Below are 112,818 nucleotides of genomic sequence, written 5' to 3'. Positions count from 1 at the left end.
CGTGGATCATCATCGCCGCCGTTTTCGTCTACAAAATTTCGGTGAAAACCGGGCAGTTCGACATCATCCGATCATCAATACTGTCGATTACGCCCGACCAGCGTTTGCAGATGCTGATCGTCGGATTCTCCTTCGGCGCCTTCCTGGAAGGGGCTGCCGGTTTTGGCGCGCCGGTAGCGATTACCGCCGCGCTGCTGGTGGGGTTGGGCTTTAACCCGCTATATGCCGCAGGCCTGTGCCTGATCGTCAACACTGCGCCGGTGGCCTTTGGCGCGATGGGGATTCCGATTCTGGTCGCCGGGCAGGTCACCGGTCTGGATAGCTTTGAGATTGGCCAGATGGTTGGCCGTCAGTTGCCGTTCCTGACCATTATCGTGCTGTTCTGGATCATGGCAATTATGGACGGCTGGCGCGGGATTAAAGAAACCTGGCCTGCGGTAATGGTCGCGGGTGGTTCGTTTGCCATTGCCCAGTACCTGAGCTCTAATTTTATTGGCCCGGAGCTGCCGGACATTATCTCTTCGCTGGTCTCCCTGGTGTGCCTGACGCTGTTCCTGAAACGCTGGCAGCCGGTACGCATCTTCCGCTTTGGCGATATGGGCGCATCGCAGGTCGATCAGACGCTGGCGCGCACCAACTACACCGCCGGGCAGATTGTTCGCGCCTGGTCGCCGTTCCTGTTCCTGACCGCCACCGTTACGCTGTGGAGTATTCCGCCGTTTAAAGCGCTGTTCGCACCGGGTGGGGCGATGTACGAGTTTGTGATTAATATTCCGGTTCCGTTCCTCGACAAACTGGTGGCCCGTATGCCGCCTGTAGTGAGCGAAGCCACGGCCTACGCGGCGGTCTATAAGTTCGACTGGCTGTCGGCAACCGGTACGGCGATTCTGTTTGCCGCACTGCTCTCTATCGTCTGGCTGCGCATGAAGCCGAAAGACGCCATCAGCACTTTCGGTACCACGCTGAAAGAACTGGCGCTGCCGATTTACTCCATCGGGATGGTGCTGGCGTTCGCGTTTATCTCGAACTACTCCGGCCTCTCTTCAACGCTGGCGCTGGCGTTAGCGCATACCGGTCATGCGTTTACCTTCTTCTCACCGTTCCTTGGCTGGCTGGGCGTATTCCTGACCGGTTCAGATACTTCATCAAACGCGCTGTTTGCCGCATTGCAGGCTACCGCCGCGCAGCAGATTGGCGTCTCTGACGTGCTGCTGGTTGCCGCCAATACCACCGGCGGCGTCACCGGCAAGATGATTTCGCCGCAGTCCATCGCCATCGCCTGTGCGGCGGTGGGCCTGGTCGGCAAAGAATCTGATCTGTTCCGCTTTACCGTGAAACACAGCCTGATATTCACCTGCATGGTGGGCGTAATCACCACGCTTCAGGCCTATGTCTTAACCTGGATGATCCCATGATAGTGATGCCCAGACGCCTGTCCGACGAGATTGCTTCTCGCGTGCGGGCGCTGATTGAAGAACAACAGCTGGAAGCGGGCATGAAATTGCCCGCCGAGCGCCAGCTGGCAGCCCAGCTCGGCGTGTCGCGCAATTCTCTGCGCGAAGCGCTGGCAACGCTGGTCAGTGAAGGCGTGCTGCTCAGCCGTCGCGGCGGCGGCACGTTTGTGCGCTGGCCACATGAAGCGTGGTCAGAGCAAAACATCGTTCAGCCGCTGAAAACGCTGCTGGCCGATGACCCGGATTACAGCTTCGATATTCTGGAAGCGCGCCACGCCATTGAGGGCAGCACCGCCTGGCATGCCGCCATGCGCGCAACGGATGCCGACAAAGAGAAAATCGCCCTCTGCTTTGAAGCAACGCTCAGTGAAGACCCGGACCTCGCCTCGCAGGCCGACGTCCGTTTTCATCTGGCGATTGCTGAAGCCTCGCACAACGTCGTGCTGCTGCAAACCATGCGTGGTTTCTTCGATTTGCTGCAATCCTCAGTCAAACAGAGCCGCCAGCGCATGTATCTGGTACCGCCGGTCTTTGCCCGCCTGACCGAACAACATCAGGCCATCCTTGATGCCATTGTGGCTGGTGACGCCGAAGGCGCACGCCAGGCGATGATGGCCCATTTAGGTTTCGTTCACACCACCATCAAACGTTTTGATGAAGATCTGGCTCGTCAGGCACGCATCACCCGCCTGCCCGACGACCACGCTGAAAATTCCAGGGAGAAAAAAGCATGATTATTTCAGCCGCGAGTGACTACCGTGCCGCCGCCGAGCGCATTCTGCCACCGTTCCTGTTCCACTACATCGATGGCGGCGCGTATGCGGAATACACCCTGCGCCGCAACGTGGAAGATTTATCTCAGGTCGCTTTGCGCCAGCGCGTGCTGAAGAACATGGCCGACCTCAGCCTGGAAACCACGCTGTTTAAAGAAAAACTCTCAATGCCGGTTGCGCTTGGCCCGGTCGGCCTGTGCGGCATGTACGCGCGTCGTGGCGAGAAGCAGGCAGCGGCAGCGGCGGATGCTCACGGTATTCCGTTCACGCTTTCTACCGTCTCCGTTTGCCCCATTGAAGAGGTCGCGCCAACCATCAAGCGCCCGATGTGGTTCCAGCTGTACGTGCTACGCGACCGTGGCTTTATGCGTAACGCGCTGGAACGCGCAAAGGCGGCGGGTTGCTCCACGCTGGTGTTTACGGTTGATATGCCGACGCCGGGCGCGCGTTATCGTGATGCCCACTCGGGCATGAGCGGCCCGAATGCCGCGATGCGTCGCTACTGGCAGGCGGTAACCCATCCGCAGTGGGCATGGGATGTCGGCCTCAACGGGCGTCCGCACGATCTGGGTAATATCTCCACCTACCTCGGTAAACCGACCGGGCTGGAGGATTACATCGGCTGGCTGGCGAACAACTTCGATCCGTCGATTTCGTGGAAAGACCTGGAGTGGATCCGTGAATTCTGGGATGGCCCGATGGTGATCAAAGGGATCCTCGACCCGGAAGATGCGCGCGATGCGGTACGCTTTGGCGCGGATGGGATTGTGGTCTCCAACCACGGTGGCCGCCAGTTGGATGGCGTGCTTTCTTCTGCCCGCGCACTGCCTGCGATTGCCGATGCGGTGAAAGGCGATATCGCGATTCTGGCGGATAGCGGCATTCGCAACGGGCTGGACGTGGTGCGTATGATTGCCCTGGGTGCAGATACCGTACTGCTGGGCCGCGCCTATCTTTATGCGCTGGCAACGGCGGGTCAGGCGGGCGTGGCGAATCTGCTGAGCCTGATTGAGAAAGAGATGAAGGTGGCGATGACGCTGACCGGTGCGAAAACGATTAGTGAAATCAGCCGCGACTCATTGGTGCAGGAACTGGGTAAAACTTTGCCTGCGGCGCTGGCACCACTGGCGCGTGGCGATGCCGCGTGAGGGTGAAGTAAATATCTGCTATTCTGCCCCCCGCACTTAAGGGGGCAGCATGCTTAACATCGTTTTATTCGAACCAGAAATCCCGCCAAATACCGGCAATATCATCCGCCTTTGCGCCAATACCGGCTTTCGTCTGCACATCATCGAACCGATGGGTTTTACCTGGGACGATAAGCGTCTGCGCCGTGCGGGGCTGGATTATCACGAATTTACTGCTGTCACGCGTTATCAAAACTACGACGCGTTTTTTGAGGCTGAGAAACCCCAGCGTCTGTTTGCCCTGACGACCAAAGGCACGCCTGCGCACAGCGCCGTGAGCTACCAGGATGGCGACTATCTGATGTTTGGCCCGGAAACGCGCGGCCTGCCAGCGTCTATTCTGGATGCCCTGCCGCCGGAACAAAAAATTCGTATTCCCATGATGCCGGACAGCCGCAGCATGAATTTGTCTAACGCGGTGTCGGTGGTGGTGTATGAAGCGTGGCGCCAACTGGGATATCCGGGCGCCATTTTACGAGGTTAAATTAAATCCCGTCGCCATACTCAAACGTATGGTGAATGCCGTTGAAGTGCTGGTCCATATCCATCGACGGCTTATCGCTGTCTGGCTTACCGACAATACGCGCCGGTACGCCTGCGGCGGTCGTGTGCGGCGGCACGGGTTGCAGAACCACAGAGCCTGCACCAATTTTCGCGCCGCGCCCGACTTCAATATTGCCGAGGATTTTCGCGCCCGCGCCAATCATTACGCCTTCGCGGATTTTCGGGTGACGATCGCCGCTGGTTTTTCCGGTACCGCCAAGGGTGACCGATTGCAGAATCGAGACGTCGTTTTCAATCACCGCCGTTTCACCCACGACAATGCCGGTCGCGTGGTCGAGCATGATGCCACGGCCAATCTTCGCAGCCGGATGGATATCGACCTGGAACGTCACAGAGACCTGATTTTGCAGGAAAATCGCTAATGCGCGACGCCCCTGCAACCACAGCCAGTGGCCGATGCGATAAGCCTGCAACGCGTGAAAACCTTTCAGATAAAGCAGCGGCGTGGAGTATTTATCTACCGCCGGGTCACGCGTGCGCACCGCCTGAATATCGCAGGCCGCAGAGGCGATCATTTCCGGGTCAGCCGCGTAGGCTTCTTCCACCACTTCGCGAATGGCGATGGCAGGCATAATCGGCGACGCCAGTTTGTTGGCTAACATGTAGCTGAGGGCGCTGCCGAGATTTTCATGCTTGAGTAGCGTCGCGTGATAAAAGCTGGCCAGCATCGGCTCACAATCGGCCAGTGCCCGGGCTTCAGCTTTAATGTTGTTCCAGACAATCTCCAGTTCTTCACACGACATTGCATACTCCAGACGATGATGAATGACCGGCCAGTTCTGTGCCAGCCGGGTCATTTGAGGTGACAAAGGTTTCCTGTATTTACTTGCCGCTGCGTTCGTCCTTGCGAGCACGACCTAATAACGTCAATGCTGCCTCGCGCGCGCTTTTTCCGCAATATAATACCTGATAAATTTCCTCGGTTATTGGCATTTCGACACCCACACGGTGCGCCAATTCGCGAACTTCTTTGGTATTACGGTAACCTTCGACCACCTGGCCGATTTTATCCTGCGCATCCTGAACGTCTGCGCCCTGGCCGAGTGCCATGCCAAAACGACGGTTACGCGACTGGTTGTCGGTACAGGTCAGTACCAGATCGCCCAGCCCCGCCATCCCCATAAAGGTGACCGGATCGGCGCCCAGCGCCGCACCCAGACGTGACATTTCAGTCAGGCCACGGGTGATCAGCGCCGTACGGGCATTCGCGCCAAAACCGATGCCGTCGGAGATACCCGCGCCAATGGCAATGACGTTTTTCACCGCGCCGCCCAGCTGCACGCCGATAAAATCAGGGTTGCTGTAAACGCGGAAGCTTTTGCCGCAGTGCAGCAGTTGCTGCAAGTCGTCGGCAAAGACCGGGTCGGTTGACGCCAGGGAGATTGCGGTCGGCAAGCCTGCCGCCAGCTCTTTGGCAAACGTCGGCCCGGAGATAACCGCCAGCGGGATATCATCGCCAAGGGCTTCTCGCGCCACGTCCTGCAACAGACGCCCCGTTTCTGCTTCCAGCCCTTTCGTCGCCCACACCACGCGCGCATCGCTGCGCATCAGCGGTTTCATCTGGCGCAGCACCAGACCGAAGACGTGGCTCGGCACAACCACCAGCACATTACGGCTGGCGGCCAGCGCCGTCGCGAGATCGCTTTCGAGGTGCAGAGAGTCCGGGAAGGGAACATCGGGAAGAAACGCCACGTTGCAGCGATCACGCTGTAAGGTCGCGATATGTTCAGGATCGTGGCCCCAGAGTACGACCTGGTGGCCGTTTCTTGCCAGGGTGATGGCAAGAGCGGTGCCGTACGAGCCGGCACCGATCACAGTCATTGAAGCATTAAGTGCGTTCATCAGGCATCCTGATGTTGTTCTGCACCTTCGCCGGACTGCTGCTGCAAGTAGTTCATGAACAGCGCATCAAAGTTAACCGGCGCAAGGTTCAGCTGCGGGAAAGTCCCACGGGAAACCAGGCTGGTGATGCATTCACGCGCATACGGGAACAGAATGTTCGGGCAGTATGCACCCAGGCAGTGCGCCATCTGAGTACCTTCGATACCTTCGATGGAGAAAATACCGCCCTGCTGAACTTCACACAGGAAGCCGGTTTCTTCGCCCAGCGTTGCCGTTACGGTGACACGCAGCACCACTTCAAACACGCCTTCCGCCAGTTGGTTGGAAGCCGTATCAAGATCAAGTTTAACCTCTGGTTGCCAATCTTTCTGGAAAACGTGCGGCGCATTTGGCGCTTCGAAAGATACGTCCTTGGTGTAGATACGCTGGATCTGGAAATTCATTTCAGTGTTGTTTTGCTCAGACATGTGTAAAAACCCTTTCGTGTTGTCCTTAAAATACGCGTTATTCTTCAGGCCGATACGTGTCGGCGTGACGCTCACGCACATGCGCTCTTACAGCAGGGGATCAAGTCCACCACGTGCATCAAGCGCATACAAGTCATCACAGCCGCCAATGTGCTGTGCATCAATAAAAATCTGCGGAACCGTCGTGCGGCCACTGCGCTTAATCATCTCTTCGCGTTTTTCCGCGTCGCCATCGATCGGCAGCTCCTGGAAGGTAACGCCTTTGCTGCTCAGCAATGCTTTTGCGCGATGGCAAAACGGGCAGGTCGCTTTGGTGTAGATTTCGATAGTAGCCATGACAATTATCCTTACTTACCGCGAACTAAAGGAAGATTTTCGCCGCTCCAGCCTGCAATACCTTCTTTCAGCACATAAACCTGTTCAAAGCCCGCTTTGAGCAGCGCGTTTGCTGATTCCTGAGCCTGCATGCCAGACGCGTCGGTGACGATCACCGGCTTATTCTTGTGCTTGTCTAACTCACCCACGTTGTTGGCTTTCACTTCCGCCGGCAGCAGGTTGATAGAGCCTGCGATGTGGCCTTTACGGAAATCATCGCGCTGACGCAGGTCGACAACCACCGCGTCTTCTTTGTTGATAAGACGCGTAGCTTCACCACGGGTAATCACTTTAACTTTAGACGCCAGACCTTTAAAGGTGGTGAACAGAACGGCCACCAGTAAGGCTATCCATGCGATGCTCAGCACAGGGTGACGGCTAACAAATTGCATAATTTCTTGCATGGGGGGTAACGACTCCCGACTTAATGATTAAAAAACCAGGGAAGGAGTATACCTGTGCAGTGGAGCAAATACAGCCAGGCCGCGCGATGTAATGCATTTTCTGCGGCGTACTCCGGAAAAAATGCCACAAAAGCGCCGTTTCAGGGCTTAATCCTTCCTCTTTTTTTGATCTTCAGTGGCTGTTTGATCGATTCAGCTGTAGTAAAATTACGCAAAATTTTCTATCTCCTTCGAGCATGAGGTTGTCGCAATGTCGGTTTCTAAAAAACCTATGGTACTGGTAATCCTTGATGGCTACGGCTATCGCGAAGAACACCAGGATAACGCTATCTTCAGCGCAAAAACCCCTGTCATGGACGCCCTGTGGGCCAAACGTCCTCATACCCTGATCGACGCATCCGGTCTGGAAGTGGGCCTGCCGGATCGCCAGATGGGCAACTCCGAAGTCGGTCACGTTAACCTGGGCGCAGGCCGTATCGTGTATCAGGACCTGACCCGTCTCGACGTGGAAATTAAAGAACGCACCTTCTTTGCTAACCCGGTTCTGTGCGGCGCAGTCGATAAAGCCGCGAAAGCAGGCAAAGCCGTGCACATTATGGGTCTGCTCTCTGCGGGCGGCGTTCACAGCCACGAAGATCACATCCTGGCGATGGTTGAACTGGCCGCTGAACGCGGTGCGGAAAAAATCTACCTGCACGCTTTCCTTGATGGCCGCGACACCCCGCCGCGTAGCGCTGAAGGCTCACTGAAAAAATTCGAAGACAAATTTGCTGCGCTGGGCAAAGGCCGCGTAGCGTCCATCATTGGCCGTTACTACGCCATGGACCGCGACAACCGTTGGGATCGCGTTGAGCAAGCCTACAACCTGATGACTCAGGCCAAAGGCGAGTTCCAGTTCGACACCGCAGTAGAAGGCCTGCAGGCTGCCTACGCGCGTGATGAAAACGATGAATTCGTGAAAGCGACCGTTATTCGCGCCGCAGGCCAGGCCGACGCCGCAATGGAAGATGGCGATGCGCTGATTTTCATGAACTTCCGTGCCGACCGTGCGCGTGAAATCACCCGTGCGTTCGTAAACGCTGATTTCGACGGTTTCAAACGTCAGAAAGAAGTGAAACTGGGCGACTTCATCCAGCTGACCGAATACGCTGCCGACATCAAAGCACCGTGCGCTTACCCGCCGGCGTCTCTGGCAAATACCTTCGGCGAGTGGATGGCGAAAAACGATAAAACCCAGCTGCGCATCTCCGAAACCGAGAAATACGCGCACGTCACCTTCTTCTTTAACGGCGGCGTAGAAGAACCGTTCAAAGGTGAAGACCGCATCCTGATCAACTCACCGAAAGTTGCCACCTACGATCTGCAGCCGGAAATGAGCTCCGAAGAGCTGACCGAAAAACTGGTCGCAGCAATCAAGAGCGGTAAATACGACACCATCATCTGTAACTACCCGAACGGCGACATGGTCGGCCACACCGGCGTGATGGATGCGGCAATCAAAGCCGTTGAAGCACTGGATAATTGTGTTGATCAGGTTGCGAAAGCGGTTGAATCCGTTGGCGGCCAGTTGCTGATCACCGCAGACCACGGTAACGCTGAACAGATGCGTGATCCGGCTACCGGCCAGGCGCATACAGCGCATACCAACCTGCCGGTTCCGCTGATCTACGTTGGCGAGAAAAATCTGAAAGCTGTCGATGGCGGCAAGCTTTCCGATATCGCGCCTACCATGTTGACGCTGATGGGCATGGAAATCCCGCAAGAGATGACTGGTAAGCCGCTGTTCATCGTGGAATAATCCCTCCCCATGAGGGGAAAGGCGATTTTTGTACTTAAAGGGGCCGCGGTTACGCTGCGGTCCACGTTATACGCCAGCGCACTCAGCGCTGGCGTATTGCTGTGCGCGTCATCTGCCCACGCCGACGATCGCACACAGCTGCAATCTATTCAGGCCGATATTGCCGCTAAAGAGCGCGCAGTACGCCAGCAACAACAGCAGCGTTCCTCTCTGCTCGCCCAGTTGAAAGCGCAGGATCAGGCCATCGCCGCCGCCGCGCGTCAGCTTCGCGAAACGCAAGCCACACTGACGCAGCTCAATAAGCAAATCGACGAAATGAACGCCTCGATTGCGAAGCTGGAAGCGCAGCGCGCCACCCAGGAGCGCAATCTTGCCGCTCAGCTCGACGCCGCGTTCCGCCAGGGTGAACACACCGGTATTCAGCTCATTCTCAGCGGTGAAGAGAGCCAGCGCGGCCAGCGCTTACAGGCTTACTTCGGCTACCTCAACCAGGCGCGCCAGGAGACTATCGCCGAGCTGAAACAGACGCGCGAGCAGGTCACCGCGCAGAAAGCCGAGCTGGAAGAGAAACAAAGCCAGCAGCAAACCCTGCTGTATGAACAAAAAGCGCAGCAGGCGAAGCTTGAGCAGGCGCGCAGCGAACGACAAAAAACCATCGCCGGGCTGGAGTCTTCCATCCAGCAGGGCCAGCAGCAGTTAAGCGAACTGCGCGCGAACGAATCCCGCCTGCGTAACAGCATCGCCCGCGCGGCGGCGGCGGCCAAAGCACGCGCCGAACGTGAAGCCCGTGAAGCCGATGCGGTTCGCGACCGTCAGAAAGAAGCCACCAGCAAAGGCAAAACCTACAAACCGACCGAAAGCGAACGCTCGCTGATGTCGCGTACCGGTGGCCTCGGCGCACCGCGCGGTCAGGCCTACTGGCCGGTTCGCGGTACCACGCTGCACCGTTACGGCGAACAGTTGCAGGGTGAACTGCGCTGGAAAGGGATGGTGATCAGCGCCTCGGAAGGCACTGAAGTAAAAGCTATCGCCGATGGCCGCGTCATTCTGGCCGACTGGTTGCAGGGCTACGGTTTGGTCGTGGTGGTGGAACACGGGAAAGGCGATATGAGTCTTTACGGCTATAATCAGAGTGCGCTGGTCAGCGTAGGTACGCAGGTTCGCGCCGGACAGCCGATTGCGCTGGTTGGTAACAGCGGAGGTCAGGGCCGACCGTCGCTCTATTTCGAAATTCGCCGCCAGGGTCAGGCGGTCAATCCACTACCGTGGTTGGGAAGATAAGTTTGCTTCAATTTCGCAGGATCCTTCTTCTTGGCGCCCTCACCTTAGCGGCGCCAGTCTTTGCGGGGAAGCTGGCGATTGTCATTGATGATTTTGGCTATCGCCCGCACAACGAAAATCAGGTGCTGGCAATGCCGTCAGCCGTCTCCGTCGCCGTTCTCCCCAATGCGCCGCATGCCCATGAAATGGCCACCAAAGCGCATAACAGCGGGCATGAAGTGCTCATCCATCTGCCGATGGCGCCGCTCAGTAAACAGCCGTTGGAAAAAGACACGCTGCGCCCGGAAATGAGCAGCGACGAAATCGAACGTATTATTCGCGAATCAGTGAACAAGGTTCCGTATGCCGTGGGGTTAAACAACCACATGGGCAGCGCGATGACCTCCAGCCTGTTCGGCATGCAGAAAGTGATGCAGGCGCTGAGCCGCTATAATCTCTATTTCCTCGACAGCATGACCATTGGCAACAGCCAGGCGATGCGCGCCGCCAGCGGCACGGGCGTGAAGGTAATTAAGCGCAAAGTGTTCCTCGACGATACGCAGAACGAGGCTGATATCCGCCGTCAGTTTAACCGGGCGGTTGAGCTGGCGCGGCGTAACGGTTCGGCGATTGCGATTGGCCACCCGCATCCGTCGACCGTGCGCGTACTGCAGCAGATGCTGCCCACGTTACCGTCGGATATCACCCTGGTGCGCCCGAGCGATCTGCTTAACGAACCACAGGTGGACACCTCCACGCCCAATCTGACGCCACCGAAAGGCACAACGCCAGACGCACCGCGCAATCCGTTCCGCGGCGTGAAGCTGTGTAAAACGAAGAAAGCACCGGAACCGGTTTACGCGACCCAGTTCTTTACCGTGATGGCGGACAGCATCAGCAACAGCACCGTGATGCAGTACCTGCGCTTACAGTGGCAGGGTTGGGATAAGCCGTAACCTATGGAAATGCCCGGTGGCGCTGCGCTTACCGGGCCTACAGACCTTGCCAAACATTAACGCAGGCTAAGCGCTTTACGTGCCAGCCTGCGGCTCGCCAGACCACGATCCTGCCAGCTATACAAACGCACCGACCAAAGCAGCACCTGATACGCCATCTTCGGGCTACGTACGTTAGCCACCATCCGTTTATACATTCCGGACGCAAATATCTCGGCAATCATCATTTTACGTGTAATCACATCATGCTCTTTACGCACCGCATGACAAACCCGTAATGCTTCATAGGTTATTTGCTGATAAAACTCAGGATGCATCTTAATTTTATCTGCATAATCTCGGTTTAATTTATCCAGCAAGCGGGTAATTTTAATGTAATGCCGTTGATAGGAAAGGTTTTTACGCCCGGTACGTTTTTTACGGCTCACCGAAACATCATGCAGAAAATATTTATATAGCGATTCTTCGGTATATCGCGCGCGCGTGGCGTTATACATAAATTCCGTCGACCAGAGAATATCCTGGTGATGTAATCCCGGTACAAATTTCAGATTACATTGTTTAATTAATTCATGACGATAAACGCCCATCCAGACCACGTGCGTCCAGCGACGGCTGGCTAATGCCAAGCGCAACCACTCCGGGCCGCTCATCACGCCGGTTGAGCGAATGCGCTCCTGCGGGATGGATTGCCAGGTTTTGCCCGTCTCGCGTTCACACCAGTCGGCATTGCACTGGGCGACATCGAGATTATCCTGCAACGCCATGGTCATCAGCGTTTCATACATTTGCGGATAGGTAATATCATCGGCATCCACAAACGCGATGTACTCACCATGTGCCAGCTCCAGCCCCCGATTTCGGGCAACAGACGCCCCGGCGTTGGCCTGATGTACCAAACGAACCTGTGGGTAATTCTCGGCATAATACGTTGCGATATCGACAGAATTATCCGTAGAGCCGTCATTCACAATGATAATTTCCAGCGCCGTCCAGGTTTGCGCCAGCAGCGATTCCATACAGGCTTTAAATGCATCGCCTGCGTTATAGAGTGGGATGATGACACTGAGTGTCCCTGGGCTATTCATCTTTTTCATTACCTGATCACCTTAACGTGTAGGTTACGTTTTACCCTTCCCACCTTAAGAATGAATTAAGGGCGAAAGATATTTCGGCGTCATTCCTTCGATCCGGCGAAGTTTATTTTTATAAACAGGAATTAGCGTGCAACAGAGGGATTTGTAATGAAATAAGACTAACGCCCGAATACGAAACATTTATGACAATGACAAAGATTTACATATATCAGGCGTTTTTAAGATTAACTTCAGGAAATACGCCTCATGCCTGAAGAGACATGAGGCGATGAGCCTTAATCCCAGCTCAGAATGACTTTACCAGACTGGCCGGAACGCATCGCGTCGAAGCCTTTCTGGAAATCATCAATGCCGAAATGGTGGGTGATAATCGGCGTGAGATCCAGGCCAGACTGAATGAGTGCCGCCATCTTGTACCAGGTTTCGAACATTTCACGGCCATAAATCCCTTTGATAAACAGCCCCTTGAAGATGACTTTGGTCCAGTCAATCGACATATCAGACGGCGGAATACCCAGCATGGCGATACGCCCGCCGTGGTTCATGGTATCGAGCATGGTGCGGAAGGCCGCTGGCGCGCCAGACATTTCCAGGCCGACATCAAAACCTTCAGTCATACCGAGTTCAGCCATCACGTCGGTCAGGCTCTCTTTGGAGACGTTTACCGCGCGGGTGACGCCCATTTTACGCGCCAGATCGAGACGGTATTCATTCACATCGGTGATAACAACATTGCGCGCGCCGACGTGTTTCGCGACCGCCGCCGCCATCACGCCAATCGGGCCTGCGCCGGACACCAGCACATCTTCACCGACCAGGTCGAAAGAGAGCGCCGTGTGTACCGCGTTGCCAAACGGGTCAAAAATAGAGGCGAGATCATCGGAAATGTTATCCGGAATTTTGAAGGCGTTGAACGCCGGGATCACCAGATATTCCGCGAAGCAGCCCGGACGATTCACGCCCACGCCAATGGTGTTGCGGCACAGGTGCGTGCGGCCGCCACGGCAGTTACGACAGTGACCGCAGGTGATATGGCCTTCACCGGAGACGCGATCGCCGATTTTAAAGCCTTTTACTTCCTGACCGATGCCGACCACTTCGCCGACATATTCATGACCGACCACCATCGGAACCGGGATGGTTTTCTGCGACCATTCATCCCAGTTATAAATGTGCACATCCGTACCGCAAATCGCCGTTTTACGGATTTTAATCAGCAGATCGTTATGGCCCACGTCCGGTTTCGGCACGTCGGTCATCCAGATCCCCTCTTCCGCTTTCAGTTTCGACAACGCTTTCATCTGGCTTCCTCAGGCAATCACGCCCAGTTGTTTACCAATGCGGATAAAGGCTTCCACCGCACGTTCGATTTGTTCAGGGGAGTGTGCCGCCGACATCTGGGTGCGAATGCGCGCCTGGCCTTTCGGCACCACCGGATAGAAGAAACCGGTCACGTAGATCCCCTCTTTTTGCAGCAAGCGGGCAAACTCCTGCGCCACAACCGCATCGCCCAGCATCACCGGGATAATGGCGTGATCGGCACCCGCCAGAGTAAACCCTGCGGCGCTCATTTTTTCACGGAACAGGCGGGCGTTAGACCACAGGCGATCGCGCAGTTCAGCGCCGGAAGCAACCATTTCCAGCACTTTGATAGACGCCGAGACAATCGCCGGGGCCAGCGAGTTGGAGAACAGATACGGGCGGGAGCGCTGACGCAGCCACTCAACCACTTCTTTACGCGCCGCGGTGTAACCACCGGATGCACCGCCAAGTGCTTTGCCCAGCGTGCCGGTGATGATGTCCACGCGGCCCATCACGTCGCAATATTCATGGGAGCCACGGCCATTTTCACCGACAAAACCGACGGCGTGGGAATCATCGACCATCACCAGTGCATCGTACTTGTCGGCAAGATCGCAGACGCCTTTCAGGTTGGCAATCACGCCGTCCATCGAGAAGACGCCGTCGGTGGCGATCAGCACATGGCGCGCCCCGGCGTCACGCGCCTCTTTCAGGCGTGCTTCCAGTTCCTGCATGTCGTTGTTGGCATAGCGGAAGCGCTTTGCTTTACACAGGCGCACGCCGTCAATAATGGAGGCGTGGTTCAGGGCGTCGGAGATAATCGCATCTTCCGGCCCCAGCAGCGTTTCAAACAGGCCGCCGTTGGCGTCAAAGCAGGAGGAGTAGAGAATCGCGTCTTCCATACCGAGGAATTCCGCCAGTTTCTGCTCCAGCACTTTATGGTAGTCCTGAGTGCCACAAATAAAGCGCACGGACGCCATACCAAAACCGTGGCTATCGAGACCCGCTTTCGCGGCGGCAATCAGCGCCGGATGGTTCGCCAGGCCAAGATAGTTATTGGCGCAGAAGTTGATCACGTGGCTGCCATCACCCACGGTGATATCCGCCTGCTGGGCTGACGTGATAATACGTTCTTCTTTAAACAACCCTTCCGCGCGGGCGGTATCCAGGTCACCGGCTAACTGTTTGTAAAAATCACCACGCATTGCAACTCTCCAGATTCGGCAAATGTCGGCACATATTACCTAAAGCTATACGTATGTACGAGATGACGCAGCACCCGTTGCATTTTTTGTAGCATAAATCACGCGTCGCCCGGGGCTTTGATGGTGAAAGGCTGAAGGCGGGTCGATGTGATGTTATGATAAGAGTCATTAGCGCCCTGGATTGTCCAGGGTACTCACATTTCAAAGGTTACAGTTATGATCATCGTTACCGGCGGCGCTGGCTTTATCGGCAGCAACATCGTTAAAGCGCTCAATGACAAAGGCATCACCGACATTCTGGTGGTAGATAACCTGAAAGACGGCACCAAGTTTGTAAACCTGGTCGACCTGAACATCGCCGACTACATGGATAAAGAAGACTTTCTGATCCAGATTATGGCGGGTGAAGAGTTCGGTGAAATCGAAGCGATCTTCCACGAAGGCGCCTGCTCCTCCACCACCGAGTGGGACGGCAAGTACATGATGGATAACAACTATCAGTACTCCAAAGAGCTGCTGCACTACTGCCTGGAGCGCGAAATTCCGTTCCTGTACGCCTCTTCTGCAGCCACCTACGGCGGTCGCACCAGCGACTTCATCGAATCCCGCGAATATGAGAAACCGCTGAACGTTTACGGCTACTCGAAGTTCCTGTTCGACGAATATGTCCGCCAGATCCTGCCAGAAGCGAACTCGCCGATTGTCGGCTTCCGCTACTTCAACGTGTATGGCCCGCGCGAAGGCCATAAAGGCAGCATGGCGAGCGTGGCCTTCCACCTCAACACCCAGTTAAACAACGGCGAAAGCCCGAAACTGTTCGAAGGCAGCGACGGCTTCAAACGTGATTTCGTCTATGTGGGCGACGTGGCAGACGTGAATCTGTGGTTCTGGGAAAACGGCGTATCCGGTATCTACAACCTGGGTACCGGCCGCGCGGAATCCTTCCAGGCCGTGGCGGATGCTGCACTGGCGTATCACAAAAAAGGCACGCTGGAATACATTCCGTTCCCGGAAAAACTGAAAGGCCGCTACCAGGCATTCACGCAGGCTGACCTGACTAACCTGCGCGCGGCGGGCTACGACAAGCCGTTCAAAACCGTCGCTGAAGGCGTGGCGGAATATATGGCCTGGTTGAATCGCGACGCTTAACAATGAATATTTTGGTGATTGGCCCGTCATGGGTGGGCGACATGATGATGTCGCAAAGTCTCTATCGCACGCTCAAGGCGCGCTATCCCCAGGCTATCATTGACGTGATGGCACCCGCGTGGTGCCGTCCGCTTTTAGCACGTATGCCGGAAGTCAACGACGCGATCCCGATGCCGCTTGGGCACGGGGCGCTGGAGTTGGGCGAACGTCGCAGGCTGGGTCACAGCCTGCGTGACCGCCGCTATGACCGCGCGTATGTGCTGCCTAATTCGTTTAAATCGGCACTGGTTCCCTTCTTTGCCGGTATTCCGCTGCGTACCGGCTGGCGTGGCGAGATGCGCTACGGCCTGCTCAACGACGCCCGCGTGCTGAATAAAGACGCCTGGCCGCTGATGGTTGAACGCTACGTGGCGCTGGCCTTTGATAAAGGCGTAATGCGCTGCGCGAAAGATTTGCCGCAGCCGCTGCTGTGGCCACAGTTGCACGTTGCCGAAGGCGAGAAATCGCAGATGTGCAACACCTTCAATATCTCCTCTGAACGCCCGATGATTGGCTTCTGCCCTGGCGCAGAGTTCGGCCCGGCAAAGCGCTGGCCGCACTATCATTACGCCGAACTGGCGAAGCAGCTGATCGACGAAGGCTATCAAATCGCGCTGTTTGGCTCCGCAAAAGATCACGAAGCCGGCAATGAAATCCTGGCCGCACTGAGCACCGAGCAGCAGGCCTGGTGTCGCAACCTGGCTGGTGAAACCCAGCTGGAACAGGCTGTGGTTCTGATTGCCGCCTGCAAAGCGGTCGTCACTAATGACTCCGGTTTAATGCACGTCGCCGCAGCCCTGAACCGCCCGCTGGTTGCCCTTTACGGCCCCAGCAGCCCGGATTTCACCCCGCCGCTGTCGAACAAAGCACGCGTCATTCGTCTGATCACCGGCTACCACAAAGTGCGCAAAGGCGATGCTGCGGAAGGCTACCATCAAAGCCTGATCGACATCACGCCAGCCCGTGTGCTGGAAGAGCTGAATGCCCTACTGCTGGACGAGGAAGCCTGACGGATGCGGGTATTGATCGTAAAAACCTCCTCGATGGGCGATGTATTGCATACATTGCCCGCGTTAACTGACGCCATGCAGGCATTTCCCGGCATTCGCTTCGACTGGGTGGTTGAAGAAGGTTTCGCGCAGATCCCTTCGTGGCACGAAGCCGTCGAGCGCGTTATCCCGGTGGCGATTCGTCGCTGGCGCAAAGCATGGTTCTCCGCGCCGATTAAAGCCGAGCGGAAAGCGTTTCGCGAGACGCTTCAGGCCGTGAAATACGATGCGGTGATTGATGCGCAGGGGCTGGTGAAAAGCGCCGCGCTTGTCACACGACTGGCGCACGGTATCAAGCACGGTATGGACTGGCAAACCGCGCGCGAGCCGCTGGCAAGCCTGTTCTATAATCGTCGCCACCATATCGCTAAACAGCAGCACGCCGTGGAGCGCACGCGCGAACTGTTTGCCAAAAGTCTGGGTTATGCAAAACCTCAGACACAGGGTGATTATGCGATTGCGCGTCACTTCCTGACGCAAACCGCTGCGGAGCCTTACGTCGTATTCCTGCATGCCACCACGCGTGATGACAAACACTGGCCGGAAACGCACTGGCGAGAGTTAATTGGCTTGCTGAAAGAGAGTGGGCTAAAGGTGAAATTGCCGTGGGGCGCGCCGCACGAAGAAGCACGCGCGAAGCGTTTAGCGGAAGGGTTTGATTACGTCGAGGTACTGCCGCGCCTGAGCCTCGAAGCCATCGCACATGTACTGGCTGGCGCAAACTATGTTGTCTCGGTGGACACGGGGCTTAGCCATCTTACGGCGGCGCTGGATCGACCGAATATTACGTTGTATGGCCCAACGGACCCTGGGTTAATTGGTGGTTATGGAAAGAACCAGGTAGCATGCTGCTCTACCGATCGTGATTTAGCGCATCTGACTGCAAATGCCGTTTGGCATGAGATCTCAGCCCTTAAATAAAGGACCTGTATGTTAGCCTCTACAACCGTGCCAGGCTGGAAGGGTTATACCCAAAAAACCGCTTCTGTACTGGAAATTCTCACATTTACGCTTTGTGCTGCAACGTTACTTATCGCTCTAATTAATAATAACTTAAGTATGAAGTTATTTAATATTACCGGGGTTCTGGCCATACTGACGTTAATCGTCAGGGGAAAAACGGCCACGCTAACGGGTAAAGCCTGCATCCTTCCGGCCGCAATCTTACTGATCGGCATTGTAGATGTTATCTGGTATTCCATGTTCAAGGTGGATAACTCACCCTTTCGGGCCACGTATCACAGCTATCTGAACACCGCGAAAATCTTTCTGTTCGGGACATTTATTGTCCTGCTGGCATCGACATCAAAATTTAAAGTAAAGAAAAATGCGCTGCTTTATCTCTTTTACTCGGTGTCATTTATTATTTTTGGCTACGCCACCTGGCTTAAATTTAATGCTGGTATGGCACGAATCGATTTCGGTATCGGCACAGCTACGGGCGCGGCCTACTCCATTATGCTGATTGGCATTATCAGCGCGATATCTATTCTCTGTGTAGAGAAAAGCCATCCTCTGCTGTTCCTGCTTAATACAGCCGCCATCTTCACTGCGCTGATCTTCACGCAGACTCGCTCTGCAGTGCTGCTGTTCCCGGTTATCTGCGCCATCACGCTGGTGCTCTACTTTAGTAAGGCCCCCAAAAAGCTCTTTTTATCCGTTATTACTTTCCTCACTTTCCTCGTTGTCCTGAGCTTCATTTTCAGTAAGCCGATTTCTCAACGCTATGAAAGTGCAATGCACGATATTGAGAAATACCAAACCAAAAACAACAGCCAGTCCTCATTAGGCGCACGCCTGGCGATGTATCAGGTCGGGTTTGATATTTTTGAAGAGGCGCCACTGGCATGGCGAGGCGCTGAAGAACGTGCGCAGAGCGCGAAGGGGTTAGTTGCCAAAGATAAATCGCTGTTGGGAGTAATGCCTTACCTGAATGTACATCTGCATAATGAATTTATCGAGGCGGGGTCGCTAAAAGGGCTGGCGGGAGTGCTATCTACACTACTGTTCTATGCCGGGTTATTCTACGCCGTGTATTACTATCGTTCGCTCGGTCTGTTTGCTTTTACTCTGGCCATTATTGGCCTGGGATTGAGCGATGTACTGATCTGGTCACGTAGCGTGCCGATAATCATTATCTGCGGCACTACGGTACTGCTCTTCTTCCAGAGCCAGCGTGAATTACCCGCCAGACCAGAAGAATAAAATCGCCAAAAAAAAGTGAGCCATAATGGCTCACTTTTTTATTGGAACAACCGTTTCAAAGCATCCAACAAGACTCTCTCTTCGATATCGTATGCGCTACAGGTTGGCGATATCACCTGCTGCGCCCGTAGATTATTCGGTGCCCAAATAATCGGTGACGGATAATCTTCATGCCTTGCTTTCGGGTAGAAGGCCAGCGTTGGCCGGTCATAAGCAGAAGCAATATGGACCAGGGCGGTATCAACGGAGATAACGTACTGACAATATTTAGTCAATGCGACGGCATGGATGAAATCTTTAAACGGCAGCGTCTCGAAATCCTTAATCGGGATCAGCGGGAGATCTTTTGGATGCCCCGTATAAATAATTCGCAGCTCCGGATGATTCTCTTTTAACCAGCTATCGATGAGCTGAATTTGCTGAGTCGACATTCGGCAAATTTTCTTTGCCCCGATGGGATTAACAATCACCACCTTTGAATCGCCGACGAAGTCTTGTAACTGCTGTTCCACATCAGCAGGAAGCGGCAAATCATAACGCTCATCGTATTGAACGCCTTCGCCAAAAAGATGCTCACAGATAACGCGCGTCCGCGTGGCCATGTGCTCTGTTAACTGCTCATCATGCGGATGATAACTGGAGTAGTAGCGTTTGTACCACTTATCGAAACCAAGGATATAATGATTTCTTAGCCCTGACAGAAGCAGCGCATGACCGAAACTGGGCAGCGTTTCAAAAGGGTCCAGCACAACATCGAATTGATGCCGTGCAAGCTCTCTGCGCAGCTTCAGAACGTCTGGGATACTATTTGAATCTTTGATAAAGAATTGGGTAATGCCTGGGTTGGCTTTCAAAAATGCATGCCCGACACCACAAGAGATAATAGACAGCTTAATGCCTCGCTCAGCCAGCGCCCGATATAAGGCACTTAATACAATCAGATCACCAAGCTTACTATTATCATGAATCAGCAAACAGCTTTTGATAGAATTTGCAGGTAAAAGACTCGCACTTTTGTGGCTTAAAAGAAAAGAGAGAAAGTTGATTTTAATTTTATTAATTAATAATCTTTTTTTCTTGTGAAATGTTCCAAGGCGCATCTTTTTTACCAGCACATGGTCTAATTAATCAAACTATTCGATATGGCTTTTACGCATGAACACGCGCATCATCAGACGTGAATTTTTTTTTAGTATCCACGATCTTTTTTGGCGTAGTATCGGCCAGTTCTGAAACTTCGATAAATGGGATAATGTCGTAACTGATTGCTGTATCATCAGACAGATTATAGATTCGCATATCAGGCACATTACGGCTCATAAACTTAAAGAACGGCAATATCTTATGCAGATCCTTACTCAGTTCAGAAGGCATCGGATTATTGCTTTCATCGTAAAAACGCTGACAGGTACCGGTAAGATCCAGTCCGGAACACACAATCCGCGAATAGCACAATGAGTAAGCAATCTGAATCGCCGTATAAGCTACGGTATGGCACGAGCAGTAGCCAATCGCAATATCCTTACAAAAGCCGACGAGACGCCCTCTCTTCGAAAAGGGTACCTTAATCAGCAAATTGCGGTACAAACGCCTCAGCACCGCGAGCTTTACTTTTTTGGCAAATCCGCCTTTCTCCCGCTTATAAAATGCTTTGAGGATATGGCAATTTTCACGAAGATATTTTTTATCCTCTTCTGAGGCCTCTTCATAAACATCCGTATTTACGATCGTAAAGCGGCTACCGCGACTGAAACGATAGAAATCGTCACGGCGTTGATGCAAAAACCGCGCATCCGTCAAAATGTAGATGAATGGCGCAATATTGTGACTGAGTAAATAGTCTGCAGACCCATTTACCGTGATGACATCTTTACTTTCCAGTACAGAAAGTGGCGTCTTCTTTGATGTTGGGCCTGACAGAAAAATGATCGCATCGTCCGATGTTTTCTGCTCAATCAGCCTCTGAACATCAGCATGTGTAATATATTTAATGTGTTTCATAAAAAACCTGTAGAGATAGGCTACTTTTCGCCGGCAAATGCAGCAAGCTTTAAACTACGATGAACTCCACAAAAACGTATATAGCATATACAATTAAAACCAGGATTTGTCCACAGTTGAATATATATATCCGTATCATTAATAATTTATCAGTATGTATATTTCTAAAATCATTGATGACACATATAATAATTAAAGGCTTTACCGGACTTCTTTCCCTTTAAGTCTTCTAATAAAATTACGAAATTTCTTTTTAAATATCAGACGATAGTAACCTGCATCTTTAACCTCATTAACAATACCATAATGACGTTCAAGATCGATTCGGTCCTTGGCCATGCGCATAGACGAAGGCGATTTACCCGATAAGTCGATAATTCTGACAACGCCATCTTCAATGATAAAGTTGCCTTTATGCGGATCGCCAGAAACCATACCGTGCTGATGTAACCCGGAAATTGACGCTTTGATTTTTTGTTTAAGTTCATCGTCTATTTCAGGAATATCAACCAGTTCAACACCTTCGATATACTCAATCAGCATGATGTAGTAATGCGCAAAGCGTAACGTTTTCTTCTCCGCCAGGAGATAGAAATCGTTAACTGAGTCGAGGCCTTCTTTCCTGACACGCTCGGTTTGTTCGAACAGTTTCTCGTAGTAATCGCCCTTCACCATCGCTTTGAGGAAACGTTCATTCTGCTTAACTTTTGGTGCAAAGATTTTTAAGATCATTTTCCCGTACTGGGTATCGATCAACAAAACCTTAGTATCCTCAATATTACGGAAGACTTTTATAATTTTAATATTGTAGGATAAAAAATCGTTAAACACATTGATGTATTTTTCACCATCAGATTTTGTGAAAACGACATAATCTTTAATGTGATGTTTAATACTCATAATAAACCAAAAGTTAATAAAATATTCAGCGGATGGAATGTTTTCTCAGCAAATAAGAAACACCAGCAACAAACCCGGAATAATATTTGTGTTGAACGAGCAGATGCTTGTAGCGTTTTTTCAATTCAACAATAGTCTGTGCATCGCGAGGGGGCTGGTCTTTCCACGGTGACACTGCCAGCGCCTGCAAGTAATAACGAACAGATGGATAAACAGCCCATTTATGCCAGGGTTTGGTAACACCGGTATAGTGAATCAGTACCGTTTCATCAAAAATGGTGTCTTTGTATTTTTGATGTGTTCTGTCTTTTAACTCACTTTTTATTGTATAAATAGTATTAAACTTCCTCGGCAGGAATTTTATTTTCCCTTTGAGCAAAATATTTAATACATCCTGATCAGGGTATTTATAGATAATATTGTCATGATTTTCATGCGTCAGCATTGCCAAAATTCGGTGAGTTAGATCGTTTTTCACCCACTCCTGCAAGTTGGCATAAACCACACCGGAGTTAAAATAGTTTCCCTGAAGCTCAGGGTCTCTCAACCGATCGACCACTTTTTTCTGCATCGAGTCGACATCTTTCACGACTGCTGCAATCGTTCCATTAAGGTCGCACGCGGCCAGCTCATCCAGACGCCCTTTGCAAAAGACATCGGCGTCCAGATAGAGCAGTTTATCCAGTTTGTTGCTAAAGAGTTGGAATGCAAATAGCCGGAAGTACATGGCGCGAGACCAGACTTTTGTTCTTGGTAAACAGTCCAGCCGATCGGCATTAATTAAATATAAACTAATTTTTAGTTTGTATTTCTTTGCTAAGGCTTCAATATTCTCCAGGAAAGAGGCGTTGTATTCATCAGCCACAATATGATAATTAATATCAATACTGTTATTAATGACTACTGACGTGATGGATATTCCCACCCAGTCGAGGTAATTCCTGTCTACACCATAAGCAATATTTAATGCATCAATATCAGCACTAGTATGTGGTCTATCATCAAAGACTTTATATTCTGATATTTCAATTACGGGAAGTGAGTTCACAGCATCACCTATATATATTTTATTTTGTGATTTTCTTTTTAAAATAAAGAACGTAACTCAAAATACCTTTAACGAATTGCTTCTGATGCAGCTGATGTTTGGCACAGTATCGGTATTGGGCCGCCGTTTTCGGTGCCAGCAACGCATCATCCTTCCACGGTGAATGATCTTTTGCATTCAGGAAGCAGGCTGAAACCGGATAGTCTCCCCAGAGATGCCACGGTTTCGTGGGGCCGATATAATGGATAAACACCGTTTTATCATTCACCGGCCTGACAACGGATTTCTTCAGTTCATAGTTGAGGCTGTACTGCGTATTAAACTTCGGATCGATAAAGCGCGCTTTACCCACCAGCAGCATGTTCAGGACATCCTGATCAAGGTGCGTTATCTTGCTGGTAACTTCCGGGTCCCGCAGCATTTCAATGGCTTTCTTCGAGATCTCTTCGGCATTCCAGGCTGCGATATTAATGAGCAGGAAACCGGCATTGAAGTAACCTTCCGCCAGGCCTGGTGTATGCAGAGTTTCCGCTCTCTTACCCCACCAGGCGGTGTTCCCTTCCATGACTACAGCCGCGATCTCATTTTCAGTAAACTGCAAATCGATAAGCTCTTTAATACTTCCTTTGCAGCCGATATCCGCATCCAGATATAAGACTTTTTTAGCTTTCCCTGCAAAATAGTCAGCAATAATGAAGCGAAAATAAGTCGCATAGGTCCAATTCCTGGTACTCGGAAGTGATTTCAGAGCATCACAGTTGACCAGATAAATAATTATGCGCGCACCGTATTTCTGTGCAAGTTTCGAGAATTTATTACGAACATCTTCTGTCAAAAAATCAGTGAACACATGAAAAGTTAAACTAGTTCCCTGATTCGCTACAAGGATAGATGCGATTGAAATACCACAACCATAGAGAAAATTCTTATCAATCCCGTAGGATATATTGAAAGTTTCGCTAATATTATCAGATAAATAATTATAATCATTTACTGATAATATAACGTCTTTCTCATTGAAGTAAGTTGTTCTCATTAATTACTCATTCAATTCTGTGGAAATATCATCTATTGGCATAAAAATTATCATCGGAGCAATTCTATAATTTACGTTTCGATAACTTAGAGACAATATATAAAATATAATACTTCAGACCTTCGAAATAGTTCCCTTGAGATACTTCATGCTTTGCTTTCAATCTAATCATACTGTATGAAGGTGATTGATGTCGTTTACATAAAGACCATGGAGAGTTGTTAAAATAGAAATCAAAGCGTTTAGCCTGAAATATCTTATACCATGGTTTACTTGGGGTAACATAATGCATAATCAGAGTGCCATCTATATATTTCTGCTCAACATCTTCGTTAACACTCAACGTTACTTTATTATTATATTTTGCATCGAGGTAAAGCAGTTTGCCATTTAATAGAATATTTAATACATCCTGATCTGCATATCGAAAAACCTTTCCGCTATTAATCATTGTTAGCGCTTGCCCGGTGATATCATTACCCCTCCAGGCTTCAGTATTGATGAGCATAACGCCGGCATTGAAGTAACAGTGAAAGTTAACATTATAACCGAGCTGTTCGACTCTATCTTTCATTTCCTGTGAGTCGGAAATCACCGCGGCGATGACATTACCAAAATCAACATGCATAAGTCCCGATATATCACCATGACAAATCACATCACAATCAAGATAAAGAATCGATTCTATTTCTTTATCGATTACCTCGGGAATTAAAAATCGTAAACATGTTGATAATGGAATACCTAAGACTAATGTATCAGAATTGATATTGAAATTATCATCAATATAATAAACAGTTATTGATACATTACTTGCTTTTAACTTTTTAAAAGAATCTACATCGGAATCAGTAATGCCTGTAGTAATAAGATGAAAATGTAAGTTCGTGTTCTTATTGTTTTCTATAATTGAAAATATAGCTACACCGGCAGGCATTGCAAAGTTATGGTCAAAACATAGAGCGATATGCAATGTCTTGTCCATTTCACTGTCATTGCTAAATAGTGGTTCCTGATGAGAGACAAAGTTATTTCGATAGGCTGCAGTATTAATTTCTTGGTTCATCATTAATTTCTTGAATGGCTATCTTTAAAGTGATTTTCTTATTGTCCGCTCACGAATATATTCAGCTTTTTTCTCAGCGTGACTGATCAGATCTTTTTCCTGGATAAGAATCTCCCGCAGCGGCTTAGCAAAATAAACCTTCATAAAGCGGAAGATATCGCGCTGCGTCAAACCGATATTCATCGAAGAAAAATAGAGTCCAATCAGGTCTTTATCACGCCAGCGCAGCGGCACATGGCTGCGCATTTGTGCGCGATGCAGGTCGATAACCGAAATCTTCAGGTTCTCTTCGTGGCCATCAAACGGCAGGTGCAGCAGGAAGTGGCAGATGTAGCAATCGCGGTGATTAATCCCCGCCAGGTGCATCTTTCTCACCATTGTCGCGACACGGTTGATGATCATCCGTTTTACGCGCGGCTGCGGCGGGTTGTTAACCCAGTCCGCACAGTAATCTTCCAGACTGATGGTCGGGGTCAGATCTTCGGTGATGATAAACGACACTTTGCGCACCGGGTTCAGGCCTTTTTCGCCATAACCCACGCCGCACATGGTGTCCACGCCAACATCGCGCAATTTATGAATCGCGTTCCACTCTCGGTCTGCGCCGAGCACCGGCATACGCAGCGAAAGCAGGTTTTTCACCACTTCTTTCATCGCGGTACCACGGTGCCACTTCAGGAAGTAGCTTTTCCCGGCCAGTTCAAAACGCAGCGTACGGCGCGTTTCCAGCTCTCTGAAAACTTCCCCCTGCAGTTTTTTTACCTCTTCAAACGGATCTTTTCCGCGCCAGAGGGTCGCAAGCGGTTCTTTCAACTCAACCATGAACATCACCAATTATGATATCAGCCGCCTTCTCAGGCAGGCTGTAGAGATCCTGCGTATCCGCGTAATGGCGAGCATTTTCAGCCCACGCCTGACGGAGTTGCGGATTCGTCAATGCATTGCGTAGCGCATCATTAAGCGCCGACTGTTTCCAGGGCTCGCCCAGCACTTCGCCGCAGTTTGCCGCCGCGATGTAGTGCGCGTAGCCGCAAACTTCGCTCACCAGCACCGGCAGGCCGCCGGTAATCGCTTCGAGCAGCACAATCCCGGCCGCTTCCTGATAGGCCGGATGCAGTAAAACATCGGCGGCGGCCATCAGTTCAGAGACGTCGTTACGCCCCGAGAAAAAGTGGACGTTCTCACGTACGCCGCGCTTCGTGGCCAGCGCTTCAAATCGCCCCGGCTTATCCTGACCCACAACATACAGCGTGGTTTTGCAGCGAAGGGCGTCCGGTAACGCCGCCAGCGCTTCAATCGAGCGATCTACACCTTTTCGGCTGAAATCGGAACCGACCTGAAGCAACAGGAACTCGTGTTCACCAATACCGTTTTTCGCGCGATAAACCGCGCGGGCGTCGGGAATTTGTTGACTATATTTACGATCCGGATAAATCCCCGGCGGCAGAATATGGAAGCGCTCAGGTTCGGTTTGATAATGCTTCTGGAAATCGGCGATTTGCTTATTCGTCAGCATCAATAATTGCGTTGCTTTGCCTTTCTCAAACGTGGCGCGTTCGAACGCCGCATAGTGACGATAGCGGGCGGTCAGGCGATAGAAAAAGCCTTTCTCCTGCGCCACTTTCTCGGCATAACAAACGTCGGCGGCGTAATACACATCCAGACCCGGCATTTTATTGAAACCGATGATACGCTCCGCCGGATGCGCTTTCAGATGCGCCTGCACCCACGCGTAATACTCAGCGTTGCGCCCGTGGTTGGTCCGCGATTTCACCGGCACGGTGATCAGTTCAAACTCAGCCGGACAGTCGCCCTGCCAGGATTGCGTATAAACGCGCACGTGATGACCGCGCGCCGCCACGGTTTGGGCAATGCGTAAAAAATCGCGCTGCAGGCCACCGAACGGAAAATATTTATAGAGACAGAAGGCGACAATCATAGCGCCTCTCCCGACGGCAACATTTTCTCCGTTGCCGCAATCACATCAGCGGCAGGTATAACGGACATATACTTTTTATTGCGATCGAGCTGCGAGCGCGGTGGCATCGCCTGATAATTCCCAGCCCAGAACTGAATAATGTCTTCGGTCCACGGACGCCAGAAAACATGGTCGGTCGCGCCAAACAGACAAATCACCGGCGTTTTTACCGCGGCTGCAATGTGACCGGGTGCCGAATCGACGCCAATAAACAGTACGGCATGGTCGATTAACGCGCCCAGTTCGGGAAAGCGCGTTTTACCCGCAAGGCCCGTCACCGGGCGAGATTTACACTGCATAGCGATATCTTCGACACAGGCGAGGTCTTCCACGCCGGGCCCGGAGGTCAGCACAACCTGATAACCACGCTGCTGGAGCGAATCGATGACCTGTGCGAATTTGTCGTTATCCCAGCATTTGAACGGCTGGCGCGCGGTCGGCTGAATCACAACGTAGTTGTCACCCACTCCGAAAGCATCCAGCTGTTGTCGCATACGCTCCCAATGTTCCGGCGCGTAGGGCATGGATGTTTCCAGACAGGTTTGGGTTAACCCCAGCGGCGCCAGCGCAGAAAGGTTGCGCAGCACGCAGTGTTCGCCCTGAAACGGCGCTAGATGGGTAAAGCTTTTTTTCCAGAATGCCGACTGGCGATGGGCGAAATCCTGGGAGATTTTGACTTTAGCATTCAGCAAACGCACCAGCACCGCAATCATCCATTGATCGGTCAGATTGACAATCAGGTCATACTGATTCGCCCGCAGGGTTTTCACCAATCCGTAAAAATTCGCTATTTTCGCGGTTGCCGCTGTGCCTTTATTGCTGATGCCATATAACGCATTGATTTCCGGATTTTCCGAAATAATGGGGATCGTATCCTGATACAGCAGCATATCGATTTTCGCATCAGGGTAATTACGTTTCAGCGTGCTGATAACTGGCGTAGTCAGCAACATATCCCCATGGAAACGCATTTTAATAACCAGAATTCGGGTGAACTTTTTTTCCACAAGCGGCTCTTTATGATGATATACACGTCATCCTTCAAGCTGCCTCTGCGTTGGCTGCACTCGTTCACCCCAGTCACGTACTTATGTACGCTCCTGGGATTAATGAGAGACATCCCTGTCTCTCACCAAAGGCCAGCCTTTGGCTGGTCAAATTCGTTCCTGACGAATTTGTCACTCCTTTGCCGCCTTGATGCAACTTGAATGATTTTGCGTATAATAACCAGTCGGAATTGAAAAAAAGGCACGCTACCGCCCCAGGCTCACAGTTACCTGAATACTGACGTCGTGCTCTAATTGCGGCTTAGTGTATCACTTATTCCTAAGCAAACCGAATTGAATATTTTTTAACCTCAATTAAGTTTATTCTCTGTTAAAACAATGAGTAATAGAATTACGTAAGGCATTGTGTTTAGGCGTAAGGCCTTAGGCGCACGCTTAGACAACATCAATTAATCATATAAAAAAGCAAATATAGTTTAACGTTTAATGGCGCAAAGCCATTTTTCCCGCTAAATCAGCTCAAATCGGCAAAAATGATGGTAAAGGTTGGGCTAAATACTTAGAATCCTCAGCACATTCCTAAGCCAGCTGCGTATTATGCTTCAATTGCTCTACACATCACTCCTCTACCTTATTCAGCCTTTGATCTGGATACGGCTTTGGGTGCGTGGACGTAAAGCGCCGGCATACCGCAAACGTTGGGGCGAGCGCTACGGTTTTTATCGTAAGCCGCTGACGCCGGGCGGCATTATGCTGCACTCGGTTTCCGTCGGCGAAACGCTGGCCGCCATTCCGCTGGTGCGCGCACTGCGCCATCGCTATCCCGACCTGCCGATTACCGTGACCACCATGACGCCAACCGGCTCTGAGCGCGTCCTTTCCGCCTTCGGCAGCGACGTACAGCACGTTTATCTTCCTTACGATCTCCCGGATGCCATCAGCCGTTTTCTCGATAAAGTCGACCCCAAGCTGGTGCTGATTATGGAGACCGAGCTGTGGCCGAACCTGATTGCCGCGCTACATAAACGTAAAATCCCGCTGGTGATTGCCAACGCACGCCTGTCTGCGCGCTCTGCGGCGGGTTATGCCAAACTCGGCAAGTTTGTGCAGACGCTGCTGCGCCGTATAACGCTCATTGCCGCGCAAAACGAAGAAGACGGCGAACGGTTTATCGCGCTGGGTGCGAAACGCAATCAGCTCTCGGTTACCGGTAGCCTGAAGTTTGATATCTCCGTGACGCCACAGCTGGCGACGAAAGCCATTACCCTGCGCCGCCAGTGGGCGCCGCATCGTCCGGTATGGATTGCCACCAGTACGCACGAAGGCGAAGAGAGCATCATGCTGGAAGCGCATCAGCAACTGCTGAAAACCTTCCCCGACCTGCTGTTGATTCTGGTCCCGCGCCATCCGGAACGTTTCCCGGACACCATCAATCTGGTGCGCCAGGCAGGTTTAAGCTTTATCACTCGCTCCTCTGGCGAAGTTCCTTCGGCGGGCACCCAGGTTGTGGTGGGCGACACGATGGGCGAACTGATGCTGCTTTACGGCATTGCAGACCTCGCTTTTGTGGGCGGTTCTCTGGTTGAGCGTGGTGGTCATAACCCGCTGGAAGCGGCGGCGCACGCCATTCCGGTGCTCATGGGGCCACATACTTTCAACTTTAAAGACATCTGCGCGCGTCTCGATCAGGCCAGCGGCCTGATCACGGTGACCGACGCCGCGTCGCTGGCGAAAGAGATTTCCTCTTTACTGACTGACGAAGATTATCGTAACTTCTACGGTCGTCACGCAGTTGAAGTGCTCTACCAAAACCAGGGCGCGTTACAGCGCATGCTGCAACTGCTGGAACCTTATCTGCCACCCAGAGCGCACTGAGGCTGTCATGCAAAAACGGGCGATTTATCCAGGCACGTTCGATCCCATCACTAACGGTCATATCGATATCATTACCCGCGCGAGCAAAATGTTCGATCGGGTGATTCTGGCCATTGCCGCCAGCCCCAGCAAGAAACCGATGTTTGATCTCAATGAACGCGTCGCGCTGGCACAGCAGGCGATTGCGCATCTGGATAACGTAGAAGTTGTCGGTTTCAGCGATTTGATGGCCAACTTTGCTCGCGATCGGCAGGCCACTATTTTGATTCGCGGCCTGCGCGCGGTGGCGGATTTTGAATATGAAATGCAGCTGGCGCACATGAACCGCCATCTGATGCCAGAGCTGGAAAGCGTGTTTTTGATGCCGTCAAAAGAGTGGTCGTTTATCTCCTCTTCTTTAGTCAAAGAGGTGGCGCGTCATCAGGGTGATGTCACCGACTTTCTGCCGCCTAACGTCCATCAGGCGTTGATGGAAAAGCTCAAATAGCCGTTTGCCGGATGATGTCATCCGGCTCGCAACCCACTCATTTCTGACACTGACGACAGTAAAACGTCGCGCGCTGTGCGTGTTTGGTGGCGATAATCGGCGTTCCGCATACCCGACACGGCTCGCCCTTGCGACCGTACACCTGTAGCTCCTGGGCAAAGTAGCCCGGCTTACCGTCGCTTTGCAGGAAATCTTTCAGGGTGGTTCCGCCCTGTTCAATCGAACGCAACAAGACCGCCTTGATGGTGCTGACCAGCAGCGCGCACTCCTGCGGCGACAGCGACGACGCGAGTCGGTCAGGATGAATCCCCGCCGCAAACAGCGATTCACTGGCATAGATATTCCCTACCCCGACCACCAGCTTGTTATCCATTAGCCAGGGCTTAATCGCCGTTTTCTTCTTCGCACACTTCTGTTGCAGGTACTCTGCGTTGAATTCGTCGCTCAGCGGCTCAGGACCGAGATGTGCCAGTACGTTGTGCCCTTCCAGCTCTTTTGTCCACAGCCAGGCACCAAAGCGGCGTGGGTCCGTATATCGCAGCACTTTGCCGTTGCTCATCACCAGGTCAACGTGGTCGTGTTTTTCTGCCGGGAGTTCTTCCGTCAATATGCGCAGGCTACCCGACATACCGAGGTGGATGATAATCCAGCCATCCGGCAGCTCCAGCAGCAGATATTTGGCGCGACGTTGAACGCTGAGAACGGGTTTGTCGCTCAGGCGGTGAATTTCATCGGAGACGGGCCAGCGCAGGCGTCCGTTGCGGATAATCGCATACTGGATGGTTGCGCCAACCAGATGCGGTTCAATGCCGCGGCGGCTGGTTTCAACTTCGGGTAATTCAGGCATAGCGTCTCCGACTGTTTAACTGATGTCTTCAATATGGGGACGGCCAGAAAACAAAAAACCCCGCCGAGGCGAGGTTTTTCGTGACATCGAATCTAAAATTATTTGATTTTAGCTTCTTTGTACAGAACGTGCTGACGGACAACTGGATCGAATTTTTTCAGTTCCAGTTTTTCCGGTTTAGTACGTTTGTTCTTCGTGGTGGTATAGAAGTGACCAGTACCAGCAGAAGAAACCAGCTTGATTTTCTCACGAATACCTTTAGCCATGATTTATTTCCTCTAAGTACTTAGTACTTTTCGCCACGGGCACGCAGTTCAGAAAGAACTGTATCGATGCCTTTTTTATCGATTACACGCATACCTTTAGCAGATACGCGCAGGGTGACAAAACGCTTCTCGCTCTCAACCCAGAAACGGTGAGAGTGCAGGTTCGGCAGGAAACGGCGTTTAGTCGCGTTCAGTGCGTGGGAACGGTTGTTACCGGTCACCGGACGCTTGCCAGTAACTTGGCAGACTCGGGACATGTCTATTCTCCAAAAATCAAATTAGCTCGAGCTTCGTATGGGGTATCGGCGCCTCGTCAGGCTTTACAGCCCGGTCATCGCATAGTTCTAAGTGAACTCTCGATTGCCAGGCCCAAATGCCAAACCCGAGATTCTCAAAGGTGGCGTAGTATACGCTGACCCGGCGTTATGCTCAAGTCCCGAACAGACAAAGATCCCGGTGGATCGCGTAATAATCGGCTAAATCCAACCGCGTTCGGCAAAAGAGACATACTCACCACGCCCAATAACGAGGTGGTCAAGGACGCGTATATCCATGAATTGGCATGATTTTACCACCCTTTCGGTGATAAGTCTGTCTGATTTACTGGGTTCAGCACTTCCTGAAGGATGATTATGCGCCAGGATCACCGCCGCAGCGTTCACTTTGATGGCTTCTCGTACAATTTCGCGCGGATGCACTTCCACATGGCTCAGTGTGCCGGCAAAAAGTCGGCTGTGTTTCAGCACCCGATTCTGGTTGTCGAGAAAGATCACGATAAAGATCTCGCGCATTTCGTCACTGAGTTGACTTTGCAAAAATTCACGGGTCATCTCCGGGCTGAGTAACGCATTCTTCGCCAGCACCCGCAGGCTAAAATAGCGCCGCGCCAGCTCAGCAATGCCTTTTAACTGCGCGCACTTCGCCAGCCCCATGCCGTATTGTTCGGTGATGTCCTGCTCCGAAGCCGAAAGCAGCTCATACAGCGAGCCAAAGTGATGCAGTAGATCGCGCGACCAGGTCATGACGTCTTTGTCCCGCGTGCCGGTGCGCAAAAACAGCGCCAGCAACTCCACATCGGACAGTGATTCGATGCCCATTTTCTGCATTTTTTCGCGCGGCATCAGCGCACCTGAGCTATCCATAACGGCTCCTCCCTGACAATATTCGCCATCCTGCCACAGCAATGAACAACCTGCGCGGGTCACTTTTTACTCTTGCGTAGCCCCTCGCAAAGTGGATACTCCCTAACCGCACGACCCCGAAAATATTGTGATAAAATCCCACTTTCAGATGAACTCGACAGGAAAGAATCATGATGAGCCTGGCCGGAAAAAAAATTGTTCTCGGCGTGAGCGGCGGTATCGCGGCCTATAAAGCCCCCGAACTGGTGCGCCGTTTGCGTGACCGTGGCGCCGAAGTGCGCGTTGCCATGACCGAGGCGGCGAAAGCTTTCATCACCCCGCTAAGCCTGCAAGCCGTCTCCGGTTATCCGGTGTCCGACAGCCTGCTCGACCCGGCGGCAGAAGCGGCAATGGGCCACATCGAGTTGGGAAAATGGGCGGATCTCGTGATTCTCGCCCCCGCCACGGCGGACCTCATCGCTCGCGTAGCGGCCGGTATGGCTAACGACCTGGTTTCCACCATTTGCCTGGCGACGCCATCGCCGGTTGCCGTAGTGCCCGCGATGAATCAACAGATGTATCGTGCGGCGGCCACGCAGCATAATCTGTCAGTTCTGGCATCTCGTGACCTGCTTATCTGGGGCCCGGACAGCGGCAGCCAGGCCTGTGGCGATATCGGGCCGGGCCGCATGCTCGACCCGTTAACCATCGTTGATATGGCTGCGGCGCATTTTTCACCTGTCAAAGATCTGCAACATCTGAACATCATGATTACCGCGGGCCCCACCCGCGAGCCGTTAGATCCCGTTCGCTATATCAGCAATCACAGCTCCGGTAAGATGGGCTTTGCTATTGCCGAGGCAGCCGCTCAGCGCGGCGCAAATGTCACCCTGGTAAGCGGCCCGGTGTCGCTCGCGACGCCCGCTTTTGTGCAGCGCATTGACGTGACGACCGCGCAGGAGATGGATGCAGCCGTTCAGGCCGGCGCACAAAAACAGCATATTTTCATTGGCTGTGCCGCCGTGGCGGATTATCGTGCCGCCGTCATTGCCGATGAAAAAATTAAAAAGCAGGACACGCAGGGCGATGAATTTATTATCAAAATGGTGAAAAACCCGGACATCGTAGCAGGCGTTGCAGCGCTAAAAACGAACCGCCCTTACGTCGTCGGATTTGCCGCCGAAACGAATAATGTGGAAGAATATGCGCGGCAAAAACGCGCCCGCAAAAACCTCGATCTGATCTGCGCTAACGATGTATCACAGACAAATCAAGGCTTTAATAGCGATAACAACGCATTACACCTTTTCTGGCAGGACGGCGATAAACGCTTACCGTTAAGCAGCAAAGCGCTGCTGGGCCAACTTTTACTGAACGAGATCGTTACCCGTTATGATGAAAAAAATCGACGTTAAGATTCTGGACCCGCGTATTGGTCAGGAATTCCCGCTGCCGACCTATGCAACCCCTGGCTCTGCCGGGCTTGATCTGCGTGCCTGCCTTGATAGCGCAATCGTGCTGGAACCGGGTCAAACGACACTGCTGCCGACCGGTCTGGCGATTCATATCGCCGATCCTTCTCTGGCGGCGATGATGCTGCCGCGCTCGGGTCTGGGCCATAAACACGGTATCGTTCTGGGTAACCTGGTCGGCCTTATCGATTCCGATTATCAGGGGCAACTGATGGTCTCTATCTGGAACCGTGGGCAAACCACCTTCACCATCGAACCTGGTGAACGCGTCGCACAAATGATTATTGTCCCGGTCGTGCAGGCCGAGTTTAATCTGGTTGAAGATTTCGATGCCACCGAACGTGGCGAAGGCGGCTTCGGCCACTCCGGGCGTCAGTAACCGGTCCTGCCTCTGCCCGGCGTCACGCGGGGCAGAGACATTTGAACGCATCCCACAGCGTCATAATGCAATAACATCACTGCAAACTCGGATTTGCGGTCACTGTGTGGATGTCTGCCTGACGAGCATTTATTTTCAGGGGTATTTTAGAACATGGCAGAAAAGCAAACTGCGAAACGGAATCGTCGCGAAGAAATACTTCAATCTCTGGCGCTAATGCTTGAATCCAGTGATGGTAGCCAACGCATTACCACGGCAAAATTGGCGGCTTCTGTTGGCGTTTCCGAAGCGGCGCTCTACCGCCACTTTCCCAGCAAGACACGCATGTTCGATAGCCTTATCGAGTTTATCGAAGATAGCCTGATTACCCGCATCAACCTGATTTTAAAGGATGAAAAGGACACCACCGCGCGCCTGCGCCTGATTGTTTTGCTGATCCTCGGATTTGGTGAGCGTAACCCTGGCCTGACGCGTATTCTCACCGGCCACGCGTTGATGTTCGAGCAGGACCGCCTGCAGGGACGCATCAATCAACTTTTTGAACGCATTGAAGCCCAGTTGCGCCAGGTGCTGCGCGAGCGAAAAATGCGTGAAGGCGAAGGCTACGAGACGGATGAAACCCTGCTGGCAAGCCAGCTGCTCGCCTTCTGTGAAGGCATGCTCTCTCGCTTTGTCCGCAGCGAATTCAAATATCGCCCCACCGACGATTTTGATGCCCGCTGGCCGCTCATGGCCATGCAGCTTCGCTAACGTGTCTCAGGCAGAGCAATCTGCCTTATCATTTGCTGCACATCACGCAGCGCCTGCCTGAACGCGCAATCGTCCGGGTTAATCTGTAGCAGCCAGGCTATTTTCCCCTGCAAACGCTGAAGATAACGCAGAGCCGATTCTGTTGGATGACCGCTGCGACTAAGGTGCGACACAACGCCAAATTTCCGGCAGAAATGCACTTCCTGGCGCAGTAATCGCCGCTGTTCGCGGGAAAGTTGCAGCTTTTCGTTCACCACGATACCCGTCACCGTCTGTTGTTTATGCGCGGGTATCTGCACTGTTTTGCGTTTATTCAGCCGAAACCCGCTTTCAGCCAGCAGCGCAGCGACTTTAATGCGCACCAGCCGGGCGGAAAACTCGCCGGAAAAGGTCATATCGTCGCAGTAACGCGTGTAGGCAATGTGGCGCTCCTGGCACCAGCGGCCCATCCGTTCATCAAAACTCTGCATGACCAGGTTCGAGATCGCCGGCGAGGTGGCCGCCCCCTGCGGTAACGCATCGCGATAGCAGCAAAGGTGGGTCAGCATCGTCACTACGGCGTTGGGCAATGTGGTCTGCCGGAAAACTCGCCATACCTGTAGCCAGCTGATATTGTCAAAAAAGCCTTCAATATCAAGCTTCAGGATCTGCGGTTGAGAAAGATGAGGCCGCGCGTTGTGCGCCACAGTACTGCCGGGGCGATAGGCCGTTGCATAGGGTGAAACCGGGAATTGCGCGAGGACGTTCTTCAGGATATTGCGCTGCACGGTTTTGAGCAGGTAATCAGGTGCCAGGATCTGCCGCTCACCGCCGTCGCGTTTCGACAAAATGATGGGGCGGTAATGCTTCGCCGTGCTGTTGCTGAGTGCATACAGCCTGCGTATCTCTTCGTTCGCGCTCCAGCCCGGAGAGCTAAATAAGTCCAGCGCCAGAAGGCAAACCCGGGTCGCATCCATTCAACGCTCCACATCGCTGAGAAAAGTGGGTGCCAACAGCGGCGATACTCGAAAACCATCCCGAAGGCGTGGAAATGTACTTCGCGCGACAGCGCGCGCACGTGAAACGTGCCGAGGTACAATGGAACGGCTTTGGGTATATGAGTGAACTGCGGGCGTTAAGTCGGCGACTCGCCGACCCTTCTGGAAAACTCCAGAAACGCTATCGCCACTGCTGGCACAGAAAGCATAGCATGGGCATTGCGGGGAAAACTATTCGGCACATCACGCTGCGGGCGGATACCCGCAGCGTGATGGATCAGACGCCGTACGCTTCGCGATAAGCGCGCACAGCGGCCAGATGCTCGGCCATTTCTGGTTTTTCTTCCAGATACGCAATCAGGTCTTTCAGGGTGATGATGGAGATAACTTTGCAACCGTAGTCGCGCTCCACTTCCTGAATCGCAGAAATCTCGCCACGGCCACGCTCCTGACGATCGAGAGAGATCAGCACGCCGGCAAGCGTTGCGCCGTTGGCCTGAATAATTTCCATTGATTCACGGATTGCCGTGCCTGCGGTGATCACATCATCCACCAGCATCACGCGCCCCTGGAGCGGGCTACCTACCAGGCTGCCGCCCTCGCCGTGATCTTTCGCTTCTTTGCGGTTAAAGCAGTACGGCAGATCGCGGTCGTGATGCTCCGCCAGCGCAACAGCCGTGGTGGTGGCAATTGGAATACCTTTGTAGGCCGGGCCAAACAGCAGGTCAAAATCGATCGCGGAATCGACCAGCGCTTCGGCATAGAAGCGGCCTAACAACGCCAGATCGCGCCCGGTATTAAACAGCCCGGCGTTGAAGAAATAGGGGCTCTTGCGCCCGGATTTCAGCGTAAATTCGCCAAACTTCAGTACCTGCTTGCTAAGCGCAAATTCAATAAACTGGCGCTGATACGGTTTCATGGATTCGCTCCTTACTTACTTTTCTACGGACAAAAAAAAGGCGACTCATCAGTCGCCTTAAAAATCAGTTTTCCAGCGCCGCCTTCTGCGTCGCTACAATGGATTCGATACCCCCTCGGGCCAATGCCAGCAGGGTAAGTAGCTCTTCGTGGCTGAACGGCTCGCCCTCTGCGGTGCCCTGCACCTCAATCATGCGGCCATCTTCCATCATCACCACGTTCATGTCGGTTTCTGCCGCCGAATCTTCAACGTACTCGAGGTCACAACGCGCTTCACCGTCGACAATGCCAACGGAAACCGCAGCCACCATCCCTTTCATTGGGTTGGTTTTCAGTTTACCGGCAGCAACCAGTTTGTTCAGCGCATCGGCCAGTGCCACGCAGGCACCAGTGATAGACGCAGTACGGGTGCCGCCATCGGCCTGGATTACGTCGCAGTCGAGGGTAATGGTGAATTCGCCCAGCGCTTTCAGATCAACCGCCGCACGCAGCGCGCGCGCGATCAGGCGCTGAATTTCCATGGTACGGCCGCCCTGCTTGCCCTTCGCCGCTTCACGCGCGTTACGGGTGTGCGTGGCGCGCGGCAGCATGCCATATTCTGCGGTGATCCAACCCTGGCCCTGACCTTTCAGGAAACGGGGCACGCTCTCTTCAACAGACGCGGTGCACAGGACTTTGGTTTCACCGAATTCGACGAGCACGGAGCCTTCAGCGTGTTTTGTGTAATTACGGGTCAGGGTGACGGGACGCACCTGGTTAGCGCTACGGCCTGCTGGACGCATGATAAAATCTCCGGCTTGAAACGAATGTGGCTGCGCATTATACGGACTTCCGGCGGTTATTCCTATCCTGGCAGGTGAGGGATAGCTATAATCCCTCCATCACTCCTTTAAAAACAGGAACGTCTATGATCCGCAGTATGACCGCCTACGCCCGCCATGAAATCAAGGGCCAGTGGGGCAGCGCCGCCTGGGAACTGCGCTCAGTAAACCAGCGTTATCTAGAAACCTATTTCCGTCTGCCGGTACAGTTCCGCAGCCTGGAGCCGGTTGTCCGCGAGCGGCTGCGCACGCGTCTGACGCGCGGTAAAGTTGAATGCACCCTGCGTTTTGAGCCTGACGCCAGCGCGCAGGGCGAACTGATCCTCAACGAGAAACTGGCTAAGCAGCTGGTTAACGCGGCGAACTGGGTCAAAATGCAGAGCGACGAAGGCGAGATTAACCCGGTCGATATTCTGCGCTGGCCGGGCGTCATGGCGGCACAGGAACAAGATCTGGACGCCATCACCGCTGAAATTCTTTCGGCGCTGGATAAAGCGCTGGATGCCTTCATTATCGCCCGCGAAACAGAAGGTCAGGCTCTGAAAGCGCTGATCGAGCAGCGCCTGGAAGGCGTCAGCAATGAAGTCGCCAAAGTGCGCGCCCATATGCCGGAAATTCTGCAATGGCAGCGTGAACGCCTGGTCGCCAAACTGGAAGATGCCGAAGTTCAGCTGGAAAATAACCGTCTTGAGCAAGAACTGGTGCTGATGGCGCAGCGCATCGACGTCGCCGAAGAGCTCGACCGTCTGGAAGCGCACGTTAAAGAAACCTACAACATCCTGAAGAAGAAAGAGGCCGTGGGCCGCCGTCTGGACTTTATGATGCAGGAATTTAACCGCGAGTCGAACACGCTGGCGTCGAAATCCATCAATGCGGATGTCACGAATTCTGCAATTGAGCTTAAAGTTCTGATCGAGCAGATGCGCGAGCAGATTCAGAATATTGAGTGATTCTCGTCGCTCCTGAATGCTGCCAGGCCCACAGATTCTGTGGGCCTTTTTGTTATGCTTCGGCTGTTCCAGGGAAGATTCTGGAGAGATCTCTTATACAACGCGCATATCAAGGAGTGAGCGATGAACGAACATCAGCCGTTTGAAGAAATAAAGCAGGTCGATCAGAATGGCGCAGAATTCTGGTCTGCACGGGCATTATCCAAATTACTGGACTACTCGGAGTACCGACACTTCACTCCGGTGCTCACGCGAGCCAAAGAGGCTTGTAAGCAAAGTGGCCATGCCATTTTGGACCATTTCGAGGATGTGCTCGAAATGGTCCAAATCGGTTCAGGGGCTCAGCGAGAAATAAAGGATATTATCCTTTCCCGCTACGCATGCTACCTGGTCGTACAAAATGGCGACCCAACTAAACCCGTTATTGCTGCCGGACAGACCTACTTCGCTATCCAGACACGCCGACAGGAACTCGCGGACGACGAGGCATTTAAACAACTTCGTGAAGACGAAAAGCGTCTTTTTCTACGCAACGAATTGAAAGAACATAATAAACATTTGGTTGAAGCGGCTCAGCAGGCCGGTGTAGAAACCACTCTCGATTTTGCCGTATTCCAGAACCATGGTTATCAGGGCCTGTATGGTGGGTTGGATCAGAAAGCTATTCATCAACGCAAAGGGCTAAAAAAGAGCCAAAAAATACTCGACCATATGGGTTCAACCGAGCTTGCCGCGAATCTGTTCCGCGCGACCCAGACGGAAGAGAAGTTGCGACGAGATCAGGTGAACTCAAAGAAAAAGGCTAATGAAACCCATTTCGAGGTGGGCAAAAAGGTGCGCCAAACCATCAAGGAACTGGGCGGTACGATGCCTGAAAGCCTTCCCGTACCGAACAAAAGCATCAAGCAGTTGGAAACGGTGGCAAAGAAGCTGGATAAAAAATAACAGCATGATCCCGATGTGGTTCATCGGGCCCGAACGTGAACCACATTTAAATATTCTAATCTGAATTTTAAGACAATCTACCCGTAGATCACATCAAACCTAATATTTATCACATTCAGCCATTACTTTTTCTAAGCCAAAACCCTTCACCTTAGAAAATCTCAATCGTGACGTCGCGCACAAATCGCTACCCTTCCGCCATCGATTTCGGGGGCTCATATGTTACTGCACGTTCTTTACCTTATCGGCATTACCGCCGAAGCCATGACCGGCGCTTTAGCCGCCGGGCGTCGACGCATGGATACCTTTGGCGTCATTATTATCGCGACGGCCACCGCCCTGGGCGGCGGTTCGGTGCGCGATATCCTGTTAGGTCATTATCCGCTGGGCTGGGTAAAGCACCCGGAATACGTGATTATTGTGGCGACAGCGGCAGTTTTGACCACCATTGTGGCCCCGGTAATGCCCTATTTGCGTAAACTGTTTCTGGTGCTGGATGCACTCGGTCTGGTGGTGTTCTCTATCATCGGTGCGCAAATCGCGCTGGATATGGGGGAAGGCCCGGTTATCGCGACCATCGCTGCCGTCGTTACCGGCGTATTTGGCGGTGTGCTGCGCGATATGTTCTGCAAGCGCATTCCTCTGGTGTTCCAGAAAGAACTATACGCGGGCGTGTCGTTTTCCGCCGCCGTGCTCTATGTTGCGTTGCAACACTATGTCAGCAACCAGGATATCGTGGTGATCGCCACCCTGCTGTTTGGCTTCACGGCCCGCCTGCTGGCGCTGCGTCTGAAGCTGGGTCTGCCGGTGTTTTATTACAAGCACAACGCGCACTGAGATTAAAACCCGGGGATTTTCTGGCTGGCGAGCCACTGCGCCAGCCGGGAAATGTCCGGATGATGCACCGCCTCCACCATCCGCTGCGCACGCAGGTTTCCCATCCCCGGCAGGCGTTGCCAGTCCTGAGCACTTCTCGACACCAACGTCTCCCAGCGGTTATCCGCCAGCGCATCCAGCGCCGCTCTGCTCAGCGGTAAACCGAACGCCATCACCCAACGCTTAAACGGCTGCTGGCGCACAAGATTGAACTGATGCCAGAGTTGCGTCGCGCGGGACGGCGTGAACCCTGGCGTGCCGCGTAGCTGCTCCGGCGTTAGCGCCAGCCACGAGAAAAGATGCTCCAGAGGCTGTGCCTGGTGCAGCGTCTGCCAGCCCGCGCGGCCCAGGCCATCAATATCAAAAACCGCTTTTGAGCTCAGCCATTCCAGCCGCGCCATAAACTGACCTTCGCAGCCAGTCGTAGCATAAAAGCAGGTGAGCGCATTGTATTTCTGCGCAGGCGGCGTGGGCTTGATACGCTGCGTACTGCGCCAGACCACGCTATCAATGCGTGGGATCCCCTGCCCGGCCAGGCTGACCAGCACCTGATCGCCCTCGGCGATATCCAGCGTTTGCCAGCGGGCAACTGAACCGATATTCACCCGCTGAACCTGTTTATCATCCAGCTTCACCGGCATAAGCTGCGCGACGACGGCAATCTTTCCTGTACGCCCCACCGTGAAGCTTACTGTTTTGACCTCAGCCACCTGCGCCGCTGGAACATATTTCCAGGCGGCAACCCAGCTCCCCTGCGTGGGCAGCCAGTGTTTGCCTTCGGGCTCATCGGCCGAACGAATCACCACGCCATCGGTCACGAACGGCAGCGGTGAGGTAAACCAGCGATCGCGCCACCTCGCGATATCGTCAACCTGCATCACCGGTTTCGAATAACGCTGCGCCAGCGAAAACCCGGCCTGGCTCAGCAAGGTTAGACGCTCTTCCATGGACTGCGGCCCATCGGGCCACGCCCAGATAAACGCACCAAGGTGCGCCAGTGTTTTGCTTTCGCCTTGCTGCATCAGGGCACCAGCGACCTTAACGCGAGCGTTCATGCCGCCCATCTGCTTTTGAATATGGTCGCTGCGTTGCAGGAATATTTCCCCCTGCAACACGCTTTCCGCCAGCCTGCCCGTTACCGTTTTGGGAATAGCCGGAATGTGTCGCGCTTTCTCAGTCCAGTCTTCCCCTTTCAGGCCATCGCCACGGCTGATGGCCTGCTGCAAGCGACCCTGGTGATAAACCAGCGTCACCGCGACGCCGTCTACCTTGGGCTGCACCCAGAGATGACGTTTGCCCGCCATCCACTGACTCACCGCACGCGCATCTGCCAGCTTCTGTACGCCCGTATGGGCGACCGGATGCATAACGCCGGAAAGCAGACGCGGCGGCGCGCTCTCGCCGCCTTCGGCATAACCAAAGCAGCGCTGCCACTGGGCCAGTCGCGTCGAAAGCTGATCGTAAACGCCGTCGTTCACCTCGCTCGCTCCCTGCCGCCAGTAGTCGTCATTCCAGCGTGCAATTTGCGCCGTAAGCTGCGTAATTTCCCGTTCCGCTCGTGCGGGAGCCCAGGCAGGGCAAGTTGCCTGAGCCCCCGTTACGGTTGCGATAAACAGCAGTAGTATCCTTTTCACTTTCGCCCCTCCATTTGCGCTGTAGCGGTGTTTTACCGCCCGGCGAAAAAGATTGCGAACGCCTGATGCGAAATCCCCGAGGAGCCTTCCAGGGAAATTGATTTGTTGCAGCAACAGGTAAGGAAATCAGGAAAGTGGCACGCAAAATGAAAGAAACCAGCGCAAAAAGTGTGACAAAGACTACGTCACGATGCGCCGACGTGTATAATAAGCCCGTATGTAGAACTTCATTGCTGGCAACATACACAAATACTCATGGCTCAAGGCACGCTTTATATTGTTTCTGCCCCCAGTGGCGCAGGTAAATCCAGCCTGATTCAGGCTTTATTGAAAACCCAACCGTTATACGACACTCAGGTTTCTGTTTCGCATACCACGCGCGCGCCGCGTCCGGGTGAAGTACACGGTGAACATTATTACTTTGTGAATCATGACGAATTCAAAACCATGATTGGCAGAGACGCGTTTCTTGAACATGCGGAAGTGTTCGGTAATTACTACGGCACCTCACGTGAAACCATTGAGCAAGTGCTGGCAACGGGCGTCGATGTTTTCCTTGATATCGACTGGCAGGGCGCGCAGCAAATTCGGACTAAAATGCCGCACGCGCGCAGTATCTTTATCCTGCCGCCGTCCAAAATTGAACTGGATCGCCGCCTGCGTGGCCGCGGTCAGGACAGCGAAGAGGTGATCACCAAACGAATGGCGCAGGCAGTTGCAGAAATGAGCCATTACGCGGAATATGATTATCTGATCGTGAACGACGATTTCGATACCGCTTTAGGCGATCTGAAAACGATTATCCGTGCTGAACGTCTGCGCATGAGCCGCCAAAAGCAGCGACATGACGCTTTAATCAGCAAACTATTGGCAGACTGAACCCACTTTCAGTATCATGCCCAGTCATTTCTTCACCTGTGGAGCATTAAAGTATGGCACGCGTAACTGTTCAGGACGCTGTAGAGAAAATTGGTAACCGTTTTGACCTGGTACTGGTCGCCGCGCGTCGCGCTCGTCAGATGCAGGTAGGCGGAAAGGATCCGCTGGTACCGGAAGAAAACGATAAAACCACAGTAATCGCACTGCGCGAAATCGAAGAAGGTCTGATCAACAACCAGATCCTCGACGTGCGCGAGCGCCAGGAACAGCAAGAGCAGGAAGCCGCTGAATTACAGGCCGTTACCGCTATTGCTGAAGGTCGTCGTTAATTACAGAGCGGGTCGCCCTTGTATCTGTTTGAAAGCCTGAATCAGCTGATTCAAAACTACCTGCCGGAAGATCAAATCAAACGTCTGCGGCAGGCGTACCTCGTTGCACGTGACGCTCACGAGGGCCAGACACGTTCAAGCGGTGAACCCTATATCACCCATCCCGTAGCGGTTGCCTGCATTCTGGCCGAGATGAAACTCGACTATGAAACGCTGATGGCGGCGCTGCTGCATGACGTGATTGAAGACACCCCTGCTACCTACCAGGATATGGAACAGCTTTTTGGTAAAAGCGTCGCCGAACTGGTAGAGGGGGTGTCGAAACTTGATAAACTCAAGTTCCGCGATAAGAAAGAGGCGCAGGCCGAAAACTTTCGCAAGATGATTATGGCGATGGTGCAGGATATCCGCGTCATCCTCATCAAACTCGCAGACCGTACCCACAACATGCGCACGCTGGGCTCACTTCGCCCGGACAAACGTCGCCGCATCGCCCGTGAAACCCTCGAAATCTACAGCCCGCTGGCACACCGTTTAGGTATCCACCACATTAAAACCGAACTCGAAGAGCTGGGTTTTGAAGCGCTGTATCCCAACCGTTACCGCGTAATTAAAGAAGTGGTGAAAGCCGCGCGCGGCAACCGTAAAGAGATGATCCAAAAAATCCTCTCGGAAATCGAAGGGCGTTTACAGGAGGCGGGAATACCGTGCCGCGTCAGTGGTCGCGAGAAACATCTTTATTCGATTTACTGCAAAATGGTGCTCAAAGAGCAGCGTTTTCACTCGATCATGGATATCTACGCGTTCCGCGTGATCGTCAATGATTCCGACACCTGTTATCGCGTGCTCGGCCAGATGCACAGCCTGTATAAGCCGCGTCCGGGTCGCGTGAAAGACTATATCGCCATTCCGAAAGCGAACGGCTATCAATCTTTGCACACCTCGATGATTGGCCCGCACGGCGTGCCGGTTGAGGTCCAGATCCGCACCGAAGATATGGACCAGATGGCAGAGATGGGTGTTGCCGCTCACTGGGCTTATAAAGAGCACGGCGAAACCAGCACCACCGCGCAAATCCGCGCTCAGCGCTGGATGCAGAGCCTGCTGGAGCTGCAACAGAGCGCCGGTAGCTCGTTTGAATTTATCGAGAGCGTTAAATCCGATCTCTTCCCGGATGAGATTTACGTTTTCACACCGGAAGGGCGCATTGTCGAACTGCCTGCCGGTGCAACGCCCGTCGACTTCGCTTATGCGGTGCATACCGATATCGGTCATGCCTGCGTGGGCGCACGCGTCGACCGTCAGCCTTACCCGCTGTCGCAGCCGCTCTCCAGCGGCCAGACCGTTGAAATCATTACCGCGCCGGGCGCTCGCCCGAATGCCGCCTGGCTGAACTTTGTCGTCAGCTCGAAAGCACGCGCCAAAATTCGTCAGTTGCTGAAAAACCTCAAGCGTGATGATTCCGTTAGCCTGGGACGTCGCCTGCTCAACCATGCGTTGGGTGGCAGCCGTAAGCTCGCGGAGATTCCGCCAGAGCATATCCAGCGCGAACTTGAGCGCATGAAACTCACCTCGCTTGACGATCTGCTGGCTGAAATCGGCCTCGGCAACGCCATGAGCGTGGTGGTGGCGAAAAACCTGCAACAAGGCGAAGCCACACCTTCCGCACCGGGTGCTTCCGGCCATGCGCATCTGCCTATCAAAGGCGCAGATGGCGTGCTGATCACCTTCGCAAAATGCTGCCGTCCAATCCCTGGCGACCCAATTATCGCTCACGTCAGCCCAGGCAAAGGCCTGGTTATCCACCATGAATCCTGCCGTAACATTCGTGGCTACCAGAAAGAGCCAGAGAAGTTCATGGCGGTGGAGTGGGATAAAGAGACTGAGCAAGAATTTATCACCGAGATTAAGGTGGATATGTTCAACCATCAGGGGGCGCTGGCCAACCTGACGGCGGCAATCAATACAGCGACGTCCAATATTCAGAGCCTGAATACTGAAGAGAAAGATGGCCGCGTTTACAGCGCCTTTATCCGCCTGACGGCGCGCGACCGCGTGCATCTGGCGAATATCATGCGCAAAATCCGCGTAATGCCGGACGTCATTAAAGTCACACGTAACCGAAACTAGTTTTATGAATTCTAAACGTTATGCGCGTATCCGCGAGATGCTCGCCAGGCGACAGCCTGACCTGACCGTCTGCATGGAGCAGGTCCACAAACCTCATAACGTTTCAGCGATTGTGCGCACCGCTGACGCGGTGGGCGTACATGAAGTTCACGCCGTCTGGCCGGGCAGCCGTATGCGCACCATGGCTTCAACGGCGGCGGGCAGCAACAGCTGGGTTTCGGTTAAAACGCATCCGACAATTGGCGAGGCGGTTTCGCATCTGAAAGGGCGCGGTATGCAGGTGCTGGCGACCAATCTCTCTGATAAAGCAGTCGATTTTCGCGAAATCGATTATACGCGCCCGACCTGTATTTTAATGGGTCAGGAGAAAACCGGCATCACTCAGGAAGCGTTAGCACTCGCAGACCAGGACATCATTATTCCGATGATCGGCATGGTGCAGTCGCTCAACGTCTCCGTGGCCTCGGCGCTGATTCTGTATGAAGCGCAGCGCCAGCGGCAGAACGCCGGTATGTATCAGCGTGAAAACAGTATGCTGCCGGACGACGAACAACAGCGCCTGCTGTTTGAAGGCGGTTATCCGGTGCTGGCAAACGTCGCCAGGCGCAAAGGCCTTCCCTACCCGCACGTCAACGATCGCGGCGAGATTGAAGCCGACGCGACCTGGTGGGCCACCATGCAGGCCACGAGGTAACCCATGCAAAGTCGCCTGTTAGATGCTGTTCCGCTCAGTTCGCTAACGGGCGTTGGCGCAGCGCAAAGCCAGAAGCTCGCCAAAATTGGCCTGCATACGGTGCAGGACTTGCTGCTTCATCTGCCGCTACGCTACGAAGACCGCACACACCTCTACCCTATCGGCGAACTGTTGCCGGGTATTTATGCCACGGTAGAAGGCGAAGTACTCAATTCCAACATTACCTTCGGTGGCCGCCGAATGATGACCTGCCAGATTAGCGACGGCACGGGCATCCTCACCATGCGCTTTTTCAACTTCAACGCGGCGATGAAAAACAGCCTTGCGACCGGGCGTCGCGTGCTGGCCTACGGTGAAGCGAAGCGCGGCAAATTTGGCGCGGAGATGATCCACCCGGAATACCGCGTACAGGGCGATTTGAGCACGCCTGAATTGCAGGAGACGCTCACGCCGGTTTATCCGACCACCGAAGGCATCAAGCAGGCGACGCTGCGCAAGCTGACCGACCAGGCGTTGGATCTCCTCGATACCTGCGCCATCGCCGAACTGCTGCCGCCAGAATTAGCCTCCGGCATGATGAGCCTGCCGGAAGCGCTGCGCACCCTGCACCGCCCACCGCCATCGCTACAACTCAGCGACCTGGAAACCGGCAAGCATCCGGCCCAGCGGCGCTTAATTCTGGAAGAGTTACTTGCCCATAACCTGAGCATGCTGGCGCTCCGCGCCGGGGCTCAGCGCTATCACGCCCTGCCGCTGAATGAACAGGGCGAGCTTAAAAACCGTTTTCTCGATTCGCTGCCGTTCAAACCCACTGGCGCGCAAACCCGCGTGGTGGCCGAAATTGAACGCGATATGGCGCTCGACGTGCCGATGATGCGTCTGGTTCAGGGCGATGTGGGTTCCGGTAAAACGCTGGTTGCCGCGCTGGCAGCATTAAGGGCGATTGCCCACGGCAAGCAGGTGGCGTTGATGGCACCCACCGAACTGCTCGCCGAACAACACGCCAATAACTTCCGCACCTGGTTTGAGCCGCTCGGTATCGAAGTGGGCTGGCTCGCCGGGAAGCAAAAAGGGAAAGCGCGGCTGGCGCAGCAGGAAGCCATCGCCAGCGGCCAGGTGCAGATGATTGTCGGCACTCATGCCATTTTCCAGGAACAGGTGCAGTTTAACGGTCTCGCGCTGGTGATTATCGATGAACAGCACCGCTTTGGCGTCCACCAGCGTCTGGCGCTGTGGGAGAAGGGCCAGCAGCAGGGTTTTCATCCGCATCAGTTGATTATGACCGCGACGCCGATTCCGCGAACGCTGGCGATGACCGCCTATGCCGATCTCGATACTTCGGTTATTGACGAACTGCCGCCAGGCCGTACGCCAGTCACCACCGTCGCGATCCCGGACACGCGCCGCAGCGACATCATCAATCGCGTACGTCACGCCTGCACCGAAGAGGGACGTCAGGCTTACTGGGTCTGTACGCTGATTGAAGAGTCGGAGCTGCTGGAAGCGCAGGCGGCAGAAGCCACGTGGGAAGAGTTAAAGCTGGCGCTGCCGGAACTGAACGTCGGCCTCGTTCACGGGCGTATGAAACCTGCCGAAAAGCAGGCGGTAATGCAATCTTTCAAGCAAGGCGAGCTGCATCTGCTGATTGCCACCACGGTAATTGAAGTGGGCGTCGATGTGCCGAACGCCAGCCTGATGATTATCGAAAACCCGGAGCGACTGGGCCTTGCGCAACTCCACCAGCTGCGTGGCCGCGTGGGCCGTGGCGCGGTGGCCTCGCACTGTGTGCTGCTCTACAAATCGCCGCTGTCGAAAACTGCGCAAATGCGCCTGCAGGTGCTGCGCGACAGCAACGACGGTTTTGTGATTGCGCAAAAAGATCTCGAGATTCGCGGTCCTGGCGAGCTGCTCGGCACGCGTCAGACGGGCAATGCCGAATTCAAAGTGGCGGACTTACTGCGCGATCAGGCAATGATCCCCGAAGTTCAGCGCATCGCTCGCCACGTTCATGAACGTTATCCGCAGCAGGCCACCGCGCTGATTGAGCGCTGGATGCCGGAAACGGAACGTTATTCCAACGCGTGACCCGACTCGTCACGCGACAAATCCAGCAGCAAGTCTTCAATTTGAATGGTGATGATATCGTGGGCATTCAGCGCATCGCTCGCGATACGCGCCGCCATTGCGCCTTCCGGTTCGCCACGCAATCTTTCGGCGGCGGCCTGAACACCCGCCAGTAAAACATCGGTAGTTAACACTCCGCGTAAAAACGCGTGATTTTCCGCGGTCCACGCATGCTCATCGCTTAACGGGTGATACCACAAGCGCGGCTCATCCGGCCAAAGCGGATTATCACCTTGCGGGTAGATCAGATAAGCGGCGTACTGAAGCGCACAAATGGCTCTGCCCGGTGTTTCCAGCGCCCACCACTGCGTCCAGATAGCGCGTATCACCGTAGCCGCGCCGCCAAGGCCATTGAAAGTGGTTAGCCATCCGCAGGGATGCCTGTCAAAGCTGCGTCCGTTATCCATCTGCACCAGCATCGTCTCAATTAAAAAGTGACGAACGTTTTGGCGCTGTTGACTATCCATCATCTCCTGCCACAGATAAGGCCGTCGCAGCGCTTTCAATAACGACTCTTCAAAATAATCACCGTAGCCGTCATACAGCAGCGCTTCATGCCACTCGGCAAGACACAGGGGAAAGAGATAGCGAAACAGCTCTGGCTGCATCGGTTCGTGATAAACCAGATTTAATACGTAATAGCAGCCTAGTTGATGCCCCGTAATCTGCTGCCACGGCGTCTTTGCCAGCTTACGCAACGATTCCGTATCGTAATCAAACTCTGGCTCCCAGACGTACTGCACCGGTGGCTCATTCAGAAAGATGGCCCGGCATCGTTCACGCAGCGTTGGCTCCAGCACTTTTCCCCGTTTCATAAAGCCTCCCTGATTTTTCCACACAGGATACACCCGTCATTAATAGGGCTGTCTGGTGCCGCTGTGCTAAACTTCGCGCAATTTTTCTTCTGAAACGAGTTTGCTATGAGACGAGAACTGGCTATCGAATTTTCGCGCGTCACGGAAGCGGCGGCGCTGGCAGGTTACAAATGGCTGGGCCGGGGCGATAAAAATGTCGCTGACGGCGCGGCGGTAAACGCGATGCGCATCATGCTCAACAAGGTCAACATTGATGGCACTATCGTCATTGGCGAGGGCGAAATCGATGAAGCGCCAATGCTCTACATTGGCGAAAACGTCGGCACCGGCAAAGGCGATGCGGTAGATATTGCTGTCGATCCGATTGAAGGCACCCGCATGACCGCGATGGGCCAGGCAAATGCGCTGGCGGTGCTGGCAGTGGGCGATAAAGGCTGCTTCCTGAACGCGCCGGATATGTACATGGAGAAGCTGATTGTCGGGCCGGGCGCGAAAGGCGTTATCGACCTCAACAAGCCGCTGGAAGAAAACCTGCGCAATATCGCAAGCGCGCTGAATAAACCATTTGAAGAGCTGACGGTTACCATTCTGGCAAAACCGCGCCACGATACGGTGATTGCCGAGTTGCAGAAACTGGGCGTGCGCGTGTTTGCCATTCCTGATGGTGATGTCGCGGCGTCCATTCTGACCTGCATGCCGGACAGCGAAGTTGATGTGCTTTACGGTATCGGCGGCGCGCCGGAAGGCGTGGTCTCTGCGGCGGTGATCCGCGCGCTGGATGGCGATATGCATGGCCGCCTGCTGGCGCGTCATCACGTGAAAGGCGACAGCGATGAGAACCGCCGTATTGGCGAAGACGAACTGCGTCGTTGCCACGAAATGGGTATCGAAGCCGGGAAAGTGCTGACGCTGGACGATATGGCACGCAGCGACAACGTTATTTTCTCTGCCACCGGTATCACCAAAGGCGACCTGTTGGACGGTATCAGCCGCAAAGGCAATATCGCCACCACCGAGACGCTGCTGATCCGCGGAAAATCACGCACTATTCGCCGCATTCAGTCGATTCATTATCTCGATCGCAAAGACCCTGAGATCCAGAATCACATCCTGTAAATCATTTGTTCAATTGAGCTTTCCGGCCCCGCGGGGCTGGAAATCTTCTCCCGACACAGCGAAGATAGGATAATAACGCGCAGAGGAGACGATCATGGCCGATTGGGTAACAGGTAAAGTCACAAAGGTGCATTTCTGGACCGATGCACTGTTTAGCCTCACCGTTCACGCCCCCGTTAATCCCTTCACCGCCGGGCAGTTTGCCAAATTGGGTCTGGATGTCGACGGCGAGCGCGTGCAGCGCGCCTACTCCTACGTTAACGCCCCCAGCAATCCCGATCTTGAGTTCTATCTGGTCACCGTACCAGAGGGAAAATTGAGCCCGCGCCTCGCCGCGCTGAAGCCGGGTGATGATGTACAGATTGTCAGTGAAGCGGCAGGCTTCTTTGTGCTGGATGAAGTGCCAGACTGCGAAACCCTGTGGATGCTGGCAACCGGCACGGCGATTGGCCCGTATCTGTCGATTTTGCAGGAAGGGAAAGATTTAGAGCGCTTTAAAAATATCGTGCTGGTTCACGCCGCGCGCTTTGCCGCCGACTTAAGTTATCTGCCGTTGATGCAGGAGCTTGAGAAACGCTACGAAGGAAAGTTGCGCATAAAAACCGTGGTCAGTCGCGAAACGGTGGCGGATTCCCTGACCGGACGCGTGCCCGCATTGATTGAAAGCGGTGCGCTGGAAGAGGCGGTTGGCCTGCCGATGAACGCCGAAACCAGCCACGTGATGTTATGCGGAAACCCGCAGATGGTGCGCGATACCCAGCAGTTGCTGAAAGATACCCGCCAGATGACCAAACATCTGCGCCGCCGCCCAGGCCACATGACGGCGGAACATTACTGGTAATCAGCGGTATTTTACGTCCTGCGTATCTTTACCGTACTTGTTTTCCCCCTGGGTGCCGACAAACGCGCCCAGGTCAATCAGCATCATCACGATAATCAGCGTCGGAATGAATCGCCCCACGCCCCACTGCCAGACGCCCGGCAGCATCGCCCAGTTACCGGCCAACAGCATCCACGCCAGCACCATCAGCAGGGCCCAGATGCCGGATTTACCGCGATCGTGCAGACGCTTCACCGTGACCGCCGCCGTTGGCCACAGCAGGCAAACCAGGATAAACGCCGCGGTCTGAATGCTGAGCATCTCGCCGCCAGCCAGCGTAAACAGAATCACCATCGCCAGCAGCCAGATCCCCATCCAGATCCAGAAATCACGGCGACCAATGCGGCCCTTAATTGAAAACAACCATTGCTGTAGGGTCATGTCTGATTCCTTATTCTCATCATGCGGCGTAGTGTACCCTGAAACCCTCTCTTTTTGACAAGCGAGGCCGTTCCCGTTTTAATCGTCTGCTGGAGAATATGAGGACGACCAACATGAAGAAGTGGATCTCTGTGTGTCTTGCAGGCGTTATCGCCCTGAGCGCTGGCCGCTTCGCGTTTGCCGTTGAGTCTCCGGATACCACCGCGCCCTATTTGCTTTCCGGCGCGCCCACGTTCGATCTCTCCATCAGTCAGTTCCGCGAGCGGTTTAATATTGATAACCCGTCGCTGCCCCTCAGTGAGTTTCGTTCGATTTCTTCCAGCCGCGATAAGCTCAACCTGACGCGCGCGGCGAGTAAAATTAACGAAAATCTGTATGCGTCCACCGCGCTCGAACGCGGAACGCTGAAAATCAAGTCGATGCAGATAACCTGGCTGCCTATTCCCGGCCCGGAACAAAAGTCGGCGAAAGCCAAAGCGCTGGAATACATGACGGCGGTGTTGCGTCTGTTTACCCCGACGCTCACCAAAGCGCAGAGCCAGCAGAAACTGCAAAAGTTACTGGCACAAGGCAAAGGGAAGCATTACTTCACCACCAGCGAAGGCGCGATTCGTTATGTTGTCGCAGATAATGGCGAAAAAGGGCTGACCTTCGCTGTTGAACCGATTAAGCTGGCGCTATCTGAAAATCTTGAAGGAGGCGAATAAATGATAAAAAGCAAAGCCTTCAGGATGAACACTCTCTATACTGATTCACAGACCATGCCGCCCACTCGGGCGGCCATATTCCTTAATTCGCTAACAAGCGTGGAGAATTAAAATGCGACATCCATTAGTGATGGGTAACTGGAAACTGAACGGCAGCCGCCACATGGTTCACGAACTGCTTTCTAACCTGCGTAAAGAACTGGCAGGTGTTGCGGGTTGTGGCGTAGCGATCGCGCCGCCGGAACTGTACATCGATATGGCGAAGCGTGAAGCTGAAGGCAGCCACATCATGCTGGGCGCGCAGAACGTTGACCTGAACCTGTCTGGCGCGTTCACCGGTGAAACGTCTGCTGCCATGCTGAAAGACCTTGGCGCACAGTACATCATTATCGGTCACTCTGAGCGTCGTACTTACCACAAAGAGTCTGACGAACTGATCGCGAAAAAATTCGCCGTGCTGAAAGAACAGGGTCTGACTCCGGTTCTGTGTATCGGTGAAACCGAAGCAGAAAACGAAGCGGGCAAAACTGAAGAAGTGTGCGCACGTCAGATCGACGCAGTCCTGAAAACTCAGGGCGCAGCGGCATTCGAAGGCGTGGTTATCGCTTACGAACCAGTATGGGCAATCGGTACTGGCAAATCTGCGACCCCAGCTCAGGCTCAGGCGGTTCACAAATTTATCCGTGACCACATTGCTAAAGCTGACGCGAAAATCGCTGAACAGGTTATCATCCAGTACGGCGGTTCCGTTAACGCGAGCAACGCAGCCGAGCTGTTCACCCAGCCGGACATCGACGGCGCGCTGGTTGGCGGCGCATCCCTGAAAGCAGACGCTTTCGCGGTGATCGTTAAAGCAGCAGAAGCGGCTAAACAGGCTTAATCCTGTTTACGCGCCGGATGGCGGCTTCGCCTTATCCGGCCTACAGTCCTGACGATGTAGGCCGGATAAGCGCAGCGCATCCGGCAAATACTTACAACTTCCCTAACACCTGATACCAAAGATAATCCAGCGGCAATAGAAGCAGATAACTCGCCGCCGCCAGCGCCAGACACAGCATCATCCCCGCCCTTGCAGGCACTTTCCCTAACGCCATCGCCACCACAATCGGCGACGCTTGATACGGCAGAAGCGGCGTGGAATACCCCAGCACCTGAATCATAATCACGCTCAACAGCGGGAAATTTGTCGCCTCAGCAAAACTTTGCGCAAAGGTGGTGTAGAGCGCCGGCACGCCGTTGGCGGTCATAATGAAGTTGAGCGCGGTCGTGATCCCCGTCAGGGCGACAAAACTGGTGAACGGGCGTTCCGGGTCGAGCGGCATCACGCGCAGCAGCGCCTCGCCTACCGCATCACCAATGCCCGTCTGGGTGACGGTAATCGCCAGCCCCAGAATCCCGGCGACGTAAATACAGGTGCGAATGTTCACGCCCGCCGAGAACTCCTCGCCGCTGATAAACCCGACGCGCGGTAGCAGCGTCACGCACGCCGCCGCCAGGCCCGTCCACGCCGGGCCGATGCCGTGCCAGCTCTCCGTCACCCACAGGGTTAGCACGATCGCCAGCAGCCAGGCCAGGCGCTTCTCTGCCCCGCTCATGGGCGGCGCCGCCTCTACGGCTTTTGGTGGCTGTGGTTTGCCGGGGAAGAGCCAGCAAATCAGCCCGATAAGCAGCGCGCCTTTCAACCAGCCGAGCACCGGCGTGTGCAGCAACAGATAGGGCAGATAGTTCAGGTGGATGCCCCATGCGCCTTCCGCCGCGCCGCTCATCACCAGGTTGGGTACGTTGGCGGGCAGAATGGTAGCGGAAAGCTGGAACGTACCGAAACCAACCGCCAACGCCAGCCCGTACCACGGGCGGGTGCCCTCTTTAATGCCAGCGCGAGACGCCATCGCCGCGACAATCGGCATCAGCAGCGCGATTCGCCCCATATTGGAGGGCATCACAAACGCCAACGCATAACTCAGCAACACCACGCTCGCCACCATGCGCAGCCACGAATCAGTCAGCCTTGCCGACAGCGCCCTCGCCGCCCGGTCGGCAAGCCCCGTTTTGCGGATCGCCACGCCGAGCACAAAACCGCTGAACACCAGCCAGAAGGCCGATGAGGCAAAGCCGCCGAAAATGACCTCCGGCGGGGCGATTTTCGCCGCCATCGCGACGGTAAAGAATAAAAGCGCGGTGATAAATTCAGGCAACAGCGAAGTCGCCCAGAGGATGATGGTGATGCCAACAACCAGCGATGGAAGGAACAGAGGATGTGAAAACCAGAGCGACATACCTGACTCCTGTCGTTTTTTTCAGCAAGAATACGACGGCAGGCACGTCAGGTAAACGCCAGAACGGGTAGGGTTACTTCAGAATATCACATTGATGATCCTGAATTTCCTCGGCTGACGCGCGATTCAGCGCCAGTAAATTACGCTGCGTCGCCAGCAGGACAAAGCTTTCATCGCTTAAGCGAACCATCGCCAGCGCGTAGCTTCCCATGTGGTCGCGCGCGTCGGGCACCTCTTCCGCCAGCATCATAAACGGGCTGCTTTTCACCATTTCGCTTTCGGTGACACGGCGCGCCAGATACTCATTCCCTCGCAGGCCACCCGGCAGCGGCAACCAGCGGGTGCTGATTTTCGCCATATTCGTATCCAGTTGATGACGCACGTCCGTGCGAAGACAAGAGATGTGAATGTGGAAGTGATTTTGCGTACGCCCGGTGCGTGAATTGATCGCCAGCGACACGGCGCTATCCGGGATCTCTTTGCCATATTTCTGGCTCATAAAACTGCGCGCCTGCCAGGCCAGCCAGAAGAAATTCGGCGTATAAGGCTCCAGCAGCATCGGGCTTTCAGTACCGTTGATACGGTAAGTGGGCATCAGAAGATATTGCAGCGGGCCGTTGCGGTCCTTGAATACCACGTATCCGGCATCCGGTTTCACATCCGCACACGGCGCGGGATTCTGGTGTTGGAGCTGACCAGGAAGGCACTGTTCGAAGACGATGGTGCGCAGCGCGTTCGGGTTTCCGGCCCACTTCCAGTAGCCTGCGCCCGCCGCGAGAGCAATGACGATTATCGCCAGAATAAGATAGCCAGCTTTTTTCATTGTGCGTTCCCTGTAATTCGATGACTGGCAAGGGTACCGCATAATCGTGACAAATAAAAAAGCCCGGTATGATTACCGGGCCATCTCGCGCTAACCGTGATTAACGCTTGCTAATCTGATCGAAGGTACCGCCGTTAGAGAAGTGCGTCTGTTGCGCTTTCGCCCAACCGCCAAACTCTTCGTCGATAGTGAACAGTTTCAGTTTCGGGAACGCGCTTTCATATTTCTTCGCCACTTCCGGGTCACGCGGGCGATAGAAGTTTTTCGCCGCAATCTCCTGGCCTTCTGGCGAGTACAGGTACTTCAGATAGGCTTCTGCGACTTCTTTAGTGCCTTTTTTATCAACCACTTTGTCGACCACAGAAACGGTCGGCTCAGCCAGAATCGACTCGCTCGGGGTAACGATTTCGAATTTGTCTTTATCCAGTTCGTGAGTAGCCAGCAGCGCTTCGTTCTCCCACGCAATCAGCACATCGCCAATGCCGCGTTCAACGAAGGTATTGGTTGCACCGCGTGCGCCGGAATCGAGCACTTCAACGTTTTTAAACAGTGATTTGACGAATTCCTGCGCTTTGGCCTGGTCGCCATTATTGTGGTGCAGTGCGTAGCCCCATGCTGCAAGGTAGTTCCAGCGAGCGCCGCCGGAGCTTTTCGGGTTCGGAGTGATGACAGACACGCCCGGTTTCACGAGGTCGTTCCAGTCATGAATCTGTTTTGGGTTGCCTTTACGCACCAGGAAGACGATGGTGGAGGTGTACGGCGCGGAGTTATCCGGCAGGCGTTTAATCCAGTTTTTATCGATGCGGCCACGCTCAGCAATCGCGTCAACATCATAAGCCAACGCCAGCGTCACTACGTCGGCTTCGATACCATTAATAACCGATGTCGCCTGCTTACCGGAGCCGCCGTGCGACTGACGAATCACCACGTTATCACCCGTCTCTTTTTTCCAGTGCGCGCTGAACGCTTTATTGTACTGATCGTACAGTTCGCGCGTCGGATCGTAAGAAACGTTAAGTAATTGAATATCCTTAGCCAGTACGCTGGTGGAAGCCAGCAAAAGAGTTAAACCCACGCCCCACTTGTTCATCGCCCGCTCTCTTATGTTGTGTCGTTGATGAGGCTAGCGTGCCAGAAAGCAAATCGAACATTAAAGAATAAAAAAAGATTGATTATGTGATTTTGAAATATACAGCGGGGAAATAACATAAAGAGAAGTCGCTGCCTTCCTGGCATAACGCCCGATGAAGGCAGCAAACTCAGAGGAAGATTAGACTTCTTCCATACGGCCCAGCAGTGCCTGCAGGCGATCCTGCCAGCCGCTCTGCTGTTCTTTCAGCTGGTTGTTTTCGCGTTCCAGCTCTTCACGGCTGTGCTGTGCAGACTGAACGTCCTGCGCCAGCGCGTTGTTCTTCTCTTTCAGTTCTTCGATTTCCATCTGCAACAGGGTGATGGTATCAATCGCCTGCTGAACTTTTGCTTCCAGTTTCTCAAATACTTCTAATGACATCGTCATACCTCTCCTGATCTTGCAAGGCGTTGATATCGTCCCGGGAACCCGGCGACGCCTTAACGAAAATAAGCGCACTTCTGACCTTCGATTGTATGGAGCCCCGCTCCCCCTGTCCAGCGCCAGGGCACGTAGATTGCGGTTTGCAACAATTTTCAGTCTAGACCTGGAGCTTTCGGCGCATTTACCCCTTATTTGTTAACACCAGAGGTGAATGAAATGATTCAGCTCTCTTTTTTTAGTTCCGTAAAGACACACAATGTGGCGCGAAATCGCTCATTTTATGACGCAGTACACACATTTTGATTTCGATATTTCTCGTTTATGTTCGTTAACGATAAATTAACACTATGCCTACATGGCAGCGTGGGTGTCTTCGACCACCACGACACAATAACTAGCAAACTGTCTTCAGGAACCGATTATGAGCCAAACTTCAACCCTAAAAGGCCAGTGCATTGCAGAGTTTCTTGGTACCGGGCTGTTGATCTTTTTCGGCGTTGGATGTGTTGCGGCATTAAAAGTCGCGGGGGCCAGCTTTGGCCAGTGGGAAATCAGCATCATCTGGGGTCTGGGCGTGGCGATGGCCATCTACCTGACCGCAGGGGTTTCCGGCGCACATCTTAACCCGGCGGTCACCGTTGCGCTGTGGCTGTTCGCCTGTTTCGAACGCCGTAAAGTGGTCCCTTTCATTCTTTCTCAGTTTGCCGGTGCGTTTTGCGCAGCGGCGTTGGTTTACGGGCTTTACTACAACCTTTTCTACGACTATGAATTAACCCATCATATGGTGCGCGGTAGCGTAGAAAGTCTTGATCTTGCTGGAATATTCTCCACTTACCCGAACCCACATATCAATTTTGTGCAGGCCTTCGCGGTAGAAATGGTGATAACCGCTATCCTGATGGGCGTGATTATGGCGCTGGGCGACGATGGCAACGGCATTCCACGCGGGCCGCTGGCACCGCTGCTGATTGGCCTGTTAATCGCGGTTATTGGTGCCTCCATGGGGCCGCTGACCGGCTTTGCGATGAACCCGGCGCGTGATATCGGACCAAAAACCTTCGCCTGGCTGGCGGGCTGGGGCGACGTCGCCTTCACCGGCGGCAAAGATATTCCTTATTTCGTGGTGCCGATGTTCGCACCCGTGGTGGGCGCGGCGCTGGGTGCATTCAGCTATCGCAAACTGATTGGCCGCCATTTGCCGTGTGATACCTGTGTGGTTGAAGAGAAAGAAACCACCTCCGGTAGCGCTCAACACAATGCTTCGCTGTAATCTGACTATGGAACACGCATTATGACTGACAAAAAATATATCGTTGCGCTCGACCAGGGCACCACCAGTTCCCGCGCCGTTGTGATGGATCACGACGCCAATATCATCAGTGTTTCACAGCGCGAGTTTGAACAAATTTATCCTAAGCCAGGCTGGGTTGAGCACGATCCGATGGAAATCTGGGCGACCCAGAGCTCCACGCTGGTCGAAGTGCTGGCAAAAGCCGATATCAATTCCGATCAGATTGCCGCAATTGGTATCACCAACCAGCGCGAAACCACCGTGGTGTGGGAACGCGAAACCGGGAAACCGATTTATAACGCGATTGTCTGGCAGTGCCGCCGTACCGCCGACATCTGCGAGCAGTTGAAACGCGACGGCATGGAAGAGTACGTGCGCAAAGCCACCGGTCTGGTGGTAGACCCTTACTTCTCCGGCACCAAAGTGAAATGGATCCTCGACCACGTTGAGGGCTCCCGCGAACGCGCGAAGCGCGGCGAACTGCTGTTCGGTACCGTCGACACCTGGCTTATCTGGAAAATGACCCAGGGGCGCGTGCACGTCACCGACTACACCAACGCCTCACGTACCATGCTGTTCAACATCAACGAGCTGGACTGGGATGACAAAATGCTCGAAGCGCTCGACATCCCGCGCGCCATGCTGCCAGAAGTACGCAAATCCTCTGAGGTGTATGGTCAGACCAACATCGGCGGGAAAGGCGGCACGCGTATTCCGATCGCCGGGATCGCCGGCGATCAGCAGGCGGCGCTGTTCGGCCAGCTATGCGTGAAGGAAGGAATGGCGAAAAATACCTATGGTACCGGCTGCTTTATGCTGATGAACACCGGCGAAAAAGCGGTGAAGTCTGAGCATGGACTGCTGACCACCATCGCCTGCGGCCCGCGCGGCGAAGTGAACTATGCGCTGGAAGGCGCGGTGTTTATGGCTGGCGCCTCTATTCAGTGGCTGCGCGATGAAATGAAACTCATCAGCGACGCATTCGACTCCGAATATTTCGCCACCAAAGTGAAAGATACCAACGGGGTGTATGTGGTTCCGGCGTTTACTGGCCTCGGCGCGCCATACTGGGACCCGTATGCGCGCGGCGCGATTTTCGGCCTGACGCGCGGCGTCAACTCGAACCACATTATTCGCGCCACGCTGGAATCCATTGCTTATCAAACGCGCGACGTGCTGGAAGCGATGCAGGCTGACTCCGGCATTCGTCTGCACGCCCTGCGCGTAGACGGCGGCGCGGTTGCCAATAATTTCCTGATGCAGTTCCAGTCAGACATTCTGGGTACCCGCGTAGAGCGCCCGGAAGTGCGTGAAGTCACTGCGTTAGGTGCTGCGTATCTCGCGGGCCTGGCGGTAGGCTTCTGGCAAAATCTGGATGAATTGCAGGAGAAAGCGGTGATTGAGCGTGAATTCCGCCCGGGAATCGAAACGACCGAGCGTAATTATCGTTACAGCGGCTGGAAAAAAGCGGTGAAACGCGCGCTGGCGTGGGAAGATCACGGAGAGTAAAAAACTTTGGCGGGGGCGCTTCGCTTGCCCGCCCTACATTGATCGCAATTCTTTGTAGGGCGGGCAAGCGAAGCGCCCCCGCCACATTTCTCAGCCAAACATCGGCAACATCAAATAGAGCTTAATCACCAGCGCATTGACGATATCGAGGAAGAACGCCCCCACCATCGGCACCACCAGAAACGCCGTATGCGACGGGCCGAAACGTTCGGTAATCGCCTGCATATTGGCAATCGCCGTTGGCGTCGCACCCAGGCCAAAGCCGCAGTGACCCGCCGCCAGCACCGCCGCGTCGTAGTTTTTGCCCATCATCCGGTAGGTGACGAAAATGGCGTACAGCGCCATCGCCAGCGTCTGCACGCCCAGAATCGCCAGCATCGGTAGCGCCAAAGACGCCAGCTCCCACAGTTTCAGGCTCATCAAGGCCATCGCCAGGAATAACGACAGGCTAACGTTGCCAAGCACCGACACCGCGCGTTCAAAGACGCGATAAAAGCCCACCAGCGCCAGGCCATTACTCAGGATTACGCCAATAAACAGCACGCATACAAAGGTTGGCAATTCAAACATGGTGCCGGTCAGCAGTTGCGCAACCACTCGCCCGACCGTCAGACAAATCGCAATCAGTGCGATGCTTTCAATCAACACCAGCGAGGTGATAACGCGCCCAACGTCCGGCTTTTCAAACGCCGTCGGCACTTCCTGATCCTCCGGCGTACCGTCCGGCGAGGAAGAGTGTTTAACCAGATAACGCGCCACTGGCCCGCCAATCAGCCCGCCCAGCACCAGGCCAAACGTTGCGCAAGCCATCGCGACTTCCGTTGCGCTGGTAAAACCGTAGCGTTCGGTAAACAGTTTGCCCCACGCCGCCCCGGTACCATGGCCGCCAGAGAGCGTAATCGAGCCTGCCAGCAGGCCCATCAACGGGTCCAGCCCCAGCATTTTCGCCATGCCAATACCGATGGCGTTCTGCATCAGCAGCAGCCCCACCACCACAATCAGAAAGGTGCCTAATACTTTACCGCCCGCACGAAGGCTGGCGAGATTGGCGTTCAGGCCAATCGTGGCGAAGAAGGCCAGCATCAGCGGATCTTTCAGACTCATATCGAAGTCGATTTCCCAGCCCATGCTTTTTTTCAGCACCAGCAACGCCAGCGCCACCAGCAGCCCACCGGCGACCGGTTCAGGAATAGTGTATTTTTTAAAGAAGGGAACGGAGTGAACCAGTTTGCGCCCTAACAGCAGCACCATTGTCGCCGCGACCAGCGTAGATAACGTATCGAGATGAAACATATTTAAAGCTCCTTACCAGACGCATGATTCATTCATACGCGACGTATTTCCTGTGTCGTTGAGATCTCATCGTAAGATCAGGGAGCAGATTGTAATCAATAAATGCGCAAAAATGACAGAAAAAGGTTAATCACGCTGATAAACCATTTATGCAATGAATAATTGATAAAAAATAAGGTCCGGTAATTTTTTAACGCCATCACAAAGCAACCGTTTGCTTTTACTCGCCAGTCCGATAAAATCGCCACTTTTCCACCACGAGATCGTCCCTGATGTCCGCCAACACCCTTGAGTCAGAAAATGCGCAACCGGTTGCGCACACTCAAAACAGCGAATTGATTTACCGCTTAGAAGACCGCCCGCCGCTGCCACAAACCCTTTTTGCCGCACTGCAACACCTGCTGGCGATGTTTGTCGCGGTGATCACGCCAGCCCTGCTGATTTGTCAGGCGCTGGGGCTGCCGGCGGCCGATACTCAGCACATCATCAGCATGTCGCTGTTCGCTTCCGGTGTGGCGTCCATCATCCAGATTAAAGCCTGGGGCCCGGTGGGTTCTGGTCTGCTGTCGATTCAGGGCACCAGCTTCAACTTCGTTGCGCCGCTGATTATGGGCGGTACCGCACTGAAAACCGGCGGTGCCGATGTGCCGACCATGATGGCGGCGCTGTTTGGTACGCTGATGCTGGCGAGCTGCACCGAGATGGTGTTGTCACGCGTGCTGCACCTGGCGCGACGTATTATCACGCCGCTGGTTTCCGGCGTGGTGGTGATGATTATCGGCCTGTCGCTGATTCAGGTTGGCCTGACATCCATTGGCGGCGGTTATGCGGCAATGAGTAACAACACCTTTGGCGCGCCGAAAAATCTGCTGCTGGCGGGTATCGTGCTGGTGCTGATTATCCTGCTTAACCGCCAGCGTAATCCGTACCTTCGCATTGCGTCGCTGGTGATTGCCATGGCGGCGGGATATCTGATGGCCTGGTTCCTGGGCATGCTCCCGGAAAACACCGCGCCGACCAACACCGACCTGCTGATGATCCCAACCCCGCTATACTATGGTCTGGGCATCGACTGGAACCTGCTGCTGCCGCTGATGCTGGTGTTTATGATCACCTCACTGGAAACGATTGGTGATATCACGGCGACATCTGACGTCTCTGAGCAACCGGTCTCCGGCCCGGTATACATGAAGCGCCTGAAGGGCGGCGTGCTGGCCAACGGCCTGAACTCGTTTGTCTCTGCGGTATTCAACACCTTCCCGAACTCCTGCTTCGGCCAGAACAATGGCGTGATTCAGCTGACCGGCGTCGCCAGCCGTTACGTCGGTTTCGTGGTGGCGTTGATGCTGATTGTCCTTGGTCTGTTCCCGGCGGTAAGCGGTTTTGTGCAGCACATCCCTGAGCCGGTTCTGGGCGGCGCAACGCTGGTGATGTTCGGCACTATCGCCGCGTCCGGCGTGCGTATTGTCTCCCGCGAACCGCTGAACCGCCGCGCAATCCTGATTATTGCCCTTTCACTGGCCATCGGCCTGGGCGTTTCCCAGCAACCGCAGATCCTGCAGTTCGCACCAGACTGGCTGAAAAACCTGCTCTCCTCCGGTATCGCCGCAGGCGGTATCACCGCGATTGTGCTGAATCTGGTTTTCCCACCAGAAAAAGAGTAATCCGCTTTGCCGGATGGCGATTGTGTCATCCGGCGCTATCCCCCTACGCTGACACCGAATTTCACCGTTCTTACCTTGAGCATTGCGCATAATTCGTGCATAACTGCCTTATGTGCCCTTCTCAGGATGGAAGATCATGAAATTTATTGGAAAGCTGATTCTTTGGCTCCTCGTTGCACTGCTGCTGGTTATTCTCGCCTTCTACTTCCTGCTGCAAACCCGCTGGGGGGCGCGCGAAGTCAGTCAGTGGCTTACTGAGAACACCGATTACCAGGTGACGTTCGATGCGATGGATCACCGTTTCTCATCGCCTTCCCATATCTTGTTCAGGAATGTGACCTTCGGGCGGGATGGCAAACCCGCGACGCTGGTCGCTAAAGCTGTCGATATCGGCCTGAGCACCCGCCAGGTGACCGATCCGCTACACGTTGACACCATCCTGCTGCAAGACGGCACGTTAAATCTCTCGCCATCTAACGCGCCGCTTCCCTTCGCCGCCGATCGCCTGCAGCTCAACAATATGGCCTTCAATAGCCCGGAAACCGGCTGGGAACTGAGTGCGCAACGGGTTAACGGCAGCATTGCGCCGTGGACGCCGGAAGCGGGCAACGTGCTGGGCAAGAAAACACATCTGCAGGTGAATGCAGGTTCCCTGACGCTCAATGGCGTACCCACCAGCAACGCGGTTATTGAAGGGGATATTGATAACGGTATTGTGACGCTCACCAGCCTTGGCGCGGAGGTCGCGCGCGGCTCGCTGGCCGGCAATGCCCGCCGCAACGCGGATGGAAGTTGGGTGGTGGATAATCTGCGCCTGAACGATATTCGTCTGCAAAGCGACAAAACGCTGATCGATTTCTTCGCCCCGCTCAGCACCGTTCCGTCGCTGCAAATTGGCCGCCTTGAGGTCGTGGATGCCCGTTTACAGGGGCCGGACTGGGCGGTGACCGACCTTGATATGAACGTGCGCAACCTGACCCTAAGTCAGGGCGGCTGGCAGAGTACCGACGGCAGAATCACCCTTAACGCCAGCGAGTTTATCTATGGCTCGTTGCATCTGCTGGATCCTATTTTCAACGGGGAGCTTTCAGACCAGGGCATCGCCCTGCGTCAGTTCACCACCCGCTGGGAGGGCAGCACCGTGCGAACGTCCGGTTTCTGGTTGCGCAACGGGCAGGCGCTGACGCTGGATGATGCGTCGATTGTCGGCCTGGAGTACACGTTGCCGAATAACTGGAAACAGTTATGGATGGACGCGTTGCCGGAGTGGCTCAATAGCGTGACCCTGAAGAAATTTACCGCCAGCCGCAATCTGGTTATCGATATCGACCCGGTTTTCCCGTGGCAGATCACGGCGCTGGAAGGCAGTGCCACCAACCTGCAACTGGTGAAGAATCGCCTGTGGGGCGTATGGGGCGGAAATGCGCAACTCAACGCCGCTGCGGCGACGTTTAATCGCGTGGACGTCAACAGACCGAGCCTGGCGCTGTCGGCAAACGCCTCGACGGTCAATATCAGCGAAATTGCGGCGTATACCGAGAAAGGCATGCTCAAAGCCACCGCCACGGTTTCTCAGTTGCCGCAACGGCAGGTGAACGTCAGCCTCGACGCGCGCGGCGTGCCGCTTAATACGCTACAAGCCTGGGGATGGCCAGCGCTGCCCATCAGCGGCGACGGTAACCTTCAGCTCACCGCCACAGGTGCAGTGCAGGCCGACGCGCCGCTCAAACCAACGGTAAACGGGCAATTGAGCGCGGTGAATATGGCGAAGGAGCAGGTGACGCAGACGATGCGGGGTGGGGAGATCGCCCGGTAACATAACGCCCCGAGCATCCTCGTTCGGGGCTTTTCTCTTAATGAAACCTGTGTGCATTTTGTGGTGCTTTGTACCTATTTCCCGCAACAGGTTTCATTTAAATATTAAGCTTGATATAACTTTTTTGCTGGAAGCTATTTTAATAATAAAAACCGATTACCCTTATTAATAATCATAATTTCAAGGAATAATTATGTCTGCAATACGTCAACGTATTCTGGAGAATATGCAAAAATTCTCCAGAGCGATGATTGGCGCAGTATTGTTTTTGCCTGTCATCGGCTTAATCCTTGCCCTAAGCTCTGTCCTTACTAACCCAACCATTGTTTCGGAAACGGGTTTCCTTCATCAACTGGGTCAACTCCTCGGCGATACCTTTTGGCCGCTGTTTGGTAATCTCGGCCTCTTGTTTTGCGTGGGAATAAGCTATGGTTTAGCCCGCGATAAAAAAACGGAAGTCGCACTGGTTTCCGTGATGTGTTTTATTATGTTCCTTGGCGCCAACCATTCATGGTTGGAATATACAAATAGTATTGCCGAGAAAATTAACGGCGAATATTATGGAACCGGCCAGACGCAGATATTAGGTTTTGTCGTCGTCGACATGGGCGTATTCCTGGGCATCATTCTGGGTTGTACCATTGCCTGGGTACATAATAAAGTTTCGGCAATCGAATTACCGGGTGCATTATCCATGTATGGCGGCGCAAAACTGACGCTTATCGCCATGACGCCGGTCATCATTTTATATGCGATGGCGTTCACCTGGATTTGGCCATTCATGACCCACGGTATTTCAGCGTTAACCGGATTTATGAAGAATGCTGGTATCGCCGGCGTCTTTGTTTATGGTTTCTTTGAAAAATTCCTGATCCCGACCGGTTTGCATCATTTCGTCTGGTCTCCGTTCCAGTTGACACAAATTGGCGGCACCATCAGCGTGGATGGTCAGGTCGTTTCCGGTACGCAGGCTATCTTCCTTGCCTATATGCGCCACCCTGATCTCACCCCCGTTATGAACGAGGCGCTCAGATTCGCGCAGCAAGGTATGACCACCATGTTCGGTCTGTCCGGCGCGGCGCTGGCGTTCTATCACACAGCCACGCCGAAAAAGAAAACGCTGGCGAAAGCGATTCTGCTTCCCGCGATTATTACCTCGATTCTGACCGGTATTACCGAGCCTATCGAATTTACCTTTTTGTTTATCTCGCCGCTGCTGTGGTTCATTCATGCAACCCTGACGGCTGCCTCGCAGGCGCTTTGCGATATATTCACCGTCCGACCGTGGGGTGCTTCGGGCTTAATCGAATTTCTGATTTACAACTTGCCGCTGCCCGCTTCGCTGACGCGCTGGCCGGGCTATGTGCTTATAGGCATTGGGCAGTTTGCCGCTTACTACGTTATTTTCCGTACGCTGGTCGTGAAGCTTAATCTTAAAACACCCGGTCGGGAAGATGACGAAGGCGTACGTCTGTACAGCAAAGAAGATTATCGGCAGAAAGCGGATAAAAAAAAGGATATCACTGACGATATTATTATCGGGCTCGGCGGACGGCAAAACATTATTTCCGTCGATAACTGTTTCACCCGTTTACGCGTAGCGGTTCATGATATGGAAAAAGTAAACGATGCCCTTTTAAAAAGTACAGGTGCTAACGGTATCGTCAGAAATCAACATGAAGCTCAGGTCATTTATGGTGTCAAAGTCGGGCAAATTCGCTCAAAAGTGGATAGCTGGCTGACCACTCATTAACGGGAGTAATAAACATGAAATTAACCGTATTAGGCGGGGGCGGCGTTCGCTCTGCGTTTCTGGCAAAATCACTGGCCTATAACGCCCATCGCATTAATTTACAGGAAGTTGTCTTCCAGGACAGCTCAGAAAAAAATCTATCAATATTTGGCGAAATCGCGCGCTACATTTTTACCACAATTCGCCCGGATATTAAATTTACGCTGACAACCGACCCTGTTACAGCGCTGGAAAAAACCAATTACGTCATTACCACACTACGTGTAGGTGGTGATGAAAGCCGCGTCCGTGACGAACGCATTGCGCTTAACCACCACACTCTTGGGCAGGAAACCACCGGGGTGGGCGGCTTTGCGATGGCTATGCGTTCGATTCCGGCCATTTTGGGTTATTGCCAGCTTATCGAAAAACATGCCGCAGAAGACGCCATTCTGTTCAACTTTACTAACCCCTCGGGGCTCGTTACCGAAGCCATTATCAAATCAGGTTTTAAGCGCCGGGTTTATGGTATTTGCGACGCACCGTCGGAGCTCATTCGCGAATTACCCGCGATCCTGAACTGCGCCAGCGACGACCTGAGCGTCGAATGCTATGGGCTCAACCATTTTTCGTGGTTTACCCATTTCACGGTACGCGGCGAAGATGTTACTGATAAATTAGTGGCTCATCCGGCCCTGTATAGCAAAACCGCCATGCAATACTTCTCGCCAGAGCTTGTACAGCTTTGCGATAAGCAACTGCTGAACGAATATCTCTATTACTACTACTATCGTGAAGAAGCGTTAAATGCGATTCTCGAAGCCCCGGAGACGCGCGGTGAGCAAATTGCGCGAATCAACAAGGAGATGCGTGATGAGCTCCAGCACATTGATGTAAAAGCGCACCCTGAAGCCGCCTTCGATGTCTGGATGAAACATTATCTGCGTCGCGAAAATAGCTATATGCAAAGTGAATCGCAGCAGGAGAAATTCAATCCTCGCACGGCAATCACGCTTCGTCAGTTTATTGAAGAACCGGATACCGGTGGTTACGCAGGCGTTGCGCTGGATATTCTGGAAGCGGTGAACAGCACCACAACCAAGCGCATTGTGGTTTCCTTGCAGAACAACCAAACGCTCGATTTTCTGCGCCCGGACGATGTGATTGAGATCAGTTGCGATCTCAGCAAAGATGGCTTAAAACCGATTACGCCGATACATGTTCCGGACGCGCAAAAGAATATGATTTCCTGCGTGAAAGAGTATGAAAGGCTGGCGGTAGAAGCCATCTTTAAGAAAGATCGCGCGCTAGCTATTCGCGCCATGATGGCGCATCCGTTAGTGGGTTCTTTTTCCTTAGCCACAAAACTGGCGACCGATTATCTGAGCGACGTACATTTTTCTGACTGGAAATAACATATCGGCGGGGCGCTCATCGCGCCCCGCTATTTTGCATAAACCACAACTTGAGCAGATGCTCAAAGCCGAGAATACAGTAGCCAAAAAACGGGTTGCTCCAGTAGATATCGTCATCAAACTTTTGCGGGTCATGAATGATAAACGCCGTATCGGCAGCCTGGGCAAGCGGGCTTTGATAGTCGCCGGTAAAGCAAACCAGATTCATTCCCTTTCCCTTAATGGCATTGACCCAGTTCAGCGCAGAACTGCTACGCCCGGATTTTGACACAATCCAGATAGAGTCAAATTTTAACGCCGATTTCTGTTCAAGAATTTCGTAGTCTGGCCAAAGCGCGAGGCTGGCATTCACGCCGGTCACCAGAAATTTATTATAAATATATTGCGCAATAAGCTGCGAAAATCCACTGCCGTGGATTAACACGCGCTCATGCTTCAGCCTCTCTAGCAGCAACGTCAGGCCTTCCGCAGGCTGAATGTTCATAAAATCAATATCATTCGTCACATCCAGTTTCGGCATCGTGATATTGAATTTTATAAAATAGACCAGCTCCAGCCAGCCGCTAAAGTTAAGCTTCTTTGCCAGACGCACCAGCGAGGAAGGATTGCTATAACAGCGCGTTGCCACGGAACGAATTCCCTCTCTCAAACAGCGTTCGGGATCGTCCTGAATACAGCGTAAAACAGTGATATCAATTTTGCTTAGCTTTGCATCGCGGAAAATGATTTGCGGATCCATGACTCCTCCCTGAGTTGAGAACACATAAAAAAGCCCTCTTTACAGCGCAAAGAGGGCCAGATTAACGCACAAAGCGTAAATTAAAGTGTGATCGTCAGCGTATTACTCTGCGCTTTCACCACCACGCCCAGCTCACTTCCAGCATGTGCGCCGCCCTTAATGCCGCTAATCTGCTGCACGTTACGCAGGCACAGCGTCCAGTCGCGCGCGTTACCTTCACCGGTCACCGTGATGGTGTTACCCGCGCGCACCGCTTTCAGGGTGAACGCGGCTGAACCATCCGCCGCCGGAACGGTGCAGAGAGCTTCACGGCCATCATCCAGACAGAAGAGCTGGAACTCCGTGCCTTCATGCCACGCGTAGTTCGGTTTCTGATTGTTGTTGCCCAACGCCAGCAGGGTGTTGTCGCGAACATACACCGGCAGACTCAGGAAGTCGTGCTGCTGTTTATGCCAGCGGCTACCCTGAACTTCATCGTTATGCCACAGGTGCGTCCAGCGGCCTTCCGGCAGGTAGAACTGCACGTCGCCCACTTCCGAGAACACCGGCGCCACCATCACGGAATCGCCGAGCATATACTGGCGATCGAGGTAGTCGCATGCCGGGTCGTTCGGGAACTCCAGCATCATCGCGCGTAACATTGGCGTACCCTGCTCATGCGCCAGCGCTGCCTGACGATAGAGGTACGGCATCATGCGGCACTTCATTTCGGTGAAGAAACGCACCACGTCGCAGGACTCTTCGTCGTACGCCCACGGTACACGGTAAGATTTGCTGCCATGCAGGCGGCTATGGCTTGAGAAGAGGCCGAATGCGCACCAGCGTTTGTAGACATCGGCCGGGGCGGTGTTTTCGAAGCCGCCGATATCGTGGCTCCAGAAGCCGAAGCCGGAGAGGCCAATCGACAGGCCGCCGCGCAGGCTTTCCGCCATGGATTCGTAGTTGGCGTAGCAGTCACCGCCCCAGTGAACCGGGAACTGTTGCGCACCCACGGAGGCGGAACGGGCGAACAGCACCGCCTCTTCCTCGCCAACAGTCTCTTTCAGCACGTTCCACACCAGTTCGTTGTAGATAAAGGCGTAGTGGTTGTGCATTTTCTGCGGATCGGAACCGTCAAACCACTGAACATCCGTCGGGATACGTTCGCCGAAATCGGTTTTGAAGCAATCGACGCCAATATCCACCAGCCCTTTCAGCTTGTCGGCGTACCACTGGCAGGCATCCGGGTTGGTGAAATCGTAAATTGCCAGGCCGGGCTGCCATTTATCCCACTGCCAGATCGACCCATCCGGGCGTTTAAGCAGATAGCCCTTCTCTTTCAGTTCCTGGAAGACAGGCGATTTTTGGCCGATGTACGGGTTGATCCACACGCACACCTTCAGCCCTTTCTCTTTCAGGCGCTGAATCATGCCTTTCGGGTCAGGGAAGGTCACCGGATCCCACTCGAAGTCACACCACTGGAAGGCTTTCATCCAGAAGCAGTCAAAGTGGAAAACGTGCAACGGCAGGTTGCGCTCAGCCATGCCATCGATAAAGCTGTTCACGGTCGCTTCATCGTAGTTAGTGGTAAATGAGGTAGTGAGCCACAGGCCGAACGACCACGCAGGCGGCAGCGCCGGGCGACCGGTAAATTGCGTGTAGCGATTGAGCACCTCTTTAGGTGTCGGGCCGTCGATCACGAAATATTCCAGATATTCGCCTTCCACGCTGAACTGCACCTTCGAGACTTTCTCAGATCCAATTTCGAACGAGACGTTTTCCGGGTGATTCACCAGCACGCCGTAACCGCGGTTGGTAATGTAGAACGGGATGTTTTTGTAGGACTGCTCGGTACTGGTGCCGCCGTCGCGGTTCCAGGTATCAACCGTCTGGCCGTTACGCACCAGCGCAGTGAAGCGCTCGCCCAGGCCATAAACCGTTTCACCCACGCCGAGGTCCAGGCGCTCAAACAGATAGTTTTTACCGGTGTTGCCGTCCTGCACGTAGCCGTTATTTTTCACCTGAGAACCGGTAATACGCACGCCGTTGCGCAGGAAATCGAGCGACCAGAATTCACCTTTGGTTACGCGCACGCTCAGGTTGCCACTTTTCAGCTCGGCAAATTCAGCGGTGTTCTGCATTTCAACTTTGACGTCTTTCAGGACATTCAGCGGATAGTGCGGGCCGTTATTTAACGCGCCCTGAAAGTGTTCGATACGTACGCCGACCACCCCTTCCTGCGGAGCAAAAAAGCGCAGCGTAAACATTGGGGTATCCAGCTGCCAGGTACGCTCACGCACATCGCGCGGCGCAGCATAAACCACCATCTCATTACCGTGCTGTTCGACATCGAACACCTGGATGGGGTGGATAAGATTGAGACCCGGTTGGATCAGCCAGTTTCCATCACTGATTTTCATAGTTCGTCCTCTTAACTCTGTAATGATTTTGATTCGGGTACATGTTCAAATTCTTGTTGATTGCGCCGCGCGCCCTGCGCCAGCTCGCCCATAACTTTCAGCAAGAACGGCGTTTTCAGGGTGTAGTAGCGCTTCGCAATGATGGCGCTCAGCAGATAGCAAACCGCAGGAACGAGAGTGAACAGGGCGATAATGATGCTTATGGTGGTGCTGTTCTGCGCTTTCGCGGCCGCATCGTAGCCCCCGCCCGCCAGCATCCAGCCAATCATCGCGCCGCCCAGCGCCAGGCCCAGCTTCAGCACGAACAGCGTGCCTGCGAAACTGATGCCGGTAAGACGTTTACCGTTACACCACTCGCCATAATCGACGGTGTCGGACATCATCACCCACTGAATCGGCGTCACAAGTTGGTGCAGCACACCAATCACGAAAATAAAGCCGAACATCAGTACGTTGGCATTCATCGGTACAAAGAACATCGCCAGGCTCAGCACCGCCAGAATAGCGTTGGTCCACCAGAAGACGCTCACTTTGCATTTCCAGTCGGTGAGCGGTTTGGCCATTGCGGAGCCAATCAGGTTGCCGACACAATAGGTGGTCAGGAAAGCAGTGAATAACGCCGGAGAGCCCATAATCCAGGTGACGTAATACATCATCGCGCCGCCGCGCACGCAGACGGCAAGGATGTTGAGAATGGTGAGCAAGCCAACAATGCGCCACTGATCGTTCTGCCAGATATCGCGCAGATCTTCACGCATGCCGGTGGTGCTCGGCGGTACCTGGATACGTTCTTTCGTGGTGAAGAAGCAGAATGCCAGCATCAGGAACGCAACCACCGACAGCACGGCAATCCCGCCCTGGAAACCGAGCGCTTTATCCTCGCCGCCGATTAAATTCACCAGCGGCATCATCAGCACGGTAGAGAGCATGCCGCCCGCCGTCGCCAGCACGAAGCGCCAGGATTGCAGCGAGATACGCTGCGTTGGGTCGTTTGTGATTACGCCGCCCAGCGCACAGTAAGGAATATTCACCACGGTATAGAGCAGGGTCAGCAGCGTGTAAGTTACGGCGGCGTATATCATTTTGCCGTTAAGGCTGAGGTCTGGCGTGCTGTAAGCCAGCACACACACCACGCCAAACGGCAGCGCGCCAAACAGCACCCACGGGCGGAACTTGCCCCAGCGGCTGCGGGTACGGTCAGCCAGCAGGCCCATGCAGGGGTCGGAGATGGCATCCAGCGCGCGCGCCAGCAGGAACATGGTGCCAACAAAGCCGGCAGGGATACCGAAAATATCGGTGTAAAAAAACATCATGTACAACATGACGTTATCAAAAATGATATGGCTGGCGGCGTCGCCCATGCCATAACCAATCTTCTCTTTGACGGATAAAACTTCGCTTTTCATGTCGAAATCCTTCTTGAGCCGACTCCACGCTGGTACCGGTTACGGTTTTTGTAAACCATCCGCCCGCTAAGATGAATTCCGATATCTCGTTATCAAATTACGTTTCTTAATTTCTGTGATCGCGGTAGGACTAGAGAGTGTGTCGAAGTGTAACTTGCGGATTTTATGGGGTTTTGTTCTGAGGGAGACATTCACACGCGTGATATGTACCAAATGAATCCAAAAAAGGTGCATTAAAAGATGTGGTAAATGCCTGAAAGTAGCTATAATGCGCCCCGCCTCCATGTAGCAATCGAGGCGCGGAAGATCGTCATCTCCGGTGAGGTGGCTGGACTTCAAATCCAGTTGGGGCCGCCAGCGGTCCCGGGCAGGTTCGACTCCTGTGATCTTCCGCCAAAATGCTCCCTTTTTGCCCTGACTTATCAACCTCGTCTCTTTTCCCCACACCACCCTTAATCATAGTGATGCGAAAATTATTCGAACTATCACCGCGCTAAAATTAAGTCAAAAAAAAGCCCTCCCGGAAGGGAAGGCCATTTTATTACGTCGGGCAGTACGCCCTCGGTTAACCCACGCGAATCAGTACAGCATTTTCGCGCAGTCTAACCAGTCACCTTTGAACGGACGCTTCATATTTTCGATGGCGTCAATGATGTCATGGTGAACCAGTTTTTCGTTCTGAATACCGACGCAGCGGCCACCGAAGCCCTGCTGCAGCAGTTCAATGGCGTATGCGCCCATGCGGGAAGCCAGAATACGGTCGTAAGGCACCGGGGAGCCGCCGCGCTGGATGTGGCCCAGAACGGTTGCACGGGTTTCACGGCCGGTTTCTTTCTCAATGAAATGCGCCAGCTCGTCGATATCACACATGTGTTCAGTGATGGCGACGATTGCGTGTTTTTTACCTTTCGCGATGCCGGCTTTGATTTCATTCACCAGATCGTCACGGTTAAACTCAACTTCCGGCAGAACCACGAATTCACAACCACCGGCAATCGCTGCCGCCAGGGTCAGGTCTCCGCAGTAACGGCCCATGACTTCCACAACAGAGATACGCTGGTGAGAAGAAGAGGTGTCACGCAGGCGGTCAATCGCTTCAACCACGGTGCTCAGTGCGGTGAAGAAACCGATGGTGTAGTCAGTGCCCTTGATATCGTTGTCGATGGTGCCCGGCAGGCCGATGCACGGGAATCCCATTTCGGTCAGACGCATGGCGCCCATGTAGGAACCGTCACCGCCGATAACAACCAGCGCGTCCAGACCGCGTTTTTTCATGTTTTCGATAGCCACAGCGCGGATATTCTCATCACGGAATTCCGGGAAACGCGCTGAACCGAGGAAGGTACCGCCACGGTTGATCATATCGGAGACGCTGTAACGGTCGAGTTGAACCATACGGTCTTCATACAGACCCAGGTAACCGTCATAGATACCAAAAACTTCCAGACCTTCCGTTAACGCAGCGCGCACAACACCACGAATGGCAGCGTTCATACCCGGCGCATCACCGCCGCTTGTCAACACACCGATTTTCTTAATCATGACTACCTCTGAACTTAGGAATGCTAATAATTAATTCTTCTGCCCGAAGCGCTCCCTGTAGGGAGAGAACGACCTTATTACAGATAGTATATCAAGTGCTTCGTGCTGAATTGATTCAGGTCAGGCCGAATGGCGGTTATTTGAACAAAAAATGCCGATCGACCCCACACTTTTACAACGACTTACGAAAGTTCAAACGCTCCTGCCACCATCCGGGACAACTGAGCACGGATCCTGGTGAATAATCACATCGGATCCGGGGAAGCGACGCAAAATAGCCTGCTCCACCTGTTCGGCAATCACATGTGCCTGAACCAGGGGTAGGTTATCTTCCATTTCCAGATGGATCTGAATAAAGCGGGTCGGCCCTGACTGCCGCGTTCTGAGATCGTGTGCACCGCTTACCCCAGGCCAGGCGGTCACGATGTCGATAATTTCCTGACGTTCTCCGTCGGGTAATGCGCGATCCAACAAAGACTGAACCGCCTCATAACCCATACGTAATGCGCTATATAAAATATAGATGCCAATTCCTAAAGCAAACAGCGCATCTGCGCGATGCCAGCCGTACCAGGAGAGCCCCAGCGCGACCAAAATTGCACCGTTCATCATAACATCAGACTGATAATGAAGCATATCCGCCCTTACCGCCTGACTTTGCGTTCTCCGCACCACCCAACGCTGGAACGAAACCAGCACTAACGTACTCACCAACGCAATGAGGGTGACAATGACGCCAATACCCGGTTTATTCATCACCTGCGGCTGTGCCAGGTGCTGAATGCCTGTTAAAAACAGGAACAGCGCCGAACCGGAGATAAACATGCTCTGCGCCAGCGCCGCCAGAGATTCAGCTTTGCCGTGGCCGAAAGTGTGTTCATCATCAGCGGGTTGCAGCGAATAACGCACCACCCACAGGTTAGTCAACGACGCCGCGATATCCACCAGGGAATCCACCAACGCCGCCAGAATACTGACGGAACCGGTGTACCACCATGCAAAAATTTTAATCAAAAGTAACACAGAGGCCATCACCGTCGCGGCAAGCGCTGCGCGGCTGATGAGCTGGCCATATGATTGATTCATAAACGCTCCTGCCATTCATTCTGCGGCTAGTATAGCGGAGGCGGTGGCAAAATTTGGGCAAAAAAAAACCCCCACATCATGTGGGGGAAGACAGGGATGGTGTCTATGGCAAGGAAAAACAGGGTTTGTTACTGGTTGCTACGGGTACTACTAAATAACATTGTCGTTGGGTTTTTCTGCATCCCGGCAACCTCACGCAACTGATCCATACGTTGCTGGTGTTTCTCATTTAAAGCCGCTTGCTGCTCTGGCGTTAGCAGGCGATACATCTGGTTGCGCACTTTCGCCATTTCTACCTGGCGTGCAACCTGCTCCTGCGCCATTTTTTCTGCCTGAGCGCGTACAGCGGCTTCATCAAATTTTTCTGCTGTGATGAGACGATGCATCGTCTCGACTTCGCTAACATTAACGGGTGGCTGGTCATGCCGGGCACGTTGCATCAGATCTCGCATCTGCTGACGTTGATGTTCGGTTAAACTTATGCCGTCAAACATATGACCCTGACTGCTACGCTGCGTGCTACCCTCAGCGGGGTGCCAGTTAACGCTGGTGACGACTTCAGCTGCCTGGCTATAAGCACTTAGCGCCAGTGTTGAGGCCATGACGGCAGCGATAACATTGCGCATCACTTGCTCCCAAAAACTTTTGTGTCGCGATTCAACGAGAGACAGTTTACGATTCAGGCTGCAAACATGCGTCAGGGGGTGTAAAACAACGTAAAGTCATGGATTAGCGGGCCTTGATGACGTAATTTCTGCCTCGGAGGTATTTAAAATATGAATAAAATTTTATTAGTTGATGATGACCGCGAGCTCACTTCCTTGTTAAAGGAGTTGCTCGACATGGAAGGGTTCAACGTTCTGGTAGCCCATGACGGTGAACAGGCGCTGGCACTTCTGGACGACAGCATCGACCTGCTTTTGCTCGATGTGATGATGCCGAAGAAAAACGGTATCGACACGCTTAAAGAGCTTCGTCAGACACACCAGACCCCCGTTATTATGCTTACCGCGCGCGGAAGCGAGCTGGATCGCGTTCTGGGCCTTGAACTGGGCGCAGATGACTACTTGCCTAAGCCGTTTAACGATCGCGAGCTGGTTGCGCGTATACGTGCGATTCTGCGTCGTTCCCACTGGAGCGAACAGCAGCAAAACAGCGACGTCGGTTCCCCAACCGTTGAAGTTGATTCCCTGAGCCTGAACCCGGGCCGTCAGGAAGCCAGCTTTGATGGGCAGGTCCTTGAACTGACCGGCACTGAATTCACCCTGCTTTATCTGCTGGCACAGCATCTCGGCCAGGTAGTTTCTCGTGAACATCTGAGCCAGGAAGTGCTGGGCAAGCGCTTGACCCCGTTCGACCGCGCTATCGACATGCACATCTCTAACCTGCGCCGCAAACTGCCGGAACGTAAAGATGGGCATCCGTGGTTTAAAACCCTGCGTGGTCGCGGTTATCTGATGGTGTCGGCTTCATGATAGGAAGTTTGACCGCACGCATCTTCGCCATTTTCTGGTTAACGCTGGCGCTGGTGCTGATGCTGGTTCTGATGCTACCGAAGCTCGATTCTCGTCAGATGACCGAGCTGCTGGACAGCGAACAGCGCCAGGGCATGATGATTGAGCAGCACGTTGAAGAAGAGCTGGCGGCCGACCCACCGAACGATTTGATGTGGTGGCGTCGTCTGTTCCGTGCCATTGATAAGTGGGCGCCGCCCGGCCAGCGCCTTCTGCTGGTGACCAGCGAAGGCCGCGTGATTGGCGCAGAACGCAGCGAAATGCAGATCATTCGCAACTTTATCGGGCAATCAGATAACTCAGATCACCCGCAAAAGAAAAAATATGGCCGCGTTGAGCTGGTTGGCCCGTTCTCCATCCGCGATGGGGAAGATAACTACCAGTTATACCTGATTCGACCTGCCAGCAGCTCGCAGTCCGATTTTATCAACCTGCTGTTTGACCGCCCGTTATTGCTGCTTATCGTGACGATGTTAGTCAGCTCGCCGCTGCTGTTATGGCTGGCGTGGAGCCTGGCAAAACCGGCGCGTAAGCTGAAAAACGCCGCCGATGAAGTCGCCCAGGGGAACCTGCGTCAGCATCCTGAACTGGAGGCCGGCCCGCAGGAGTTTTTAGCCGCAGGCGCCAGCTTTAACCAGATGGTGACGGCGCTGGAACGCATGATGACGGCGCAGCAACGTCTGCTTTCTGATATCTCTCACGAGTTGCGCACGCCGTTAACGCGTTTGCAACTGGGTACCGCATTATTGCGCCGCCGCAGCGGAGAGAGCAAAGAGCTGGAGCGTATTGAAACCGAAGCGCAGCGTCTGGACAGCATGATCAACGATCTGCTGGTGATGTCGCGTAATCAGGCAAATAACGCGCTGGTCAGCGAGACGATGAAGGCCAACCAACTGTGGGGCGAAGTGCTGGACAACGCCGCATTTGAAGCCGAGCAGATGGGTAAATCTTTCAGCATCGATTATCCGCCAGGGCCATGGCCGCTGTACGGTAACCCGAATGCGCTGGAAAGCGCGCTGGAAAACATCGTCCGCAATGCCCTGCGTTATTCGCATACCAAAATCGCCGTGGCATTTTCGGTTGATAAAGACGGCGTCACCGTGAATGTTGACGATGATGGCCCGGGTGTCAGCCCGGAGGACAGAGAGCAAATCTTCCGTCCGTTCTATCGCACCGATGAAGCACGCGACCGTGAATCCGGCGGCACCGGGCTTGGCCTGGCGATTGTTGAAGCCGCTATTCAGCAGCATCGCGGCTGGGTTAAGGCTGATGACAGCCCGCTCGGCGGGTTGCGGTTAACGATTTGGTTGCCATTGTATAAGCGGACCTAATCGGCGCCACGCCCGGTGGCGCTTCGCTTACCGGGCCTACAGATGCGTGTAGGCCGGATAAGCGCAGCGCCATCCGGCGTAGTTTTAAATTACTTCCCCCACAATCTCCGCGAATTATCCTCTATCTTGCCGCTAAGTACCCGCTTCTGCATCGTTCTTGTCCAGCTTACTGACAGCCCCGCAGCCGACATCAACCGATGATACTGCTCTTCATCAAACGGCATATGCCACGCAATCGCTGCCGCTTCATGCACGGAAACATCACTTAGCCGTGAAACCAGCTCCAGCGGCGCATCGCTCGACACCTGCCCCGGCGCGACCACGCGATACAACCAGCCCACTTTGCCACGGCTTTGCATCTGCGAAGAGATATCGGCAATGCCAAAATGGTAGTTCAGCTTAAAGCACGGTGAACGCGGCTGGCTGATTTGAATCAACGCCTCGCCCCAGCGGAAGATATCGCCGATAAAAGCCTCTTTTTCCGTCAAACCGTGCGTTGAAAGATTTTCGCCAAACGCGGGCGCATAGAAGAGATCGGCCTGATCGGGAAATTCGCGCATCCACTCGGCGTAATGCTCGCGAGGATAGTGGCACAGCGCACGATCCGGCCCACCGTGAATTTTTTTCTCTGCCTGCTCATCACCCGCCAGCCCCAGTTCGGTCAGCGTCAGCTCGCCGTCTACCTGCACCTTAGCAATCGCACTCGGGCGGCTACCGTCGTAGTCGCGGATGGTGCCAATAAAAACCTCAACCGGATAATGCATTTCGTCACCCTGTTACACGGAAATCACTGCCTAAAGGCTCGCTGGTTGCAGGGGGAAATTCAATCTTTTTTTGCTATTAAAAAACCGGCCATGAAGGCCGGTTTCTCCGCGCAAAAGCTATTTCACGCGGTGACGTAAGTCCATCTGCACTCTTTCCGCTTTCGCATAGCGAGACCAGATGGAGGTAACAATCGGCACCAGAATCGAGGTCACAATTACCGACGTTGCGACCAGCGATGTGGCGGCTGGCGCCATCGGTTTAAACGCCGGTACCATCTCCGCAATCAACACCGGCGTAGCGACGGCTGCGCCCGCTGAACTGGACGCGGCAATACCCGCTGTACCGTCACCACCGCCGATGAATTTATCCGCCAGCATCAGTGGGATACCGGTGATAATAATCACCGCCACGCCCAGCAGAATCCCCAGTAAGCCCGTCTGCGCAATAACGCTTAAATCGATGGTATTACCCAGCGCAAAAGCGAAGAAGGGAATCAGCGTCTGCACCGCTTTGGTAAAGAAATCGCGCAGCTCAGGGTCAAGATTACCGAGCGCAAAACCAATCAGGAACGGCAATACCGCGCCAACAAACACATGCGGTTCAAACGAGGCGATCCCCGCCGTGCCGAGAATAATCATCGTCATCAGCGGGCCGGACTCCAGCGACATCAATACAAACGCGCCCGATTCCTCTTTGGTGCCGTACTGCTGCATGATAGACGCGTAAAGCCCGCCGTTGGTCATATCCATCGAGGCGACCAGAGCCAGCGTTGATAACCCGGCAAAGAATCCCACTTCAACGCCGTGAACAGGCAGCAAGCGAGAGGTCACCGCAGCGACAACCCAGGCGACCAGAATTTTGGTGATGACCAGCGTACCCGATTTACGCAGCACCGTTCCGGTCGCGCTAAGTTTGATGGATGCGCCCATACAGAAAAACCATACCGCCAGTATGGGTACCGTTCCGGTGATCATCCCATTGGTGAATGAGCCAAAATATTTACCTGCGCCCGGAGAGAAAGTGTGGCAAAGCGCTCCTAAAAACAGTGGCACCAGCATCATGCCGCCCGGAATTTTTTCTATCGCACGTTTAATTTGCATCGTCATCATCCTCATCCAGGATCGCTAATTTTTTGCCTGGCGGGTTTTTCTGAAACGGCCTGAAAAACTCGTCTTCGATGATGAGATGCTAGACATTCATCGTACAAATAAAAGTGATCCAACATACAAATTAAAACAATATTTCATTTTTTACGGGATCGCGTTTCTTATATGGATTGCAGATAAAAAAAAGCCCCCGCTGGCTTATCCTACGGAGGCTTTCGTACCTCACCTTACGGCAAGGCTATGGAAAATAACTTATTTTTTAGCCGCGAAACGTGCAGCAGCTTCGTCCCAGTTCACCACGTTCCAGAACTCTTTGATGTAGTCCGGGCGGCGGTTCTGGAATTTCAGGTAGTAAGCGTGTTCCCAAACGTCCAGGCCCACAATCGGGAAGCCAGATGCGCCAGAGATAGCTTCACCCATCAGCGGGGAATCCTGGTTAGCGGTAGAAACCACAGCCAGTTTGTCGCCTTTCAGCACCAGCCATGCCCAACCTGAACCGAAACGGGTTGCAGCCGCTTTTTCGAATTCTTCTTTGAATTTATCAACGGAACCGAAATCGCGCTCGATAGCCGCTTTCAGGTCACCCTGCAGGGTGGTGCCTTTTTTCAGGCCTTTCCAGAACAGGCTGTGGTTAGCGTGGCCGCCGGCGTTGTTGCGCAGGAACGTTCTTTTTTCAGCCGGGATCTGGTCCAGTTTGGTGATCAGTTCTTCAGCAGACAGGGAAGCGAACTCCGGCAGGCTTTCCAGCGCGGTATTCGCGTTATTCACGTAAGTCTGGTGGTGTTTAGTGTGATGGATTTCCATCGTCTGCTTATCGAAGTGCGGTTCCAGGGCATCGTATGCATAAGGCAGTGATGGCAGGGTATAGCTCATAATCTTCTCCATTATTGTCGGGCGGCAAAGTGTTAACGCCGCGTAAGCAGTTGGTTCATTATAGTTAATTAAATGATATTGAAAATGATTATCAATGCCGTAGTTTTTATAAGGTTATAACTTTTTGTTATGTGGCTGATTTTACGGGACTTACAGGTCATAAACACGTTGCCTATCAATGAAAAAGGCACAACCGCCTCGCTTTTTACACAGAATGTAAAAGTGTGAAGCCACTCACTAGGACATTGCTCTGATGGTCATTTTTTGAATCTCTGTGGCAATTACCGGAAGGTTATTAAATCGCATACTTTTTAAGCTCAACGGGTTGGCAGGAAGCCTGAACCAACAACAACCCGTTGAGGAAACAATAATGAATAATGCGATTATGATGGGCATTTTCTGGCATTTGATAGGCGCAGCCAGTGCAGCCTGTTTCTATGCCCCTTTCAAGAAGGTCAAACACTGGTCCTGGGAGACGATGTGGTCCGTTGGCGGCACCGTGTCGTGGCTTATCCTTCCCTGGACAATCAGCGCCCTGCTGTTACCCGATTTCTGGGCCTATTACGGCTCTTTTAGCGCCTCAACCCTGATGCCGGTCTTTCTCTTCGGCGCGATGTGGGGCATCGGCAATATCAACTATGGCCTGACGATGCGCTATCTCGGCATGTCGATGGGCATCGGGATAGCGATTGGCATTACGCTGATTGTCGGCACCCTGATGACGCCGATTCTGAACGGTAACTTTGATGTGCTGATCAACACCAAAGGCGGCCGCATGACGCTGCTGGGCGTGCTGGTAGCCTTGATTGGCGTTGGCATCGTCACCCGCGCGGGCCAGTTGAAAGAGCGCAACATGGGCATTAAAGCGGAAGACTTTAACCTCAAGAAAGGGCTGGTGCTGGCAGTGATGTGCGGCATCTTCTCAGCGGGGATGTCATTCGCGATGAGTGCGGCAAAACCGATGCACGAAGCGGCGGCTGCGCTGGGCGTTGACCCTCTTTACGTCGCGTTGCCAAGCTATGTGGTCATCATGGGCGGCGGCGCGCTGATTAACCTCGGTTTCTGCTTCATTCGTCTGGCAAAAGTGAAAACTCTGTCGGTAAAAGCTGACTTCTCGTTGGCAAAACCGCTGATCATCACCAACGTATTGCTCTCCGCCCTGGGCGGCCTGATGTGGTACTTACAGTTCTTCTTCTACGCCTGGGGCCACGCCAAAATTCCGGCACAGTATGAATACATCAGCTGGATGTTGCACATGAGCTTCTATGTGCTGTGCGGCGGTCTGGTTGGGCTGGTATTGAAAGAGTGGACCAATGCAGGTCGCCGTCCGGTCGGCGTGCTGAGCGTCGGCTGCGTGGTGATTATCATCGCGGCGAATATTGTTGGGCTGGGTATGGCCAGCTAATCAGGCAACCACTCCGCTACGATGACGCCACTGACCTGGCGTCATCCCCACTTCGCGGTTAAACACCACCGAAAAGTAGTTACTGTCCTCAAAACCGCACTGCATCGCCACCTCTCCGATCATCAAATCTGTATGCTGCAACAAATACTGCGCGTGGCAGATGCGCAGCTGGCGCAGATAGTGATTTACCGTCATGCCCGTCTGTTGGCGAAACTGCTGACGCAGCGCGCGTTCGCTGCAACCTTCCTGTGAACAAAACAGATCGAGTGAGAAAGGGCGGTTCAGGCTTCCGGCGAGGGCGCTCAGCAATCGGTCGAGCAACGCTTCGCTTTGCGTCGCTTCCAGATTATCGGTGGCGTAACGGTAGCGTTTGAAAGAGACCACCAGTTGGGCGAAGAGCAACTCGGCCATTTCATTCGCCAGCGGTTCATCTTTGCGGCTTTCATGTTCCAGTTGGGTGATGATTTGCCGCGTCTGGGTCATTCCGTTGCTGCCAATGCGCCAGTGCGGCGTCCAGGCGCTGCCGTTCAGGCCGGGCAGGTAGTTTTGCCAGTCCAGATTAAGCTTCAGCCGCTCTGGGCAGTAGATAATATTCTGTAAAACCAGATCGTTAACCGAGGCGTAGGAGTGTTTATCTTCCGCGCGAATGTAGAAGAGATCGCCCCGAGTGATGCGATAAGGCCGATCGTTGAGCATATGCAGGCCGTTTCCGCGCCAGACCAGCACCAGCTCGCAAAATTCATGGGTGTGCTCCGCAAAGACATTTTGCGGATAACGATCGGCGACCGCCACCGCCTGCCCGGGGCGGGCAAAGAATTCCTCTTTTCGCAGAACTAAGTGACCCGACACAGCCATACCTCACGACCTATAACGCACTATTGTCGCAGTTCTACGCTGAGAAAACGTTGATAGCCGCCGCGTTACTGCAAGGTGGCATCGCGGCCCTGGCGGATATCGCGCGGCGACCAGTTAAATTCCCGGCGGAACAGAGTGGAAAAGTGATTGCTGTCGCCAAAACCGCAGTGATAGGCAATGTCCGTTACGCTTTCGTCGCTGTGGCGCAGCAGATGGCGGGCCTTAATCAAGCGCAGGCGATTGAGATAACGCTGCGGCGTCAGGCCCGTCGAGTGTTTAAGCTGGCGATGGAGCGTGCGCAGCGACAGCGAAAACTGCTCGGCCAGCGCTTCCCAGCAGACATCTTCGGCAAAATGATCTTCCAGCCAGGCCATCAACTGGTTCAGGCGCGCGTCGTTATCGACGTTGCCTGCCACCTGCGTTCCACGACGCAGCAGGACCAGCAGTTGCATAAAGAGAATTTCGCGGTTGGCGAGCGTCGCCGCGTCCATGTTGTCATCCACCTGCGCCATCTGCTCAAGGATAAAGCGCACCTGTTGCAGGGTGCTCTGGCTCACGCGCCAGTGGGAGGGATAATTACCTTCCGTTTCCTGCGGTAACAGTTGATCGAGCCCGGAAAGAAACTGGAACGCTTCCGGCGAGCGGTAAAGGACATTGGTCAGACAAAGATTATCGGTGTGCTCATAAAGATGGCGATCCGTATCGCGAACAAAACAGACTGTGCCTCCGCAAATGGTATGCGGCTGACCATTGAAAACATGAATACCGGTCCCCTGCTCAACAATCACAATTTCATGAAAATCATGATGATGCTCAGGAAAAGCGGGCTGCGGAAGTCGCGGTTCAATCGCTACAGGTAATCGCCCTGAACGGAAAAAATCCACACTGTGCAATACGGTCATAACGCCCCCACTAAATGAGAAAAGTTATCAGGATAGTAATCGGGGGTGGCTGACCTCACCTTAAAATTTAGACAACAAAGAGCGCAAACCCGGTCGTTTTTTCAAGAAAGGCCGGGAAAGATTGGGAATTGCGGAGGGCGTCACACCCGCGCAATACGGGGCAATTGGCGGAAATTGTGAGCTCTCTCACGTCTACCTTTGCTTTCTTGCCAGCCGCCCATTTTGCTGTCAGTGATGAGAAGGTCACGTTCGTACGCGCTTCTTAGACTGGGTCCAATGACATTAAGAAGGACTCCAGCCATGACTCTTCGCCATTGTGTGGCCGTCGATTTAGGGGCATCCAGCGGACGCGTGATGCTTGCCCGCTACGACTCCGGGCAACACACACTCTCACTGCACGAAATCCACCGTTTCGTGAACTGCCTGCAAAAACAGGATGGATTTGATACCTGGGATATCGACGGGCTTGAGGCGGAGATCCGCACCGGCCTGAACAAGGTGTGCGAACAGGGCATCCTGATCGACAGCATCGGCATCGACACCTGGGGCGTGGATTACGTTCTGCTTAACCGCGACGGTCAGCGCGTTGGCCTGCCGGTCTCTTATCGCGACAGCCGCACCGACGGCGTGATGGCGCGGGCGATTGAACAGCTCGGAAAAGCGCAAATCTATCGCCGCAGCGGAATTCAGTTCCTGCCGTTTAATACGCTCTATCAGCTACGCGCATTGGTTGAACAGCAGCCGGAAGTGGCCGCCGAAGTGGCGCATGCCCTGCTGATCCCCGATTACTTCAGCTATCGCCTTACCGGCAAGATGAACTGGGAATACACCAACGCCACCACCACGCAGCTGGTCAATATTCAGACCGATAACTGGGATGAGGACCTGCTGAACTGGACCGGCGCATCGCCAAAATGGTTCGGTACGCCGACGCATCCTGGCAACGTGATCGGTCACTGGATTTGCCCGCTGGGCAACAACATTCCGGTGGTGGCCGTCGCGAGCCATGACACAGCAAGCGCCGTTATTGCTTCGCCGCTGGCGAATAAAGACGCCGCTTATCTCTCTTCCGGTACCTGGTCACTGATGGGTTTTGAAAGCACCACGCCGTATACCAGCGAGTATGCGCTGGCAGCCAATATCACTAACGAAGGCGGCGCAGAAGGGCGTTATCGGGTGCTGAAAAACATCATGGGGCTATGGCTGCTTCAGCGTGTGATTAAAGAGCAGAACATTACTGATCTGCCTGCATTGATTGCAGAAACGGAGCAACTTAGCGCCTGCCGTTTCCTGATCAACCCCAATGAAGACCGTTTTATCAACCCGGACAACATGAGCGCCGAAATTCAGGCCGCCTGCCGCGAGACCTCGCAGCCGGTGCCGCAGCGCCCTGCCGAGCTGGCGCGCTGTATTTTCGACAGCCTTGCCCTGCTTTACGCCGACATTCTGCACGAACTGGCGCGCCTGCGCGGCAAACCGTTCAGCCAGTTGCATGTCGTCGGCGGCGGTTGCCAGAACCACCTACTCAACCAGCTATGTGCCGACGCCTGCGGCGTGACGGTGGTGGCGGGCCCGATTGAGGCCTCCACGCTCGGCAATATCGGCGTGCAGCTGATGACGCTGGAAGAACTGGGCACGGTAGATGATTTCCGTCAGGTGGTGACCGGCAACTACGGCCTGACCACCTTCACCCCGAATCTTGAAAATGAAATTGCCCGCTACGTTGCGCAGTTTCAGCAAAAACGACTGACAAAGGAGCTTTGCGCATGACCACTCAACTTGAACAAGCCTGGGAACTGGCGAAACAGCGTTATTCCGCCATTGGCATCGACGTCGAAGAGACCCTGCGTCAGCTCGACCGTCTGCCGGTATCTATGCACTGCTGGCAGGGCGATGATGTCGCCGGTTTCGAAAACCCGGAAGGTAACCTGACCGGCGGTATTCAGGCGACGGGTAACTACCCGGGAAAAGCGCGCAACGCAACGGAACTGCGTGCCGATCTGGAACAGGCGTTGAGCCTGATTCCTGGGCCAAAACGTCTGAATCTGCACGCTATTTATCTGGAATCTGACACGCCGGTTTCCCGCGACAAAATCAAGCCGGAACACTTTAAAAACTGGGTGGAGTGGGCGAAAGCGAATCAGCTGGGTCTCGATTTTAACCCGTCCTGCTTCTCGCATCCGCTGAGCGCCGACGGTTTCACGCTCTCTCATCCGGATGCAAAAATTCGTCAGTTCTGGATCGATCACTGCAAGGCCAGCCGCCGCATCTCCGCTTACTTCGGCGAGCAACTGGGCACGCCGTCGGTGATGAATATCTGGATCCCGGACGGCATGAAAGACATCACCGTCGACCGTCTGGCACCGCGTCAGCGTCTGCTCAATGCGCTGGATGAAGTGATTAGCGAAAAACTGGACCCGGCGCACCACATTGATGCGGTTGAGAGCAAGCTGTTCGGTATCGGCGCAGAAAGCTACACCGTGGGCTCCAACGAGTTCTACATGGGCTACGCCGCCAGCCGTCAGACCGCGCTGTGTCTGGATGCGGGCCACTTCCATCCAACGGAGGTGATCTCCGACAAAATCTCCTCCGCCATGCTGTACGTGCCGCGTCTGCTGCTGCACGTCAGCCGCCCGGTGCGCTGGGATAGCGACCACGTGGTGCTGCTGGATGACGAAACGCAGGCTATCGCCAGCGAAATCGTGCGTAACGATCTGTTCGACCGCGTGCACATCGGCCTCGACTTCTTTGATGCGTCCATCAACCGCATCGCGGCGTGGGTTATCGGTACCCGCAACATGAAGAAAGCCCTGCTGCGCGCCCTGCTCGAACCCGTGGATGAGCTGCGCAAGCTGGAAGCGGAAGGCGATTACACCGCGCGCCTGGCGCTGCTGGAAGAGCAGAAATCCCTGCCGTGGCAGGCGGTGTGGGAGATGTATTGCCAGCGCCACGACACGCCTGCGGGCAGCCAGTGGCTGGAGAACGTACGTGCGTATGAAAAAGAGATTTTGAGTAAACGCGGCTAACACATCATCGCCGGATGGCGCTTCGCTTATCCGGCCTACAAATGCTGCCGAACACCGTAGGCCCGATAAGCGCAGCGCCATCGGGCAAAAATACCAAACACGAATGTCCGATAAGCACTGCGCCATCGGGCAAGAACAGGAACACGAAGACTATGCAATCCATCACTCAATCCTGGTTCGTCCAGGGCATGATCAAAGCCACCTCTGACGCCTGGCTGAAAGGCTGGGATGAACGCAACGGCGGTAACCTGACGCTGCGTCTGGACGAAGCCGACATCGCCCCTTACGAGGCTGATTTCCATAAAGAACCGCGCTATATCGCGCTCAGCCAGCCGATGCCTCTGCTGGCGAATACGCCGTTTATCGTCACCGGTTCCGGTAAATTCTTCCGCAACGTTCAGCTTGATCCGGCTGCCAACATCGGCGTGGTAAAAGTAGACAGCGATGGCGCGGGCTATCACATCCTGTGGGGCTTAACCCATGAAGCGGTGCCGACCTCTGAATTACCGGCCCACTTCCTGTCGCACTGCGAGCGCATCAAGGCGACCAACGGCAAAGATCGCGTGATCATGCACTGCCACGCCACCAACCTGATTGCCCTGACCTACGTGCTGGAAAATCGAACCGACGTCATCACCCGTCAGCTGTGGGAAGGCAGCACCGAATGTCTGGTGGTGTTCCCGGACGGCGTCGGCATTCTGCCGTGGATGGTGCCGGGCACGGACGAAATCGGCCAGGCGACTGCCGTCGAAATGCAGAAACATTCGCTGGTGCTGTGGCCGTTCCACGGGGTATTCGGCAGCGGGCCGACGCTGGACGAGGCGTTTGGTTTGATCGATACCGCCGAGAAATCCGCAGAAGTGCTGGTGAAAGTCTATTCCATGGGCGGCATGAAACAGACCATCACCCGTGAAGAGCTGATTGCGCTTGGCAAACGCTTTGGCGTCACCCCGCTCGCCAGCGCGCTCGCGCTCTAACCTATCCGCTCACGCCCGGCGACAGTGGCTGCCGCCGGACATAGGGCTTTTAATTTAAGGAGAAATATCATGAGCTTTATGTTGGCGCTTCCCAAAATCAGCCTGCACGGCGCGGGCGCGATTGCCGATATGGTCAACCTTGTCGCAAACAAACAGTGGGGCAAAGCGCTGGTGGTCACCGATGGGCAACTGGTGAAGCTGGGTCTGTTGGATAGCCTGTTTGCCGCGCTTGATGCGCAGAATATGTCTTACCATCTTTTCGATGAGGTGTTCCCTAATCCTACCGAAGCGCTGGTACAAAAAGGCTTTGCGGCGTATCAGGACGCGAGCTGCGATTTCATCATCGCCTTTGGCGGCGGCAGCCCGATCGACACCGCCAAAGCGATCAAAATTCTGACCGCCAACCCTGGCCCGTCTACCGCCTACTCCGGCGTGGGCAAAGTCAAAAATGCCGGCGTGCCGCTGGTTGCCATTAACACCACCGCAGGCACCGCCGCCGAGATGACCAGCAACGCGGTGATCATCGATACCGCGCGCCAGGTGAAAGAGGTCATTATCGATTCCAATATTATTCCGGATATCGCCGTGGATGACGCCAGCGTGATGCTGGAAATTCCGGCGTCCGTCACCGCTGCAACCGGGATGGATGCGCTGACCCACGCGATTGAAGCTTACGTTTCCGTTGGCGCGCATCCGCTGACTGACGCCAACGCGCTGGAAGCCATTCGTCTGATCACCTTGTGGCTGCCGAAAGCGGTCGATGATGGCCATAACCTGGAAGCCCGCGAGCAGATGGCGTTTGGTCAGTATCTGGCAGGAATGGCGTTCAACAGCGCCGGTCTTGGCCTGGTGCACGCACTGGCGCATCAGCCGGGCGCAACGCACAATCTGCCGCACGGCGTGTGCAATGCCATCCTGCTGCCGATCATCGAAAACTTTAACCGCCCGAATGCGGTCGCGCGTTTTGCACGCGTCGCGCAGGCTATGGGCGTCAATACCCAGGGAATGAGCGACGAAGCCGCCAGCATGGAAGCCATCAACGCCATTCGCCAACTGAGCGCCCGTGTTGGCATTCCGGAAGGGTTCAGCAAGCTGGGCGTAACGAAAGCAGATATCGAAGGCTGGCTGGATAAAGCGCTGGCTGACCCCTGTGCGCCGTGCAACCCGCGCACCGCCAGCCGCGATGAAGTACGCGAGCTGTATCTGGAGGCGTTATGATCCGCAAAGCCTTTGTGATGCAGGTGCATGCCGACGCGCACGAAGAGTATCAGCGTCGCCATAACCCAATCTGGCCGGAACTGGAAGCGACGCTGAAATCGCACGGCGCGCACCATTACGCGATTTATCTCGATAAAGAACGTAACCTGCTGTTCGCCACGGTGGAAATTGAATCGGAAGCGCGCTGGAACGCGGTGGCGAATACCGAGGTTTGCCAGCGTTGGTGGAAATATATGACCGAGGTAATGCCCGCCAACCCGGATAACAGCCCGGTAAGCGCAGAGCTGGAAAACGTTTTTTATCTTGATTAACCCTGCCGCGTCTCCCCCGCCCTGCGCCTTCCGCGCGGGGCTTTTTTATATCTGAATGAAATAATCAATTATGTGACAAATCTCGCGAAGCGCACTTCAGGGTGTGTGCTATGTTTCGCCCAAACTGGCATACGCCAGTTAATGGAGAGAAAAATGAAAAAGCTGAAAGTCGTTACCCTGGGCGGTGGATCGGGTTACACCCCTGAATTAATTGATGGTTTTATTCGTCGTCATAAAGAGTTACCGGTCAGTGAATACTGGCTGGTGGATATTGAAGCCGGCAAAGAGAAGCTGGAAATTGTCGGCGCGCTGGCGCAGAGAATGGTCAAAAAGGCGGGGATCGCGATGACCGTTCATCTGACAACACGGCTCGACGAAGCGCTCGCGGGGGCGGATTTTGTGACCACCCAGATTCGCGTAGGCCAGCTGGCGGCGCGCATTCAGGATGAAAAAATTCCGTTGCGCTATGGCGTGTTAGGCCAGGAAACCACCGGCCCTGGCGGATTTATGAAGGCGCAGCGCACCATCCCTGTGCTGCTGGATCTGTGCCAGGAAATGGAAAAATACTGCCCGGATGCATGGCTTATCAACTTCACCAACCCGGCGGGTATCGTGACCGAAGCCCTCGCGAAACACAGCCCCATTCGCTCATTGGGTATCTGCAGCGGCGCGAACAGCATGATGCGCGATATCGCAGGCGCTTACGGCGTTGAACGCGAAGACGTGTACGCCAGGGTAATGGGCTTAAATCATCTGATTTTCGCCGACCAGATAACGGTGAAGGGCAAAGAGCTGACTGACGATTTTATTGAGAAGCTCGCGCAGGGCGTGGGGGCAAACCAACTCAACAATATTCCTGATGTCGGCTTACCGCCTGATTTTATTCGCGCACTGAAGCTCTATCCCCTCTCTTACCTGAAGTATTTCTATCTCGATCGGGAAATGGTCGAGCATGAACGGGAAGACCTCGAACGCGGCGTGGGCACGCGTGGCGAACAATCGCTGGCGATCGAGAAATCACTCTTTGATCTTTATCGCGACCCCACTCTGTGTGAAAAACCCGCCGCGCTTTCCGCACGCGGTGGTGCGCTTTACTCCGATACCGCCTGCTCAATCATCAGCTCAATCTATAACAACAAACGAGAGATCCACGTGGTGAACACGCCTAACCAGGGATCGACCCCGGATCTGCCCGATGACGCCGTGATCGAGACCAACTCGATGATCGACTGTAACGGCGCGCACCCGCTGGCCTATGGTCGCCTGCCCGTTGCCGTGAAAGGGCTTATTCAGAGCGTAAAATCCTTTGAAGAGTTAACGGTCGAGGCGGCGATAACCGGCAATCAGCACACGGCGCTGCTGGCGCTGGCGGCGCACCCGCTGGTGCCATCGGTAGAGATTGCTGAAAAAATTCTGCGCGATTATTTAGCGGCAAATCGCGACTTCCTTCCGCAATACACGCTGTAAATCACATGGCTATTTACAGGGAGTAAATATGAATACTTTTCTGGAAGCACGGCTGGTCCCCGTTTTAATGCGCATCGGCAATAACGTCATTCTGGTTTCCGTGCGTAACGGTATCGCTTTTACGCTGCCATTTATCATTGCCGGTAGTGTTTTTCTGATTATCGCCAACCTGCCGATTCCCGGCTGGAGCGATTTTCTGGGCAACTATGCCACGTTACTGGGGATCCCCGTGCAGGCGACCTTTGGCGCCATTGGCCTGATTGCCGCCATCGGGATCAGCTACGATTTAGCCAAACACTATAAGCTGGACGGGTTGAGCTGTACCTGCATTACCGTTGCCGTGTTTTTGCTGTCTCAGCTTGATGAAAATCATAAGATTAACGTCAACAATTTCGGAGCGTCCGGGCTATTTTCCGCCATCATTTTGTCGGTGCTGACGGTCTATATTGTCCGCTTTTTTATCACCCGCAAGCTCTATATTAAAATGCCAGACGGCGTTCCTCCTGCCGTGCTGCAATCTTTTGTCAGCCTGGCGCCTGCCTGTGTCTGCCTGGCGCTGATTTGGGTTGTGAGGGTGGTATTAAATTTCGACATCAACGCTTTCTTTACCGCGATTCTGAGCCCGCTGGTGATGGGCCTGGATACGCTGCCGGGAATGCTGACGCTGGTTGCGCTTATCTCTCTGTTATGGTGCTGCGGTATTCATGGCACTAATGTACTGTCCGGGATTACGGGGCCGATTTTCCTCAAGTTTATCGCTGAAAATACGGAAGCCTGGGTCGCACATCAGCCCATTCCCCATATCAGCGCAGAAGGCTTCTACACCATTTTTATCTGCTCGGGCGGTTCCGGCGCGACGATGGGGTTAGTGCTGGCAATGCTGTTATCAAAAAGCCGCTATTACAAATCCATTGGCCGCGTCTCCATCGGCCCGGCGCTGTTTTGCATCAACGAACCGGTGATTTTCGGGGTACCGATGGTGTTAAACCCGCTGATGATGTTCCCGCTTATCGCCACGCCGCTGGTCATCTGTACCTGCTCCTGGCTGTTGATGTCTTACGGCATTATCGGCAAACCCGTGCAGCTTGTGCCCTGGACGATGCCACCGATCCTCAACGGTTATTTTGCGACCGGAGGCAATATCCCTGCCGCTATCTGGTCAGGCTGTATGGTTATCATCTCAGCGGTGATGTACTTCCCCTTCTTTAAGATGCTGGAGAAAAAGCAACTGGCGCAGGAAAGTGCCGAAGCCTCTCAGTAAAAACAGTGAAAACAGGGGCGCGAGCACGCGCCCTTGCGACTTCTGGTGATACACTGGCAGCCTCTTATTCACCGACGACTGCGCATTCCATGGCTGCCCGATACATTGAAATAAAAAACAGTATCAAAGACGATATTCTCAGCGGACGATATCAGGTTGGGGAAAAACTGCCCTCCGAGCGAGAGCTGGCGCCGGTCTATGGCGTGACCCGCGTGACGATTCAAAAATCGATGCATATGCTGGAACAGGAAGGCTTCATCGAGCGGATCCATGGTAAAGGCATGTTTGTGGCAAATACCCTCGCCGAGAATGTCTATTTCCTTAACGATGGCCCGAGCGATGCTTTTCTGGGTTTCTCGCGCGAATTTGGCAGCAAAGCGAATATCACCAGCCGCCTGGTGAGCCAGCAGCTAATCACCGCCCCCGAGCATATTATTAAAGCCCTGAATCTTACCCGTGATGCGCAGGTCCACGCGATACGCCGCGTTCGCCTGATCGATACGGTCCCGGTATTAGTGGAAGACTCCTGGATCGTACAGGCTGTTATTCCGGTTATTCCCGCGTCGGTGCTGGATAAAGGTTCATTGTATGAATATATTGAGCGACTCACCCACAAGAAGATTAAATTCTATAATTCGGTGATTGAGGCCAGTCTTTTTGATGAAACCCTGGCATCGCTGCTGGATGTTGCCGTAAATTCGCCGATGCTTAAAGTCACGGGAACGACAAAACTGGATGATGGGAGTTTGTTTAACTATTCATGCAGCTATAATCGCGCCGATAAGTTCAGAGTCAAAAATAACTGGGTAGGCAAGTAAAAAGCGCCTGCTTGCAGGCGCTTTTTATGTAATGAAACTTAGAAGTAATATTTGAAGCGAACGCGAGCACCGTAGCGGTCGTCGTTACCCGTGTGATTTTCAGCGTTATCGTTATCGCTGTTAATCATAGAGTAGTATGCACCCAGGTAAATATTGAAGTTTTGCATATTCATAACATTCGGAATCAAATAAGAAGCGTGGATGGTATGAATATCGTAAGTGCCTTCGTTATAAATCCAGTCGTCGTCGTCGTGCTTAATCAGACCAGCATAATCATCGATGGTGTTATGCGCGTAGATATAGCCCAGCTCGAAGTTTCTCCACAGGGCGTTTGCTGCCGCAGTGAAGTCTTTTTCATTGTTAGCATCCAGATACGCGGTGTTCAGGTTAACCACAATACCGTTTTCCGGATCGGATTTCTGGCCGTTCCAGGTCATGGTTAAGCCGTAACCAGTACGGTCGGACTGATCGACAAAGTGACCGTCTTTACCAGTATAGCCGTACGCGTTATTAATAACGTTCGATTCCATCGCCGCAGAAATAGAGAATTCATCCTGCGAGTAGGCAATAACTGGACGCAGATAAATCACGTTTTTCTGCTGTTCCATATCACGTCCGTGGAATTCACCCTCCTGATAAAGCGATGTACCGTCTTCCAGCAGACTGTTCACTTCAAAATACCAGTTATCAATCTGTTTGCTTAACAGGAAGTTACCACCTGCATCGGAACGACCGCGACCTTCTTTCATCATATAGATGTAGCCGCTACCGTCGTCATAAAGGTCATTCGCGGTATTACCGGAATGTTCTACGAAAGTATCCTGATTAAGTGGGAACATATCGTATGCTTCGAAACGGCCGACTTTGATTTTCCAGTCATTTTCCTGACCGAAGTAGAACATCGCATCATCGAGGTTCATGGAGCCAGTCATATCGGCCAATGGTTGCGCAGAGAATCCAGCATAATAACCGTTACTCATCTTACGGATGCCATCGAAGCCCAGAGCAATACGACCGTTCAGGTTCCACTGTTCATTGGTTGGGTCGCTGCTTAAATTCGCATTTGTGGCGGCCAACATGCCATGCTTACTTTCCGCATCCATGTTGAATTCCACGTCGCCATAGAATTTAATATCGCCATAACCAGACAGGTTCAGCACTGGCGCAGAAGCATTTTTACGAGTTTCATCCGCAGATTGCTGCCCGTTGACCGCCGTATTACCTTGCGCGGCCTTAATTTCTTTAATTTCAGCGGCCTGCTGTACCTGAAGCTGCTGAACTTTATTTTCTGCCTGAGTCGCGCGGTTTTCCGCAGCTTCCAGACGGTTTTCAAGCATTTCAAGACGCTGTTCTAACGTCATTGTTCTTGGTTTAGCAACACCGGTGTTTGCCACTAACAACAAACCAATGGCGATAGATAATGTTGTTTTCTTCATTATTCGCTTTCCTTGAGATAACTAATAATTAGCAAAACTCTGCGCGATCTTATTCATCTTTTTTATATAAACTTGATGAATATAGTTTTAATAGAGCAGCCGGGCGCAAAATCACATTACAGCATCAATCCCATTGATTTAGTTTCTCACGCCTCAGAAGCTAATAAATATTAGCTAAATAGTTCCGCAAGTAAACGCAGACATTCGTCATATCGTGAGCAAGGTAACACTCGAAACAAAATTAAATAAATGAACAACTATTAATATTTTTTGAATAAATTGGTTTTATTTTTTTATTCGTTATTTGTATAAATAATTTGGATTTTAAAAGGTATAAAATAGAATAAATATATATTTATGCGCACAGACGTGCGCATGAGGCGTTAATTTTGCTCGGCAACCAGAATCGCCAGGGTATCAGGCTCCAGCGCTTTGAAAAGATGTTCCCGATCGCCTGGGTAACAGATGTAATCACCCGCATTTAACTCTTCCGCCGCGTCAGTTAACCCAACCATCGCGCGGCCTTGCGTCACAATGATATGTTCTACTGACCCCACAGGATGAGGCTGCGAGATACGATCCGCCCCCGGCTGAGTGGTCAGCAGATAGATATCGCGACGCGCGGCAGGCGGGCAGGTCGCCAGCAGCGTTGCTTGATAGTTCGCCTGCTCGGCTAATACCTTAACGCCCTCGCCCCGGCGAATCACCTGCGTCTTCTGTACTTGCGGTTCCAGCAGGCGGCTGAAGGGAATATCCAGCGCCACGCAGAGCGACCACAGCGTTTCCAGGCTCGGATTTCCATTCCCCGCTTCAAGCTGGGAGAGCGTTGATTTCGCAATACCGGCCCGACGGGCAATTTCCGCCAAAGATAGCCCTGTTCTCATGCGCTCGCGCACCAGGCTCTTTGCGATCATGCTGATTGGCTGCGTCATAATGCCACTCCATTATTCTATAAATAGAACGAATTGATTATCTTGAAAAGGCCATCTGTTGCGTTCATTATAATGAAAATTCGTTCGATATAGCCAACAATCATGTTCAAAAAACATTTCGGTTGCCTGAAAGGTGACACCTTAAAAGCGATTTTTCTGGTCTGTCTTGCCGTCGGGATCGTCGCGGTTTCCTACGGCTCGCTGGCGATGGCGTACGGTTTTCCGCTATGGGTGCCGCTCATTCTTTCACTCACCGTACTGGCGGGCGCATCTGAGTTTATGTTTATTGGCATCGTTGCCAGCGGCGGCAACCCGCTTGCAGCCGCCGTGGCGGGATTGTTGGTCAACGCACGTCACTTTCCGTTTGGGATCACCGTCCGTGACCTGGTGGGCAAACGCATGATGAGCTTCCTCGGCTGCCACATTATGAATGATGAAAGCGTCGTTTTCGGCCTGTCGCAACCGACACCCGAACAGCGTAAAGCCGCATTCTGGCTGTGCGGGCTGGGCGTCGCCTTTGTCTGGCCTGCGGGAACGCTGCTGGGCGCAGGCGTTGGCAAATTGCTTCCCACTCCGGAAACCATCGGCCTCGATGCCGTGTTCCCGGCCATTCTGCTGGCGTTAGTGCTTCCGGCGTTCAAGAAAAGTAAAACATCGCTTATTCGCGCATCCAGCGGGGCAGCAATCTCACTTGCTTCCGTACCTTTCGCGCCGGTCGGTTTACCCGTCCTGCTCTCCATGCTCGGTTTACTGGCGAGGAAAAAATAATGGGCGACACTACACTGATTATTCTGGGTATCGCACTGCTTTCTGCGGGCACCTATTTAATGCGCCTCGGCGGCGCGAAACTGGGCGGACGTTTGCAGTTCTCTGAACGTTCTCAGGCGCTGTTGTCTGATGCCGCCACCACACTGTTATTTGCCGTGGCGCTGGCCACCACTTTTTACGAGGGCGAACATTTTGCCGGCCTGGCGCGCGTGCTGGGCGTGGGGTTTGCGGTATTTCTGGCGTGGCGAAAGTGCCCGCTTATTGTGGTGATTTTCGCGGCGGCGATCGTGACGGGGTTATTGCGGTTGGCGGGAATGCATTAAGAGAAAAGCGCCCCGAGGGCGCTCTTTCGACAATTACGTTGGCTTATTTATTCAGTTCTGCGGTCATGTGCACGCGGTTACCGGTAAAAGCCTGGGTAATTTTGTAAGATGATGCGCCAGCCTGTTCAGCTTTGGCGGCGATTTTCGCTTCAGCGCTGTCCAGCGTAGAGGCCGTTGCGGTAACAGTCTGTGCAGCGAAAGAACCAAAAGAAGCAGACAGAGCGATAACAGCGACAAAAGTTTTGATGCTTTTCATGATATAAACCCTTTCACTTAGTTGTTTGAGTAAGGCACTGTGCCTTGATGTGATAAATGATAGGTTGATTCATCACCAACTGAAAGCGGAAGGATTTGCCAGAGTAATTCAATTTATTTGAATCATTCTGGCACACCAGAAATCAGAACTCACGTTCAAGATGGTAACTGTTATAGGTGTCGATTAAATCGTTATAGGCATCCACAACCGCAGCATGCGTGCCTTCAACCAGTCGACCATTTCCATTGTTGATCATATAGGTATCATGCTCATCATAAGCCACTTTATCTCTGACGCGACGAAGACGTTTTTTCACGGCCGCCTGGAATTTTTCCAGTTCGGAAATGTAGCCCGGGAAACTGCGGTGCTTGTCGATATCTGCATTCACTTTTTCACTCAGTTGCTTGATGTGGTCACCAAAATCAGCAAGTTGTTTCGATACAGAAGCCACATCAAAATCGTCACCGTATACACCATCATTAATCGTCTCGGCCTCCAGAATCGTTAATAACGTGTAATATTTAATCGATTTCCCCTCTTTTTGTTCCGTAGCTTTTATGTCATTAACAGAACGTTCCCGACTCATAATATTAATATTTTCTATATAATTTTTAGCAATCGGATCGAAGGCATCGTATTGGCTTATAAACTTTTTATGGAATTCTTTCGCGCCTGCAAAATCATCATCTTTATAATCCTGCTGGTCGTAGTACTTATTCATGTCGTTGATCGTGGTTGCCAGTGCTGGCGCAGCATCACTGAAGGCCAAAGCAGCGGAATCCAGAGGTTCAAAATTCGGCTTAAGTTGAGCAACTCTTTTAATATCGTTACGGCAATCCGAAATAAACGCGGGATAGACTGGCCCCATAAGAGAGAGGTTAGGCTCCTGCCCGGTTGGCCCGGTACGGAAATCAGCTAGCTTATCGGCATAACCATGAACGTTCCGATTAATCGCAGTCTGTAGAGTGTTATAACACTCAATATACACGTTAAGTTTTTGGTTCAATACTGTATTACTATCGACCTCTGGTGCCGATGATGCAGGAGATTCCGTTTTTTCTGCGGCTTGTTCTGTGGCCTGGGTGGCAGGCTTATCCTCTTTTTTGTCGTCACAGGCAACCAGGCTAGTGGACATCAGCGCGGCAATAATAACCGATGATAATAAATTCCTTTTCATTAAAAAACCTTATAAATAAAGAGTAAAAATAAATTATAAGGTTGTTTAAAAGGGAAAGGAATTTATTGAAACATATCAATCATAATAAATACTGAATTCAACATTCATTATATCTAATATATTTATTACCAATACTTACTCGCCAGCAATTAATCGTTGCGGATGCGTGTAAATCGTCGCTCTGCCAGGTTTGCAAAAACCCACCAGCGTCAGGTTGCAGCGTTCGGCCACTTCCACGGCAAGCGTCGTCGCGGCAGAGACCGCAAACAGGATCTCGACGCCACACATGGCGGATTTCTGCACCATCTCATAGCTGGCGCGACTGGAAACCAGCGCGGCGCCGTGCTGCCAAAGGTCGCCCTCTTTCGCACGATGGCCCAGCAGTTTGTCGAGCGCTACGTGGCGCCCCACATCTTCATGTCCCCCCACCAGATCGCCCGATGGCATCACCCACGCCGCCGCGTGCGTACAGCCGGTTTCACGGCCCACGGGCTGAACATCATTTAGATGTCTGAGCGCGTGATCGAGATGTGAAAGGTCAAACGTTTGGGTAAATGGCAGCGGCTTGATGGGTTTGCCGATGTCGTTGAGCTGCTCAACGCCGCAAACACCGCAGCCGGTACGCCCGGCCAGTGCGCGACGCCGCTCCTTAAGGCCCATAAAACGGCGACTGGAGAGATCGATTTGCACTTCCAGACCGTTGCAGGCCTGAGTGACTTCGATTCCAAAAATTTCCCGAGGGTGCTCAATAATGCCTTCTGAAAGCGAAAACCCAATCGCAAACGCTTCCAGATCTTTCGGCGTCGCCATCATCACGACGTGAGAGATGCCGTTGTAGACCAACGCAACGGGAATTTCTTCAGCAAGAATATCCTGAGTGGGTTGCATAATCTGTGGCCTTCTGAAGACAGAACGCTCGACGGCACCGATAAGTTGCGACGATGGTTTGACTTCATCTTTAAAATTAAACACGGCAAATACTCTGAACAACGACGGAAAAGGAGAGGCGTCTATTCCATCACATCCGGAGGGAATCAGGGCTTATTATGGATCAAGTTTCTGGTGCAATAACACTCAATCTTCAGTTTCACTCATCCTTTCGTAGCAAAAAACCGATGAAAAGATAATTACCACCAATAGGTTAACCACGTTAAACGCATGGTATTTTTTGCGCGCAATTCGCTTTAAATGCGATCAATATCACAATTCAATGTTAATGCGGGTAAAGTTTGTTCACTCACCGTTAACCGCATTAGAACAAGCCTACCGAAATTGTGGTATTCTCACGCAACGCCCTCCAGGAACTGAGGACGCTAACTATTCAGCATCTTTGCGGCGCACGCGGCGAAGAAAAATTACAAGCAATGACAATGTCGAAACAAGGAGCAAACCATGCAGGTCAGCAGAAGGCAGTTCTTTAAGATCTGCGCTGGCGGTATGGCAGGCACCACGGCAGCAGCGCTGGGATTTGCCCCCAGCGTTGCACTGGCGGAAACGCGGCAATATAAGCTGCTGCGCACCCGTGAAACCCGTAACACCTGCACATATTGTTCTGTCGGCTGTGGGCTGTTGATGTACAGCCTCGGCGATGGCGCAAAAAACGCTAAAGCGTCTATTTTCCATATCGAAGGCGATCCGGACCATCCGGTAAACCGTGGTGCGCTCTGCCCGAAAGGCGCTGGCCTGGTGGATTTCATCCACTCCGAAAGCCGCCTGAAATTCCCGGAATATCGCGCGCCTGGCTCCGATAAATGGCAGAAAATCAGCTGGGATGAGGCATTTGACCGCATCGCGAAGCTGATGAAAGAAGACCGCGACGCCAACTACGTTGCGCAGAACGCCGAAGGCGTGACCGTTAACCGCTGGCTCTCTACCGGGATGCTGTGTGCATCCGCGTCGAGCAACGAAACCGGCTATTTAACACAGAAATTCTCCCGCGCGCTGGGTATGCTCGCGGTCGACAACCAGGCGCGTGTCTGACACGGACCAACGGTAGCAAGTCTTGCTCCAACATTTGGTCGCGGTGCGATGACCAACCACTGGGTCGACATCAAGAACGCCAACCTGATCGTGGTGATGGGCGGTAACGCCGCTGAAGCTCACCCTGTAGGGTTCCGCTGGGCGATGGAAGCGAAAATTCACAACGGCGCGAAGCTGATTGTGATCGATCCTCGTTTCACGCGTACGGCGTCGGTGGCCGACTTCTATGCGCCGATCCGTTCCGGTACTGACATTACGTTCCTGTCGGGCGTTATGCTGTACCTGCTGAACAACGAAAAATTCAACCGCGAATACACCGAAGCCTATACCAACGCCAGCCTGATCGTGCGTGAAGATTTTGGCTTTGAAGATGGCCTGTTCACCGGCTACGACGCGGAAAAACGCAAGTACGATAAAACCAGCTGGAACTACGAGCTGGATGAAAACGGCTTCGCCAAACGCGATACCACCCTGCAACACCCACGTTGCGTGTGGAACCTGCTGAAAACGCACGTTTCCCGCTATACGCCGGATGTGGTTGAGCAGATTTGTGGTACGCCGAAAGCCGACTTCCTGAAAGTGTGTGAGTACATCGCAGAAACCAGCGCGCATGACAAAACCGCGTCGTTCCTGTATGCCCTTGGCTGGACACAGCACTCCATCGGCGCGCAGAACATCCGCACCATGGCGATGATCCAGCTGCTGCTCGGCAACATGGGTATGGCAGGCGGCGGCGTGAACGCCCTGCGCGGTCACTCCAATATTCAGGGTCTGACCGACCTTGGCCTGCTGTCACAAAGCCTGCCGGGCTACATGACGCTGCCAAGCGAGAAACAAACCGACCTGCAAACCTACCTTGCCGCCAACACGCCGAAACCGCTGCTGGAAGGCCAGGTGAACTACTGGGGCAACTACCCGAAATTCTTTGTCTCGATGATGAAAGCCTTCTTTGGCGACAAAGCGACGAAAGAGAACGACTGGGGCTTCGACCTGCTGCCTAAGTGGGACAAAGGCTACGACGTTCTGCAATATTTCGAGATGATGAACCAGGGTCTGGTGAACGGCTATATCTGCCAGGGCTTCAACCCGGTGGCGTCGTTCCCGAACAAAAACAAAGTGGTCGCGTCACTGTCGAAACTGAAGTTCCTGGTGACCATCGATCCGCTCAATACCGAGACCTCTACCTTCTGGCAGAACCACGGTGAGTCGAACGATGTCGATCCATCGAAGATTCAGACCGAAGTGTTCCGTCTGCCATCGACCTGCTTCGCGGAAGAGAACGGCTCGATCGTTAACTCCGGCCGCTGGTTGCAGTGGCACTGGAAAGGCGCGGACGGCCCGGGTGAATCGATCACTGATGGCGAAATCCTTGCCGGTATCTTCCTGCGTCTGCGCAAGATGTATGCCGAACAGGGCGGCGCGAACCCGGAACAGGTGCTGAGCATGACGTGGAACTACTCCACGCCGCATGAGCCGAAGTCCGAAGAAGTGGCGATGGAGAGCAACGGTAAAGCGCTGGCCGATATTATCGACCCGGCAACCGGTGCGGTGCTGGTGAAAAAAGGTCAGTTACTCAGTACGTTTGCGCATCTGCGCGATGACGGCACCACCTCAAGCGGTTGCTGGATCTTCGCCGGTAGCTGGACGCCGGAAGGCAACCAGATGGCGCGTCGCGATAATGCTGACCCGTCAGGCCTCGGTAATACGCTGGGCTGGGCATGGGCGTGGCCGCTCAACCGCCGCATTCTGTATAACCGTGCTTCCGCTGACCCGCAGGGTAATCCGTGGGATCCAAAACGTCAGATCCTGAAATGGGATGGCGCGAAATGGGGCGGGATGGATATTCCTGACTACAGTGCCGCCGCACCTGGCAGCAACGTTGGGCCGTTCATCATGCAGCCGGAAGGGATGGGTCGCCTGTTTGCCCTCGATAAGATGGCGGAAGGTCCGTTCCCGGAACACTACGAGCCGTTTGAAACGCCGCTGGGCACCAACCCGCTGCACCCGAACGTTATCTCCAACCCTGCCGCCCGTATCTTTAAAGGCGACGCAGAAGCGCTGGGTAAAGCCGATAAGTTCCCGTATGTGGGCACCACCTATCGTCTAACCGAGCACTTCCACTACTGGACCAAGCATGCGCTGCTTAACGCCATCGCTCAGCCGGAACAGTTCGTGGAGATTGGCGAGAAGCTGGCGAATAAACTCGGCATTGCCCATGGCGATACCGTGAAGGTTTCCTCCAACCGTGGCTACATCAAGGCCAAGGCGGTGGTAACCAAACGTATTCGCACGCTGAAAGCGGACGGGAAAGATATCGATACCATCGGTATTCCAATCCACTGGGGCTACGAAGGGGTTGCGAAAAAAGGCTTTATTGCCAATACGTTAACGCCATTCGTCGGTGATGCTAACACGCAGACGCCGGAGTTTAAGTCCTTCCTCGTAAACGTGGAAAAGGTGTAACGGAGACGACCTATGGCTTATCAATCTCAAGACATCATCCGTCGTTCCGCGACTAACGGTTTCACCCCCGCGCCTCAGGCGCGGGACCACCAGCAGGAAGTGGCGAAGCTTATCGACGTGACCACCTGTATCGGCTGTAAAGCTTGTCAGGTGGCGTGTTCAGAGTGGAACGACATCCGTGATGAGATCGGCAGCAACGTCGGGGTGTACGACAACCCGGCAGATCTGACCGCCAAATCCTGGACGGTGATGCGTTTCTCGGAAGTGGAGCAAAACGACAAACTGGAATGGCTTATCCGTAAAGACGGCTGTATGCACTGCGCGGATCCGGGCTGCCTGAAGGCGTGCCCGGCGGAAGGCGCTATCATTCAGTATGCCAACGGCATCGTCGATTTCCAGTCTGAGCAGTGCATCGGCTGCGGCTACTGCATCGCGGGTTGCCCGTTCAACGTGCCGCGACTGAACCCGGAAGACAACCGCGTCTATAAATGTACGCTGTGCGTTGACCGCGTGAACGTCGGGCAGGAACCGGCCTGCGTGAAGACCTGCCCAACTGGCGCTATCCACTTTGGTTCCAAAGAGGATATGAAAGCGCTGGCGGGCGAGCGCGTCGCCGAGCTGAATACCCGCGGTTACGAAAACGCCGGGCTGTACGATCCAGCGGGCGTTGGCGGTACACACGTAATGTATGTGCTGCACCACGCCGACAAGCCGAATCTGTACCACGGCCTGCCGGAGAACCCGGAAATCAGCGCCACGGTGAAATTCTGGAAAGGTATCTGGAAACCACTGGCGGCGGTCGGTTTTGCCGCAACGTTTGCAGCGAGCATCTTCCACTACGTCGGTGTCGGCCCGAACCGTGCGGAAGAGGAAGAAGACAATCTGCATGAAGAGAAAGACGAGGTGCGCAAATGAAACGACGTGACACCATCGTGCGCTACACCGCGCCGGAACGTATCAACCACTGGGTCACCGCCTTCTGCTTCATCCTGGCGGCGGTGAGCGGGCTGGGGTTCTTCTTCCCCTCCTTCAACTGGCTGATGCAAATTATGGGGACACCGCAACTGGCGCGCATTCTGCACCCGTTCGTGGGCGTCATCATGTTTGCCTCGTTTATCATCATGTTTTTCCGCTACTGGCACCACAATCTAATCAATCGGGATGATATCTTTTGGGCGAAGAATATTCGTAAGATCGTCGTCAACGAGGAAGTGGGTGACACCGGGCGTTATAACTTCGGCCAGAAATGCGTATTCTGGGCGGCGATTATCTTCCTGGTCCTGCTGCTGGTAAGCGGTGTGATTATCTGGCGTCCGTACTTTGCGCCTGCTTTCTCAATCCCGGTGATCCGATTTGCGTTAATGCTGCATTCATTTGCCGCAGTAGCGTTAATTGTGGTTATCATGGTGCATATCTACGCCGCCCTTTGGGTGAAAGGCACCATTACCGCGATGGTGGAAGGATGGGTTACCCGTACATGGGCGAAGAAACATCACCCGCGCTGGTACCGTGAAGTCCGCCAGAAACAGGAAAAGTCATCTGAATGAGTATTCGCATAATCCCGCAAGATGAGCTGGGTTCGAGCGAGAAACGCACGGCGGAGTACATTCCGCCGTTATTGTTCCCCAGACTCAAGAACCTCTACAACCGCCGCGCCGACCGTCTGCGCGAGCTGGCCGAGAACAATCCGCTGGGTGATTACCTGCGCTTCGCCGCGCTGATTGCCCACGCGCAGGAAGTGGTGCTGTACGACCATCCGTTACAGATGGACCTTACCGCGCGCATCAAAGAAGCGAACGACCAGGGCAAGCCGCCGCTGGATATTCACGTTCTGCCGCGCGATAAGCACTGGCATACCCTGCTGCACTCGATGATTGCCGAGCTGAAACCGGAAATGACCGGGCCAGCGTTAGCGGTTATTGAGAATCTGGAAAAAGCGTCTGAGCAAGAGCTGGAGCAGATGGCCAGCGCGCTGTTTGCGTCTGACTTTGCGTCCGTGAGCAGTGATAAAGCACCGTTTATCTGGGCCGCGTTGTCGCTCTATTGGGCACAAATGGCCAGCCTGATCCCAGGTAAAGCCCGCGCAGAATATGGCGAACAGCGCCAGTACTGCCCGGTGTGCGGCTCGATGCCGGTCTCCAGCGTAGTGCAAATTGGCACGACGCAGGGCCTGCGTTATCTGCACTGCAATCTGTGCGAAACTGAGTGGCATGTGGTGCGCGTAAAATGCAGCAACTGCGAGCAGAGCCGCGATTTGCACTACTGGTCTCTCGATAACGAGCAGGCCGCTATCAAAGCCGAAAGCTGCGGTGACTGCGGCACTTACCTGAAGATTCTGTATCAGGAAAAAGACCCGAAAGTGGAAGCCGTTGCCGACGACCTCGCCTCACTGGTGCTGGATGCGCGTATGGAGCAAGAAGGGTTCGCCCGCAGCTCTATTAACCCGTTCCTGTTCCCGGGAGAGGGGGAGTAAGCTTATGCATTATCGGGCGGCGAAAGTCGCCCGATTTACAGTTCATAGGGTGTTACAACGCCCACGATATCTTTAAAGTCTTTAGTATTTCTGGTGACCAGTTCGAGACGATGAACCTGCGCGGTCGCCAGAATAATCGCATCCGGAAGTTTCATCCCATACTCTTGCCTTAAAGCAACGCTTCGCTCGGCTATCGCCTGCGATACCCCAATAATATTAAAAGCGCTCATCGCAACGCGCGTACGGTGCTCTTGATTATACTTTTTGGCACCAACCATCACTTCCATCCACGTGACGATACTAATCGCATTCTGCGGCGGCCAGGCATCTAGCGCTTGTTTTGCCTCGCGTCGCCCACTGAATAGATCGATTAAAATATTGGTGTCAAAAAGTGCCGATCCATTAGTCATTACCACTCCTCACGAAGCTTGCGCTGGTATTCAACACCATCTTCTTCACATCCCTGCCACAGGCCGAGTGCATTGGAAATAGTTGTATTTGACTGCCTTTCCAGATACTGCTCTACGGCCTCTCGCAATAGTTCTGCGCGTGGAAGGTTGCGCTGCACTTTGAGATCGTCCAGTCGTTTAATCACTTCATCTGATAAATCGAGTAAAATTCTGCCCATATCCAGCCCAATCATCACGCTCATATATACCTCCAGTATATCATGCAAGATCAAATCATGAGCAATCTACACCCGGCAAATAGTAAAGAGAAGAACGTATTCTTTGAGTTTTTAATTTCTGCGAGCCGCTTTCCAGACGGGATGTATGTGTTTCATTCCAGGCGTTAAAAACAAAAAAAGCCGCTGATCTTTACCACCAGCAGCTCTTTGCAGCACATTGCCAGGCTGAAACTATCCTTAATCCGCAAACCGTGCTCGGGCACGGATTTCCTGCATACACGGGCCAAAATGAAAACGTCGGTGTCCGCACATCCAGCATGAGCAACCGCAAGGCGTACGCAGAGATACACCAACCGCTCTAACACTTCCGTCACCAGCAGTATGATAATGACGGCGAATTTTTATTAATCTCGCCCTATGATGGCGACGTTCAGCTCGATTTCGGGCCATAACAAAACTCCTGAACAGGCGGCACTATGCCGCTTTCACATGAGTTCTGAATGCCTCTGTTTTCTGCTTTCCATATCTTTCACTTCCTTAACGACTCAGTGCCTGAATCACATGCTGTGGATCGTTAGCAATTGCACGCAGCAATGCTTTCGCGGGCCCGGTAGGCGAACGGCGACCTTGCTCCCAGTTACGCAGAGTATCCACACTGACGGATATCAGTTCAGCAAACTTAGATTGAGATAGACCAGATGCGTGACGAATCTCTTTAATTTTAAGCGCATCAATGTGAAAAACCCTGGAAGGTTTACGCTCACCAGCAACAATCTCATTCATTTGAGCCATGCTTTGGGCTAACCGCTCGAACAGCGCTTTATCCATCTACCACCTCGCATTTAACATTCGTAGCATCGCCTTTTCCTGGGCGGTAAGATCATCTTTAATTCCCTTTTTATAGATTAGAAGGAATCGGATCTCACTCTCTGAAGCGCGATAGTAATAAATGACGCGCACGCCGCCCCGCTTTCCTGTTCCCTCTGCTACCCACCGAATTTTCCGCAAACCGCCCGTTTCTGGAATGACGTCTCCATTAAGAGGATTCAATGTGAGAAAAATCTGGAGACGACCGTATTCATCGTCATTCAGTAGCTTTTGAACATCTTCAGTAAAAAAATCCGTTTCGATGAAGATCATAATCATACGCCATTGGCTTAGAGTGACAACCATTTTATGTACGCCATTGACGTACATTATTCATTGAATAGCCTACCGCCCTAAAATCAGCAAAACCACATTCTCGCGCTCTCAATTTCCCTTCTGCGAGCCGCTTTCCAAAATTCATACTTATCGCCTTCCCCCTCTTCCCATCCGTCAAAAGCCAGCGTATAAAACTGTACATTCATACAGCAAAAAGGATTTCGACATGGTGCTGGAAAAAGGTATCGCTGAGCAGGTTGAGGCGTTTATTGCCGCAGGCCGCCCCTCTTCACGGCAGCAGAGTATTGATGACCGGAGGGCGGGCTATCTCGCCAGTACGGCCCTGGCGGGTGAAACGGAGCAGTTCGTCTCTATCCAGACTATTGAGCTGGAAGCGATGACGTTCCGCGTCTATTCGCCACTGCAAAGTCCGGCGCATCTTCCGACGGTTATTTACTACCACGGAGGCTGTTTTATCAGCGGCGGCTTTGCTACGCATGATAATCAGCTGCGTCAGTTGGCAGTGTATGGCGGGTGTCGTGTCATTGCGGTGCAGTATCGATTAGCGCCTGAACACACCTTTCCTGCCGCGCATGATGATGCGCAACGGGGAGCGGAGCTGGTGTGGCAACATGCCGAGCTATTTGGCGTAGATAGAGATCGCATTACCCTGGCTGGCGATAGCGCAGGCGGGCATCTGGCGCTGGTCACGGCGCTGAGGCTCAAAGCAGCCGGTTCCTGGCAACCCAAACAACTTATCCTGATTTACCCCATGGTGGATGCAACAGCTCATTTCGAAAGCTATGTTCGCAACGGAAAGGATTACATCATTACCCGCGACACGCTGCTGAGCGGCTATGAAATCTATTTACCAGACGTCGATCGACGTCATCCGGAGGCCAGCCCGCTGTGGCGAGATGACTTTAACGGTCTGCCGCGTGTCCATATCATCACCGCAGAATTTGACCCGTTGTGCGATGAAGGCAAAGCGCTGTATCAACGAATGACGGAACAAGGCGTGGCGTGCACTTGCCAACAGTATCTTGGGGTGATTCATGGCTTCTTTCAGTTGGGTGGAATCAGCCTCGCGGCAAGAGATGCTGTGAGGGATGTGGCGTACCGGGTGGGGAGGTAATTCCCTTGTCATGTTTATCAGTGCTATCCTGTGTTAATAGATAACACAACAGGATATGACCATGCCCAGAACAACCAGCATCACCATCGGCGATCAACTCGACCATTTCATTACTAAAATGATCGAGAGCGGTCGTTATGGCTCCACCAGCGAGGTGGTTCGTTCCGCCCTACGTCTTCTGGAAGAACAGGAGCTACGGAATGTTCAACTCCGTGAGGCGTTGGAAGAGGGACTCAATAGCGGTGAGAGTTCACTTACGCTAGGTGAAATAGCAGCAAGGAAGAAACGTGATTTAAATGTATAAACTTTCAAATCGGGCCGCTGAGGATTTTGGTTCAATCTATGAATACACGTATCGTCAGTTTGGCTGTGAGCAGGCAGACAAATATACCCACGAACTGGATCACTTCCTCAGCCTGCTGGCTAAAAACCCCCAGGCCGGGCGTGATATTTCTGACATCATTAATGGAGTCCGTCGGCATGACTATCGTTTACATGCGATATTTTACCGGCAGTCAGGTTGCGGCATTTTTATCATCCGTATACTGCACCAAAAAATGAACCCCTTTCTCCATCTGGGCGAGTAGCTACTCCTCCTCATTCCCCCCTTCCTCGTACGCGCCAAACGGCTTCGCGGGAAGCACAATGAAAGTCCCTTCAAATACGGCGCCAAGATTGTCATCGCCGGATAACTCCACCAGCAGCTGTACGCGCGCTTTGCGCCCTCGCGCTAACCGGTCCAGATCGCCGCTCAGTGAGCCGAGATCGGCCACCGCCTGCGGCTTACCGCTGATGGGGTGACTGTAACGGATATGCGCATCAGCAAGGATGATCGTGCCGCCTAAATGGCGTTCGCGCAGCATCAGCCAGATAAGGCCCCAACCGGTAAGCGTTGCCAGTGAAAACAGGCTGCCGGCAAAGAGCGTATGGTGCGGATTTTGATTGCCCGTTTCAGGCATGGTGGTGATAAATTTCTGCCCGGTATACTGCTGAATGCGCACGCCCATTTTTTCACTGAGCGGAATATGCTCGTACCAGGCCTGCTGAAGCTGCCCGCACCAGTCGCCGCGATGCAGAATGTCATCCAGCGAAGCCACTGGTTTGATCATCAGAAAATGACGAATGGGTGTGGTGGTGGGCGTAGTGATTTCGCCCTGATTCACAAATCCGAGCTTGGCAAAGAACTCGACCGCATCTTCGCGCGCGCTACAGGTTACGCGCTTCACGCCTTCCTGACGCGCGACGGACTCCAACGTCATCGCCATCAGCGTACCGAGACCTTTATCCTGCACGGACGGGTGCACTGCCATAAAACGAATCGAGGCTTCAAAATCGGCGTTAATGTAGAGCCGCCCAATCGCGACCAGATTGCCCTCTTCATCCACCACCATTTGATGGTGCGCCATCGCGTCCCAGGCATCACGCTCAGAACCTTTCGGCTGATGAAGGGGTTTACGCAGCATTTCCCAGCGGAACTGGTAGTAGCGATCTAACTCTTCTTCCGTTTGCGGCACTCGAAGGTGATACATAGCAGCACTCTCTTTTGTCGCCCGTAACCTCACTGGGAGTTGGTTCATACCTGCAACCAGAAGGTAACGGGGCCATCATTGACCAGCGAAACCTGCATATCGGCAGCGAATCGCCCGGTTTGGGTATTCATCTCTTGCTGGCGACAGCGTTCTACAAAGTAGTCATACAGCGCTTCTGCTCTCTGCGGCTCTGCGCCTTTAGAGAAACTCGGGCGCATGCCGCGTTCGGTATCCGCCGCCAGCGTAAACTGCGACACCACCAGCACGCTTCCCCCCGCCTGCTGCACGTTGAGATTCATCTTGCCTTGCGCATCACTGAATATGCGATAGCCCAGCACGCGCTCGCACAGTCGGTTGGCTTTTTGCTCGTCGTCATCCTTTTCGACACCTAATAACACTAAAAGTCCCGGCCCGATTTCGCCCGTCACTTCATCCGCCACGGTGACGCTGGCCCGGGTTACGCGTTGAATCAATGCAATCATGGTTGTTCTGCTTCTTGTTGTTCTGTTTTAAGTTTTCGGTATTCCCCGAGAGTGACAGTTATTTCTGCCCCAAGCAAGACGATACACCAGGTCCAGTAGACCCAGACAAACAGGATAGGCACAACAGCGAGCACGCCGTAAATCAACTGATAGGAAGGGAACGCGGTGATATATAAGGCAAAAGCTTTCTTGCCAAGCTCGTAAAGCAAGGCCGCCACCAGCGCGCCAATAATCGCATCGCGGTTCGGCACGCGCGTCGTCGGCACCACGCTATAGAGCAGCCAGAAGGAGATCCACGACAGTAGCAGTGGGAAGATGCGTAGTGCGTTATCCACTGCGCTATTAAACTCACTCGCCCAACGCAGCGATAGCAGATATGAGCTAATCGCCAGGCTGGCACCCGCCAGCAACGGCCCAAGCGTAAGGATCATCCAGTAAATCGCAAACGAGTAGACTTTTGGCCGAACACGCTTGCTGCGCCAGATGGTATTCAGCGCGCTGTCGATGGAGTACATCAACAGCAGCGCCGTGACGATAAGCCCGCAGGCGCCGACCGCTGTCATGCGATTGGAATTGGCGACAAACTGCTCAATGTAGCGCTGAATAACGTCACCGGTCGCCGGAATAAAGTTGGCGAAGATAAAGTGGCGAATCTGAACGCTGACCTCAGAAAACATCGGGAATGCGGCGAACAGCGCAAAAACCACGGCAACCAGCGGTACCAGGGAAAGCAACGACACATAGGCCAGATTCCCGGCCAGCGTCGTCATATTATCTTCGTCGATGCGCCGCCAGAGGAGCTTTCCCCACGCCACCAGTGGCCGGGTATGATGAATCGTTTTTTGATGAACGGTTTTTAACATAACTGCTTCGTAAAGTAGCGAGGAATCGTCTCCTTCCCCGTTACCAGGATAGAGGTGATCCCCAATTGATTGGCTCCCTCTATATTATCGGCATTATCATCAAAAAAGACCGTATCGGCGGCAGAAAAACCTTCTGCTTCAAGCACCCGCTGATAGATACGCGCTTCCGGTTTGCGCATTCCCATCTCCTGCGACAGATAAACATGGTCCGCTGCGGCGTGAATTTCCGGGTATTCATCCGGCCAGAACGTGGTGTGCAGGCGGTTGGTATTAGAGAGCACCACCACGCGATGCCCCTGCTCGCGCAGTTTATGCATGATCTCAATCACCTCCGGGCGAAGAGAAACAAATATTGCCTGCCAGCCGTGAGAGAACTGTTCGTAACTCAGCGGGAGATCCATCTCATGACAAATCGCCTCGGCAAAGGCTTCATCGGTGATTTCGCCGCGCTCATGCTGGTGGAAGGCTTCGCCCATGGTGAAACTCTGCTTGAGCGTGGCCAGCGGCACACGGGTCAGATCGCTCCACGTCCCGAACACACGGTTGAAGTCGATATCGACAATCACATTACCTAAATCAAAGATATAGAGCATTTTTGCCTCCTTTCTCGCCGTGGAAAATTAACTGTAGCGGGAAAGGCGAGGTTTGACTATGAGGTGAACGGGATAAGTGTGAGGCATATGAGAAAAGGCCGCCAATTTGCGCGGCCCATTTGGACGTAGAATCAGGCCTCAGCCGCCAGTATCTCTTTCTTACGCTGGCTAATGCGCTTAACCAGCATCACCGAGACCACCGCGCCGCAGAAGGCGAAGCAGGCCATGATGCCAAAGACAATCTTGTAGCCGACGATACCTGGGTTTAAATCCAGAATGTAGCCGTAGAGGCTAAAGCAGAACATCGCCGGGGCGTAGCCGATGAAGCTGCCGAGCGCCATCGCGGCACCGGTCTGGTTTTCGGCGATTTTCGCTTCGCCAATTGGCGCAAAGAAGACGGCGCGTTGGGTGAAGACGATCGCGCCAAAGCCCAATGTGCACATCATGCCGAGGTAAACCGGCATACTTTCGTGCGGCAGCATAATCAGCAGCACCAGTGCCACCGTGCTGATCACAAAGGTGTAGCACAGGTATTTACTGGGTGATTTCAGGATCTTGTCGGAAATCATGCCGCCAACCGGTCCACCAATCATTTTCAGGCAGTACTGGTTAATAATACCGTACGCGCCCACCAGCGCGACGGGCAGCATGTAGATGTTTTTCAGGAACGGAATGAAGAACGTCAGCCCGCAGTACACCGCGTACACAAAGAAGACGTTGAAGGCGATGAGCCAGATGGTTTTGTCTTTCAACACCGACGTCATGCTGGTGTTTTCGTCCTTTTTCACCTCAACCGACGGTGCCTCTTCTTTGTCATTCAGTACGAAGAAAATGATAACGCCGACGGCAATCACGATGATGGAATAGAACCAGATACCCGCTTTGAAGCCCAGTAAGCCGCTGCCAAACCAGGCAAAGACGGCCAGCGCGGAGAACGCGACAACGGTGTCGACAATGCCTCGCCCCGTCTCAAAGAAACCAAACAGACGGCCCTGCTGTTCACTGTTACCCAGTCGGCTGACCGATTTCAGCAGTACCGGCCAGTTCATCATGTCGCAGGTGACGCCGAACAGCGCCCAGACAAAAAGGATGCCCCAGTAGCCCGGCATGGTCGTCAAATAAACGCCCAGTAAACCCGTCGCAATGAGCGAAAAAGACATGGTGTATTTACGCGGCAGTTTGTCGGCAAAATAGATTGAGAGGAAAAAACCGATGGTGGTAACAAATGAGTTCACCGACATCGCATTACCTATTTGACCATTGGTCAAATGGAAATACTCCTGCATCGGAATATAAAACGCATCTTTCAGTGAGGGTAATTTATAAATCGTACCGCCACACAGCGTTAACAAACTAAATAACGCCCATTTCTTTTTCGTGAGCATAACATCCCCTAAGCGATTTTTTAAATCGCTGTCTTAAAAGGCAATAGGATACCGGCCATCCCTGTAGGATGGTTTTTATTAACTGACAATGAATTTAAAGCTTATTAATGATTTAGAAGATGCGTCGCCTCTTGTTTTATTTGTTGCAGCACGCTCCGAACATAATTTATCTGATTCACCGCATCCTGCTTTTCTTTGCACAGCCGCGCTTCCAGCGCATTTTGTTCAGGTAACGGCGTTTCACTCATTTGGCGATAGGGGATCCACGGATTATCCCCTTCGTGTTCAAAACGAAATGCCGGAGCATAGTAATCCACCTCTTCTTCCAGGCCGTAAGCCATCACCTGCGGCTCTTCATCGCCCAGGCAGATAAGGTCAGTTAAT

Annotated in this window: 113 protein-coding genes and 1 tRNA gene (2 of these 114 only partly in view); 56 read left to right on the top strand and 58 right to left on the bottom strand. The window is 53.5% G+C overall.

The features are described from left to right. The 4 genes in view from lldP to trmL are tightly spaced (at most 49 nt apart) and all read left to right on the top strand, a layout consistent with a single transcriptional unit that may run on beyond the window. A protein-coding gene (lldP, locus tag G163CM_RS18655) for an L-lactate permease (RefSeq protein WP_015962498.1) crosses the window boundary here: on the top strand, positions 1–1,415 show its 3' portion. 241 nt of this gene lie to the left of the window's left edge; only the last 1,415 of its 1,656 coding nucleotides appear in the window; the start codon falls outside the window, past its left edge; it ends in the stop codon at positions 1,413–1,415. Continuing rightward, positions 1,412–2,188 carry a transcriptional regulator LldR gene (lldR, locus tag G163CM_RS18650; protein WP_231825922.1) on the top strand — a complete coding sequence of 259 codons (777 nt, stop codon included), beginning with the start codon at positions 1,412–1,414 and terminating at the stop codon, positions 2,186–2,188. Before lldP ends, lldR begins: the two co-directional genes overlap by 4 nt. Next, positions 2,185–3,375 (top strand): FMN-dependent L-lactate dehydrogenase LldD, encoded by a 1,191-nt coding sequence (gene lldD, locus G163CM_RS18645; RefSeq protein WP_231825921.1) that lies wholly within the window; start codon positions 2,185–2,187, stop codon positions 3,373–3,375. The genes lldR and lldD overlap by 4 nt, the downstream gene beginning before the upstream one ends. 49 nt (positions 3,376–3,424) lie before the next feature. After that, positions 3,425–3,898, top strand: coding sequence for a tRNA (uridine(34)/cytosine(34)/5-carboxymethylaminomethyluridine(34)-2'-O)-methyltransferase TrmL (trmL, locus tag G163CM_RS18640; RefSeq protein ID WP_015962495.1), 474 nt, complete (start codon positions 3,425–3,427; stop codon positions 3,896–3,898). A gap of 1 nt (position 3,899) precedes the next feature. Here the strand turns inward: trmL and cysE are convergent, their stop codons facing one another. The 5 genes from cysE to G163CM_RS18615 all read right to left on the bottom strand — a co-directional run bounded on the left by cysE (position 3,900) and on the right by G163CM_RS18615 (position 7,066). Next, positions 3,900–4,721 (bottom strand): serine O-acetyltransferase, encoded by an 822-nt coding sequence (cysE, locus tag G163CM_RS18635; RefSeq protein ID WP_015962494.1) that lies wholly within the window; start codon positions 4,719–4,721, stop codon positions 3,900–3,902. A gap of 79 nt (positions 4,722–4,800) precedes the next feature. Then, positions 4,801–5,820 carry an NAD(P)H-dependent glycerol-3-phosphate dehydrogenase gene (gpsA, locus tag G163CM_RS18630; RefSeq protein ID WP_149463687.1) on the bottom strand — a complete coding sequence of 340 codons (1,020 nt, stop codon included), beginning with the start codon at positions 5,818–5,820 and terminating at the stop codon, positions 4,801–4,803. Next, the gene (secB, locus tag G163CM_RS18625) at positions 5,820–6,287 is read right to left on the bottom strand and encodes a protein-export chaperone SecB (protein WP_041686358.1); all 468 of its coding nucleotides are present in this window, start codon (positions 6,285–6,287) and stop codon (positions 5,820–5,822) included. Before secB ends, gpsA begins: the two co-directional genes overlap by 1 nt. 87 nt (positions 6,288–6,374) lie before the next feature. After that, positions 6,375–6,623, bottom strand: coding sequence for a glutaredoxin 3 (gene grxC / locus G163CM_RS18620; protein ID WP_015962491.1), 249 nt, complete (start codon positions 6,621–6,623; stop codon positions 6,375–6,377). An 11-nt stretch (positions 6,624–6,634) separates the two neighbouring features. Then, positions 6,635–7,066 carry a rhodanese-like domain-containing protein gene (locus G163CM_RS18615; protein WP_015962490.1) on the bottom strand — a complete coding sequence of 144 codons (432 nt, stop codon included), beginning with the start codon at positions 7,064–7,066 and terminating at the stop codon, positions 6,635–6,637. 250 nt (positions 7,067–7,316) lie between these two features. Between G163CM_RS18615 and gpmM the strand changes: the two genes are divergently transcribed. The 3 genes from gpmM to G163CM_RS18600 are packed head-to-tail and all read left to right on the top strand — an operon-like array spanning position 7,317 to position 11,080. Further along, positions 7,317–8,864 carry a 2,3-bisphosphoglycerate-independent phosphoglycerate mutase gene (gene gpmM / locus G163CM_RS18610; RefSeq protein WP_231825920.1) on the top strand — a complete coding sequence of 516 codons (1,548 nt, stop codon included), beginning with the start codon at positions 7,317–7,319 and terminating at the stop codon, positions 8,862–8,864. A gap of 9 nt (positions 8,865–8,873) precedes the next feature. Further along, entirely contained in the window at positions 8,874–10,145 is a 1,272-nt protein-coding gene (gene envC, locus G163CM_RS18605; RefSeq protein WP_015962488.1) for a murein hydrolase activator EnvC, read from the top strand. A gap of 2 nt (positions 10,146–10,147) precedes the next feature. Next, on the top strand, positions 10,148–11,080 hold the full coding sequence (locus G163CM_RS18600; protein WP_231825919.1) for a divergent polysaccharide deacetylase family protein: 933 nt from the start codon (positions 10,148–10,150) through the stop codon (positions 11,078–11,080). A gap of 56 nt (positions 11,081–11,136) precedes the next feature. Here G163CM_RS18600 and G163CM_RS18595 read toward each other — a convergent pair whose 3' ends face one another. From G163CM_RS18595 to kbl, 3 genes are all read right to left on the bottom strand, one after another. Further along, positions 11,137–12,168, bottom strand: coding sequence for a glycosyltransferase (locus G163CM_RS18595; protein WP_231828397.1), 1,032 nt, complete (start codon positions 12,166–12,168; stop codon positions 11,137–11,139). Positions 12,169–12,452: 284 nt separating this feature from the next. Further along, the gene (tdh, locus tag G163CM_RS18590; RefSeq protein ID WP_231825918.1) at positions 12,453–13,478 is read right to left on the bottom strand and encodes an L-threonine 3-dehydrogenase; all 1,026 of its coding nucleotides are present in this window, start codon (positions 13,476–13,478) and stop codon (positions 12,453–12,455) included. Positions 13,479–13,487: 9 nt separating this feature from the next. Beyond that, positions 13,488–14,684, bottom strand: coding sequence for a glycine C-acetyltransferase (gene kbl / locus G163CM_RS18585; protein WP_231825917.1), 1,197 nt, complete (start codon positions 14,682–14,684; stop codon positions 13,488–13,490). A gap of 216 nt (positions 14,685–14,900) precedes the next feature. On the opposite strand from kbl, the gene rfaD reads away from it, so the two are divergent. The 4 genes from rfaD (at position 14,901) to G163CM_RS18565 (ending at position 19,126) form a co-directional block, all read left to right on the top strand. Next, positions 14,901–15,833, top strand: coding sequence for an ADP-glyceromanno-heptose 6-epimerase (rfaD, locus tag G163CM_RS18580; protein WP_231825916.1), 933 nt, complete (start codon positions 14,901–14,903; stop codon positions 15,831–15,833). A 2-nt stretch (positions 15,834–15,835) separates the two neighbouring features. Beyond that, positions 15,836–16,882: an ADP-heptose--LPS heptosyltransferase RfaF gene (gene rfaF / locus G163CM_RS18575; protein ID WP_231825915.1), complete on the top strand. Its 1,047-nt coding sequence runs from the start codon at positions 15,836–15,838 to the stop codon at positions 16,880–16,882. A gap of 3 nt (positions 16,883–16,885) precedes the next feature. Next, positions 16,886–17,842 carry a lipopolysaccharide heptosyltransferase RfaC gene (gene rfaC / locus G163CM_RS18570; RefSeq protein WP_113858319.1) on the top strand — a complete coding sequence of 319 codons (957 nt, stop codon included), beginning with the start codon at positions 16,886–16,888 and terminating at the stop codon, positions 17,840–17,842. Between the two features lie 138 nt (positions 17,843–17,980). Next, positions 17,981–19,126 (top strand): O-antigen ligase family protein, encoded by a 1,146-nt coding sequence (locus G163CM_RS18565; RefSeq protein WP_338050200.1) that lies wholly within the window; start codon positions 17,981–17,983, stop codon positions 19,124–19,126. A gap of 38 nt (positions 19,127–19,164) precedes the next feature. On the opposite strand, the gene G163CM_RS18560 is transcribed toward G163CM_RS18565, so the two are convergent. From G163CM_RS18560 to rfaQ, 9 genes are all read right to left on the bottom strand, one after another. Beyond that, the gene (locus tag G163CM_RS18560) at positions 19,165–20,226 is read right to left on the bottom strand and encodes a glycosyltransferase family 9 protein (protein ID WP_231825913.1); all 1,062 of its coding nucleotides are present in this window, start codon (positions 20,224–20,226) and stop codon (positions 19,165–19,167) included. 49 nt (positions 20,227–20,275) lie between these two features. After that, positions 20,276–21,127 (bottom strand): 3-deoxy-D-manno-oct-2-ulosonate III transferase WaaZ, encoded by an 852-nt coding sequence (gene waaZ / locus G163CM_RS18555; RefSeq protein WP_231825912.1) that lies wholly within the window; start codon positions 21,125–21,127, stop codon positions 20,276–20,278. 201 nt (positions 21,128–21,328) lie between these two features. Beyond that, positions 21,329–22,027, bottom strand: a complete 699-nt coding sequence (gene rfaY / locus G163CM_RS18550; protein ID WP_231825911.1) for a lipopolysaccharide core heptose(II) kinase RfaY — start codon at positions 22,025–22,027, stop codon at positions 21,329–21,331. A gap of 25 nt (positions 22,028–22,052) precedes the next feature. Further along, a complete protein-coding gene (locus tag G163CM_RS18545; protein ID WP_231825910.1) occupies positions 22,053–23,075 on the bottom strand; it encodes a glycosyltransferase family 8 protein in 1,023 nt (340 codons plus the stop codon). Between the two features lie 19 nt (positions 23,076–23,094). Beyond that, complete coding sequence (gene waaO / locus G163CM_RS18540; RefSeq protein ID WP_231825909.1) at positions 23,095–24,111, bottom strand: lipopolysaccharide 3-alpha-galactosyltransferase; 1,017 nt, start codon at positions 24,109–24,111, stop codon at positions 23,095–23,097. A 64-nt stretch (positions 24,112–24,175) separates the two neighbouring features. Then, positions 24,176–25,180 (bottom strand): glycosyltransferase family 8 protein, encoded by a 1,005-nt coding sequence (locus G163CM_RS18535; protein ID WP_231825908.1) that lies wholly within the window; start codon positions 25,178–25,180, stop codon positions 24,176–24,178. A gap of 21 nt (positions 25,181–25,201) precedes the next feature. Then, on the bottom strand, positions 25,202–25,999 hold the full coding sequence (gene rfaP / locus G163CM_RS18530) for a lipopolysaccharide core heptose(I) kinase RfaP (protein ID WP_231825907.1): 798 nt from the start codon (positions 25,997–25,999) through the stop codon (positions 25,202–25,204). After that, positions 25,992–27,116: a glycosyltransferase family 4 protein gene (locus G163CM_RS18525; RefSeq protein ID WP_231825906.1), complete on the bottom strand. Its 1,125-nt coding sequence runs from the start codon at positions 27,114–27,116 to the stop codon at positions 25,992–25,994. Before G163CM_RS18525 ends, rfaP begins: the two co-directional genes overlap by 8 nt. Then, on the bottom strand, positions 27,113–28,162 hold the full coding sequence (rfaQ, locus tag G163CM_RS18520; RefSeq protein WP_231825905.1) for a lipopolysaccharide core heptosyltransferase RfaQ: 1,050 nt from the start codon (positions 28,160–28,162) through the stop codon (positions 27,113–27,115). The genes G163CM_RS18525 and rfaQ overlap by 4 nt, the downstream gene beginning before the upstream one ends. A 597-nt stretch (positions 28,163–28,759) precedes the next feature. Here rfaQ and waaA point away from each other — a divergent pair. Further along, on the top strand, positions 28,760–30,037 hold the full coding sequence (gene waaA, locus G163CM_RS18515) for a lipid IV(A) 3-deoxy-D-manno-octulosonic acid transferase (RefSeq protein ID WP_231825904.1): 1,278 nt from the start codon (positions 28,760–28,762) through the stop codon (positions 30,035–30,037). Positions 30,038–30,044: 7 nt separating this feature from the next. Then, the gene (gene coaD / locus G163CM_RS18510) at positions 30,045–30,524 is read left to right on the top strand and encodes a pantetheine-phosphate adenylyltransferase (protein ID WP_108476534.1); all 480 of its coding nucleotides are present in this window, start codon (positions 30,045–30,047) and stop codon (positions 30,522–30,524) included. A 37-nt stretch (positions 30,525–30,561) separates the two neighbouring features. Here the strand turns inward: coaD and mutM are convergent, their stop codons facing one another. From mutM to radC, 4 genes are all read right to left on the bottom strand, one after another. Beyond that, positions 30,562–31,371, bottom strand: coding sequence for a bifunctional DNA-formamidopyrimidine glycosylase/DNA-(apurinic or apyrimidinic site) lyase (mutM, locus tag G163CM_RS18505; RefSeq protein ID WP_015962469.1), 810 nt, complete (start codon positions 31,369–31,371; stop codon positions 30,562–30,564). 98 nt (positions 31,372–31,469) lie between these two features. After that, entirely contained in the window at positions 31,470–31,637 is a 168-nt protein-coding gene (rpmG, locus tag G163CM_RS18500) for a 50S ribosomal protein L33 (protein WP_003024094.1), read from the bottom strand. Positions 31,638–31,657: 20 nt separating this feature from the next. Beyond that, complete coding sequence (gene rpmB / locus G163CM_RS18495; protein ID WP_002436699.1) at positions 31,658–31,894, bottom strand: 50S ribosomal protein L28; 237 nt, start codon at positions 31,892–31,894, stop codon at positions 31,658–31,660. Between the two features lie 219 nt (positions 31,895–32,113). Further along, complete coding sequence (gene radC / locus G163CM_RS18490) at positions 32,114–32,779, bottom strand: RadC family protein (RefSeq protein ID WP_015962468.1); 666 nt, start codon at positions 32,777–32,779, stop codon at positions 32,114–32,116. A gap of 173 nt (positions 32,780–32,952) precedes the next feature. Between radC and coaBC the strand changes: the two genes are divergently transcribed. From coaBC to slmA, 3 genes are all read left to right on the top strand, one after another. Then, positions 32,953–34,173, top strand: a complete 1,221-nt coding sequence (gene coaBC, locus G163CM_RS18485) for a bifunctional phosphopantothenoylcysteine decarboxylase/phosphopantothenate--cysteine ligase CoaBC (RefSeq protein WP_231828396.1) — start codon at positions 32,953–32,955, stop codon at positions 34,171–34,173. Beyond that, positions 34,151–34,609 carry a dUTP diphosphatase gene (gene dut, locus G163CM_RS18480; protein WP_015962466.1) on the top strand — a complete coding sequence of 153 codons (459 nt, stop codon included), beginning with the start codon at positions 34,151–34,153 and terminating at the stop codon, positions 34,607–34,609. The genes coaBC and dut overlap by 23 nt, the downstream gene beginning before the upstream one ends. 153 nt (positions 34,610–34,762) lie before the next feature. Next, positions 34,763–35,359, top strand: coding sequence for a nucleoid occlusion factor SlmA (gene slmA / locus G163CM_RS18475; protein WP_015962465.1), 597 nt, complete (start codon positions 34,763–34,765; stop codon positions 35,357–35,359). Here the strand turns inward: slmA and G163CM_RS18470 are convergent. Then, positions 35,356–36,315 (bottom strand): reverse transcriptase family protein, encoded by a 960-nt coding sequence (locus tag G163CM_RS18470; RefSeq protein ID WP_231825903.1) that lies wholly within the window; start codon positions 36,313–36,315, stop codon positions 35,356–35,358. The two genes, slmA and G163CM_RS18470, sit on opposite strands and share 4 nt — an antisense overlap. 74 nt (positions 36,316–36,389) lie before the next feature. On the opposite strand from G163CM_RS18470, the gene G163CM_RS18465 reads away from it, so the two are divergent. After that, complete coding sequence (locus tag G163CM_RS18465; RefSeq protein ID WP_015962463.1) at positions 36,390–36,638, top strand: hypothetical protein; 249 nt, start codon at positions 36,390–36,392, stop codon at positions 36,636–36,638. On the opposite strand, the gene pyrE is transcribed toward G163CM_RS18465, so the two are convergent. Together pyrE and rph are read right to left on the bottom strand one after the other, a co-directional pair. Further along, complete coding sequence (gene pyrE / locus G163CM_RS18460) at positions 36,614–37,255, bottom strand: orotate phosphoribosyltransferase (protein ID WP_015962462.1); 642 nt, start codon at positions 37,253–37,255, stop codon at positions 36,614–36,616. The two genes, G163CM_RS18465 and pyrE, sit on opposite strands and share 25 nt — an antisense overlap. Before the next feature lie 64 nt (positions 37,256–37,319). Next, complete coding sequence (gene rph, locus G163CM_RS18455) at positions 37,320–38,036, bottom strand: ribonuclease PH (RefSeq protein WP_015962461.1); 717 nt, start codon at positions 38,034–38,036, stop codon at positions 37,320–37,322. Between the two features lie 125 nt (positions 38,037–38,161). On the opposite strand from rph, the gene G163CM_RS18450 reads away from it, so the two are divergent. The 3 genes from G163CM_RS18450 (at position 38,162) to G163CM_RS18440 (ending at position 40,807) form a co-directional block, all read left to right on the top strand. After that, on the top strand, positions 38,162–39,025 hold the full coding sequence (locus tag G163CM_RS18450; RefSeq protein ID WP_231825902.1) for a YicC/YloC family endoribonuclease: 864 nt from the start codon (positions 38,162–38,164) through the stop codon (positions 39,023–39,025). 123 nt (positions 39,026–39,148) lie between these two features. Further along, positions 39,149–39,970 carry a DNA damage-inducible protein D gene (gene dinD / locus G163CM_RS18445; RefSeq protein ID WP_231825901.1) on the top strand — a complete coding sequence of 274 codons (822 nt, stop codon included), beginning with the start codon at positions 39,149–39,151 and terminating at the stop codon, positions 39,968–39,970. 219 nt (positions 39,971–40,189) lie between these two features. Further along, on the top strand, positions 40,190–40,807 hold the full coding sequence (locus G163CM_RS18440; protein WP_015962459.1) for a trimeric intracellular cation channel family protein: 618 nt from the start codon (positions 40,190–40,192) through the stop codon (positions 40,805–40,807). A 2-nt stretch (positions 40,808–40,809) separates the two neighbouring features. Here G163CM_RS18440 and ligB read toward each other — a convergent pair whose 3' ends face one another. Further along, entirely contained in the window at positions 40,810–42,480 is a 1,671-nt protein-coding gene (gene ligB / locus G163CM_RS18435; protein WP_231825900.1) for an NAD-dependent DNA ligase LigB, read from the bottom strand. A gap of 255 nt (positions 42,481–42,735) precedes the next feature. Here ligB and gmk point away from each other — a divergent pair, with 255 nt between their 5' ends. From gmk to recG, 5 genes are read left to right on the top strand one after another with little or no spacing between them, the layout of a single operon-like run. Then, complete coding sequence (gmk, locus tag G163CM_RS18430; protein ID WP_015962457.1) at positions 42,736–43,359, top strand: guanylate kinase; 624 nt, start codon at positions 42,736–42,738, stop codon at positions 43,357–43,359. Positions 43,360–43,412: 53 nt separating this feature from the next. Then, entirely contained in the window at positions 43,413–43,688 is a 276-nt protein-coding gene (rpoZ, locus tag G163CM_RS18425) for a DNA-directed RNA polymerase subunit omega (protein WP_000135058.1), read from the top strand. A gap of 18 nt (positions 43,689–43,706) precedes the next feature. Beyond that, entirely contained in the window at positions 43,707–45,818 is a 2,112-nt protein-coding gene (gene spoT, locus G163CM_RS18420; protein WP_231825899.1) for a bifunctional GTP diphosphokinase/guanosine-3',5'-bis pyrophosphate 3'-pyrophosphohydrolase, read from the top strand. A gap of 4 nt (positions 45,819–45,822) precedes the next feature. Then, positions 45,823–46,512, top strand: a complete 690-nt coding sequence (gene trmH / locus G163CM_RS18415; RefSeq protein WP_015343998.1) for a tRNA (guanosine(18)-2'-O)-methyltransferase TrmH — start codon at positions 45,823–45,825, stop codon at positions 46,510–46,512. 3 nt (positions 46,513–46,515) lie between these two features. After that, entirely contained in the window at positions 46,516–48,597 is a 2,082-nt protein-coding gene (gene recG, locus G163CM_RS18410; RefSeq protein WP_231825898.1) for an ATP-dependent DNA helicase RecG, read from the top strand. On the opposite strand, the gene G163CM_RS18405 is transcribed toward recG, so the two are convergent. Beyond that, positions 48,582–49,451: a hypothetical protein gene (locus G163CM_RS18405; protein WP_231825897.1), complete on the bottom strand. Its 870-nt coding sequence runs from the start codon at positions 49,449–49,451 to the stop codon at positions 48,582–48,584. The genes recG and G163CM_RS18405 overlap by 16 nt on opposite strands. A 105-nt stretch (positions 49,452–49,556) precedes the next feature. Here G163CM_RS18405 and glpX point away from each other — a divergent pair, with 105 nt between their 5' ends. Both glpX and fpr read left to right on the top strand, forming a co-directional pair. Continuing rightward, positions 49,557–50,567 (top strand): class II fructose-bisphosphatase, encoded by a 1,011-nt coding sequence (glpX, locus tag G163CM_RS18400; RefSeq protein WP_231825896.1) that lies wholly within the window; start codon positions 49,557–49,559, stop codon positions 50,565–50,567. Positions 50,568–50,661: 94 nt separating this feature from the next. Then, entirely contained in the window at positions 50,662–51,408 is a 747-nt protein-coding gene (fpr, locus tag G163CM_RS18395; protein WP_108476548.1) for a ferredoxin--NADP(+) reductase, read from the top strand. Here fpr and G163CM_RS18390 read toward each other — a convergent pair whose 3' ends face one another. Beyond that, positions 51,409–51,828, bottom strand: a complete 420-nt coding sequence (locus G163CM_RS18390) for a DUF805 domain-containing protein (RefSeq protein ID WP_015343994.1) — start codon at positions 51,826–51,828, stop codon at positions 51,409–51,411. A 113-nt stretch (positions 51,829–51,941) separates the two neighbouring features. On the opposite strand from G163CM_RS18390, the gene G163CM_RS18385 reads away from it, so the two are divergent. Beyond that, the gene (locus G163CM_RS18385) at positions 51,942–52,535 is read left to right on the top strand and encodes a YiiQ family protein (RefSeq protein WP_231825895.1); all 594 of its coding nucleotides are present in this window, start codon (positions 51,942–51,944) and stop codon (positions 52,533–52,535) included. 112 nt (positions 52,536–52,647) lie between these two features. Then, a complete protein-coding gene (tpiA, locus tag G163CM_RS18380) occupies positions 52,648–53,415 on the top strand; it encodes a triose-phosphate isomerase (RefSeq protein WP_015343991.1) in 768 nt (255 codons plus the stop codon). Between the two features lie 91 nt (positions 53,416–53,506). Here tpiA and G163CM_RS18375 read toward each other — a convergent pair whose 3' ends face one another. From G163CM_RS18375 to zapB, 4 genes are all read right to left on the bottom strand, one after another. Continuing rightward, on the bottom strand, positions 53,507–54,811 hold the full coding sequence (locus G163CM_RS18375; RefSeq protein ID WP_015343990.1) for an SLC13 family permease: 1,305 nt from the start codon (positions 54,809–54,811) through the stop codon (positions 53,507–53,509). A gap of 73 nt (positions 54,812–54,884) precedes the next feature. Then, on the bottom strand, positions 54,885–55,634 hold the full coding sequence (locus G163CM_RS18370; RefSeq protein WP_231825894.1) for a CDP-diacylglycerol diphosphatase: 750 nt from the start codon (positions 55,632–55,634) through the stop codon (positions 54,885–54,887). A gap of 100 nt (positions 55,635–55,734) precedes the next feature. Beyond that, entirely contained in the window at positions 55,735–56,724 is a 990-nt protein-coding gene (locus tag G163CM_RS18365; RefSeq protein ID WP_231825893.1) for a sulfate ABC transporter substrate-binding protein, read from the bottom strand. 180 nt (positions 56,725–56,904) lie between these two features. After that, positions 56,905–57,150 (bottom strand): septal ring assembly protein ZapB, encoded by a 246-nt coding sequence (zapB, locus tag G163CM_RS18360; RefSeq protein WP_144052217.1) that lies wholly within the window; start codon positions 57,148–57,150, stop codon positions 56,905–56,907. A 418-nt stretch (positions 57,151–57,568) separates the two neighbouring features. Here zapB and G163CM_RS18355 point away from each other — a divergent pair, with 418 nt between their 5' ends. Next, positions 57,569–58,417, top strand: a complete 849-nt coding sequence (locus tag G163CM_RS18355; RefSeq protein WP_231825892.1) for an MIP/aquaporin family protein — start codon at positions 57,569–57,571, stop codon at positions 58,415–58,417. A gap of 21 nt (positions 58,418–58,438) precedes the next feature. Then, on the top strand, positions 58,439–59,947 hold the full coding sequence (glpK, locus tag G163CM_RS18350; RefSeq protein ID WP_015343985.1) for a glycerol kinase GlpK: 1,509 nt from the start codon (positions 58,439–58,441) through the stop codon (positions 59,945–59,947). A gap of 90 nt (positions 59,948–60,037) precedes the next feature. Here glpK and gltS read toward each other — a convergent pair whose 3' ends face one another. Continuing rightward, on the bottom strand, positions 60,038–61,240 hold the full coding sequence (gene gltS / locus G163CM_RS18345) for a sodium/glutamate symporter (protein ID WP_231825891.1): 1,203 nt from the start codon (positions 61,238–61,240) through the stop codon (positions 60,038–60,040). A 272-nt stretch (positions 61,241–61,512) separates the two neighbouring features. Between gltS and G163CM_RS18340 the strand changes: the two genes are divergently transcribed. The 4 genes from G163CM_RS18340 to G163CM_RS18325 all read left to right on the top strand — a co-directional run bounded on the left by G163CM_RS18340 (position 61,513) and on the right by G163CM_RS18325 (position 67,867). After that, positions 61,513–62,904 carry a nucleobase:cation symporter-2 family protein gene (locus G163CM_RS18340; protein ID WP_015343983.1) on the top strand — a complete coding sequence of 464 codons (1,392 nt, stop codon included), beginning with the start codon at positions 61,513–61,515 and terminating at the stop codon, positions 62,902–62,904. Between the two features lie 136 nt (positions 62,905–63,040). Further along, positions 63,041–64,720, top strand: coding sequence for an AsmA family protein (locus G163CM_RS18335; RefSeq protein WP_231825890.1), 1,680 nt, complete (start codon positions 63,041–63,043; stop codon positions 64,718–64,720). Between the two features lie 193 nt (positions 64,721–64,913). Beyond that, positions 64,914–66,473: a PTS transporter subunit EIIC gene (locus tag G163CM_RS18330; protein ID WP_231825889.1), complete on the top strand. Its 1,560-nt coding sequence runs from the start codon at positions 64,914–64,916 to the stop codon at positions 66,471–66,473. Between the two features lie 14 nt (positions 66,474–66,487). After that, positions 66,488–67,867, top strand: coding sequence for a family 4 glycosyl hydrolase (locus G163CM_RS18325; protein ID WP_231825888.1), 1,380 nt, complete (start codon positions 66,488–66,490; stop codon positions 67,865–67,867). Positions 67,868–67,883: 16 nt separating this feature from the next. On the opposite strand, the gene G163CM_RS18320 is transcribed toward G163CM_RS18325, so the two are convergent. From G163CM_RS18320 to G163CM_RS18310, 3 genes are all read right to left on the bottom strand, one after another. Beyond that, on the bottom strand, positions 67,884–68,606 hold the full coding sequence (locus G163CM_RS18320) for a MurR/RpiR family transcriptional regulator (protein ID WP_231825887.1): 723 nt from the start codon (positions 68,604–68,606) through the stop codon (positions 67,884–67,886). A gap of 80 nt (positions 68,607–68,686) precedes the next feature. Further along, positions 68,687–71,005, bottom strand: coding sequence for an alpha-xylosidase (gene yicI, locus G163CM_RS18315; protein ID WP_231825886.1), 2,319 nt, complete (start codon positions 71,003–71,005; stop codon positions 68,687–68,689). An 11-nt stretch (positions 71,006–71,016) separates the two neighbouring features. Beyond that, the gene (locus tag G163CM_RS18310; RefSeq protein WP_231825885.1) at positions 71,017–72,411 is read right to left on the bottom strand and encodes a glycoside-pentoside-hexuronide family transporter; all 1,395 of its coding nucleotides are present in this window, start codon (positions 72,409–72,411) and stop codon (positions 71,017–71,019) included. A gap of 301 nt (positions 72,412–72,712) precedes the next feature. Between G163CM_RS18310 and G163CM_RS18305 the strand changes: the two genes are divergently transcribed. Further along, positions 72,713–72,807 (top strand) — tRNA-Sec (locus G163CM_RS18305). A 183-nt stretch (positions 72,808–72,990) separates the two neighbouring features. On the opposite strand, the gene pfkA is transcribed toward G163CM_RS18305, so the two are convergent. From pfkA to cpxP, 3 genes are all read right to left on the bottom strand, one after another. Next, a complete protein-coding gene (pfkA, locus tag G163CM_RS18300; RefSeq protein ID WP_231825884.1) occupies positions 72,991–73,953 on the bottom strand; it encodes a 6-phosphofructokinase in 963 nt (320 codons plus the stop codon). A gap of 192 nt (positions 73,954–74,145) precedes the next feature. After that, a complete protein-coding gene (gene fieF, locus G163CM_RS18295; RefSeq protein ID WP_015966511.1) occupies positions 74,146–75,039 on the bottom strand; it encodes a CDF family cation-efflux transporter FieF in 894 nt (297 codons plus the stop codon). Between the two features lie 128 nt (positions 75,040–75,167). Further along, positions 75,168–75,665: a cell-envelope stress modulator CpxP gene (gene cpxP, locus G163CM_RS18290; RefSeq protein WP_231825883.1), complete on the bottom strand. Its 498-nt coding sequence runs from the start codon at positions 75,663–75,665 to the stop codon at positions 75,168–75,170. 150 nt (positions 75,666–75,815) lie between these two features. On the opposite strand from cpxP, the gene cpxR reads away from it, so the two are divergent. Together cpxR and cpxA are read left to right on the top strand one after the other, a co-directional pair. Further along, positions 75,816–76,514 carry an envelope stress response regulator transcription factor CpxR gene (cpxR, locus tag G163CM_RS18285; protein WP_015966513.1) on the top strand — a complete coding sequence of 233 codons (699 nt, stop codon included), beginning with the start codon at positions 75,816–75,818 and terminating at the stop codon, positions 76,512–76,514. Further along, positions 76,511–77,884 carry an envelope stress sensor histidine kinase CpxA gene (cpxA, locus tag G163CM_RS18280; protein WP_231825882.1) on the top strand — a complete coding sequence of 458 codons (1,374 nt, stop codon included), beginning with the start codon at positions 76,511–76,513 and terminating at the stop codon, positions 77,882–77,884. The genes cpxR and cpxA overlap by 4 nt, the downstream gene beginning before the upstream one ends. Before the next feature lie 89 nt (positions 77,885–77,973). Here the strand turns inward: cpxA and yiiM are convergent, their stop codons facing one another. The 3 genes from yiiM to sodA all read right to left on the bottom strand — a co-directional run bounded on the left by yiiM (position 77,974) and on the right by sodA (position 80,628). Continuing rightward, on the bottom strand, positions 77,974–78,648 hold the full coding sequence (yiiM, locus tag G163CM_RS18275) for a 6-hydroxyaminopurine reductase (protein WP_231825881.1): 675 nt from the start codon (positions 78,646–78,648) through the stop codon (positions 77,974–77,976). Positions 78,649–78,765: 117 nt separating this feature from the next. Next, entirely contained in the window at positions 78,766–79,749 is a 984-nt protein-coding gene (gene kdgT / locus G163CM_RS18270; RefSeq protein WP_231825880.1) for a 2-keto-3-deoxygluconate transporter, read from the bottom strand. A gap of 258 nt (positions 79,750–80,007) precedes the next feature. Further along, the gene (gene sodA, locus G163CM_RS18265) at positions 80,008–80,628 is read right to left on the bottom strand and encodes a superoxide dismutase [Mn] (RefSeq protein ID WP_015966516.1); all 621 of its coding nucleotides are present in this window, start codon (positions 80,626–80,628) and stop codon (positions 80,008–80,010) included. Between the two features lie 370 nt (positions 80,629–80,998). On the opposite strand from sodA, the gene rhaT reads away from it, so the two are divergent. After that, positions 80,999–82,033: an L-rhamnose/proton symporter RhaT gene (gene rhaT / locus G163CM_RS18260; RefSeq protein WP_231825879.1), complete on the top strand. Its 1,035-nt coding sequence runs from the start codon at positions 80,999–81,001 to the stop codon at positions 82,031–82,033. Here rhaT and rhaR read toward each other — a convergent pair whose 3' ends face one another. Continuing rightward, entirely contained in the window at positions 82,034–82,882 is an 849-nt protein-coding gene (rhaR, locus tag G163CM_RS18255; protein ID WP_231825878.1) for an HTH-type transcriptional activator RhaR, read from the bottom strand. 71 nt (positions 82,883–82,953) lie between these two features. Continuing rightward, on the bottom strand, positions 82,954–83,790 hold the full coding sequence (gene rhaS, locus G163CM_RS18250) for an HTH-type transcriptional activator RhaS (RefSeq protein WP_231825877.1): 837 nt from the start codon (positions 83,788–83,790) through the stop codon (positions 82,954–82,956). A gap of 300 nt (positions 83,791–84,090) precedes the next feature. On the opposite strand from rhaS, the gene rhaB reads away from it, so the two are divergent. The 8 genes from rhaB (at position 84,091) to G163CM_RS18210 (ending at position 92,868) form a co-directional block, all read left to right on the top strand. Next, positions 84,091–85,560 (top strand): rhamnulokinase, encoded by a 1,470-nt coding sequence (gene rhaB, locus G163CM_RS18245; RefSeq protein WP_231825876.1) that lies wholly within the window; start codon positions 84,091–84,093, stop codon positions 85,558–85,560. Then, entirely contained in the window at positions 85,557–86,816 is a 1,260-nt protein-coding gene (rhaA, locus tag G163CM_RS18240) for an L-rhamnose isomerase (RefSeq protein WP_231825875.1), read from the top strand. Before rhaB ends, rhaA begins: the two co-directional genes overlap by 4 nt. Before the next feature lie 152 nt (positions 86,817–86,968). Further along, positions 86,969–87,793, top strand: a complete 825-nt coding sequence (gene rhaD, locus G163CM_RS18235) for a rhamnulose-1-phosphate aldolase (protein WP_231825874.1) — start codon at positions 86,969–86,971, stop codon at positions 87,791–87,793. Between the two features lie 69 nt (positions 87,794–87,862). Further along, entirely contained in the window at positions 87,863–89,011 is a 1,149-nt protein-coding gene (gene fucO, locus G163CM_RS18230; RefSeq protein ID WP_231825871.1) for a lactaldehyde reductase, read from the top strand. Next, complete coding sequence (rhaM, locus tag G163CM_RS18225) at positions 89,008–89,322, top strand: L-rhamnose mutarotase (protein ID WP_231825870.1); 315 nt, start codon at positions 89,008–89,010, stop codon at positions 89,320–89,322. The genes fucO and rhaM overlap by 4 nt, the downstream gene beginning before the upstream one ends. A 153-nt stretch (positions 89,323–89,475) precedes the next feature. Beyond that, a complete protein-coding gene (locus tag G163CM_RS18220; protein ID WP_231825868.1) occupies positions 89,476–90,789 on the top strand; it encodes a 6-phospho-beta-glucosidase in 1,314 nt (437 codons plus the stop codon). 28 nt (positions 90,790–90,817) lie between these two features. After that, a complete protein-coding gene (locus G163CM_RS18215; protein ID WP_231825866.1) occupies positions 90,818–92,050 on the top strand; it encodes a PTS sugar transporter subunit IIC in 1,233 nt (410 codons plus the stop codon). 89 nt (positions 92,051–92,139) lie between these two features. After that, positions 92,140–92,868 carry a GntR family transcriptional regulator gene (locus G163CM_RS18210; RefSeq protein WP_231825865.1) on the top strand — a complete coding sequence of 243 codons (729 nt, stop codon included), beginning with the start codon at positions 92,140–92,142 and terminating at the stop codon, positions 92,866–92,868. 38 nt (positions 92,869–92,906) lie between these two features. Here the strand turns inward: G163CM_RS18210 and G163CM_RS18205 are convergent, their stop codons facing one another. Next, entirely contained in the window at positions 92,907–94,304 is a 1,398-nt protein-coding gene (locus G163CM_RS18205; RefSeq protein ID WP_231825863.1) for a carbohydrate porin, read from the bottom strand. A gap of 383 nt (positions 94,305–94,687) precedes the next feature. Further along, a complete protein-coding gene (locus G163CM_RS18200; protein ID WP_231825861.1) occupies positions 94,688–95,236 on the bottom strand; it encodes a helix-turn-helix domain-containing protein in 549 nt (182 codons plus the stop codon). A gap of 102 nt (positions 95,237–95,338) precedes the next feature. Between G163CM_RS18200 and G163CM_RS18195 the strand changes: the two genes are divergently transcribed. Both G163CM_RS18195 and G163CM_RS18190 read left to right on the top strand, forming a co-directional pair. Further along, complete coding sequence (locus G163CM_RS18195) at positions 95,339–96,004, top strand: AzlC family ABC transporter permease (protein ID WP_231825859.1); 666 nt, start codon at positions 95,339–95,341, stop codon at positions 96,002–96,004. Beyond that, the gene (locus G163CM_RS18190) at positions 96,004–96,327 is read left to right on the top strand and encodes an AzlD domain-containing protein (RefSeq protein WP_015966528.1); all 324 of its coding nucleotides are present in this window, start codon (positions 96,004–96,006) and stop codon (positions 96,325–96,327) included. Before G163CM_RS18195 ends, G163CM_RS18190 begins: the two co-directional genes overlap by 1 nt. 43 nt (positions 96,328–96,370) lie before the next feature. On the opposite strand, the gene G163CM_RS18185 is transcribed toward G163CM_RS18190, so the two are convergent. The 3 genes from G163CM_RS18185 to fdhD all read right to left on the bottom strand — a co-directional run bounded on the left by G163CM_RS18185 (position 96,371) and on the right by fdhD (position 98,690). Then, on the bottom strand, positions 96,371–96,583 hold the full coding sequence (locus G163CM_RS18185) for a YdgH/BhsA/McbA-like domain containing protein (RefSeq protein ID WP_231825857.1): 213 nt from the start codon (positions 96,581–96,583) through the stop codon (positions 96,371–96,373). A gap of 142 nt (positions 96,584–96,725) precedes the next feature. Next, positions 96,726–97,760: a YiiG family protein gene (locus G163CM_RS18180; RefSeq protein WP_231825856.1), complete on the bottom strand. Its 1,035-nt coding sequence runs from the start codon at positions 97,758–97,760 to the stop codon at positions 96,726–96,728. Positions 97,761–97,895: 135 nt separating this feature from the next. Next, a complete protein-coding gene (gene fdhD / locus G163CM_RS18175; RefSeq protein WP_420851450.1) occupies positions 97,896–98,690 on the bottom strand; it encodes a formate dehydrogenase accessory sulfurtransferase FdhD in 795 nt (264 codons plus the stop codon). Positions 98,691–99,152: 462 nt separating this feature from the next. On the opposite strand from fdhD, the gene fdnG reads away from it, so the two are divergent. The 4 genes from fdnG to fdhE are packed head-to-tail and all read left to right on the top strand — an operon-like array spanning position 99,153 to position 104,676. After that, the gene (gene fdnG, locus G163CM_RS18170; RefSeq protein ID WP_231825853.1) at positions 99,153–102,203 is read left to right on the top strand and encodes a formate dehydrogenase-N subunit alpha; all 3,051 of its coding nucleotides are present in this window, start codon (positions 99,153–99,155) and stop codon (positions 102,201–102,203) included. A 12-nt stretch (positions 102,204–102,215) separates the two neighbouring features. Continuing rightward, positions 102,216–103,118: a formate dehydrogenase subunit beta gene (gene fdxH / locus G163CM_RS18165; RefSeq protein WP_149464253.1), complete on the top strand. Its 903-nt coding sequence runs from the start codon at positions 102,216–102,218 to the stop codon at positions 103,116–103,118. After that, a complete protein-coding gene (fdoI, locus tag G163CM_RS18160) occupies positions 103,115–103,750 on the top strand; it encodes a formate dehydrogenase cytochrome b556 subunit (RefSeq protein WP_015966543.1) in 636 nt (211 codons plus the stop codon). Before fdxH ends, fdoI begins: the two co-directional genes overlap by 4 nt. Then, entirely contained in the window at positions 103,747–104,676 is a 930-nt protein-coding gene (gene fdhE, locus G163CM_RS18155; protein WP_015966544.1) for a formate dehydrogenase accessory protein FdhE, read from the top strand. Before fdoI ends, fdhE begins: the two co-directional genes overlap by 4 nt. A gap of 35 nt (positions 104,677–104,711) precedes the next feature. On the opposite strand, the gene G163CM_RS18150 is transcribed toward fdhE, so the two are convergent. The 4 genes from G163CM_RS18150 to G163CM_RS18135 all read right to left on the bottom strand — a co-directional run bounded on the left by G163CM_RS18150 (position 104,712) and on the right by G163CM_RS18135 (position 106,444). Then, the gene (locus G163CM_RS18150; RefSeq protein ID WP_231825851.1) at positions 104,712–105,086 is read right to left on the bottom strand and encodes a type II toxin-antitoxin system VapC family toxin; all 375 of its coding nucleotides are present in this window, start codon (positions 105,084–105,086) and stop codon (positions 104,712–104,714) included. Beyond that, positions 105,086–105,328 carry a ribbon-helix-helix domain-containing protein gene (locus G163CM_RS18145; RefSeq protein ID WP_015966546.1) on the bottom strand — a complete coding sequence of 81 codons (243 nt, stop codon included), beginning with the start codon at positions 105,326–105,328 and terminating at the stop codon, positions 105,086–105,088. The genes G163CM_RS18150 and G163CM_RS18145 overlap by 1 nt, the downstream gene beginning before the upstream one ends. Positions 105,329–105,841: 513 nt before the next feature. Next, positions 105,842–106,132 carry a NadS family protein gene (gene nadS, locus G163CM_RS18140; protein WP_015966547.1) on the bottom strand — a complete coding sequence of 97 codons (291 nt, stop codon included), beginning with the start codon at positions 106,130–106,132 and terminating at the stop codon, positions 105,842–105,844. Next, the gene (locus G163CM_RS18135) at positions 106,133–106,444 is read right to left on the bottom strand and encodes a type II toxin-antitoxin system RelE/ParE family toxin (RefSeq protein WP_041686546.1); all 312 of its coding nucleotides are present in this window, start codon (positions 106,442–106,444) and stop codon (positions 106,133–106,135) included. 229 nt (positions 106,445–106,673) lie between these two features. On the opposite strand from G163CM_RS18135, the gene G163CM_RS18130 reads away from it, so the two are divergent. The 3 genes from G163CM_RS18130 to G163CM_RS18120 all read left to right on the top strand — a co-directional run bounded on the left by G163CM_RS18130 (position 106,674) and on the right by G163CM_RS18120 (position 108,169). Next, a complete protein-coding gene (locus G163CM_RS18130; RefSeq protein ID WP_231825850.1) occupies positions 106,674–107,582 on the top strand; it encodes an alpha/beta hydrolase in 909 nt (302 codons plus the stop codon). Between the two features lie 61 nt (positions 107,583–107,643). Beyond that, on the top strand, positions 107,644–107,886 hold the full coding sequence (locus G163CM_RS18125; protein WP_113858287.1) for a type II toxin-antitoxin system ParD family antitoxin: 243 nt from the start codon (positions 107,644–107,646) through the stop codon (positions 107,884–107,886). Then, positions 107,879–108,169: a type II toxin-antitoxin system RelE/ParE family toxin gene (locus G163CM_RS18120; RefSeq protein ID WP_231825849.1), complete on the top strand. Its 291-nt coding sequence runs from the start codon at positions 107,879–107,881 to the stop codon at positions 108,167–108,169. Before G163CM_RS18125 ends, G163CM_RS18120 begins: the two co-directional genes overlap by 8 nt. On the opposite strand, the gene fabY is transcribed toward G163CM_RS18120, so the two are convergent. From fabY to G163CM_RS18090, 6 genes are all read right to left on the bottom strand, one after another. Beyond that, complete coding sequence (fabY, locus tag G163CM_RS18115) at positions 108,170–109,111, bottom strand: fatty acid biosynthesis protein FabY (protein ID WP_231825848.1); 942 nt, start codon at positions 109,109–109,111, stop codon at positions 108,170–108,172. Between the two features lie 44 nt (positions 109,112–109,155). Continuing rightward, a complete protein-coding gene (gene dtd, locus G163CM_RS18110) occupies positions 109,156–109,593 on the bottom strand; it encodes a D-aminoacyl-tRNA deacylase (protein WP_231825847.1) in 438 nt (145 codons plus the stop codon). Beyond that, entirely contained in the window at positions 109,590–110,456 is an 867-nt protein-coding gene (locus tag G163CM_RS18105) for a virulence factor BrkB family protein (protein ID WP_015966554.1), read from the bottom strand. The genes dtd and G163CM_RS18105 overlap by 4 nt, the downstream gene beginning before the upstream one ends. Continuing rightward, positions 110,450–111,049, bottom strand: coding sequence for a glucose-1-phosphatase (gene yihX / locus G163CM_RS18100; protein WP_015966555.1), 600 nt, complete (start codon positions 111,047–111,049; stop codon positions 110,450–110,452). Before yihX ends, G163CM_RS18105 begins: the two co-directional genes overlap by 7 nt. A gap of 131 nt (positions 111,050–111,180) precedes the next feature. After that, positions 111,181–112,434 (bottom strand): MFS transporter, encoded by a 1,254-nt coding sequence (locus G163CM_RS18095; RefSeq protein WP_231825846.1) that lies wholly within the window; start codon positions 112,432–112,434, stop codon positions 111,181–111,183. Positions 112,435–112,538: 104 nt separating this feature from the next. After that, on the bottom strand, positions 112,539–112,818 hold the end of the coding sequence (locus G163CM_RS18090) for a sugar phosphate isomerase/epimerase family protein (protein WP_231825845.1). It continues 701 nt past the right edge of the window; 280 of the gene's 981 nt are visible here — the last part of the coding sequence; the start codon falls outside the window, past its right edge; it ends in the stop codon at positions 112,539–112,541.

The organism is Pseudocitrobacter corydidari, assembly GCF_021172065.1.
Lineage (GTDB): Bacteria > Pseudomonadota > Gammaproteobacteria > Enterobacterales > Enterobacteriaceae > Pseudocitrobacter > Pseudocitrobacter corydidari.
The sequence above is the reverse complement of the archived record's forward strand: the minus strand, read 5'-3'. Positions and strand labels throughout refer to the sequence as shown.

Excerpts from the sequence above, each read along its gene's own strand:
- lldR (WP_231825922.1), top strand. The coding sequence starts at position 1,412 with ATGATAGTGATGCCCAGACGCCTGTCCGACGAGATTGCTTCTCGCGTG.
- lldD (WP_231825921.1), top strand. The coding sequence starts at position 2,185 with ATGATTATTTCAGCCGCGAGTGACTACCGTGCCGCCGCCGAGCGCATT.
- trmL (WP_015962495.1), top strand. The coding sequence starts at position 3,425 with ATGCTTAACATCGTTTTATTCGAACCAGAAATCCCGCCAAATACCGGC.
- cysE (WP_015962494.1), bottom strand. The coding sequence starts at position 4,721 with ATGTCGTGTGAAGAACTGGAGATTGTCTGGAACAACATTAAAGCTGAA.
- gpsA (WP_149463687.1), bottom strand. The coding sequence starts at position 5,820 with ATGAACGCACTTAATGCTTCAATGACTGTGATCGGTGCCGGCTCGTAC.
- secB (WP_041686358.1), bottom strand. The coding sequence starts at position 6,287 with ATGTCTGAGCAAAACAACACTGAAATGAATTTCCAGATCCAGCGTATC.
- grxC (WP_015962491.1), bottom strand. The coding sequence starts at position 6,623 with ATGGCTACTATCGAAATCTACACCAAAGCGACCTGCCCGTTTTGCCAT.
- G163CM_RS18615 (WP_015962490.1), bottom strand. The coding sequence starts at position 7,066 with ATGCAAGAAATTATGCAATTTGTTAGCCGTCACCCTGTGCTGAGCATC.
- gpmM (WP_231825920.1), top strand. The coding sequence starts at position 7,317 with ATGTCGGTTTCTAAAAAACCTATGGTACTGGTAATCCTTGATGGCTAC.
- envC (WP_015962488.1), top strand. The coding sequence starts at position 8,874 with ATGAGGGGAAAGGCGATTTTTGTACTTAAAGGGGCCGCGGTTACGCTG.
- G163CM_RS18595 (WP_231828397.1), bottom strand. The coding sequence starts at position 12,168 with ATGAATAGCCCAGGGACACTCAGTGTCATCATCCCACTCTATAACGCA.
- tdh (WP_231825918.1), bottom strand. The coding sequence starts at position 13,478 with ATGAAAGCGTTGTCGAAACTGAAAGCGGAAGAGGGGATCTGGATGACC.
- kbl (WP_231825917.1), bottom strand. The coding sequence starts at position 14,684 with ATGCGTGGTGATTTTTACAAACAGTTAGCCGGTGACCTGGATACCGCC.
- rfaD (WP_231825916.1), top strand. The coding sequence starts at position 14,901 with ATGATCATCGTTACCGGCGGCGCTGGCTTTATCGGCAGCAACATCGTT.
- rfaF (WP_231825915.1), top strand. The coding sequence starts at position 15,836 with ATGAATATTTTGGTGATTGGCCCGTCATGGGTGGGCGACATGATGATG.
- rfaC (WP_113858319.1), top strand. The coding sequence starts at position 16,886 with ATGCGGGTATTGATCGTAAAAACCTCCTCGATGGGCGATGTATTGCAT.
- G163CM_RS18565 (WP_338050200.1), top strand. The coding sequence starts at position 17,981 with ATGAAGTTATTTAATATTACCGGGGTTCTGGCCATACTGACGTTAATC.
- G163CM_RS18560 (WP_231825913.1), bottom strand. The coding sequence starts at position 20,226 with ATGCGCCTTGGAACATTTCACAAGAAAAAAAGATTATTAATTAATAAA.
- waaZ (WP_231825912.1), bottom strand. The coding sequence starts at position 21,127 with ATGAAACACATTAAATATATTACACATGCTGATGTTCAGAGGCTGATT.
- rfaY (WP_231825911.1), bottom strand. The coding sequence starts at position 22,027 with ATGAGTATTAAACATCACATTAAAGATTATGTCGTTTTCACAAAATCT.
- waaO (WP_231825909.1), bottom strand. The coding sequence starts at position 24,111 with ATGAGAACAACTTACTTCAATGAGAAAGACGTTATATTATCAGTAAAT.
- G163CM_RS18535 (WP_231825908.1), bottom strand. The coding sequence starts at position 25,180 with ATGATGAACCAAGAAATTAATACTGCAGCCTATCGAAATAACTTTGTC.
- rfaP (WP_231825907.1), bottom strand. The coding sequence starts at position 25,999 with ATGGTTGAGTTGAAAGAACCGCTTGCGACCCTCTGGCGCGGAAAAGAT.
- G163CM_RS18525 (WP_231825906.1), bottom strand. The coding sequence starts at position 27,116 with ATGATTGTCGCCTTCTGTCTCTATAAATATTTTCCGTTCGGTGGCCTG.
- waaA (WP_231825904.1), top strand. The coding sequence starts at position 28,760 with ATGCTTCAATTGCTCTACACATCACTCCTCTACCTTATTCAGCCTTTG.
- coaD (WP_108476534.1), top strand. The coding sequence starts at position 30,045 with ATGCAAAAACGGGCGATTTATCCAGGCACGTTCGATCCCATCACTAAC.
- mutM (WP_015962469.1), bottom strand. The coding sequence starts at position 31,371 with ATGCCTGAATTACCCGAAGTTGAAACCAGCCGCCGCGGCATTGAACCG.
- rpmG (WP_003024094.1), bottom strand. The coding sequence starts at position 31,637 with ATGGCTAAAGGTATTCGTGAGAAAATCAAGCTGGTTTCTTCTGCTGGT.
- rpmB (WP_002436699.1), bottom strand. The coding sequence starts at position 31,894 with ATGTCCCGAGTCTGCCAAGTTACTGGCAAGCGTCCGGTGACCGGTAAC.
- radC (WP_015962468.1), bottom strand. The coding sequence starts at position 32,779 with ATGGATAGCTCAGGTGCGCTGATGCCGCGCGAAAAAATGCAGAAAATG.
- coaBC (WP_231828396.1), top strand. The coding sequence starts at position 32,953 with ATGAGCCTGGCCGGAAAAAAAATTGTTCTCGGCGTGAGCGGCGGTATC.
- dut (WP_015962466.1), top strand. The coding sequence starts at position 34,151 with ATGATGAAAAAAATCGACGTTAAGATTCTGGACCCGCGTATTGGTCAG.
- slmA (WP_015962465.1), top strand. The coding sequence starts at position 34,763 with ATGGCAGAAAAGCAAACTGCGAAACGGAATCGTCGCGAAGAAATACTT.
- G163CM_RS18470 (WP_231825903.1), bottom strand. The coding sequence starts at position 36,315 with ATGGATGCGACCCGGGTTTGCCTTCTGGCGCTGGACTTATTTAGCTCT.
- G163CM_RS18465 (WP_015962463.1), top strand. The coding sequence starts at position 36,390 with ATGTACTTCGCGCGACAGCGCGCGCACGTGAAACGTGCCGAGGTACAA.
- pyrE (WP_015962462.1), bottom strand. The coding sequence starts at position 37,255 with ATGAAACCGTATCAGCGCCAGTTTATTGAATTTGCGCTTAGCAAGCAG.
- rph (WP_015962461.1), bottom strand. The coding sequence starts at position 38,036 with ATGCGTCCAGCAGGCCGTAGCGCTAACCAGGTGCGTCCCGTCACCCTG.
- G163CM_RS18450 (WP_231825902.1), top strand. The coding sequence starts at position 38,162 with ATGATCCGCAGTATGACCGCCTACGCCCGCCATGAAATCAAGGGCCAG.
- dinD (WP_231825901.1), top strand. The coding sequence starts at position 39,149 with ATGAACGAACATCAGCCGTTTGAAGAAATAAAGCAGGTCGATCAGAAT.
- G163CM_RS18440 (WP_015962459.1), top strand. The coding sequence starts at position 40,190 with ATGTTACTGCACGTTCTTTACCTTATCGGCATTACCGCCGAAGCCATG.
- gmk (WP_015962457.1), top strand. The coding sequence starts at position 42,736 with ATGGCTCAAGGCACGCTTTATATTGTTTCTGCCCCCAGTGGCGCAGGT.
- rpoZ (WP_000135058.1), top strand. The coding sequence starts at position 43,413 with ATGGCACGCGTAACTGTTCAGGACGCTGTAGAGAAAATTGGTAACCGT.
- trmH (WP_015343998.1), top strand. The coding sequence starts at position 45,823 with ATGAATTCTAAACGTTATGCGCGTATCCGCGAGATGCTCGCCAGGCGA.
- recG (WP_231825898.1), top strand. The coding sequence starts at position 46,516 with ATGCAAAGTCGCCTGTTAGATGCTGTTCCGCTCAGTTCGCTAACGGGC.
- G163CM_RS18405 (WP_231825897.1), bottom strand. The coding sequence starts at position 49,451 with ATGAAACGGGGAAAAGTGCTGGAGCCAACGCTGCGTGAACGATGCCGG.
- glpX (WP_231825896.1), top strand. The coding sequence starts at position 49,557 with ATGAGACGAGAACTGGCTATCGAATTTTCGCGCGTCACGGAAGCGGCG.
- fpr (WP_108476548.1), top strand. The coding sequence starts at position 50,662 with ATGGCCGATTGGGTAACAGGTAAAGTCACAAAGGTGCATTTCTGGACC.
- G163CM_RS18390 (WP_015343994.1), bottom strand. The coding sequence starts at position 51,828 with ATGACCCTACAGCAATGGTTGTTTTCAATTAAGGGCCGCATTGGTCGC.
- G163CM_RS18385 (WP_231825895.1), top strand. The coding sequence starts at position 51,942 with ATGAAGAAGTGGATCTCTGTGTGTCTTGCAGGCGTTATCGCCCTGAGC.
- tpiA (WP_015343991.1), top strand. The coding sequence starts at position 52,648 with ATGCGACATCCATTAGTGATGGGTAACTGGAAACTGAACGGCAGCCGC.
- G163CM_RS18375 (WP_015343990.1), bottom strand. The coding sequence starts at position 54,811 with ATGTCGCTCTGGTTTTCACATCCTCTGTTCCTTCCATCGCTGGTTGTT.
- G163CM_RS18370 (WP_231825894.1), bottom strand. The coding sequence starts at position 55,634 with ATGAAAAAAGCTGGCTATCTTATTCTGGCGATAATCGTCATTGCTCTC.
- G163CM_RS18365 (WP_231825893.1), bottom strand. The coding sequence starts at position 56,724 with ATGAACAAGTGGGGCGTGGGTTTAACTCTTTTGCTGGCTTCCACCAGC.
- zapB (WP_144052217.1), bottom strand. The coding sequence starts at position 57,150 with ATGACGATGTCATTAGAAGTATTTGAGAAACTGGAAGCAAAAGTTCAG.
- G163CM_RS18355 (WP_231825892.1), top strand. The coding sequence starts at position 57,569 with ATGAGCCAAACTTCAACCCTAAAAGGCCAGTGCATTGCAGAGTTTCTT.
- glpK (WP_015343985.1), top strand. The coding sequence starts at position 58,439 with ATGACTGACAAAAAATATATCGTTGCGCTCGACCAGGGCACCACCAGT.
- gltS (WP_231825891.1), bottom strand. The coding sequence starts at position 61,240 with ATGTTTCATCTCGATACGTTATCTACGCTGGTCGCGGCGACAATGGTG.
- G163CM_RS18340 (WP_015343983.1), top strand. The coding sequence starts at position 61,513 with ATGTCCGCCAACACCCTTGAGTCAGAAAATGCGCAACCGGTTGCGCAC.
- G163CM_RS18335 (WP_231825890.1), top strand. The coding sequence starts at position 63,041 with ATGAAATTTATTGGAAAGCTGATTCTTTGGCTCCTCGTTGCACTGCTG.
- G163CM_RS18330 (WP_231825889.1), top strand. The coding sequence starts at position 64,914 with ATGTCTGCAATACGTCAACGTATTCTGGAGAATATGCAAAAATTCTCC.
- G163CM_RS18325 (WP_231825888.1), top strand. The coding sequence starts at position 66,488 with ATGAAATTAACCGTATTAGGCGGGGGCGGCGTTCGCTCTGCGTTTCTG.
- G163CM_RS18320 (WP_231825887.1), bottom strand. The coding sequence starts at position 68,606 with ATGGATCCGCAAATCATTTTCCGCGATGCAAAGCTAAGCAAAATTGAT.
- yicI (WP_231825886.1), bottom strand. The coding sequence starts at position 71,005 with ATGAAAATCAGTGATGGAAACTGGCTGATCCAACCGGGTCTCAATCTT.
- G163CM_RS18310 (WP_231825885.1), bottom strand. The coding sequence starts at position 72,411 with ATGAAAAGCGAAGTTTTATCCGTCAAAGAGAAGATTGGTTATGGCATG.
- pfkA (WP_231825884.1), bottom strand. The coding sequence starts at position 73,953 with ATGATTAAGAAAATCGGTGTGTTGACAAGCGGCGGTGATGCGCCGGGT.
- fieF (WP_015966511.1), bottom strand. The coding sequence starts at position 75,039 with ATGAATCAATCATATGGCCAGCTCATCAGCCGCGCAGCGCTTGCCGCG.
- cpxP (WP_231825883.1), bottom strand. The coding sequence starts at position 75,665 with ATGCGCAATGTTATCGCTGCCGTCATGGCCTCAACACTGGCGCTAAGT.
- cpxR (WP_015966513.1), top strand. The coding sequence starts at position 75,816 with ATGAATAAAATTTTATTAGTTGATGATGACCGCGAGCTCACTTCCTTG.
- cpxA (WP_231825882.1), top strand. The coding sequence starts at position 76,511 with ATGATAGGAAGTTTGACCGCACGCATCTTCGCCATTTTCTGGTTAACG.
- yiiM (WP_231825881.1), bottom strand. The coding sequence starts at position 78,648 with ATGCATTATCCGGTTGAGGTTTTTATTGGCACCATCCGCGACTACGAC.
- kdgT (WP_231825880.1), bottom strand. The coding sequence starts at position 79,749 with ATGCAAATTAAACGTGCGATAGAAAAAATTCCGGGCGGCATGATGCTG.
- sodA (WP_015966516.1), bottom strand. The coding sequence starts at position 80,628 with ATGAGCTATACCCTGCCATCACTGCCTTATGCATACGATGCCCTGGAA.
- rhaT (WP_231825879.1), top strand. The coding sequence starts at position 80,999 with ATGAATAATGCGATTATGATGGGCATTTTCTGGCATTTGATAGGCGCA.
- rhaS (WP_231825877.1), bottom strand. The coding sequence starts at position 83,790 with ATGACCGTATTGCACAGTGTGGATTTTTTCCGTTCAGGGCGATTACCT.
- rhaB (WP_231825876.1), top strand. The coding sequence starts at position 84,091 with ATGACTCTTCGCCATTGTGTGGCCGTCGATTTAGGGGCATCCAGCGGA.
- rhaA (WP_231825875.1), top strand. The coding sequence starts at position 85,557 with ATGACCACTCAACTTGAACAAGCCTGGGAACTGGCGAAACAGCGTTAT.
- rhaD (WP_231825874.1), top strand. The coding sequence starts at position 86,969 with ATGCAATCCATCACTCAATCCTGGTTCGTCCAGGGCATGATCAAAGCC.
- fucO (WP_231825871.1), top strand. The coding sequence starts at position 87,863 with ATGAGCTTTATGTTGGCGCTTCCCAAAATCAGCCTGCACGGCGCGGGC.
- rhaM (WP_231825870.1), top strand. The coding sequence starts at position 89,008 with ATGATCCGCAAAGCCTTTGTGATGCAGGTGCATGCCGACGCGCACGAA.
- G163CM_RS18220 (WP_231825868.1), top strand. The coding sequence starts at position 89,476 with ATGAAAAAGCTGAAAGTCGTTACCCTGGGCGGTGGATCGGGTTACACC.
- G163CM_RS18215 (WP_231825866.1), top strand. The coding sequence starts at position 90,818 with ATGAATACTTTTCTGGAAGCACGGCTGGTCCCCGTTTTAATGCGCATC.
- G163CM_RS18210 (WP_231825865.1), top strand. The coding sequence starts at position 92,140 with ATGGCTGCCCGATACATTGAAATAAAAAACAGTATCAAAGACGATATT.
- G163CM_RS18205 (WP_231825863.1), bottom strand. The coding sequence starts at position 94,304 with ATGAAGAAAACAACATTATCTATCGCCATTGGTTTGTTGTTAGTGGCA.
- G163CM_RS18200 (WP_231825861.1), bottom strand. The coding sequence starts at position 95,236 with ATGACGCAGCCAATCAGCATGATCGCAAAGAGCCTGGTGCGCGAGCGC.
- G163CM_RS18195 (WP_231825859.1), top strand. The coding sequence starts at position 95,339 with ATGTTCAAAAAACATTTCGGTTGCCTGAAAGGTGACACCTTAAAAGCG.
- G163CM_RS18190 (WP_015966528.1), top strand. The coding sequence starts at position 96,004 with ATGGGCGACACTACACTGATTATTCTGGGTATCGCACTGCTTTCTGCG.
- G163CM_RS18185 (WP_231825857.1), bottom strand. The coding sequence starts at position 96,583 with ATGAAAAGCATCAAAACTTTTGTCGCTGTTATCGCTCTGTCTGCTTCT.
- G163CM_RS18180 (WP_231825856.1), bottom strand. The coding sequence starts at position 97,760 with ATGAAAAGGAATTTATTATCATCGGTTATTATTGCCGCGCTGATGTCC.
- fdxH (WP_149464253.1), top strand. The coding sequence starts at position 102,216 with ATGGCTTATCAATCTCAAGACATCATCCGTCGTTCCGCGACTAACGGT.
- fdoI (WP_015966543.1), top strand. The coding sequence starts at position 103,115 with ATGAAACGACGTGACACCATCGTGCGCTACACCGCGCCGGAACGTATC.
- fdhE (WP_015966544.1), top strand. The coding sequence starts at position 103,747 with ATGAGTATTCGCATAATCCCGCAAGATGAGCTGGGTTCGAGCGAGAAA.
- G163CM_RS18150 (WP_231825851.1), bottom strand. The coding sequence starts at position 105,086 with ATGACTAATGGATCGGCACTTTTTGACACCAATATTTTAATCGATCTA.
- G163CM_RS18145 (WP_015966546.1), bottom strand. The coding sequence starts at position 105,328 with ATGAGCGTGATGATTGGGCTGGATATGGGCAGAATTTTACTCGATTTA.
- nadS (WP_015966547.1), bottom strand. The coding sequence starts at position 106,132 with ATGGATAAAGCGCTGTTCGAGCGGTTAGCCCAAAGCATGGCTCAAATG.
- G163CM_RS18135 (WP_041686546.1), bottom strand. The coding sequence starts at position 106,444 with ATGATCTTCATCGAAACGGATTTTTTTACTGAAGATGTTCAAAAGCTA.
- G163CM_RS18130 (WP_231825850.1), top strand. The coding sequence starts at position 106,674 with ATGGTGCTGGAAAAAGGTATCGCTGAGCAGGTTGAGGCGTTTATTGCC.
- G163CM_RS18125 (WP_113858287.1), top strand. The coding sequence starts at position 107,644 with ATGCCCAGAACAACCAGCATCACCATCGGCGATCAACTCGACCATTTC.
- G163CM_RS18120 (WP_231825849.1), top strand. The coding sequence starts at position 107,879 with ATGTATAAACTTTCAAATCGGGCCGCTGAGGATTTTGGTTCAATCTAT.
- fabY (WP_231825848.1), bottom strand. The coding sequence starts at position 109,111 with ATGTATCACCTTCGAGTGCCGCAAACGGAAGAAGAGTTAGATCGCTAC.
- dtd (WP_231825847.1), bottom strand. The coding sequence starts at position 109,593 with ATGATTGCATTGATTCAACGCGTAACCCGGGCCAGCGTCACCGTGGCG.
- G163CM_RS18105 (WP_015966554.1), bottom strand. The coding sequence starts at position 110,456 with ATGTTAAAAACCGTTCATCAAAAAACGATTCATCATACCCGGCCACTG.
- yihX (WP_015966555.1), bottom strand. The coding sequence starts at position 111,049 with ATGCTCTATATCTTTGATTTAGGTAATGTGATTGTCGATATCGACTTC.
- G163CM_RS18095 (WP_231825846.1), bottom strand. The coding sequence starts at position 112,434 with ATGCTCACGAAAAAGAAATGGGCGTTATTTAGTTTGTTAACGCTGTGT.